The sequence below is a fragment of the Pusillimonas noertemannii genome, from assembly GCF_003096595.1.
In the GTDB taxonomy this organism is placed as follows: Bacteria; Pseudomonadota; Gammaproteobacteria; order Burkholderiales; family Burkholderiaceae_B; genus Pusillimonas; species Pusillimonas noertemannii.
Window position 1 is genome coordinate 1 of record NZ_QEKO01000008.1, and the last position, 115,343, is coordinate 115,343.

Here is a 115,343-nt window from a genome sequence, read left to right on the forward strand (position 1 = left end):
TGTCGTAGGCCAGGGCGCTGTCGATCGGGTGGTTCAGCACATAGTCCACGATGTCGACCAGTACCTGGTCGGGCTCGGGACGGACGTTGGAAATGGGGGCGGACATGCGGCTTCCTGTGATGGTTCCTGATTGCGGAAGACGCCGGCCAAGGCCGGCGTCTGTCGGTGTGGTGCCGATGCGGGCAGGCCCGCCGTCAGCGGCGCTTGCTGATCGGCACGAACTTGCGGTCTTCGGGGCCCACGTAGTTGGCGGTGGGCCGGATGATCTTGTTGTCGATGCGCTGCTCGATGATGTGGGCCGCCCAGCCGGCGGTGCGTGCAATGACGAACAGCGGCGTGAACATGGCCGTGGGCACGCCCATCATGTGATACGACACGGCCGAGAACCAGTCCAGGTTGGGGAACATCTTCTTGGCGTCCCACATGACAGTCTCGAGCCGCTCGGCGATGTTGTACATCTTCATGCTGCCGGCGCTGCGCGACAGCTTGCGGGAGACTTCCTTGATGACCTGGTTGCGGGGGTCGGACACGGTGTAGACGGGATGACCGAAGCCGATGATGACCTCTTTGTTTTCAAGCCGCTGGCGTATGTCGGCCTCGGCCTCATCGGGCGAGGCGTAGCGTTTTTGTATCTCGAACGCGACTTCGTTGGCGCCGCCGTGCTTGGGCCCGCGCAGCGCCCCGATGCCGCCGGCGATGGCCGAATACATGTCCGAGCCGGTGCCGGCAATGACCCGGCAGGTGAAGGTCGAGGCGTTGAATTCGTGCTCGGCGTACAGGATGAGCGAGGTATGCATGGCCCTGACCCATTCGCTGCTTGGCGCCGTTCCATGCAGCAGATGCAGGAAGTTGCCGCCTATGCTGTCGTCATCGGTATGCACATCGATGATGCGCCCATTGTGGCTGTAGTGGTACCAGTACAGCAGTGCGGGGCCCAGGCAGGCCATGAGGCGGTCGGCGATGTCGCGGGCATCGGGCAGATTGTGGTCGTCCTTTTCGGGCAGCGTGCAGCCCAGGACGGAGGCTGCGGTGCGCATCACGTCCATGGGGTGGCTGGCCGCGGGCAGGCACTGCAGCGCCAGCTGCAGGGCTTCGGGCAGCCCCCGCAGGCGGCGCAGCTTTTCTTTGTAGGCCTTGAGCTCTGCCCGGGTGGGCAGGCTGCTGTGGACCAGCAGGTGGGCGATTTCCTCGAATTCGCTGGTGTCGGCGATATCAAGAATGTCGTAGCCGCGGTAGTGCAGGTCGTTGCCGCTTCGCCCCACGGTGCACAGGGCCGTGTTGCCGGCCACGACGCCCGACAGGGCGACGGACTTCTTGGGCTTGGGGGCGGGGGCGGCGGTTTTCTTTGTCGCGGTTGCCATGGCTTGTCTCCGTAGGGTCAGCGGGTATCGCCGAAGTTCTGATGAAAAAACGCCCCACGAGCTGTTGGGCCGCGGGGCGTATTGGAAGGCCTTCGTATCGACAGGCCCTGTTGCCGGCTGCGGATCAGCCCAGCAGGTCTTTGACGCCGTCGCGTTCTTCCAGAAGCTCGTTCAGCGTGTGGTCCATGCGCTCGCGCGAGAAGGCGTCGATTTCAAGGCCCTCGACACGCGTGTATTCGCCATTGGCGGTGGTAACGGGCACGCCGTAGATGATGCCTTCGGGAATGCCGTAGGAGCCGTCGGACGGCACGCCCATGGTAACCCACTTGCCGTTGCTGCCCAGCACCCAGTCGCGGACGTGGTCGATGGCGGCGTTGGCGGCCGATGCGGCCGACGACAGGCCGCGCGCGTCGATGATGGCCGCGCCGCGCTTGCCCACCGTGGGGATGAAGGTGTCGCGGTTCCAGGCGTCGTCATTGATGAGCTGGGCCAGGCCCTGGCCTTCGACCGTGGCGAAGCGGATATCGGGATACATGGTGGGCGAGTGGTTGCCCCACACGATGAGTTTCTCGATGTCGGCCACGCGCTTGCCCGACTTGGAGGCCAGCTGGGTGAGGGCGCGGTTGTGGTCCAGGCGCAGCATGGCGGTGAAGTTCTTGGCGGGCAGGTCGGGGGCCGACTTCATGGCGATGTAGGCGTTGGTGTTGGCGGGGTTGCCGACCACCAGCACCTTGACGTCGCGGCTGGCGACGTCGTTCAGGGCCTTGCCCTGGGCGGTGAAGATCTGGGCGTTGACCTGCAGAAGGTCCTTGCGCTCCATGCCGGGGCCGCGCGGGCGGGCGCCCACCAGAAGGGCGACGTCGGCATCTTTGAAGGCCTCGCGCGGATCACTGTGGGCGGTCATGCCGGCCAGCAGCGGGAATGCGCAGTCGTCCAGTTCCATCATTACGCCCTTGAGGGCCTTCTGGGCCTTCTCGTCGGGGATTTCGAGCAGTTGCAGAATGACGGGCTGGTCTTTGCCCAGCATTTCGCCCGAGGCGATACGGAACAGCAGGGCGTAACCAATTTGGCCGGCGGCGCCGGTGACGGCGACGCGCATGGCGGGTTTGGACATGGAGATCTCCGGTGTGATGATAAACAAATGTCCAGCATCGATTGACGCAAAAGGGCGGTCGCACCGGCCGTTTGGCGTCAATCGACTCTGGATGGCATTCGCTAGTTTAAAACGATAGAAGATTAGAGGAAATCAAAAACAGCGTCAATCTTATATCTTATATAAGACAGAAGAGTGTTAGACAGAAAATGTGAACCGTGCGAAAATAGCGGGCGTTTCACGAAATTCCCATCGCTCTCGAAAACGTCTTTTCATGTCCGACAAACCCTCGACAGATTCCGCGCCCGACACCGAGCGCGCTGCAGCCAGCGCGGCCTACAGCCCGTTGTACCAGCAGATCAAGGGTTTGCTGCTGCAAAGCCTCGACCGGGGCGAGTGGAAACCGGGCGAGGCCATTCCCAGCGAGCTCGAACTTGCGTCGCGCTTCCAGGTCAGCCAGGGCACGGTGCGCAAGGCCATCGACGAGCTCGCCGCCGAAAACCTGCTGCTGCGCCGGCAGGGCAAGGGCACCTTCGTGGCAACCCACCACGAAGCCAAGGTGCGTTTCCGCTTCCTGCGCCTTACCCCCGACGACGGCAAGCAGCCGGTGTCGGGCAGCCAGATACTCGATTGCCGCCGCGTCAAGGCGCCTGTCGACATTGCCCGCCTGCTCGACTTGCGGGCCGCCGACATCGTCGTCAACCTCCGGCGCCTGCTGTCCTTTGACCAGGTGCCCACCATACTTGACGACATCTGGCTGCCGGGCTCGGTTTTCCGCGGGCTTACCGCCGATTCCCTGTCGCGCTACAGGGGGCCGCTGTATGCTCTGTTCGAGTCCGAATACGGCGTCAGCATGGTGCGCGCCGAAGAAAAAATCCGCGCCATGGCGGCGGCGGGCGAACCGGCCCAGTTGCTGGGCGTCGAGCCCGGCACGCCGTTGCTGCAGGTTGAACGGGTTTCCTATACCTATGGCGACCGGCCCATGGAGGTCCGCCGCGGCCTTTATGTCACCGAACGCTTTCATTACCGAAACAGCTTGAACTAGAAGGAGTGTGTTCCTTATTTGATCGTCTTCGTCCAAATAGGCGAAAATACTCCGTATCGCTTTGCAATAATTACTTGTTACAACCTTGAGGCCGTCATGTCCGATTCAGCTTCCAAACCGCGCCCGCAGTTTCGCAATCTAAGCGCCGCGCAGCTACTTAGTTACCACCTCCCGCTTGCCGGCAAGTCCTCAATTTTGCATCGCGTCAGCGGCGCCCTGCTGTTCCTGAGCCTGCCGCTGATCCTTGTACCTCTCTTCGCAGCCAGCATCACTTCGCCCGAAAGCTATGCCGCCATGCGCGAATGGGTGGGGCACCCCGTCTGTAAGCTCATCCTGCTGGTGTTGATCTGGGGTTACCTGCACCACTTCTGTGCCGGCATTCGCTATCTCGTGTTCGACCTGCATATCGGCACAGAGAAGGCATCGATGCAAAAATCCGCCGGGATCGTCTTCGGAGTCAGCCTGGCCCTGACCGTGGTATTTGGTCTCAAACTGTTCGGAGCATGGTAATGACGACTCAGCAACGTCTTGGCACGAAACGCCTCGTGGTAGGGGCGCATTACGGCACTCTCGATTTCATCGTTCAGCGCTGCACGGCCATCATCATGGCCATCTACACACTGATCATCTTCTTCGGCTTCCTCTTTTCCTCGGAAATGAACTTCGAAGCCTGGCAGCATCTTTTCACCTTCCATCTGGGCGTGCTGCCCGTGGGCCAGTTGTTGGCGACGCTGGCCTTTTTCTCTGTCGCCTGGCATGCCTGGATCGGCGTGCGCGATATCTGGATGGACTACGTCACCTCGGCCGGCCTGCGCCTTTTCCTGCAGGTCCTGACTGTGCTGTGGCTGGTGGGTTCTATCGTTTATTTCGCTAAAGTTCTCTGGAGTCTATAAGCCGTGGCTGCTGTCAAACATTCCCTACCTCGCCGCCAATTCGATGTGGTGGTCGTAGGTGCCGGCGGGGCCGGCATGCGTTGCTCGCTGCAACTGGCGCAAGCGGGCCTGTCGGTCGCCGTATTGTCCAAGGTCTTTCCCACCCGCTCGCACACCGTTGCGGCGCAGGGCGGCGTCAGCGCCTCGCTGGGCAACATGAGCGAAGACAGCTGGTACTGGCACATGTACGATACCGTCAAGGGTTCCGACTGGCTCGGCGACCAGGACGCCATCGAATTCATGTGCCGTGAAGCGCCCAACGCCGTGTACGAGCTCGAGCATTTCGGCATGCCGTTCGACCGCAACCCCGACGGCACCATCTACCAGCGTCCCTTCGGCGGCCACACGGCCAATTTCGGCGAAAAGCCCGTTCAGCGCGCCTGTGCGGCGGCCGACCGTACCGGCCATGCCATGCTGCACACGCTGTATCAGCGCAACGTCGCGGCACGCACGCAGTTCTTCGTCGAATGGATGGCGCTCGACCTCCTGCGCAACGAGGCCGGCGACGTGCTGGGCGTCACCGCGCTCGAGCTCGAAACGGGCGATATCTACGTCCTTGAAGCCAAGCAAACCGTGCTGGCCACCGGCGGGGCGGGCCGCATCTGGGCCGCGTCCACCAATGCCTTCATCAACACCGGCGACGGCCTGGGCATGGCGGCACGTGCCGGCCTGCCGCTCGAAGACATGGAGTTCTGGCAGTTCCACCCCACCGGGGTGGCCGGGGCGGGCGTGCTCATCACCGAAGGCGTGCGCGGCGAAGGCGGCATTCTGCTCAATAAAGACGGCGAGCGCTTCATGGAGCGCTATGCGCCCACGCTCAAGGACCTGGCCCCGCGCGACTTCGTTTCGCGCTCCATGGACCAGGAAATCAAGGAAGGCCGCGGCTGTGGCCCCAATGGCGACCACATTCTGCTCAAGCTCGACCACATCGGCGCAGAAACCATCATGAAGCGCCTGCCTTCCATCCGCGAGATCGCCATCAAGTTCGGCAACGTCGATCCCATCAAGGATCCGATCCCCGTCATTCCCACCATCCATTACCAGATGGGCGGCCTGCCCACCAACATCTACGGCCAGGTCATGGATTGGCGCAACGGCGAGAACAAGCCGGTGCAGGGCCTTTACGCAGTGGGCGAATGCGCGGCCACCTCGGTGCACGGCGCCAACCGCCTGGGCACCAACTCGCTGCTCGACCTCATCGTGTTCGGCCGCGCCGCGGGCAACCACATTGTCGAATCGCACCCCGAGCGCCAGCACGCTCACCAGGCCATCCCCGAATCGGCCATCGACTACTCGCTCGACCGGGTCGACCAGCTTGAAAAGCGCAGCTCGGGCGAAAATGTCTACGAAGTGCACAACGCCATGCGCAACAGCATGCAGAACCACTGCGGTGTGTTCCGCACGCTCAAGCTGCTCAACGAAGGCGTTACCGACATGGAGCAAATCGCCGACCGCTGCGACAACGTCTACTTCAAGGACAAGTCCAGGGTCTGGAACACGGCCCGCATGGAGGCCCTCGAGCTGGCCAACATGAAGGAAGTGGCGCTGGCCACCACCAAGTCGGCCGCCAACCGCACCGAAAGCCGCGGCGCCCACGCCCTCGACGACCACCCCGAGCGCGACGACGAAAACTGGCTGCGCCACACCCTGTGGTTCTCCGAAGACCGCCGCCTCGAATACAAGCCTGTGCAAATGAAGCCGCTAACCGTCGAGAGCTTCCCGCCCAAGGCACGGACCTTCTAAGCAGGATACAGAAATGAGCGAAAAACGTATCGTCAAATTTGAGATCTACCGCTACGACCCCGACAAGGACGAGCGTCCCTACATGCAGAAGCTCGAGGTCGAGCTGCAGCCCAACGACAAGATGCTGCTCGACGCGCTGGTGCGCATCAAGCACGATGTCGACGACAGCCTGGCGCTGCGCCGTTCGTGCCGCGAGGGCGTGTGCGGTTCCGACGCCATGAACATCAACGGCAAGAACGGCCTGGCCTGCACCACGAACCTGCGCGAGCTAAGCGAACCCATCGTGCTGCGTCCCTTGCCCGGTCTGCCCGTGGTGCGCGACCTTATCGTCGACATGACGCACTTCTTCAATCAGTACCATTCGATCAAGCCCTTCCTGATCAACGACCAGCCGCCGCCCGAAAAAGAGCGTCTGCAAACCCCCGAGGCGCGCGAAGAAATCGACGGCCTGTACGAGTGCATCCTGTGCGCCTGCTGCTCCACGGCCTGCCCGTCGTTCTGGTGGAACCCCGACAAGTACGTGGGCCCGGCAGGCCTGCTGCAAGCCTACCGCTTCATCGTCGACACGCGCGACGAGGCCACGGCCGAGCGGCTCGACAACCTCGAAGATCCCTACCGTCTGTTCCGTTGCCACACCATCATGAACTGTACAGACGTCTGTCCCAAGGGGCTCAACCCGGCGAAAGCCATTGGCAAGATCAAGGAGCTCCTGGTCCGTCGCACTATCTAAGGCGATAGCCCAATGAAAAAACAGTCGGAAATCGACCGCCCGCGCTTGCGTTGGCGAGCCCGGCGCGGTTTGCTGGAAAACGACCTGATCATCACGAAGTTTCTCGATCAGTTCGAAGACGAGCTTACCGATGCCGATGTGCACGCCCTCACTCAGCTGTTCGAGATGGGGGACAATGAATTGCTTGACGTATTGCTGGCCCGTACCCAGCTCGAAGGAGAATACGATACTCCCGAGCTGCGTCGCCTGGTCGCGCAAATGCGAGAGCTGTAATATTTAGAGGATTGATAAAGATGCAACTATCAGATAAAAAAGCCACCCTGTCGCTATCCGACGGCAGCGCGTCCGTCGAATTCCCTGTATATCAGGGCACGATCGGGCCTGATGTCATCGATATTCGCAAGCTCTACGGCCAAACGGGCATGTTCACCTACGATCCGGGCTTCCTGGCCACGGCGTCATGCGAGTCGTCGATTACCTATATCGACGGCGACAAGGGCCAGTTGCTGTATCGCGGATATCCCATCGACCAGCTCGCGCAAAACTGCGACTTCATGGATGTCAGCTATCTGATCCTGAACGGCGAGCTGCCCAATGCCGAGCAAAAGCGCGAGTTCGATTCCCTGGTCACGAACCACACCATGGTTCACGAGCAGATGCACATGTTCCTGCGCGGCTTCCGCCGCGACGCGCATCCGATGGCAGTGCTTACGGGCCTGGTCGGCGCGATGTCGGCCTTCTACCACGACTCCACCGACATCACCAACGCCCGTCACCGAGAAATCTCGGCCATCCGCCTGATCGCCAAGCTGCCTACCCTGGTGGCCATGGCATACAAGTACTCGATGGGCCAGCCGTACATCTATCCGCAGAACGACCTGTCGTACACGGGCAATTTCCTGCGCATGATGTTCGCCACGCCTTGCGAAGACTACAAGGTCAATGACGTGGTCGAGCGCGCGCTCGACCGCATCTTCATCCTGCACGCCGACCACGAGCAGAATGCATCGACTTCCACGGTTCGCCTTTGCGGCTCGTCGGGCACCAATCCGTTCGCCGCCATTGCCGCGGGTGTCGCATGCCTGTGGGGCCCCGCTCATGGCGGCGCCAACGAAGCCTGCCTGCAGATGCTCGAAGAGCTGCAGGCCAACGGCGGCGTGGCCAAGGTTGGCGAGTTCATGGAGAAGGTCAAGGACAAGAATTCGGGCGTTCGCCTGATGGGCTTTGGCCATCGTGTGTACAAGAACTACGATCCGCGCGCCAAGCTCATGCAGGAAACCTGCAAAGAAGTGCTGGGCGCCTTGGGCCTGGAAAACGATCCGCTGTTCAAGCTGGCGATGGAACTCGAGCGCATCGCCCTCGAAGACCCGTACTTTGTCGATCGCAAGCTGTACCCCAATGTCGACTTCTACTCGGGCATCGTGCAGCGCGCCATCGGTATTCCCACTTCGATGTTCACGGCCATCTTTGCGCTGGCCCGCACGGTGGGCTGGATCGCCCAATGGAACGAGATGCTGTCCGATCCCGACTACAAGATCGGCCGTCCGCGTCAGCTGTACACGGGTCATGCTCCGCGCGACATCGCCAAGTAATACCGGCTGCGGCTCCGTTCGAAAGCTGTGCAAAAACGCCCTTCGGGGCGTTTTTTGCGTTTGAGCCCGCTGGGTGCCTGCCGTACATCCACAGGCCATGCGCCGCATCCTTCGTGCTCGTAACGCTTGCCTGAAGAGGCCTTAGCCAGTTGTAAACGCTAGTGATACACTGCCCTGTCCCGAAGTCTCTGAAAGACAAAAAAAAGCAGGGCAAAGAAAGAGGAGTGATTGCGCATGCTCACGGTAATCGCGCGGTGTGCATCGGTTTTGGCAGGTTTGCTGGCGGGCGTGGCAATGGCGGCGCAGGCCGCGCCAGAAGCCATTTTCGTCAATGCCAAGGTGTTTACCGCGGATGAGGCCAGGCCTTCGGCCGAGGCGTTTGCAGTGCAGGGCGGCCGCATACTGGCCGTTGGCGAACAGGACGAAGTCCTGGCGTACAAGGGGCCGCGGACGCAGGTGGTGGATCTGCAGGGCAAGCGTGTATTGCCGGGCCTGATCGATGCGCACACCCACGCGGTGATTGGCGGCTTGGCCGCCTTGTCGCCCAATCTGCAAGACGAAGAGCTGGACATTGCGGCCGTCAGGCGGCGCGTGCAGATCTGGCACGATGAGGCGCGCGGCGAAGCGGGCGCGCCCCTGGTGGTCTTCGGCGTGAACCCGGGCACCTGGAAGGATCCACAGGCTTTGGCCGAAGTCTTCGACGCGGGTGGCTGGGCGTCCCAGCCTTTGCTGCTGATGGGCTCGGACTTGCACACCGCCTGGGCCAACCGCGCCATGCGCGCCAAAGCGGGCATCGATGCGGCGTATGCGCGCAGCCTGACGGCCGCGCAGCGACACACGGTGGGCGTGGGAGCCGACGGCGAGCCGGACGGCATCCTGGTCGATGCCGGAGTCGACCTAGTGACCATGCAACTGCCCAAGCCGGACGAGAACCTGTTGCTGGAGGCCGGAAAGTTTGCCGTGCGCGCCAACAACCGCTATGGCATCACGGCCTGGATGGACCCGGCCGCCAACGCCGGTCCCGGCGAGGCGCTGTTTTCACGCGCCCCCGGCAGCACGGGGACGGGTATATTGCCGGCCTATCGCGCCTTGGCCGAGGCCGGTGCCCTGACTGCGCATGTGGCGGCCTTGCTGGTGGCCAGCCCGATCAGCGACGCCGCCGACCTCGAGCGGCTGAACACCGTTCGCGAGCAATTTCAAGGCACGCCGAACCTGACCCTGCCGGGCATCAAGATATTCGCCGACGGCGTGCTGGAGTACCCGGCGCAAAGCGCAGCCCTGCTGGGCCAATACGGTAACTCGGGCAAGCGGGGCGAAATGCTGCTAACCCGCGAGGGCTTGCAGGCCCTGGTCGATGCGGCCGATGCGCGCGGCTGGCTCGTGCATATCCATGCTCTGGGCGATCGCGCCGTACGCGAGTCCCTGGATGCCTTCGAGGCGGCGCGCAAGCATCGCGACAGCGGCGTGCGTCACTCCATCACGCATCTGCAGCTGGTGGACGCCGGGGACTATCCGCGCTTTGCACATCTGGGCGTCATCGCCGTCATGCAATTGCATTGGGCGGAAATCGACAATTACCTGCTTGATCTGGTCAAGCCCTATCTGAGCGAGACGGCGTTCATGGGACAGTATCCGGCGCGTTCGCTGCAAAAGCAGGGCGCGGTGATCGCCGGCGCCAGCGACTGGCCCATCTCGACGGCCAACCCCTGGGAGGCCATGCATCATGCAATGACGCGCCAGGGGCCGGAGGGTGGCTTGAACCCCGCCGAGCGCCTGGACAAAACCAGCATGCTGCTGGCGTATACCCGCCACGCCGCACAGGCCATAGGCCTGGCGGACAAGATAGGCACGCTGGCGCCGGGCAAGCAGGCGGACTTCATTGTCGTCGACCGCGACGTGCTCGAGGTCGACGCCGAGTCGCTGAAGCAGACGCAGGTGCTGGAGACCTACTTCGCCGGGGCCAGGGTGTACGCGGCGCAGTAGGCGTTGCCTACACAAAAAAACCGGCAAAGCTCGAAAGCTTTGCCGGTTCGATGGGTTGCGTCAGGCGCAAGCGGGAGCGAATAGCTTACAACTGCACCTGCCCGGCTTCTTGCTGTGCATCGACCACCGCCAGTGCCGTCATGTTGACGATGCGGCGCACGGTGGCGCTGGTGGTGAGGATGTGCACGGGGCGCGCCGCGCCCAGCAGGACCGGGCCCATCGCCACACCGTTGCTGCCTGTCATCTTGAGCATGTTGTAGGTGATGTTGCCGGTGTCGAGATTGGGAGTGATGAGCAGGTTGGCCGGGCCCTTCAGGGTGGACTCGGGGAAGGCCTTGAGGCGGATCTTCTCGGACAGGGCGGCGTCGGCGTGCATTTCGCCGTCGACCTCGAGCTGGGGCGCGCGTTCGGCGATGATCTGACGGGCGCGGGCCATTTTGCGCGAGGATTCGGTGACGCGGCTGCCGAAGTTGGAGTGCGAGAGCAGGGCGATCTTGGGTATGACCCCGAAGCGCAAGACTTCGGCGGCGGCCTGGATGGTCATGTCGGCGATCTGCTCGGCCGTGGGGTTTTCATTGACGTGGGTATCGCAGATGAACAGCGTCTGGTCGGGCAGCATGAGGACGTTCATGGCTGCATAGGTCTGGGCGTCTTCGCGCAGGCCTATGACTTCGTCGACGTAGCGCAGCTGGTTGTCGTAGCGGCTGGCCGCGCCGCACAGCAGGGCGTCGGCGTCTCCGCGCTGCAGCAGCATGACGCCGATCAGCGAGTTGTGCTTGCGCACCATGGCCTTGGCGATGTCGGGCGTGACGCCGTTGCGGCCTTGCAGCTTGTAGTAGCCGCTCCATGTTTCGTTGAAGCGCTCGTCGTCTTCGGGGTTGACGATCTCGATGTTTTCGCCGGGGTTGAGACGCAGGCCGAACTTCTCGATGCGCATCTCGATGACGGCGGGGCGGCCGATCAGGATGGGATGCGCGATTTTCTCGTCGATGACGACCTGGGCGGCGCGCAGGACGCGCTCGTCTTCGCCGTCGGCATAAATGACGCGCTTGGGCGCGTTCTTGGCCTGCATGAACAGCGGCCGCATGAGCTGGCCGGTGTGGTAGACCAGGCTCATGAGCTTCTGGCGGTAGGCTTCGATGTCGGCGATGGGGCGGGTGGCCACGCCCGAATCCATGGCGGCTTGCGCCACGGCGGGGGCGATCTTGACGATCAGGCGCGGGTCGAAGGGCTTGGGGATGATGTACTCGGGCCCGAATGTAAGGTCTTGGCCCGCATAGGCGTTGGCGACCTCGTCGTTCTGCTCGGCCTCGGCCAGTTCGGCGATGGCGCGAACGCAGGCGAGCTTCATTTCTTCGTTGATGACCGTGGCGCCGACGTCCATGGCGCCCCGGAAGATGAAGGGAAAGCACAGGACGTTGTTGACCTGGTTAGGATAGTCGGAACGCCCGGTGGCCATGACGCAGTCGGGGCGAGCAGCCTTGGCGGCCTCGGGACGGATCTCGGGTTCGGGGTTGGCCAGGGCCAGGATGAGGGGGCGGTCGGCCATGCTCTTGACCATGTCGGCGGTCAGCACGCCGGGCGCCGAGCAGCCCAGGAAGACGTCGGCGTCGCGGCATACGTCGGCCAGCGTGCGGGCGTCGGTCTTTTGTGCATAGGCGGCCTTGGTGGGCTCCATATTGCTTTCGCGGCCTTCGTAGATGACGCCGCGCGAATCGACCACGAAGATGTTCGAGCGGGGCACGCCCAGGCTGACCAGGAGGTTGAGGCAGGCAATGGCGGCCGCGCCGGCCCCCGAGCATACGAGCTTGACCGAGCCGATGTCCTTTTCGACGACCTTGAGGCCGTTGAGGATGGCGGCGGCCGAAATAATGGCGGTGCCGTGCTGGTCGTCGTGGAAAACGGGGATCTTCATGCGCTCGCGCAGCTTCTTCTCAATATAGAAGCACTCGGGAGCCTTGATGTCTTCGAGGTTGACGCCGCCCAGGGTGGGCTCGAGTGCGGCAATGATGTCGACCAGCTTGTCGGGGTCGGTTTCATTGAGTTCGATGTCGAAGACGTCGATGCCGGCGAACTTCTTGAACAGGCAGCCCTTGCCCTCCATGACCGGCTTGGCGGCCAGCGGGCCGATGTTGCCCAGCCCGAGCACCGCGGTGCCGTTGGTGATGACGCCCACCAGGTTCGAACGCGAGGTATACATGGCGGCGGCCTCTTCGCCTCCGGCGTGGATGGCCATGCTGGCAACCGCCACGCCCGGAGAGTAGGCCAGCGACAGGTCGTCCTGGTTGGCCAGCGTCTTGGTGGGCGTTACCGAGATCTTGCCCGGGGTGGGGTAGGCGTGGTAGTCGAGCGCCAGTTTCGAGAGGTCCGCGTTGGCATCCATCTTGGGTGTAACTCCTGAAAGCGAAAAGCAAAAAATAATGTGTCCGGCCGGTCTGGAGCCCGGCCCCTTGAAACCGGTCTTGGCTGGCGAGATCTGCCGTGATGACTGAATTGTACAGAGCGTAAGTGTAATGCGTCGGTCATGAAGCCCCGGAACGGCCGGAAGTGTCAGTTATCGTCCACGCTTTTTGCGTCGAGGCCCGTTCCTTGGGGGATTGCGCGTTACATATAAGGGGTTTGTAGGTATACTACCCGTACTACGGCTAATCAAGGCGTCGTACACGTTGCCTTCTGCCCCCCGCTATCCGCTAACCGGTCTGGCCGTGTCGCGGAAGGTTGTCCTGCATCATAACGAGTGAGACACTCGGATAGGTGAAGCGCTTATATGTCATCGGAAACAGAACTTTTATCCAACTCTTATCTTTTCGGTAGTAACGCCCCATACGTAGAGGAACTCTACGAATCCTACCTGGACAACCCAGGTTCGGTTTCCGAGCAATGGCGCACTTACTTCGATCAGCTACAGCATCAGCCTGCCACTGACGGCCAGGAAATCACCCGCGACCAGGCCCACGCGCCCATCATCGAGTCGTTCGCGCAGCGCGCCAAGGCCAATGCCTTCTTTGCCCGCGCGCAAGAACCCGATCTGGCGGTTGCCGGCAAGCAGGTTTCCGTCCAGACGCTTATCGCCGCCTATCGCACCCTGGGTGTGCGCGTAGCCGATCTCGATCCGCTGAAGCGCCAAGAGCGCCCCACCATCCCCGAGCTCGACCCCGCGTTCTATGGCCTTACCGAGGCCGATCTCGACCAGGTCTACGCGGCGACCAATACGTATTTCACCAAGGCCGACACCATGACCATGCGCGACATGCTCAAGGCCCTGCGTGACACCTATTGCCGCAGCGTCGGCGCCGAGTTCATGCACATCTCCGATCCGGCCGCCAAGCGCTGGATCCAAGAGCGCCTCGAGTCCAGCGTGGGCGTGCCCGCGTTCTCGGCCGAGCGCAAAACGCGCATCTTGCAGCAGCTTACCGAGGCCGAAGGCCTCGAACGCTATCTGCACACCAAATACGTCGGTCAAAAGCGCTTCTCACTTGAAGGCGGCGAAAGCTTCATCGCCTCCATGGACGAAGTCGTCAACCATGCCGGCGAGAACGGCGTGCAGGAAATCGTCGTGGGCATGGCCCACCGCGGCCGCCTCAACATGCTGGTCAACATCATGGGCAAGATGCCCAGCGACCTGTTCGCCGAGTTCGAAGGCAAGCACAGCCAGGCCCTTACCGACGGCGATGTCAAGTACCACAACGGCTTTTCCAGCGATCTTTCCACGCGCGGGGGCCCCGTCCACCTGTCGCTGGCCTTCAACCCCTCCCACCTCGAAATCGTCAATCCGGTGGTCGAGGGCAGCGTGCGCGCGCGCCAAGAGCGCCGCGGCGACAAAGACCGCAGCCAAGTGCTGCCGGTGCTGGTGCACGGCGACGCCGCCTTCGCGGGCCAGGGCGTGGTCATGGAAACCCTCAACCTGGCGCAGACCCGCGGCTACGGCACGGGCGGTACGCTGCACATCGTCATCAACAACCAGATCGGCTTCACCACGTCCGACCCCCGCGACACGCGTTCCACGCTGTATTGCACCGACGTCGTCAAGATGATCGAGGCGCCGGTGTTCCACGTCAACGGCGACGACGCCGAAGCCGTGGTCTACGTCACGCAGCTGGCCCTTGATTATCGCCGCGAGTTCAAGCACGACGTCGTGGTCGACATCGTCTGCTTCCGCAAGCTGGGCCACAACGAGCAAGACACTCCTTCGCTCACCCAGCCGCTGATGTACAAGCGCATCGGCCAGCACCCCGGCACCCGCAAGCTGTACGCCGACAAGCTCGTCGCCCAAGGCGTCATGAGCGAAGGCGAACCCGACGATCTCGTCAAGGGCTACCGCCAGCTCATGGAAGACGGCAAGCGTACCGTCGAGCAAGTGCTTACCGACTACAAGAACAAGTACTCGACCGACTGGACACCCTTCCTCAGCGCCAAATGGACCGACCAGGCCGACACCGGTGTCCCCGTTGCCGAACTTACCCGCATTGGCGAAAAGATCACCTCGGTGCCCGAGGGCTTCACCGTCCATCCCCTGGTCAACAAGCTGCTCAACGACCGGCTCAAGATGGCCCGTGGCGAAGCCAGGCTCGACTGGGGCATGGGCGAGCACCTGGCCTTTGCCACATTGGTGGCATCGGGCTATGCCGTGCGCATCACCGGCCAGGATTCGGGCCGGGGCACGTTCACCCACCGCCATGCGGTGCTGCACGATCAAAAGCGCGACCGCTGGAACGACGGCGCCTATATCCCGCTGCAGAACGTCTCCGACAAGCAGGCGCCTTTCCTGGTCATTGATTCGGTGCTCTCCGAAGAAGCGGTTCTGGCTTTCGAATATGGTTACGCCACGGCCGAACCCAATACGCTCACCATCTGGGAAGCCCAGTTCGGCGACTTCGTCAACGGCGCCCAGGTCGTGATCGACCAGTTCATTTCATCGGGCGAATCCAAGTGGGGCCGCCAGTGCGGCCTGACGCTCATGCTGCCCCACGGCTACGAAGGCCAGGGCCCCGAGCACTCGTCGGCCCGCATCGAGCGCTTCCTGCAGCTGTGCGCCGACAACAACATGCAGGTGGTGCAGCCCACCAACGGCGCGCAGATCTTCCACGTGCTGCGTCGCCAGATGATCCGTCCGTTCCGCAAGCCGCTGGTCATCTTCACGCCCAAGTCGCTGCTGCGCAACAAAGACGCCACGTCGCCGCTCAGCGACCTCGAGGGCCAGTTCCAGCTCGTCATTGGCGAACAAGACGAAACCATCGATCCCGCAGCCGTCAAGCGCGTGCTCGTGTGCTCGGGCAAGGTGTATTACGATCTGGTTCATGCGCGCGCCGACGCCGGCCGTTCCGACATCGCCATCCTGCGCGTCGAGCAGTTGTATCCGTTTGCCCACAAGGCCTTCCAGGCCGAGCTGCAAAAATATGCCAACGCCAAGGAAATCGTCTGGGTACAAGACGAACCGCAGAATCAGGGCCCCTGGTTTTATATTCAGCACCATTTGTACGAGAATATGATGGAAGGCCAGCGCCTGGGCTACGCAGGGCGCAGTGCGTCGGCCTCGCCGGCGGTGGGCTATCTGGCCAAGCACCAGGAACAGCAGCGCAATCTGCTTGAACAGGCCATGGCTGCCAAATTCAAGGGCTTCATGCTGACCAAGTAACGAACATCAAACATCACGGAAAAACACCATGGCAATCACAGAAGTTCTCGTACCGCAGCTTTCCGAATCCATCTCCGAAGCCACGCTGCTCAACTGGAAGAAGCAGCCTGGCGAAGCCGTCGAGGTCGATGAAATTCTCATCGAGGTCGAAACCGACAAGGTCGTGCTCGAAGTGCCCGCGCCCGCCGCCGGCGTCCTCAGCGAAATCGTCAAGGCCGACGGCAGCACCGTCACGTCGGGCGAGGTGCTGGCCCGCATCGACACCGAAGCCAAGGCCAGCGCGGCTCCCGCTGCCGCGGCGCCCGCTCCTGAAGCGGCGCCTGCGCCCCAGGCCGCCGCGCCCGCGGCCGCTTCGGCGCCGGCTTCGGCCATCGCTTCGCCCGCCGCCGGCAAGATCCTGGCCGAGAAAGGCATCGATCCCTCCGGCGTCGAAGGCTCCGGCCGCGGCGGCCGCATCACCAAGGGCGACGCCCTGTCGGCTGAATCCGCTCCCAAGAAGGCCGCGGCAGCGCCCGCCGCCGCGCCCACGCTGTCGCTCGACGGCCGTCCCGAGCAGCGCGTTCCCATGAGCCGCCTGCGCGCCCGGGTGGCCGAGCGCCTGCTGCAGTCGCAGTCTGAAAACGCCATTCTTACCACCTTCAACGAAGTCAACATGCAGGGCATCCTCGACCTGCGGGCCCGCTACAAAGACAAGTTCGAGAAAGAGCACGGCGTCAAGCTGGGCTTCACTTCCTTCTTCGTCAAGGCCGCAGTCGCCGCCCTCAAGAAGTATCCCGTCGTCAACGCGTCGGTCGATGGCAAAGACATCATCTACCACGGCTACTTCGACATCGGCATCGCCGTGGGCAGCCCGCGCGGCCTGGTGGTGCCCATCCTGCGCAACGCCGACCAGCTTTCCATCGCCGAAATCGAGAAGCAGATCGCCGACTTCGGCGCCCGCGCCCGCGACGGCAAGCTTACCCTCGAAGAGCTGACCGGCGGCACGTTCTCCATCTCGAACGGCGGCGTCTTCGGCTCCATGCTGTCCACGCCCATCATCAACCCGCCCCAGTCGGCCATCCTGGGCATTCATGCCACCAAGGATCGCGCCGTGGTCGAAAACGGCCAGATCGTCATCCGTCCGATGAACTACCTGGCCCTGTCCTACGACCACCGCATCATCGACGGCCGCGAAGCCGTGCTGTCACTGGTCGCCATGAAGGAAGCCCTGGAAGATCCCCAGCGCCTGCTGCTGGACGTCTGATTCCAGGCTTGCATACATGACCCTCCGCGAGCCCCGTCCAACGCGCCGACACCCGCGTCGGCCGGGGCGCCTTCTTTGGGCGGCCATCGCGTTTCGCCGGCCGCGCGGCACGGGTCTTCTTCCATCATCGAGGCGCACGGGCCGTGCGCATCCTCTTTCATCGAGTACACAAAATGGCTAAACAATTCGACGTAGTGGTAATCGGAGCCGGTCCCGGAGGCTATATCGCCGCCATTCGGGCCGCGCAGCTGGGCATGTCGGTGGCGTGCATCGACGCATGGTCCACGGCCGACGGCAAGCCGGCCCCGGGCGGCACCTGCACCAACGTGGGCTGCATTCCGTCCAAGGCGCTGCTGCAATCGTCCGAGCACTACGAGCAGGCGGCCACGCATTTCTCCGAGCACGGCATCGAAGTCAAGGGCCTGGGCCTGAAGCTCGACACGCTCATCGGCCGCAAGGATTCGGTCGTCAAGCAGAACAACGAAGGCATTCTTTACCTGTTCAAGAAGAACAAGGTCACCTTCTTCCACGGCACCGGCTCGTTCGTGGCGCAAGTCGACGGCGGCTGGTCGATCAAGGTGTCGGGCACCTCCGACGAAGACCTGGTCGCCAAGCATGTCGTCGTCGCCACCGGCTCGTCGCCGCGCGCGCTTCCGGGCCTGCCGTTCGACGAGAAAAAAATTCTTTCCAACGACGGCGCGCTGCGCATTCCCGCAGTTCCCAAGAAACTGGGCGTCATTGGGGCGGGCGTCATCGGCCTTGAACTGGGCAGCGTCTGGCGCCGCCTGGGCGCCGAAGTCACCATCCTTGAAGCCATGCCTGATTTCCTGGCCGTGGCCGACCAGCAGGTCTCCAAAGAGGCGCTCAAGGCGTTCAACAAGCAGGGCCTCAAGATACAGACCGGTGTCAAGATCGGCGAGGTCAAGGCCACGGCCAAGACGGTTACCGTGCCCTATACCGATGCGTCCGGCGCCGAGCAGTCCCTGGCCGTCGACCATCTCATCGTCTCCATCGGCCGCGTGCCGCACACCGAAGGCCTGGGTGTCGAGACCGTTGGCCTGAAGCTCGACGAGCGTGGTTTCGTCGTGGTCGACGACGACTGCCGCACCAACCTTACCAATGTCTGGGCCGTGGGCGATGTGGTGCGCGGGCCCATGCTTGCGCACAAGGCCGAAGAAGAGGGCGTTGCCGTGGCCGAGCATATCGCCGGCCAGCACGGCCATGTCAATTACGCGGTCATTCCCAGCGTCATCTACACCTCGCCCGAGATCGCCTGGGTGGGCCGCAGCGAGCAACAGCTCAAGACTGCCGGGGTCGAGTACAAGGCGGGCAGCTTCCCGTTCCTGGCCAATGGCCGTGCACGCGCCCTGGGCGACACCACCGGCTTCGTCAAGGTGCTGGCCGATGCCAAGACGGACGAAGTGCTGGGCGTGCACATCGTCGGCCCCATGGCCTCCGAGCTGATCTCCGAAGCGGTTACCATCATGGAGTTCCGCGGCGCCGCCGAAGACATCGCGCGCATCTGCCACGCCCACCCGACCTTGTCCGAAGCCATGAAGGAAGCCGCGCTGGCCGTCGACAAGCGCACGCTCAACTTCTGATAGACGGCTTGGCTTGCCGGGCGCCGAGCCTTGGGGCGGCCCGGCGGTAAAAAGAAAAGGGGGCGTCTTGCCCCCTTTTCATCTTATGGATCCAGTGGTGCATGAACGTTCGTGACTATTATCATCAGGCGCTCGAAGAGCGGGGCTACCAGCCTGATGAGGCGCAGCTGGCGGCGATAGACCGCCTGCAGGCGTTCTATGACGAGTGGGTGCTGTACAAGCAGGCGCGCTCGTCTCCCCTGCGCAAGCTGTTCAAGCGGCCGGACATACCCCGCGGGGTTTACATGTGGGGCGGCGTAGGCAGGGGCAAGAGCTTCCTCATGGACGCCTTCTACCAGACGGTGCCGCTCAAGCGCAAGGCGCGCCTGCATTTTCACGAATTCATGCGGGGCGTGCATCGCGAGTTGGGCGAGGTCAAGGGCCGGGCCGATCCGCTGGACGAAGTCGCGCGGCGCATTGCCAAGCGCTATCGGCTGATATGTTTCGACGAGTTCCACGTTTCCGACGTGGCCGATGCCATGATCCTGTATCGGCTGCTGCTCAAGCTGTTCGAGAACGGCACCTCGTTTGTCATGACGTCCAACTACGAACCCTCGGGGCTGTATCCCGACGGCCTGCACCGCGACCGCATCCTGCCGGCGATCAAGCTGATCTACGACCGGCTGGACGTCATGAACGTCGACACGGGCGTTGATTACCGGCGCCGCACGCTCGAGCAGGTGCCCATGTACCTGACTCCCATACGCGCCGACACCAACCAGCAGCTACGCGCCATCTTCGATCGCCTGGCCGACACGGCGGCGCTCAAGCCGGTGCTTACCGTCGAGAACCGCGAGCTGCACGCCATTGCGCTGAGCGGTACTGTAGTGTGGTTCGACTTCGCCACTTTATGCGAGGGGCCCCGCTCGCAAAACGACTACCTCGACCTGGCCAGCCGTTTCCAGGCCATCATTTTGTCGGACGTGCCCCGCATGGAGCCGCGCCATGCCTCGGCGGCGCGGCGCTTTACCTGGCTCATCGACGTGTTTTACGACCACAAGGTCAAACTGGTGATGTCGGCCGAGTGCCCGGCCGACGAGCTATATACTGATGGCCCGATGTCCAACGAATTCCATCGCACGGTATCGCGCATCGTCGAAATGCAATCGCGCGAATACCTCGAGTCCGAACGCCGCGCCGCGGCCGACCTGTAAACCCTGAAAGCCACACCCATGACTACCCGCGTATTGACCGGCATCACCACTTCTGGAACCCCGCACCTGGGCAATTATGCCGGCGCCATCCGTCCTTCGATCGAAGCCAGCCTCCGCCCCGATGTCGACGCCTTTTACTTCATGGCCGACTATCATGCGCTGATCAAGTGCGATGATCCGCAACGCGTGGCGCGCTCGCGGCTCGAAATCGCGGCCACCTGGCTTGCGGCGGGCCTTGACCCCGAGAAGGTCACCTTCTACCGCCAGTCGGACATCCCCGAAATACCCGAGTTGTGCTGGATGCTCAGCTGCGTCACCGCCAAGGGCCTGATGAACCGCGCCCACGCCTACAAGGCTTCGGTGGACCAGAACACCGACAAGGGCGTGGACGCCGACGACGGCGTCACCATGGGGCTGTTTTCCTACCCCGTGCTCATGGCGGCCGACATCCTGATGTTCAATGCCCATAAGGTTCCCGTGGGCCGCGACCAGATCCAGCATCTGGAAATGGCGCGCGACATTGCCCAGCGCTTCAACCACCTGTATGGAGGCGGCCAGGATTTCTTCGTGCTGCCCGAAGTGCAGATCGACGACGAAGTGGCCACGCTTCCGGGCCTGGACGGACGCAAGATGTCCAAGAGCTACGACAATACGATTCCGCTCTTTGAAGGCGGCGCCAAGGCCACGCGGGCGGCCGTCATGCGCATCGTTACCGACTCTCGCCAGCCCGGCGAGCCCAAAGATGCTGAAGGCTCGCATCTTTACACCATCTATCGCGCCTTCGCCCGGCCCGAGCAAAGCGCGCAGTTCCGGCGCGCGCTTGAAGAGGGGCTGGGCTGGGGCGAAGCCAAGGAACAGTTGTTCGCCCTTATCGAGGACGAGCTCGGCCCCATGCGCGAGCGCTACGATGCGCTTATGGCCAGCCCGGAGCGTATTGAAGAAATACTCCAGGCCGGAGCGCTGAAGGCTCGCGCGCTGGCCACGCCGCTGATGGAGCGCCTGCGCGAGGCGGTGGGCCTGCGCAGCCCGCTGGCCGCCGCGGCGCCGAAAAGCGCCGCCGCCAAGCCGGCCGCCAAAAAAGCGCGCTTCGTCAGCTTCCGCGGCGAAGACGGAGGCTTCCGTTTCCGGCTTCAGGCCGCGGGGGGCAACGAGGTGTTTCTTTCCGAGTCCTTCGACAACCCGCAGTCGGCGGGCATGATGATCAAGCGCCTGCAGCAGGGTCTGCCTGAAGACGCCCTGCAGGCTCGCGGCGGGTCGATCGAACTGATCATGGACGGGGTGCTGGTATGCCGCTTGCCCGAGTCTGAACTGCCCGCGCTGCGCGCGGCTTTGTCCGAACTCTGATCGCTCTCGCTACGCCAGCCCCGGGCTTGCGGCGGCAGCCACGGTACCGGCGCTGCGGCATTGACGCCGCCGCGGCGCTTCAGTCAGAGCAGGGTTGGGCGTAGATGTCCAGTTCCTGGCACAGCGCCATTATTTGCGCCACGCTGTCGCGCAATACCAGCACGGCCTGGAAGTCGTGCGTGTAGCTTTGCCCGAATTCGATCAGGCGGTATTTGGGATGATGGGCGAGCAGTTGCGCATCGAGCCATGAAAAATAATCGGCGACGGTCTCGAACTGGTTGTCGTCGTAGGGGTAGTCCGGCAGCGTGGGCGTCTCGAATGCGGCGATGATCTGCTCGTGCAGCTCGTCCACCGTGTCGGAAACGGCGAAATAGTCTTCGAGCTCGGTGAAAATCACAAAGGCCGTGACGCCGGCCGGGTCGTATCGGGCTACCTGCGCGGCATCGTCGCCATAGTTTTCGGCCAGGACGCGATCAGGTTCGCGCCGGGCCTGCACGCACAGCGCAACAATGCCCTCGATCTCGTGCTCGTCCAGGTCGTGGCAACTGAGCAGCTCGACCAGGGTGGCGAGCTTGTGCTGGACTTCATCCTGTTCCATGAACCCCCCCTTTGTGATGCTTTTGCTAATGGCCTTGGCGTTGCGCGGGAACGGAGTCAGCGCTTGAGCTTGGCGAACGCCGCCGCCATGGCGCCCATCGATTGGCCAGCCTCGGCGCGGCCCGCCCGGGGCTGGCCTGCACCGCGGGGACGATCGCTGCCGGCGTTGCCGCCACGCCGTGCTGCGGGCGCGGCATCGTCGTCCAGGCGCATGGTGAGGCCGACGCGCTTGCGGGCGATGTCGACCTCTTGCACCTTGACCTTGACTGTCTGGCCGACTCGCACCACGTCGCGCGGATCCTTGACAAAGCGATCGGCCAGCGCCGAGATATGCACCAGGCCGTCCTGATGCACGCCGATGTCGACAAAGGCGCCGAAGTTGGCCACGTTGGTGACCACGCCTTCGAGAATCATGCCTTCGTGCAGATCGTTGAGTGTATTGACGCCTTCCTTGAACTGAGCCGTCTGGAATTCCGGGCGCGGGTCGCGGCCGGGCTTTTCAAGCTCGGCGAAGATGTCGCGCACCGTGGGCAGGCCGAAGCGCTCGTCGGTGAACTCTGAGGGCGACACCCCTTTCAGGGCGGCCTGCTTGCCCATGACCTGGCTGACGTCGGCGCTTATTTTCTTCAGGATGCGTTCGACCACGGGATAAGCCTCGGGGTGAACGGCGGAAGCGTCCAGCGGGTTGTCGCCATTGGCGACGCGCAGGAAGCCCGCAGCCTGTTCGAAGGCCTTGTCGCCAAAGCGCGTAACCTTCATCAGCATCTTGCGGTTGGCGAAAGCGCCGTTTTCGTCGCGCCAGGCGACGATATTGCGTGCAAGCAGGGAGTTCAGCCCCGAGACCCGGCTGAGCAAGGCGGCCGAGGCGGTGTTGACATCGACGCCCACGGCATTGACGCAGTCTTCGATGACGGCGTCGAGCGAGCGCGCCAGCTCGCGCTGGTTGACGTCGTGCTGGTACTGGCCCACGCCGATGGCCTTGGGCTCGATCTTGACGAGTTCGGCCAAGGGATCTTGCAAGCGGCGGGCGATGGAGACCGCGCCGCGCAGGCTGACGTCCAGGTCGGGGAATTCTTGCGCAGCCAGTTCAGAGGCCGAATACACCGATGCGCCGGCTTCGGAGACCACGACGCGGGTAAGCTCGAGCTGGGGAAAGGCCTGCAGCATGTCGCCCACCAGCTTCTCGGTTTCGCGCGAGGCGGTGCCGTTGCCGATGGCAACGAGTTCGACGCGATGCCGCGTGGCCAGCGCCGCCAGGGTCTTGATGGAGCCTTCGCGGTCGCGCCTGGGCTCAAAGGGGTAGACGGTGGCCGTATCGAGCACCTTGCCGGTGTGGTCGATGACGGCAACCTTGACGCCGGTGCGTATGCCCGGGTCCAGACCCATGACCGCCTTGGGGCCGGCGGGGGCCGCCAGCAGCAGGTCTTTCAGGTTGGCGGCGAACACGCGTATGGCCTCGGCCTCGGCGTTTTCGCGCAGGCGGCCGATGAGCTCGGTCTCGAAGGCGGTAAGCAGCTTCACGCGCCATGTCCAGCGGCACACTTCGGCCAGCCAGCGCCTGCGGGGCGGGGCGTCGGCCGAGAAATCGACATCGAGGCCCAGACGCTGTGCGATGCGGGCAACGCAGGGGTGGGGCGTTTGCGCTTCAAGCTCGGCTTCCAGGCCCAGGCGCAGTTCGAGCATGCCTTGCTGCCGCCCGCGCAGCAGGGCGAGCACCCGATGAGAAGGCAGGGTGCGCAGCGTTTCGCTGAAATCGAACCAGTCGCGAAAATTGGCGCCTTCGGCCTCTTTGCCATCGGCGACCTTGGAGTACAGCCTGCCGGTGTTCCACAGGTGTTCGCGCAGATCGGCCAGCAGATCGGCGTCTTCGGCATAGCGCTCGGCAAGAATGTCGCGCGCGCCGTCCAGCGCCGCCTTGGCGTCATTGATGGACGCTTCGGGGTTGAGGTACTGGGCCGCCAGTGCGGCGGGATCGCAATCAGGGTCGGCTACAATGGCATCTGCCAGGGGCTCCAGCCCCGCTTCCCGGGCAATCTGCGCGCGCGTCCGGCGTTTGGGCTTATAGGGCGCATAAAGGTCTTCCAGGCGCTGCTTGGTGTCGGCGGCGCGTATCTCGCGGGCCAGCCCTTCGCTCAGCTTGCCCTGCTGTTCGATGGATTCCAGCACCGCCGCGCGCCGTTCTTCGAGTTCTCGTACGTAGATAAGGCGCACTTCAAGGTTGCGCAGCACCGTGTCGTCGAGGCCGCCCGTGGCTTCCTTGCGGTAGCGGGCAATGAAGGGCACCGTGGCGCCCCCGTCCAGCAGCTCGACGGCCGCGGCCACCTGGGGCGGCTTGGCGCCCAGTTCGTGGGCGAGCAGTGCGATGATGTGTTCGGGTTTGCCCTGGGCGGATGCGTCGGGCAAGAGTGCTGCGGAAGTACGAGTCATGGCCAATCTGAAAAACAGGTTCAAGCGGGGCATTTTGCCACAAGGTACGTCACGACCGGGAGACTGCCGGGTATTATCCGCTGTGAGCCAAGCAAATATTGTAAAGAAGCGTTCCCGATGCTGTCGCAAGAGCTGACCGAAATTTTCTCCGAGCAGGGCCCCATCGCCTTGAAGGTCGAGGGCTACAGGCCACGCCAGGCCCAATTGGAACTGGCCCAGGCCATAGGCCAGGCCCTGCACGACCATGCAACCCTTATCGCCGAAGCCGGTACGGGCACGGGCAAGACATGGGCCTACCTGGTGCCCGCATTTCTAAGCAATGCGAAGGTGCTGGTGTCAACCGGCACGCGCACCCTGCAAGACCAGCTTTTTCGTCGCGATCTGCCCAGACTGCGCGAGGCATTGGCGCTGCCCATCAACGTGGCCCTGCTGAAGGGGCGCGGCAACTACGTCTGCCACTATCACCTGCAGCGCCTGTCGGGCGACGATCGCGCCCTGAAGTCGCGCGCCGAGGTGGGCCAATTGCGCCAGATACAGGTATTTGCGCAAAAATCGCGCACGGGCGACAGGGCGGAGCTGGCTGAGATCCCTGAAGAAGCCGATATCTGGAGCCGGGTTACATCGACGCGCGAAAACTGCCTGGGCCAGGAATGCCCGCATGTGCGCGACTGCTTCGTGCTCAAGGCGCGGCGCCAGGCCCAGGAGGCCGACCTGGTGGTGGTCAATCATGCGCTCTTCATGGCCGACCTGGCCTTGCGCGAAGAAGGCATCACCGACCTGTTGCCCTCGGTCGACATGGTGGTTTTCGACGAGGCGCATCAGCTTCCCGACATCGCCACCCGCTTCCTGGGCGTCAGCGTATCGTCGCATCAATTGCTCGATCTGGCGCGCACCATCGAGGCCACGGGCCTGGCGCACGCCCGCGAGGCGACCAACTGGAGCGAGGCCGGCAAGGCTGTGGAGCAGGGCGCGCGGGCATTGCGCCTGGCCGCGGCGCCGCTGGACCGCGTGCCGGGCCGCAAGGCCACCTTCGACGCGCTGCCCAATGCGGAAGAGTTCGACGCAGAGCTGGGCAAGCTGCTGCAGGCCATGGACACCGCCTGCGGCCTGCTGCAGGCGGTATCGGACAAACACCCCGACCTGGCTGCCGCGGCCAACACCTGCCTGGAGTTGCGCGCCCGCCTGTTCCAATGGAGCCAGCCCGATCGCCAGGGCCACAATGCCCTGCAGGCCGATCCCTCTGCCGACGAGCCGGCCGTGCGTTGGGTAGAAGCCGGCACCCATTATCTAAGGCTGCATAGCGCGCCCCTGTCGGTGGCGCGCATTTTTTCCCGCTATCGGCGGCCCGACCAGACATGGATCATGACTTCCGCCACCTTGTCCGTGCATGGCGATTTCGGGCATTTCCAGCGCCAGCTGGGCTTGTGGGACGCGCAGACCCTGCGATGGGAGTCCCCCTTTGATTACTCCACGCAGGGCCTGCTGCTGGTGCCCCAGGGCCTGCCGCTGCCCAGCCATCCCAATTTCAACCAGAAGTTCGTCGACGTACTCGCCCCCCTGATCGAGGCGACGCCGGGCGGCACGCTGGTTTTATGCACCACGTTGCGTGCGGTGGACCGCATTGCCGAGCTGCTGGAAGAGCGCTTCGAAGAGCGGGGAATAGAGCGGCTTTTGCTCAAGCAGGGCGACAGTTCACGCCGTGCCTTGCTCGAGCGCTTCCGGACCGGCGGCGATGCCGTGCTGGTGGGCAGTGCCAGCTTCTGGGAAGGCATCGACGTTCCGGGCGACGCGCTGACGCTGGTGGCCATCGACAAGCTGCCGTTCGCACCGCCCGACGACCCAGTGCTGGAGGCGCGCCTGAACCAGTGCCGCAACAATGGCGGCAACCCTTTCATGGAGTACCAGGTGCCCGAAGCCGCCATCGCCCTCAAGCAGGGGGCGGGCCGGCTGATACGCTCGGAAACCGACTGGGGGGTATTGATGGTGGGCGACACACGCATCGTGGACAAGCCCTACGGGCGCCTGCTGTGGCGCGGCCTGCCGCCTTTCGCGCGCACCCGCGACCCGGCGCAGGCACTGGCGTTCTATGCGGCGCGCAAGCCGGCACCCACAATACCGCTGCTTTAGAACCAGTTCATTGGGTTCCAGCCGTTGACGGGTTCGTCAAGGCCTTGTTCGTAGTACTTGCTGTCGGGGTAGTTCTGGTCGAGCACGCGCTTGGCGTCGTCGCGCAGGTCGGTCAGATTAAGCTTGTCGTACGACAAGTACATGATATACAGCGCCTTTTCGGCCACGGGCACGCCCTGGAAGTCGGTGACCACGGTTTGCGCGCGGTTGGCCGCCGCCACGTAGGCCTTGCGTTCGTAGTAATACTGGGCGACATGCACCTCGTTCTGGGCCAGGGTGGTAACCAGCCAGGCAACACGCTTGCGGGCGTCTTCAGCGTAGCGGCTGTCGGGGTAGCGGTTGATCAGCTCGTTGAAGGCCTCGTACGATTCGCGCAGGCCCTTGGGATCGCGCTCGCTGGGATCTTGGCGGGTGATGCGGGAAAACACCGCGCTGGGGGGCGTGAAGGTGATGAGGCCCTTCAGGTACAGCATGTAGTCGGTGCCCGCATGATTGGGATACTGCTGCTGGAAGCGATCGATGGCGGCAAGCGCCTGTTCGGGTTCGTCGTCTTTCCAGTTGACGTAGGCCAGGTCCATCAGGGCCTGCTGGGCGTATCCGCCAAACGGATAGCGTGCCTCGACTGCTTCGAGCCGCGTGCGGGCCTCGTTCCAGTTTCCGTCGCTGATTTCGGTGCGTGCATCTTGGTAAAGGCGTTCGGCGCTCCATCCCGCGGTGGGGTCGACTTCGGACTTGAACGAGCCGCAGCCGGATACCGCCAGGACGACAGCCAGCGCACCCAGGGCGCGCGACCAGTGTTTCAGGCCGGAAAAGCGGGAAAATAGGGAGTCGGAGCGAATCACGAAATAGTCCTTGGTGTTAGCATGCAGTCAGATTATATGATTTGTCGCCATGCCTGACACAAATAGCGATCCAGACAGTTTAACTTCGCCGGAACCCCTGTGTTTCCGCCAGCCTTCCAAGGCTGTCCCAGAGCGCCTGGACAAGGTGCTGGCCAGGCTCATCCCCGAGCATTCCCGCAGCCGCCTGCAGGGCTGGATCGAAAGCGGCCACGTGCTGGTCAATGACGCCCAGGCGCGTGCCAAGCAACTGGTCGGCCCGGGTGATGAAATCACCGTGTGGCGCCAACAGCCGCCAGAGGCACTGGCCTTTGCGCCCGAACCCGTCGAATTCGGGATAGTAGACGAAAGTGCCGACTGGATCGTGGTTTTCAAGCCGGCCGGCCTGGTCACCCATCCGGGCGCGGGCAACTGGAGCGGCACGCTGCTCAATGGCCTGCTCCATCGTTTTCCCGAGCTCGCCCAAGTGGCGCGGGCGGGCATCGTGCATCGGCTCGACAAAGACACTTCTGGCCTGCTGGTGGTAGCGCGGCACGAGCGGGCCCAGACCCATCTTGTCCGGCAGTTGCAGGCCCGCAGCGTCAGCCGCGAGTACATTGCCCTGGTGCATGGCGTGCTGCGCGCCGCCGGCACCGTCGATCAAGCCATCGGACGTGATGCGCGGGTGCCGGTGCGCATGTCCACCGACCGGCCCATTGCGCCCAAGCAGGCGATTACCCATTACGAGCCGAAGCGGGTGGGGCGCCTGCCCGCGGGTGCGCCGGTTACTGAAGTGGTCTGTCGCCTTGAAACCGGCCGTACCCACCAGATCCGTGTTCACATGGCCAGCCTGCGGCATCCGCTCGTCGCCGACGTGCTGTACGGCGGCAAGACGTCGCCGGGCATGCAGCGGCAGATGCTGCATGCCCGCGCGCTAAGCTTCGATGATCCGGGGTCTGGCCGCCGCCTTTCCTTTGCCGCCGAACTGCCTGCCGACTTTGCCGCCGCCCTCGAGGAAATCGAATGGGAATCGTGAACTGGCAAGGCATGCCTGTAGCCACGGGAGACGAATGGCCGGGGCTGGGCTATTTCACCACCTTGCGCTTGAGCAAACCGGAAGGCGCCGAAGGCCGGCCGGCGGCGGGCCACGCTGCCGGCGCCAGCGCGGCGCCCTACGACACCTTCAATCTGGGCGAGCACGTGGGCGACGAGGCGCGGGCGGTGGCGGTCAATCGCGAGCGGCTGGCATCGATGCTGCCCGATGCCCCTCTGTGGCTCAAGCAGGTGCATGGTGTCGACGTATTCGACGCCGATGCGGGTCCGAGCGGGGTGGCGCCGCCGGAAGCCGATGCGGCGATTACATCAGTTCGGGAGCGTGTGCTGTGCATCATGACGGCCGACTGCCTGCCGGTCGTGCTTTGCGATCTGCGCGGGTCGGTGCTGGGGGTCGCGCACGCGGGCTGGCGCGGACTGGCGGGGGGCGTGCTCGAGAACACACTGGCGGCCGTGCAAGCAAGGGCACCGGCCGATTCGCGCTGGCGAGCCTGGGTGGGCCCCGCCATCGGCCAGCAGGCGTTCGAAGTGGGCGAAGACGTGCGCTCGGCTTTCGTCGGGCCCGATGCCGCGGCCGCGCGGTTTTTTGCGCCGGGCCGCCCCGGCAAGTGGCAGGCCGACCTTGCGGGGCTGGCCGAGCACCGCCTCAAGCGTGCCGGCGTTCACCAAGTGCAGGCCAGCGGCCTTTGCACCCATGCGCGCGCCGACTTGTTTTATTCGTATCGCCGCGATGGCCCGACCGGCCGCATGGCGACGGTCGCCTGGCTGGCGGACAAATAGCCTACCTGCTTCGTCTTTCAGTTGTACGCCCGGGCAGCACGTCAAACCCTAGCGACTTACCCTGATTGACAGTGCCTTTATTGCAGGACAACATTCAGCCAAAGAGTTTTGTGTAGGATCTGCAATGCAAGCCCCGTCTTCACCTGAATGGCCTGTCCCGGTCAGCGTCTCGCCCGACAAGCTGGCCAGCATTCAGGCAGAGTTCTCCAAAGGCTGGGCCGACATGCTCTTCCAGGCTCAGCAGGGCACGCTGGCGCCACCGCCCGACCGGCGATTCAAGGGCAACGCCTGGGCATCCAACCCTTCCAGCCTCGTCATGGCCCATGCCTACCTGCTGTCGGGCAAGGCCATACAGCAAATGGTCGATGCGGTACCGTTGCCCGAGCGCGCACGCGACCGGCTGCGCTTCAGCTGCATGCAGTGGGTCGAAGCCATGTCGCCATCCAACTTTCTGGCCACCAACCCCGAAGCGCAGCAGCGCATGCTCGACAGCGGGGGCGAATCGCTGTGCGCCGGCCTGAACTGCCTGTGGGCCGACATACAGAAAGGGCGCATCACGCAAACCGACGAATCCCGTTTCGTGGTGGGCCGCGACCTGGCCCTCACCCCGGGGCAGGTGGTCCATGAAAACCGGCTCATGCAGCTTATCCAATATGCGCCGCTTACCGACACGGTGCACCAGCGTCCCCTGCTGGTCGTACCGCCCTGCATCAACAAGTTCTACATACTCGATCTCCAGCCCCGCAATTCTTTCGTCCGGCACGCCGTCGAGCAGGGCTTCACGGTATTCATGGTGTCGTGGCGCAACCCCCAGGTAGGCGACGACGGCGACGTCGATACCGCCACGTGGTCCGACTATCTTCAGCAGGGCGTCCTCGAGGCGGTGCAAGCGGTGCGCGACATCAGCCGCCAAAAGCAGATCAACGCACTGGGTTTCTGCGTCGGCGGCACGCTGCTGGCGTCGGCGCTGGCGCTGGCCAAGGCGCGCGGCCAAGATCCCGTCGCCTCGCTCACGCTGCTTACCACGCTGCTCGATTTCACCGACACCGGGGTGCTCGATGTCTTCGTCGACGAATTCCACGCCCAGACACGCGAGCGCCAGCTCGGCAGCGGCGGCCTGATGTCCGCCCGCGAGCTGGCCACCACGTTTTCCTTCCTCAGGCCCAACGAGCTCGTCTGGAACTACGTCGTCGACAACTACCTCAAGGGCGAAGCCCCCCAGGCTTTCGATCTTCTGTTCTGGAACGCCGACGGAACCAATCTGCCGGGGCCTTTCTTCACCTGGTATTTTCGCAACGCCTATCTCGAAAACCGCCTCAAGTCTCCAGGCCACGTCAAGATCGACGACCAGGCCATCGACCTGGGCTCCCTGTCGATGCCCGCCTACATATACGGATCGCGCGAAGACCATATCGTGCCGTGGCGTTCGGCCTATGCCAGCACGGCCTTGCTGCGCGGCCCCATGCGCTTCGTGCTCGGCGCCTCCGGCCACATTGCCGGCGTCATCAATCCACCCTCGCAGGGCCGGCGCAGCTATTGGGCGGCATCGGGCACGGTTCCCCATCCCGACATGCCGGGCGATCCCGACCTTTGGCAGTCCCACGCAACCGAGCATCCGGGCAGCTGGTGGCCCGACTGGACACACTGGCTCGCCGGGCACTCGGGGCCGCGCAAGAAGGCGCCGGGCAAGCTTGGCAACGCCCGCCACACGCCCATCGAGCCGGCGCCGGGGCGTTACGTAACGGTGCGATCGCAATAGCGGCCATCGTGCCACAGCGTGGGCCCACAAGAATTGTTCGCGTCAAGGAGAAGCAAAATGAGCGGTAAACTGGCTTACGTCACAGGCGGCATGGGGGGCATCGGCACATCCATATGCCAACGCCTGGCCAAAGAAGGCTATACGGTCGTGGCAGGATGCGGCCCAAGCCGCGATTATCAACAGTGGCTCGGCGAACAGGTCGCTTTGGGATACAAGTTTCACGCCTCGGTGGGCAATGTGTCCGACTGGGATTCCACCGTGGCGGCCTTCGAAAAAGTCCGGGCCGAGCACGGGCCCGTATCGGTACTGGTCAATAACGCGGGCATCACGCGCGACGGCCTTTTTCGCAAAATGAGCCAGGACGACTGGCGCGCCGTCATCGACACCAATCTCAACAGCCTGTTCAACGTCACCAAGCAGGTCATCGAGGGTATGATAGAAAACCAGTGGGGGCGCATCATCAACATCAGTTCGGTCAATGGCCAGAAGGGGCAATTCGGCCAGACCAACTACTCCACCGCCAAGGCGGGCATCCATGGCTTTACCATGGCGCTGGCCCAAGAGGTCGCAAGCAAGGGCGTTACGGTCAATACGATTTCGCCGGGCTACATCGGCACCGACATGGTGCGGGCCATCCGCCCCGACGTGCTCGAAAAAATCGTCAGCACCATTCCGGTCAAGCGGCTGGGCACGCCCGACGAGATCGGGTCGATGGTGGCCTGGCTGGCATCCGACGAGTCGGGTTTTGCCACCGGTGCAGACTTTTCCCTTAACGGCGGCCTGCACATGGGCTAAAGGCAACAGCAGACGCAGTGCCCGCAGGCAAAACCGCGCTCTGGCAGCGCGGCGCTTTCTTCAACCGTACTTCATTCGCATCCGCCCAGACAACCATGACGCAATCCCAGACGGCCAGCTCGCCGAGACTGATCAAAAAATATCCGAACCGCCGGCTCTACGATACAAAGACCAGCGCCTACATCACACTGGCTGATGTCAAGCAACTGGTGCTCGAGAACGAAGAGTTCCAGGTCGTCGACGCCAAAACGTCCGAAGATCTGACACGCAGCATTCTGCTGCAGATCATTCTCGAAGAAGAAAGCGGCGGGGTGCCCATTTTCTCGTCGATGGCGCTGCAGCAGATCATCCGCTTCTATGGCCATTCGATGCAGGGTGTGATGGGGTCTTTTCTTGACAAGAACATCCAGGCCTTCATGGAGATTCAAGAGCGCATGGCCGAGCAGTCCAAGGGCTTGTACGGAAGCCAGTTCGGGCCCGAGGCCTGGACCCAGTTCATGAACGTGCAGACGCCCATACTGCAGAACATGATGAACAACTACATCGACCAAAGCAAGAACCTGTTCGTTCAGATGCAGGACCAGATGCAGGACCAGACCCGGTCCATGTTCAGCGTGTTTCCCTTCCCGCCCGCCGCTTCCCCCGATACCGATAAAAAGAAGTAGCGGGCAGGGACCTGCCTGCCGCCTTTGCAACGGGCAATGCGGCGCCAGGCCTTAGGGTCCGGCAAAAGACCTAGCCGTTCTGCGGATCAATGGCTTTTTTATAGGGACTGTGTTCGTGCAGGGCGTCGGCATAGTCGTCCATCATGGCGGTTTCCTGCTCAAGGAACTCGGAGATGGCATTGGCATAGCGGGCGTCGCGTATCCAGTGGGCCGAGTGGGTGCGTGTCGGCAGCATGCCGCGCGACAATTTGTGCTCGCCCTGCGCGCCGCCCTCGAATCGCAGCAAACCTCTTGATATGCAGTATTCGATGGCCTGCATGTAGCAGGTTTCAAAGTGCAGTCCGGACACGAACTGCGTCGTGCCCCAGTAGCGCCCATACAAAGTGTCTTCGCTGCGGATGTTCAGGGCGCAGGCAACGGGCTCATTGCCGCGGCACGCCATGACAAGCAACAGGTTCTCGGGCATGCGTTCAAGCAGAAGCTCGAAGAAGCGCTGGCTAAGATACGGTGGATTGCCGTGTTCGAAGTAGGTGCGCGCATAGCATTCATAGAAGAACGCCAATGCCTCGCCGTCGATTTCGCGCCCTTCGAGCCAGCGAAAGTGCAGGCCGGCCTGCATCGATTTTTTTCTGTCCTGCTTGAGCTTCTTGCGGTGCTTCTGGTTGAGCCTGGAAAGGAATTCATCCAGGTCGCGATAGCCCTCGTTATGCCAATGGAACTGGATGTTCTCGCGAACCATGAAGCCGGCCTCTTCAAGTGCGGAAAGGTCGGCCGGCGTGGGGAACAGCACATGCAGGGACGAAAGCTCATTTTGCCGGGCCAGCGCAATGGCCTGGCGGGCGAGCAGCACGCGGTCGTGGTGGTCGCGGGCCAGCAGCCGGGGCCCCGGGACGGGAGTGAATGGAATGGCCGACAGCAGCTTGGGATAGTACTGCAGCCCATGCTGGGCGAATGCCCTGGCCCAGGCCATGTCGAACACATATTCGCCGCGCGAATGAAACTTGAGATACAGCGGCATTGCCGCGGCAAGCTCCTGGTTGCGATACAGGGCCAGGAAATGCGGCGACCAGCCGGTTTCGCGCGCGGCGCATCCGGTTTCTTGCAGCGCCAGAAGGAATTCGTGTCGTGCCAGCGGATGGCCTTCGGTCAGACTGTTCCAGTGTTCGGCGTTAATATCGCTGATATGTTCAACCAGAGCAAAGTGTTCGGACAAGGCGGCGACCAAAGCAAAAATGTGAATCGAAGAATACGCAGCCGCCCTTCCTGGGCAGCCCATCCAAGTGTAGTGATTTTCGAGCGGGGGTGCGAGCAATGAGCAATAGAATTCCAGTCACCGTAGTCACCGGCTTCCTGGGCAGCGGCAAGACGACACTGCTCAACCGGGTATTGTCGCCCGAGCGGGCCGACCCCGAAGCCGTACGCCGGATTGCGCTGCTGGTGAACGAAGTGGGCACCATAGGCATAGACCACGAACGTGTCAGGCACATCAGCGACAACGTCATCCTGCTCGAGTCGGGCTGTGTATGCTGTAGCGTGCGCGGCGACCTGGTCGAGGCCCTGCGCGAGCTGTTTCTGTCCGCCCTGCACAAGGAAATTCCGGCCTTTTCCCGCATTCTCATCGAAACCACCGGTCTGGCCGATCCTGCCGCGGTGATGCACACGCTCAAGTACGAGGGCTTTCTGCGCGACCGCTATGTCTATGCGGGCTGCATTACCGTGGCCGATTGCGTGCATGGTCAGGCCCACTTGCAGGACCACGCCCAGGCCTTGCAGCAAGTTGTGCAGGCCGATGCGGTGGTGCTCAGCAAAAGCGACCTGGTCCAGCCGGAGGCCAGGGACGCGTTGGCCGCAGCCATACTCGAGGTCAACGCGCAGGCACGCTTGTTCGATCAGCAGTCGCTGCCCGGGCTGGATGAATTGCTGGCGGCCGCAACGGTGGGCGAAGCCATCGGCCGCGACGCGGCAGGGCTGTTCTTGGAAAGAAGTCCTGGCGGCGGAAACCCCGCAGCTCGCAAATTTCTTCACGGCGCGGTCCAGGTCTTTACCCTGCCTGTCATGAACGACGTCTCCCATGCGGCTTTCAGCCGGGCCATGGGGCGCATACATGAGCTGCCGGGTATCGACCTGCTGCGGCTCAAGGGCCTGCTGCGTTTCCAGGGCGAAGGGCATTTCAGCGCGGTGCACGGCGTCCATCGCCAGCTCTATCCGGTCGAGCAGTTGCCAGATCTCCCGCAAGGCAGGGCAGAGGCGCTGCGGCCGGTCCTGGTCTTCATCGTGAACGGAAGCGGTGCGCCGGTTTTTTTGGCGCAGTTGCGTGACATTCTGGACGGCGAAGGTATCGAAACCGGCGCGCCGTTGTAAAAATAACGGTTTTCGCAGAGTAAAGATTGCAATATGAAGCGCGCAATGGTGTAATAAGACTTAGAAATCGCTAATATTTACGTCGTCGTGATTGAAGCCTTTCATGCCGTTCGCCAAGGGCGAACCTGCGAAGCTCTCCGACATTACCCGTTTCGATGCCGCCGTTTCTTGCGGATTGCGCCTCAGGCGGGTTTAAGCAAACCCAAAAAATAATTGACACCCGGCTTCGGATTCCAGTCCGGCCTAGCCAGGGTGGTTTTGATACCTTACGCTCATAGTGCCCAGCAAACCCGTAAATGGGTCCATGTGCCGACATTCTCGTCCGCCATGCCGGCAGCAAGTGCGTCATCAAAAAAGCTCTACGCTGAAAGCTATTTGGCCAATATGTTCTCGATAGGATGTGGTTCCTGTACACGCGCCGTCCCGCTGTCGCCGGCCGGCGTGGCGGTATCGCACGCGCTGCAGTGGGCCCTTCAAGGCAAGGCGGGGGCTTTTGCCGGGCGGCCCGCGTCGCAGGTGTCCGCGCAGGTGCTCGTATTGCGCATGTTTTGGTCGCGGGTGTCTTTGTCGCAGCCGTCTTTATTTCGTGTGTTTTTCTTGCAGCGTACCAAAACAAAAATGGGCCAAGTGCTTGTGCGCTTGACCCATCTTGAATTCTGGTTGCGGGGGCAGGATTTGAACCTACGACCTTCGGGTTATGAGCCCGACGAGCTGCCAGACTGCTCCACCCCGCGTCTGAGAAAAAGAATATTAACCCAATTATTCCTGCAATGCAAATTAGGCGGCCCGGGCTGCCATGCAACTTGATGACAGAATCAGAGATAATACGAGTACTCGAGGCGGCCCTGCTGTGCGCCGACGAACCCATGACGGTCGAGCAATTGGGCATGCTTTTCGGCGAATCCGCACCGGGTGGAAGCCCCATGCGCCAACACCTCGAAGCGCTTCAACAGGCCTGGGCCGACAAAGGTCTCGAGCTGGTTTGCCTTTCCAGCGGCTGGAGGTTTCAAAGCAGGCCCGAAATGCAGCGCTATCTCGAGCGCCTCAGCCCCGAGAAGCCGCCGCGCTATTCACGGGCTGTGCTCGAGACCCTTGCCATCATCGCCTGGCGTCAACCCGTTACCCGGGGCGACATCGAAGACATCCGCGGGGTCACGGTCTCGTCCCAGATCGTCAAGACCCTCGAAGAACGAGGCTGGATCGAGGTCCTTGGCCATCGCGACGCACCTGGCCGCCCCGCTTTGCTGGGCACCACCAGCCAGTTTCTCGACGACCTGGGCCTTAAGGCCCTGGACGAACTGCCCGAGCTCGAAACCCACGAGGGCGTCGCGGCCCTGGCGGGGTTGAATTTCGAAGAAGTGTCGCAGGCAATGGCTGAAACCTCTGGCGATGCAGAAGGCGCCGTTGCTGATGCAGCGAGCCCCGAAGGCGAAGCCGCTTCCGCGGCCAATGATACGGAAGCCGAGGCAGGGGCCGAGCCTGAGAGCGAAGCCGAAGCTTCGCCCGCGGCAATGGTTTCCGGGGCCGAGATTTCCGAGGCGGATCCAGCCTTCGCTGAAACGCCTGGCTCAAGTGCGGCCGGCAGGGCCGGCGAAATCGCCACGGGCGCTGAGGCCCTGGATGAAATCGCGGCCTCCGAGGCCCGGGTTGCGGGCGAGCCTGACGAAGACATGGCCGCAGAACAAGAATATGACGAAAAAGATTGATACGGAGCTTTTCTGACAATATGAATCAAGCAGAACATTCCGCCGCGACCGAGAACGAGTCGCAGGCAACCCCTGGTTCCGACGCCGCTGGCGCCGCCGAAGGCAAGCCTGGCGCGGGCCGGGGCAGGGGACGCAAGTTGCGTACTCCATTTCGCCGCCGCCGCGGCGACGCCGCCGCTGAGGCAGCCGCCCAGGGCGCCGAGGCGCCTGCGCCCGAGCCCGCCAGCCCCGCGCCGCGAGTCCAGCGCTCGCGGGGGGCGTCCAAGGCTGTGGCCGAAAAAGAAACCGAGCAGGCGCTGGCCTATCTCGACAAGGCGGCCAAGATGGAGCAGCGGCTGGGCAAGTATCTCAGCAGCGATGCTGTAACGCCCAAGCTGCACAAGGTGCTGGCCGACGCCGGCATCGGTTCGCGCCGCGAAATGGAAGAGCTCATCGTGGCGGGCCGGGTCTCGGTCAATGGCGAGCCCGCCCACATCGGGCAGCGGGTGGGGGCGCAGGACCAGGTCCGGGTCAATGGGCGGCTGATCACCCGTCCCAATGCCTCCAAGCCGCCGCGCATCATCCTGTACCACAAGCCGGCGGGCGAGATCGTCAGCCATGACGACCCGGCGGGACGCGCCACGGTGTTCGCGCGCCTGCCCAAGATCAAGGTGGGCAAGTGGCTGTCCGTCGGACGGCTCGACCTCAACACCGAAGGCCTGCTCATTCTTACGACCTCGGGCGACCTGGCGAACCGTCTCATGCATCCCCGCTACGGCGCCGAGCGCGAGTATGCGGTCAGGGTGCTGGGCGAACTGACGCCCGAGCAACAGGCCCGCCTGGTCGAAGGTGTAGAGCTTGATGACGGGCTGGCCAAGTTCGGCGTGCTCGAATACCTGGGGGGCGAGGGCAGCAACAAGTGGTATCGCGCCACCCTGCACGAGGGCCGCAACCGCGAAGTGCGGCGCATGTTCGAATCGGCCGGCGTAACCGTCAGCCGCCTCATCCGGACCCGTTTCGGCGAAGTCGTGCTGCCGCGCAATCTGCGCCGCGGACGCTGGGAAGAGCTCGACTCCACCCTGGTTACCGCCCTGATGGTCCAGTTGGGCCTTATCAATCCTGACGGCGAAGGTGGCGAGGGCCGACGGGGGCGCGGCAAGGCACGCCAGCCTGTGTCCAACGAGAACGCGCTGCCACCCGGCTTCGGCACCATGGAGCGCAACGGCCTGAATGGCGCCCGCATAAGCCGGCGCGGAAAGTTGGCGGGCGGGCGGCAGACCAAGGGCGCTCCCAACCAGTCCTTTCCTTCCGACCCCTACGGCACAGGCCTGATGTTCAGTGGCGGGCTGCCCAATGGGCACCCCGAGGCCGGCGCCAAGAAGCCCAAGGGGCGCCGCAAGGCGGCCCCGGCAGCCAAGGCGGCGCCAGGCGGCCAGGGGCAGGCGCCCGAAAAGCGGCGTACAGCCCCACGCAAGGGCAAGGCGGCTGCGGGCAAGGCCGCTCGGCCAGGCGAAGCCAAGGCCGGGGGCCGCGGCAAGGGCCAGGCTCGCGGCGACGACTGGCAGCCGCGCAGCGCATCGGCCCACGAGTCGCGGCTGGGCGTTATTGGCGGCCGCGGCCGCTAGATCGCCCGCTTTTAAGGTAAGTTCGCGAGAAACCACAAGCTTTTGCCCCTTTTCTGTTAGAATATAGGGCTTTACAGCTATATGTGTTTGCGGTGGTGGTTTGCTGCGATGGTTTGCCAATGAGGGCTTAGTGGCGCAGGCCGCTAGTGGTGCGACCCTCATGGTGCACCCTAGAGGCTCAGGCCTTTTGACGCGGTCTGAAAGACAACACTGAATATAGCGGCACATTTCTAGTGCACCCGGCGCCTTGCCCTTGTATCGGCAAGGCTCGTGGGGTGCAACAATAGTGGGCTGGATGACAGCCCTTTTTTTTTGAATTTATGGCAGATCTATTCGTACTGACGCAACAGGCCTTGGCAGGCATGGATGTCGAGCTCGTCGATGTCGAACGCGCACCCCTTGGGCTGCTGCGCGTCACCATAGACCGGGCCGACGGAGTACGCATAGAAGACTGCGAGCAGGTGTCGAAACAGCTCTCGCGCGTGTTTGAGGTCGAAAACATCGACTACAAGCGCCTTGAGGTCGGTTCGCCCGGGGTCGATCGTCCCCTCAAAAGCGTGGCCGACTTCCTTCGTTTTGCCGGCCAGCGCGTCGAAATCCGGCTGCGCCGGCCCGTCGACAACCGCAAGGTCTATTCAGGCATGCTGCATGCCCCCGAAGGCGCCGACGAACAGGCCTCCGCTCTCGAGTTCGGGCTCGAACTCGAGCCCGAGGGCAAGTCCGGCGAGGTCAAGGTATTGAACTTCACCTTCGACGATGTCGATCGTGCCAAATTGGATCCTGTTCTTGATTTCAAGGGTAAAAAGCGATGAGTCGCGAAATTCTTCTATTGGTTGACGCCCTGGCGCGTGAAAAAAATGTGGCGCGCGAAGTGGTGTTCGGCGCACTGGAAAACGCGCTGGCTTCCGCCATGAAAAAACGCTTCAAGGAAGAAGCCGATGTCCGCGTATCCATAGATCGCGAAACCGGTGCCCACGAGGGCTTCCGGCGCTGGCTGGTCGTGCCCGACGATGCGGGCCTGCAAGAGCCCGATCAGCAAGAGCTTTATTCCGACGCCCAAGAGATCGTGCCCGGCATCCAGGTGGGCGAGTACATCGAAGAGCCGCTCGAGCCCGAAGAATTCGGCCGGATCGGCGCCCAGGCGGCCAAGCAGGCCATCCTGCAGCGCATTCGCGACGCCGAGCGCGAGCAGGTGCTCAACGACTTCCTCGAGCGTGGCGAGACCATCGTCTCGGGCTCGGTCAAGCGCATGGACAAGGGCGATGTCATCATCGAAACGGGCAAGATCGAGGCCCGCCTGCCGCGCAGCGAGATGATTCCCAAAGAAAACATCCGCGTGGGCGACCGCATTCGCGCCTGGGTGTACAAGGTCGATCACACGGCCCGCGGCCAGCAGGTCATTCTGTCGCGCACCGCGCCCGAGTTCATTCGCCAGCTGTTCGAAAACGAAGTGCCCGAGATCGAGCAGGGCCTGCTCGAGATCAAGGCGGCCGCGCGCGACCCCGGCGTGCGGGCCAAGATCGCCGTCGTGGCCTACGACAAGCGCATCGACCCCATCGGCACCTGCGTGGGCATGCGGGGTTCGCGCGTTACCGCCGTGCGCAACGAGCTGGGCGGCGAGCAGGTCGACATCGTCCTGTGGTCCGACGACCCGGCCGAGTTCGTCATCGGCGCGCTGGCGCCTGCCCACGTCGACTCCATCGTGGTCGACGAAGACAAGCACGCCATGGATGTCGTGGTCGATTCCGAGAACCTGCCCAAGGCCATCGGCGCCCGCGGACAGAACGTGCGCCTGGCGTCCGAGCTGACCGGCTGGCAGATCAACATCATGACGCCCGAAGAAAGCCAGAATCGCCAGGAGGAAGAGCGCTCCGAGCTTCGCCAGGCCTTCATCACCCGGCTGGACGTCGACGAAGAGGTTGCCGACATCCTCATCGACGAAGGCTTTACCGGCCTCGAAGAAATCGCCTACGTGCCCATCCAAGAGCTGCTCGAAATCGACGCCTTCGACGAAGACACGGTCAACGAGCTGCGTGCCCGGGCACGCAATGCGCTGCTTACCGAAGCCATTGCCCAGGAAGAGCAGGTGCAAAAGGTCGACCCGGCGGTGCTCGAGCTCGAAGGCATGACGCCCGATCTCGCCGTAAAGCTGGGCGAGCACAACATCTATACCCTGGACGACCTGGCCGAGCTTGCCACCGACGAGCTTTCGGAAATCACCCAGTTGGACGAAGAAGCGGCCAGCGCCCTCATCATGAAGGCGCGGGCGCATTGGTTCGGCGACGAAGCATGAGTGTGATCATGCAAGACTAAGCCGCCAATTCATTGAAAACGCAGTTGTAAGTAAGAGAGAGTCGAATGTCGAGTAACACCGTCGCCCAGTTCGCAGTCGAGCTGAAAATGCCTGCCAACGTGCTGCTTGAGCAGTTGCGTGCCGCTGGCGTTGAACTCCAGTCGGTTGACGATGGGGTCACCGACGCAGACAAGGCGAAGCTGCTCGAGTCCCTCCGGCGCGCCCATGGGGCCTCCGAAGGACAGAAGATCACGCTCACCCGCCGTCAGACCTCCGAGATCCGCCAGGCCGACAGTTCGGGCCGTTCGCGCACCATCCAGGTCGAGGTGCGCAAGAAGCGCGTGTTCGTCAAGCGCGATCCGGCCGAACTTCTGGCCGAAGCCGCCAAGGCAGAGGCTGCCAAGGCCGAACTCGAACAAGCCGAGCTGCCCGCCGAGATCGAAGCGCCGGCCGAGCAGGCCAGCCCGTCGGCCGAAGCGCCTGCCGCGGCGATCGAAAGCGCCGCCCAGGCCAGCGAGGCCCCGGCCGCGAAGCAGGCCGCCGAGCCCGTGCCCGAAGCGCCCGAAGCCGCGCAGGCCCCCGACGTACAGGCCGAGCCTCAGGCTGTCGAGCCCGAAGCCGCCAAGGCCGAGCCGGTTCAGGCCGCAGAGCCCGAACAGACGCCTGCCGAGCCGGCAGAAGCCGCCGCGCCCGAGGCGTCCGAGCCCGAGCATGCAGAGCCCGAAGCCGAGGTCGGCGAAGCCGCCCCCGAGGCCGTGGCCGACGAGCCGGCCGAAACCGCCGAAGCCCAGCCGGAGCCTGCCCAGGCAGCATCACAGGAAGACGACCGCTCTGCGCGCGACGAAGACCGCGAGCGCGCACGCCGTGCCGCCGAGGCCGAGGCAGCAGCCTTGCGCCAGATGCTCAGCCGTCCGCGCAAGGTGCTCAAGGCGCCCGAGCCCGAGCAGCCCGGCCTGTCGGGCACTTTGCACAAGCCCGCCGGCAAAGGGGCGGCCAAGAAAGACGCCAAGGCCGGTGAAGTCAAGAAAACCGTCAAGGGTTCCGAGGTCTCCACGGCCTGGAGCGACGACAGCGGCCGCAAGAAGCCCTCTGCGCGCGCCGATGCGGCGCCGTCCAGCCCCAGCCGCGACGGCTGGCGGGCTGGAGGCAAGTCCGGCAAGGGTTCCCGCGGCGGACGCAACAAGCAGGCCCAGGTCGAGCGCAAAGAGCCTCAGGTCGCCGAGTTCATCGCCCGCGAAGTGCACGTGCCCGAGACCATCACGGTGGCCGATCTCGCCCACAAGATGTCGGTCAAGGCGGCCGAGGTCATCAAGCATCTCATGAAGCTGGGCCAGATGGTTACTATCAACCAGGTGCTTGACCAGGAAACGGCCATGATCGTGGTCGAAGAACTCGGCCACACCGCCATTGCAGCCAAGCTCGACGACCCCGAGGCCTTCCTCGACGTCGCCGAAAGCGAGCTGGGCGAAGTCGAGGCCCTGCCGCGCGCGCCGGTCGTAACCGTCATGGGCCACGTCGACCACGGCAAGACCTCGCTGCTCGACTATATCCGCCGCGCCAAGGTTGCGTCCGGCGAAGCGGGCGGCATTACGCAGCACATCGGCGCCTATAGCGTCAAGACCGACCGCGGCGTCGTCACCTTCCTCGACACCCCGGGCCACGAAGCGTTTACCGCCATGCGGGCGCGGGGCGCCAAGGCGACCGACATCGTCATTCTGGTGGTGGCCGCCGACGACGGCGTCATGCCGCAAACCAAAGAGGCCATCCACCACGCCAAGGCCGCGGGTGTGCCGCTGGTCGTGGCCATCAACAAGATAGACAAGCCCGAAGCCAATTCCGAGCGGGTCAAGCAAGAGCTCGTGGCCGAAGAGGTCGTGCCCGAGGAATACGGCGGCGACGTGCCTTTTGTGCCGGTATCGGCCAAAACAGGCCAGGGCATCGACGATCTGCTCGAGAACGTATTGCTGCAGGCCGAAATGCTCGAGCTCACCGCCCCGATCGATGCGCCCGCCAAGGGCATCGTCATCGAGGCAAGGCTCGACAAGGGCCGCGGCCCCGTGGCCACCATTCTGGTGCAAAGCGGCACGCTGTCGCGCGGCGACGCCGTGCTGGCCGGCGCCAGCTTCGGCCGTGTGCGCGCCATGCTCAACGAGAACGGCAAGCCGGTCAACAGCGCCGGCCCCGCCACCCCGGTCGAAATCCAGGGCCTTACCGAAGTCCCCGCGGCGGGCGACGAGGTCATTGCCATGGCCGATGAACGCAAGGCGCGCGAAATCGCGCTGTTCCGCCAGGGCAAGTTCCGCGACGTCAAGCTGGCGCGCCAGCAGGCGGCCAAGCTCGAGTCCATGTTCGACAACATCGGCGAGGGCACGCAAACGCTGGCGCTCATAGTCAAGACCGACGTGCAGGGTTCGCAAGAGGCTCTGGTGCAGTCGCTGCTCAAGCTGTCCACCGACGAAGTCCGCGTCCAGGTGGTGCACGCGGCGGTGGGCGGCATTTCCGAAAGCGACGTCAACCTGGCCATCGCCTCGCATGCCGTCATCATCGGCTTCAACGTACGCGCCGAGCAAAGCGCCAAGAAGCTTGCCGAAAGCAATGGCATCGACCTGCGCTACTACAACATCATCTATGACGCCATCGACGATGTGCGCAACGCGATGTCCGGCATGCTGGCGCCCGAGAAGCGTGAAGAAGTCATCGGCATGGTCGAGATCCGCGAGGTGTTCAGCGTGTCGCGCATCGGCAATATCGCCGGCTGCATGGTCACCGACGGCGTCGTTCGCCGCGACTCGCAGGTTCGCCTGCTGCGCAATCACGTCGTGCACTGGACAGGCCACATCGATTCCCTGCGCCGCTTCAAGGACGACGTCAAAGAGGTCAAGTCGGGCTTCGACTGCGGTATCACCCTCAAGGGCAACAACGATATCGAAGTCGGCGACCAGCTTGAAATCTTCGAAATCAAAGAGTTTGCGCGGGCGCTGTAAAAATGGGTCGACACAAGTCCAAACCGAATCCGGGCCGCAATACGCGGCTGGCCGACCAGATCCAGAAGGATCTGGCCGGCCTCATCCAGCGCGAAATAGACATCTCGCGTGCCGGTTTGGTCACCCTTACCGGCGTGGATCTGTCGGCCGACTACGCCCATGCCAAGGTTCACTTCACGGTCATGGGCGCCGAGCCCGAGGCCGCCCAGGCGGCGCTGAACGAAAAGGCCGGATGGCTGCATTCGCTGCTGTTCAAGATGCTGCACATCCATACCGTGCCCACATTGCACTTCGTCCATGATGCGCAGCTGGTGCGGGGCATCGAGCTCTCGCGCCTTATCGACGAGGCGAACCGGCCGCAAAGCTATTCCGCTTCCGAGCCGGCCGAACCCGAGGACCCCGACGAGCGCTCCTGATGGAGCCGTCGTTGCTGTTCAAAGAGAGACGAGACGATGGCTTCCCGACGCGGGCAGATGCTCGATGGTGTCTTGTTGCTGGACAAACCCGAAGGCTTGTCGAGTAATCACGCCCTGCAAAGGGCCAAGCGGGCGCTCGATGCCCGCAAGGCCGGGCACACCGGTACGCTCGACCCCTTTGCGACCGGCCTGCTGGTTTGCTGTCTGGGCCGGGCCACCAAGATTTCGTCGGCCATGCTCGAGGCCGACAAGGTCTATGAAGCCACCGTGCGCCTGGGCGAGGAAACCGATTCGGGCGATCTGACAGGCCATATTGTGTTTCAAGAGCCGTCCGACGCCGAGCCTGTCGCACAATCGCGGTTCGAGGCGGTGCTGGAGCAGTTCCGCGGGCCCATCGAGCAGATCCCGCCCATGCATTCGGCGCTCAAGCGCGACGGCAAGCCGCTGTACGAGTATGCGCGGCAGGGCATCGAGCTCGAGCGCCCGCCCCGGCAGGTGACGATATATCGCCTGGAGCTCCTAAGTTTCGACGGCCGTGATGCACGTGTTTTGGTGCATTGCAGCAAAGGTACTTACATCCGTACCCTGGCACAGGACATCGGCCGCGCGCTGGGTTGCGGCGCCCATCTTGCCGCCTTGCGGCGCACCCAGGTCGGGCCGTTCCGGCTCGACGACGGGGTGGGCCTGGAGACGCTGCAGCAAATGTCCGAACCCCAATCCGTGCTGATCGCGCCCCAGGACCTGCCCCCTGGCTTGTGGCCGGAAAATCTCAAATCAAAGGATCAACTATGAAACGCGCTTTGCGCAATGTAGCCATCATCGCCCACGTCGATCATGGCAAGACTACCCTGGTGGACCAGTTGCTTCGCCAATCGGGCACCTTCCGCGAGAACGAGCAGGTGTCCGAACGGGTGATGGACTCGGGGGACATCGAGAAAGAGCGCGGCATCACCATCTTGTCCAAGAACTGTGCGGTCGAGTACGAAGGTACTCACATCAACATCATCGATACCCCGGGCCACGCCGACTTCGGCGGCGAGGTCGAGCGCGTGCTGTCGATGGTGGACGGGGTGTTGCTGCTGGTGGACGCGGTAGAGGGCCCCATGCCCCAGACCCGCTTCGTAACCCGCAAGGCGCTGGCGCTGGGGCTCAAGCCCATCGTGGTGGTCAACAAGATCGACCGCCAGGGCGCGCGCCCCGACTACGTGATCAACGCCACCTTCGACCTGTTCGACAAGCTGGGCGCTACCGAAGAGCAGCTTGATTTCCCCATTATCTATGCTTCGGGGCTGTCGGGCTTTGCCGGCCTGACCGACGATGTGCGCAGCGGCGACATGCGACCGCTGTTCGACGCCGTACTCAAGTATGTTCCCCAGCGTGAAGACGACGCCGAGGCGCCCCTGCAGCTGCAGATCATCTCGCTGGACTACAACAGCTACGTCGGCAAGATCGGCATCGGCCGGGTCAATCGCGGGCGGGTGCGCGCCGGCCAGGACGTTACTGTCCAGTTTGGCCCCGAAGGCGCGCCATTCAAGGGCCGCATCAACCAGGTACAGCAGTTCAAGGGCCTTGACCGTCAACTGGTCGACGAGGCCGAGGCGGGCGACATCGTGCTGATCAACGGCATCGAAGACATTGGCATCGGCTGCACGCTCATGGACCCTGCGGCTCCCGAACCCCTGCCCATGCTGCGCATCGACGAGCCCACGCTGACCATGAACTTCATGGTGAACTCTTCGCCGCTGGCAGGGCGCGAGGGCAAGTTCGTGACCAGCCGCCAGCTGCGCGACCGCCTCGAGCGCGAGCTGAAATCCAATGTGGCGCTGCGCGTCAACCCCACGGCCGACGACATGGTCTTCGAGGTGCGGGGCCGCGGCGAGCTGCACCTGACCATCCTCATCGAAAACATGCGCCGCGAGGGCTATGAGCTGGCGGTTTCGCGTCCCCAGGTACTGCTCAAGGAAATCGACGGCGTACGCCACGAGCCCTACGAGCTGCTTACCGTCGACGTCGAAGAAGGGCACCAGGGCTCGGTCATGGAAGAACTGGGCCGGCGCAAGGGCGATCTGCTGGACATGCAGTCGGACGGGCGCGGACGCACCCGCCTCGAATACCGCATTCCGGCGCGCGGGCTGATTGGCTTCCAGGGCGAGTTCCTGACGCTTACCCGCGGCACGGGCCTGATGAGCCACATTTTCGACGATTACGCCCCCATGCGCGAAGGCGGCGTGGGCGAGCGCCGCAATGGGGTGCTGATCAGCCAGGACGACGGGGCCGCGGTGGCCTATGCGCTGTGGAAGCTGCAGGACCGCGGGCGCATGTTCGTGAGCCCGGGCGAGGCGCTGTACGAGGGCATGATCATTGGCATCCACAGCCGCGACAACGACCTGGTCGTGAACCCGATCAAAGAGAAGAAGCTCACCAATATCCGCACTACCAGCAAGGACGAGCACATCGATCTGGTTCCACCCATCCGCTTGACGCTGGAATATGCGGTGGAGTTCATCTCGGATGACGAACTGGTCGAAGTGACGCCCAAATCGATACGCCTGCGCAAGCGCCACCTGCAGGAGCACGAGCGACGCCGCGCCATGCGCGAAGGCGCTTGAGTCGCTGAAAGCGCTGCGATTCCGCAGAAAAAATGGCACGGCTTGCGAGTCGTGCCATTTTTTTATCGTAGGGCTGCGCTTTCCGGATAGCAAAGGGCGCTTGCGGGATAGCCGCCGCGCTTCAGCTGTCCATAATGGTCTGTAAACAATCCTTAATCAAAAAACAGCCCGTTCCACCGTAACGGGAAAGGAGACAGACCATGGACGGAATCAAGGACAAGGTGGCCATCGTCACCGGCGGCGCGACCATCATCGGCGCGGCCGTTGCCGCGGCACTGCATGCGGGCGGCGCGCGGGTGGTCATTGCCGATATCGATAAAGAGGGCGGTGAGCGCGTGGCGGCCGGCCTGGGCGAGGGCGCACGCTTCATCGCCACCGACATCACCGACGACGCGCAGATCGAGGCCTGCGTGTCAGGCACCGTTGCAGCGCACGGCGGCGTGGATATTCTCGTAAACCTGGCCTGCAGCTATGTCGACGACGGCCTGGAATCGACCCGCCAGGACTGGAACCAGAGCCTGGCCGTGAACGTGGTGGGCGCTGTGATGATGAGCAAGGCATGTCGGCCCCACATGATCGCCCGGGGCGGCGGCGCCATCGTGAACTTCAGCAGCATCAGCGCCAAGGTCGCCCAGACGGGCCGTTGGCTGTATCCCGTGGGCAAGGCCGCGGTCGCGCAACTGACGCGCAGCATGGCCATGGACCTGGCCGGCGACGGCATACGGGTGAACTCGGTGTCGCCGGGCTGGACCTGGTCGCGGGTCATGGACGAGCTGTCGCAGGGCAATCGCGCCAAGACCGACAAGGTGGCCGCGCCCTTCCACATGCTGGGCAGGGTGGGCGACCCCGAAGAGGTGGCCCAGGGCGTGGTCTTCCTGTGTTCGGCCCAGGCGTCCTTCATTACCGGCGCCGACCTGCCCATCGACGGCGGCTACAGCGCCATGGGGCCCGAGCAGGGAGTTCCCGCCATTCCGCTGCTTGCGCAGTAGGCGTCGTCCTTGCCCTGCATGGGCCACGGCATCCCCGGCCAAGGCCGGTGGACACATAAAAGAAATCAGGAGACAGACATGAAGATCGCGATCATAGGCGCAGGTTTCGGGGGCCTGGCTTCGGCCAAGGTATTGTCGCAGTTCGGCCACGAGGTGACCCTGTTCGAGAAGGCGCCCGACGTAGGCGGCGTGTGGAGCGCCACGCGGCGCTATCCGGGCCTGCGCACCCAGAACAACAAGGGCACGTACTGCTATACCGATTTTCCCATGCCGGCGTCCTACCCCGAATGGCCTTCGGGCGCCCAGGTGCAGCAGTACCTTGAAGACTACGCACGTCATTTCGACCTTAACGGCTCCATACGCCTGAACACCGAGGTAATGTCCGCTGAACCCACCGCCCGCGACGGGTGGCGCCTGACCCTGCGCAATGCGCAGACGGGTGAAACAAGCGATCACGAGACCGACACTTTGGTGGTGGCCAACGGCATCTTCTCCGAACCTTTCATTCCTCCGTATGAGGGCCGCGAGGCTTTCGAGGCTGCCGGCGGACGCCTGTGCGCGACGTCCGACTTCCGCGACCTGGAGCAGGCGCGCGGCAAGCATGTGTTGGTGGTGGGCTACGGCAAGTCGTCCTGCGACGTGGCGGCGGCCGTGGGCGAGGTGGCCATGTCCACCAAGGTGATCGCCCGCGAGCTTTTGTGGAAAATGCCGCGCAAGATCATGAATGTGCTCAACTACAAGTACCTGATGCTGACCCGCATGGGCGAGGGCCTGTTTCCGTACATCGAGCAGCGGGGCTTCGAGCGCTTCCTGCACGGGCCCGGCAAGGGCGTGCGAGACAGCATGATCAAGTCGCTGCAGTCGGTCGCAACGCGCCAGTTGAAGCTCGAGAAGCTGGGCCTCGTGCCCGAAGGCACCTTCGACCGCATCGCCCGCAGCACGGTCAGCCTGGCTACCGACAGCCTGTATCGCCAGGTCGAAGAGGGGCGCAGCGAAGTGGTGCGCGACTGCGAGATCGTCCGCCTGGGCCAGGACCGGGGGCAGCCGATAGCCGAACTGAGCGACGGCCGCAAGGTGCCCGCCGAAATCGTGATCTGCGGCACCGGGTTCAAGCAGGTGGTGCCCTTCTTTTCAGAGGCGCTGCAGCAGAGGCTGACCGATGACGAAGGCAACTTCATGCTGTACCGCCAGATCCAGCCCCTGGAGATTCCCAACCTGTTCTTCTGCGGCTATAACTCGTCGTTCTACAGCCCCCTGAGCGCCGAGGTGGCCGCCTTGTGGATCGCGGCCTATACGATGGGGGAAATAAGCCTTCCGCCGCTCGAAGAAAGGCGTACCCATGTGCGCAAGCGCCTGCGCTGGATGCAGGAGCGCACCGAGGGCAAGCATGCGCGCGGCACCAACATCATTCCGTTCTCGATGCACAACATCGACGAAATGCTGAATGAAATGGGCCTTAACGTATCGGCATTCACGCGCTTCAAGCAGTGGCTGCTGCCCACCAATGCCAACGATTATCGGTCAGTGACGCGGGTGCTGTTGAAGCGCCAGCGGATGCGGGGCCGGACGGCTGAACAGCACGCTCCCGACCTGCGTGGGCGATCGGCTGTTTGAGGCCTTGTGACGGTGGCGGCAAAGGCGGGCTCAGCAAGAGCGGGGCGCCGCCGTCTGGGTTGGGGTTTCGCCGAATTGCCTGCGATAGGCCTGGGTGAAGTGTCCCAGATGGGTGAAGCCGGCCTCGAGCGCCACGCGCGTGATGCTGACGGGTTCGGCATGGGCACGGGCTCGCAGCAGCCGCTCGTGGACCTTCTGCAGGCGCACCAGGCGCAAGAAGCTCATGGGCGACATGCCTTTGTGCTGCTGGAAGCCCTTGTGCAGGCTGCGGGCGCTGATGGCGGCGTGGCCGGCCAGGGCCTCGATGGTGATGGGCTGGGCATAGTGAGCCAGGATGTAGTCTTCGGCGCGCTGCACGTAATGGCTGGGAGGCGCCTGTACGGGCTGGGCCAGGGCTTCGGTGTAGTTGTGCGGGTGCTGGGCCAGCAGCGTGGCCACCAGCAGCTGCTCGACTTGCTGCCCTATAAGGGCGTGGCCCGCCGCCTCGTCGGCAAAGGCCGACGAGGCGAGAAACTGCACCAGGGACTGCCAGGCCGCGCCTTGCGGGCTGCGAAGGTTCATGCCCAGCTGGAATTCGATGGGACGGGGCAGGGCGTGCCCCAATTGGGCGCCGCAGGCCGCCTCGAGCGCCGCGCGTTCGAGGCGGATGATGAGCTGGTCGCACTGGCCTTGCCAGCGCATGTGCAGCGGCAGCGAAGGGGTAAGCACCGAGGCGGTGTGCGGCCCCGAAGTGATCTGTTGGTCGCCGCAGCGGATCTGGGCGCTGCCCCGCATGGGCATCTGCACCAGCAGGAAGTCGCCGAGGCAGTCGGGCTCTATGCTGACGTCGGCCCCGTAGCAAAGCCGGTTGATCGAGGCCTTGCCCAACGGAAGATGGTCCATGAAGGCATCGAGCTTCTGGCGCCTGCCAAGCACGTCGAGATCGTGGGGCTTGAAGACCCTGCTGACGGTGCTGCGGGTTTCGTCGAGGTCGTGCGAATGAAAGAGGCGAAGCGCAAGGGCATCGCGGGGTGCGATGGGGGGTGGGGACGGCAAGTTCATGGAAGCAGACCTCCAGGGAACGGTCGCACCATACGGACCAAGGGCGCGTAAACGCGCAGATGACTGCACGGATTATTTAAGTTTAAACTAAGTATCGATAAAAACCATACATAAAAACCCCGGGGGCGCCGATTGCAAAGCACCCTTATCCTTATCCTACAAAATCTATGACGGAGACCGCAATGAGCACAAACACCTCTAATTTCATCGACCTCATGGCCAAGGGCGATTTCAAGGTCATCGACCTGACCCATACGCTTTCGCCCGATTTCCCGCCTTTGCAGCTGCCACCCCAATTCGGTCAGGTCAGTGCCTTCAAGATGGAAACCATCTCGCAGTACAACGATGCGGGTCCCGCCTGGTACTGGAACAACTTCACCTGTGGCGAGCACACCGGCACCCACTTCGATGCGCCCGTGCACTGGATTTCCGGCAAAGACCTGCCCCATAACTCAGTCGACACCATCGACCCGGGCAATTTCATCGCGCCCGCCGTGGTGGTCGACGCCACCGAGCAGGTCAGCCAGAACGAAGACTGGGTATTGACGCCCGATTTCCTCAAGGCCTGGGAGGCCGAGCACGGCCGCATCCCCGAGGGCAACTGGGTGCTGTTTCGTACCGGCTGGTCCAAGCGGCTGAGCGACCCCGCCTCTTACGTGAACGTGCGCGAAGACGGCGCCCATACGCCCGGACCCAGCCAGGAAGCGGTCGAATGGCTGATCAAAGAGCGCAACGTCCACGGTTTCGGCGTCGAGACCATCAATACCGATGCGGGACAGGCCTTCGGCTGGCCCGTGCCCTATCCCTGCCATACGCTCATGCACGGCGCGGGCAAGTATGGGCTGCAATGCCTGAACAATCTCGACCAGCTTCCGGCCACCGGGGCGGTCATCATTGCCGCGCCGCTGAAGATCCAGGCGGGCTCGGGCAGCCCCCTGCGCGTCCTGGCCCTGGTTCCCTAAGCCGCGGTACGGCGCCGATAAAAACAAAGGAGATCGCATGAACAAGACCGAAGCCCAGATCATCGTAGTCGGCAGCGGCATGAACTCGCTGGTCTGCGCTGCGCTGCTCGCCAAACGGGGCAAGTCGGTGCTGGTGCTTGAACGCAACGACAGGGCAGGGGGGTGCATACGCACCGAAGAGCTCTTTCCCGGCTTCCAGCACGAGGTCTTGTCCTCTTGGTACCCCTTGTTCATGGGCGGCGCCGCCTATCCCGAACTCAAGGACGACCTGGCGAGCCTGGGGGTCGAGTTCGTATCCAATGGTTACACCACCGGCGTGGCCCTGCCCGACGGCCGCACGCTTGCCCTGCGCCAGGACATCGACGATGCCGTGCGCCGCATCGAGGCCGTGGCCCCGGGCGACGGCCAGGCCTTTGGCGCCATGGCGGGCCAGCTGTTCGGCAAGGATGCCGCGCTTACCTTCGGCCTGCTGGGCAACTCTCCGTACGACTGGAAAACGGGCCGCCTGCTGTTCTCGGAATGGCGCAAGCGCGGCAACGACGGCTTGCTGGGTTTTGCCGCCGAATCGCTCGAAAGCTTCCGGCGCTGGGGGCAGCGCACCCTTTCGTCCGATCTTAGTCGCGCCATGATCAGCCCCTGGGTGCTGCACACCGGCCTGGGCCCCGACGACGCCACTTCGGCACTGATCGGCAAGCTTACCTTTGCGGCCGTGGTGGCGGGCGGCATGCCCGTGGTCAAGGGCGGCAGTCAGAAGCTGGTGCAAGCCATGCAGGCGCTGATCGAGCGCCATGGCGGGCAGGTGCTTACCGGCGTCGATGTCACCGAGGTGATCATATCGGGCGATCGCGCCACGGGCGTCAAGGCCGGCGGCACCACCTATACCGCCTCGCAGGCCGTTGTGTGCAACGTTACCCCGCCCCAGCTGTATGGCCGCCTGCTGCCCCAGGCGCCCGAGGCGGTGCGCGGCCGTGCCCAGGCCTACGCCTTCGGGCGGGGCTGCATGCAGATCCATTTCGCCCTGAACGGCCCCGCACCCTGGCGCGATCCCGAAATGCTCAAGGTGCCCCTGGTCCACCTGGCCGACAGCATGGAATCCGTCTGCATGTCGGTCACCGAGGCCAATAACGGCCTGCTGCCGCGCACGCCCACCGTGGCCGTGGGACAGCCCGTTGCGGTCGATCCCTCGCGGGCGCCCGAGGGCAAATGGATACTATGGCTGCAACTGCAAGAAATGCCTTCGCACCTGAAGGGCGATGCGGCGGGCCAGATCGAAGTGCCGCCAGACGGCCAGTGGAACGACGCCGTGCGCGAGGCCATGGCCGACCGCGTGCAGGCCCGCCTCGAAACCGTGCTGCCCGGGCTTTCAAGCCTCGTCATCGGGCGCCGCGCATACTCTCCGGGCGATCTTCAGGCCATGAACTGCAATCTGGTCGGGGGCGACCCTTATTCGGGCATATGCTCGCCCGACCAGTTCTTCTGGCTGCGGCCGTTTGCCGGCGCCAACGGGGCCAAGGCGCATAAAACACCCTACAAGAACGTATTCCATATCGGCGCCTCGACCCACCCCGGTCCCGGCCTGGGCGGTGGTTCGGGCTATCTGGTTGCCCAGGCGCTGACGCGCAAATAGTTTTTTATTCGGTGGGAAGCACAGCGCCGCGGCCCAGGTGCTCGGCGTAATCAGAGCAGAAGGCCTCGATATGCTGCATGACCTCGTCGACATCGTCGCTGATGGTGACCAGCTCGAGGTCGTTGGGGCCGATAAGCTTGTGGGTAAGCAGTTGCTGCCTCATCCAGTCGAACAGCCCGTTCCAGAACTCGACGCCCATCAGCACGATGGGTGCGGGCGGAACCTTGCGCGTCTGCACCAGCGTCATGACCTCGAAGAGTTCGTCGAGCGTCCCGAAGCCGCCCGGCATGGCAATATAGGCCGCGCTGTGCATGAAGAAGGTGGCCTTGCGCGAATAGAAGTATTCGAACTGCAGGCTATGGGTCTGGTAGCGGTTGTTGGTGGTCTCGCGGGGCAGGCTGATGTTCAGGCCTATACTGGTGCCTCCGGCGGTGAAGGCGCCCTTGTTGGCGGCCTCCATGATGCCCGGGCCGCCCCCGGCAATAACCGGCAGGCCCGCCTGGGCCAGGCGCTGGCCCAGTTGTTCGGACAATGCGTAGTAGGGCGAATCGGGCTTGATGCGGGCGCTGCCAAAAATGCTGACACCCCAGCCCACCTGCTGCAGCGTGTCGGCGGCGGCCTGCATCTCTGACATAATCTCGGGAATCTGCTTTGCCGCCGATGCGCGCACTATTTTATTTACTGTCATGAAAAAAACCTTGTTGCTTGTTGATGGGTCCAGCTATCTCTACCGCGCCTATCACGCCTTGCCCGACCTGCGTAACGCAAAGGGAGAGCCAACCGGTGCCCTTTATGGTGTCGTTTCCATGTTACGTAGACTGCTTCAGGATTACAAGGCGGACTACGCGGCATGTGTGTTCGACGCCAAAGGCGGCACATTTCGTGACGATATTTATCCTTTGTACAAGGGTCATCGCCCCGACATGCCCGACGACCTTCGGGCCCAGATCGAGCCCATACACAAGATCGTGGCGGCCCTGGGCTGGCCGGTGCTGGCGGTGTCGGGCGTAGAGGCCGACGACATCATCGGCACGCTGGCGCGGCGCGCCGCCGCGCTGGACGTGCGCACGGTGATCTCGACCGGCGATAAAGACCTGGCCCAGTTGGTGAACGAAGACGTGCAGCTTGTGAACACCATGAGCGGAGAAACGTTGGACGTAGAGGGCGTGATACGCAAGTTCGGCGTTCGGCCCGACCAGATCATCGACTACCTCATGTTAACAGGCGACACGGTCGACAATATCCCCGGGGTCGAGAAGGTGGGCCCCAAGACAGCCGCCAAGTGGCTCAATGCCTACGGCACGCTGGACAACCTCGTGGCGCACGCGGACGAAATCAAGGGCGTGGCGGGCAACAACCTGCGCAAGGCGATTCCCGATTTCGGCATGACCCGGCAACTGGTCACCATCAAGCTCGATTGCGAAATTCCCTTCTTCGATGACGAAGGGCTTGCAGACCTGGTTCCCAAAGAGCCCGACCGGCAGTCCCTCATGGCCCTGTACGACGAGTACGGCTTTCGCACCTGGTTGCGCGAGCTCAGCGGAGACGAGCAGCGCATCCCCGAGCAGGACGCGCGCATCGCCCCCGAGCTGCCCCAGGCGCCGGCCGAGGTAGAGTACGAAACCGTGCAAGACCTCGATACGCTGCAAGCCTGGCTCGAGCGCCTGCGCAGTGCGGACCTGGTCGCCCTCGACACCGAGACCACTTCCCTGGATCCCATGCAGGCGCGCATCGTCGGCCTTTCGCTTGCCGTCGAGCCGGGCAAGGCCTGCTATGTGCCCCTGTCACATCGCGGGCCCGACGCCCCCAGCCAGCTTTCCATGGACGAAGTCTGGAACTGCCTGCGGCCCTGGCTCGAAGACCCCAAGGCCGCCAAGCTGCTGCACAACGCCAAGTACGACACGCATATCTTCAGCAACGAGGGCATCACGCTGGCCGGCATCACCGAAGACACCATGCTGCAGTCCTACGTGCTCGAGTCGCATCGGCGGGTCAACATGCAAGAGCTTGCCCAGCGCTGGCTGGGCCTTACCGGAGTCACCTACGAAGAGCTCTGCGGCAAGGGTGCAAAGCAGATCTGCTTCGACGAGGTCGAGCTGGCCAAGGCGTCCATCTACGCCTGCGAAGACGCCGACTACACGCTGCGCCTGCACCAGGTCTTGCGGCCCATGGTGGCGGCCGAGCCCGGCTTCGAGCACATCTACCAGCTTGAAATGCAGGTTTCGGGCGTACTGACCACCATCGAGCGTAACGGCGTCAAGATAGACGTGCCGGCCCTCAAGGCCCAAAGCCACGAACTGGGCCAGCAAATGCTGCGGCTCGAGCAGAAGGCGCACGAGCTTGCGGGCCAGCCCTTCAACCTGAATTCGCCCAAGCAACTGGGCGAAATCCTGTTCCAGCGCATGCAGCTGCCCGTCGTGCGCAAGACGGCCGGCGGCGCACCTTCCACCGACGAAGATGTGCTGACCAAGCTGGCGCGCGATTATCCGCTGCCCCAGGCGCTGCTGGAATACCGCGGCCTGTCAAAGCTCAAGTCCACCTATACCGACAAGCTTCCGCGCATGGTCGATCCCGATACGGGGCGTGTGCATACCCGTTACGCGCAGGCGGCCGTCATCACCGGGCGGCTTGCCTCGTCCGACCCCAATTTGCAGAACATTCCGGTGCGCACCGCAGAGGGCCGCCGGGTGCGCAGCGCCTTCGTGCCCGAGCGCGGCAAGCTGGCCTCGGCCGACTATTCGCAGGTCGAGCTGCGTGTCATGGCCCACATGTCGGCAGACGAAAACCTGCAAAGCGCTTTTGCCCGCGGCGAAGACATTCACATGGCCACGGCGGCCGAAGTCTTCGGCGTGCCCCTTGCCGAGGTTTCCGCCGAGCAGCGCCGCGCCGCCAAGGCGATCAACTTCGGCCTGATATACGGCATGGGCGAATTCGGCCTGGCGTCCAACCTGGGCATTACGCGCGATGCCGCGCGCTCATACATCGACCGCTATTTTGCGCGCTATCCGGGCGTGGCTTCGTACATGGAGCAGACCAAGCTCAAGGCGCGCGAACAGGGCTATGTCGAAACCGTGTTCGGGCGCCGCCTGTGGCTGCCCGACATACGCGGTGCCAAGGGCCCGCGGCTTGCGGGCGCCGAGCGGGCGGCCATCAACGCCCCCGTGCAGGGCACCGCCGCCGACCTGATTAAAATGGCCATGGTGGCCGTGCAGCGCTGGATCGACGCCGAGCAGCTTGGCACAACCATCATCATGCAGGTGCACGACGAGCTGGTGCTCGAGGTGCCCGATACCGAAGTCGAGCTCGTCACCGCCCGACTGCCCGGCCTGATGTGCGACGTGGCCGAGCTTGCGGTGCCGCTGGTGGCCGAAGTGGGCGTGGGCGACAACTGGGAACAGGCCCACTAGGACCTGTTAACACTAAAAGGACAGCCGCACTGGCCGGCAAAGGCCAGGCGGGCTAGGCCAAACGTATTTTCAAAGGAGGTTGCCGATGTCTTTTTCACCCATTACGGGCCAAGCCGAGACCACCATCCACACGCCGGCCGAAGGCCTGGACGAGGGCTCTTTCAAGCTGCCGACGTTCGATGGCACCATCGATGCCTATTATGCGCGGCCGAAGAACCAGGCCAATGCGCCGGTCGTGCTGGTCATCCAAGAGATCTTCGGCCTGCACGAACACATACGCGACGTATGCCGGCGTTTTGCGAACGAGGGCTACTTTGCCGTGTCGGCCGAACTCTATCAGCGCCAGGGCGATCCCAACGCATACAGCGCCATACCCGATCTGGTCGCCAACATCGTTTCCAAGGTGTCCGACGAGCAGGTGCTGGCCGACCTCGACGCCTGCGCCAAATGGGCGGGCGAGCGGGGCGGCGATGCCTCGCGCCTGGGCGTCACGGGTTTTTGCTGGGGCGGACGCCTTACCTGGATGTACATGGAGCACAACCCTGCCGCCAAGGCCGGCGTGGCCTGGTACGGCAAACTGGCCACCGGGCACGGTCCGCTGCAAAAGCGCAATCCGGTCGATGTCGCCCAAACGCTCAAGGGCCCCGTGCTGGGCTTGTATGGGGGGCAAGACGCCAGCATTCCGCTGGACGACGTGCGCCGCATGGAGGCCGAGCTGGCCAAGGGCAACGAGGCCGCCCGGGCTTCCCGTATCGTCGTGTACCCTGATTCGGGGCACGCCTTCTATGCCGACTACCGCCCCAGCTACCGCGAGGCCGACGCCAAGGTCGGTTGGGCCAAGGCGCTGGAGTGGTTCAAGACCCACCTCTGATCCGGTCCGCAGGCGGTCTGTGCCCCTGGTCTCTCCGGGGAGCCAGCCGAAAGTCAAAAAAGCTGCCTTCGGGCAGCTTTTTTGACGCCGGGCCGCACCGAGGCTCGGCACCCTCGACCAAATGCTGTCCCCGGGGGGGCAGCAAGCAGGCGTCAGGCTGCGCGGCGTAGGGGCTTTCTTGACGCCGGCAGGCGAGAGTACAGGGGCCGGTTTGAGGCCTCCTCGTGTGTCAGGCCGAGGGCGAGGCTTGCTGCAGTGCCTGGATGCGAACTTCGATGGGCGGATGAGTGGCGAACAGGGCGCCGATGGATCGGCCGCCCGAGATGCCCGCGGCCTCGAAGTTCTTGGGCAGTTCGCCGGCCTGTACGCCGCCCAGGCGGGCCAGGGCGCGTATCATGGGCTCGCGCGCGCCCAGCAGCTTGGCCGAGCCCGCATCGGCGCGAAATTCGCGCTGGCGCGAGAACCAGGCCACGATGATGGAGGCCAGGATGCCGAACACTATCTCACAGACGATGACGGTGACGAAGTAGCCGATGCCCACGCCGTCGCGGTCGTTCTTGAGCACCGCGCGGTCGACAAAGTACCCCACGACCCGCGCCAGGAAGATCACGAATGTATTGACCACGCCTTGTATGAGCGTAAGCGTGATCATGTCGCCGTTGGCAACGTGAGCCACTTCGTGGCCCAGCACGGCGGCCACTTCTTCTTCGGTCATGCTTTGCAGCAGCCCGGTGGATACGGCCACCAGGGCATTGTTCTTGAATGCGCCGGTGGCGAAGGCATTGGGCGCCCCTTCGTAGATGGCGACTTCGGGGTGGCCGATGCCGGCGCGGTCAGCCAACTGGTGGACGGTGTCGACCAGCCAGCGCTCGCGCGAATTGGCGGGCGCCTGGGGATCGATGACGCGCGCGCCGGTGCTGCGCTTGGCCATCCATTTGCTCATCAGCAGCGAAATGATCGAGCCCGTGAAGCCGACCAGAGCCGAGAAGATCAGCAGCTGGCCGAGATCCATGCCGTTTTCGGTAAGAAAGCGCCCGACCCCGAAGATGCTCATGGTGACGCTCAACACGACCAGGACGGCGAGGTTGGTCATCAGAAATAGGAATATGCGTTTCATGGGCTGTATCCTGTGCGAACTGTAGTTTTGGAGTTGTCTGGGATTATATGGAGACAGCGCGTGCGACTTAAAGTGCCCGCCGAGAAGAAAACTTAAATAAACGCAGCCGAGCCAAACGCCCCGCGGGCCGGCTTCTCCTGGGATACCTGGCCGCCGTCTTGCCCGCCGCGGCCGGCACGGCTGCCAATATGCCGGCGCGTCGCAAAAATACACGGGAGGCAAGTATAGTAGCGTCTTTGGTCGAATCGGGCGTGAGGACCTAGATGCAGTCGTTGTGGATGTTGCTGGCCTGTGCCATGTTTGCCGTGATGGGCGCCTGCATCAAGGTGGCGGCTGATTTTGGCGCGTCGCTGTCCCAGATCGTCCTTTTCCGGGGTGTCCCGTCGGTATTGCTGCTGCTCGTCTGGGCCGGCTTTACGGGGCGCAAGCTGCGTCCGCCCAGCTGGAAGCTGCATCTGTGGCGCAACCTGTCGGGCGTCACGGCCATGTGGCTGGGCTTCTACGCCCTGTCCAACCTGCCGCTGCCCACAGCGGTCAGCCTCAACTACACCTCACCGCTGTTCATAGCAGGCTGGATGCTGGTGTCGGTGGCCGCGCAGCGCGACTGGCTGCGCAGCCTGGCCGTGGTGCTGGGCTTCCTGGGCGTGGTCGGTGTGCTGCGCCCCAGCATAGGCGAAGAGCACTTCCTGGCCGGCCTGCTTGGACTTTGCTCGGGCGCCTTCGGGGCGGTCGCCATGCTGCAGGTGCGCCAGCTGGGGCGCGTGGGCGAACCCGAGTGGCGCACGGTGCTGATCTTTTCCAGCTGCGTCTGCCTGACCAGCACCGCCGGCTTGCTGGCTCAAGGCTGGAACACCCCGGGCCTGCCCGCCTGGCTGGGCTTGGTGGGCCTGGGCACTTCGGGCCTGGTGGGGCAGCTCGCCATGACGCGCGCCTTCGGCTATGGTTCCACTTTGTTGACCGCCGCCCTGCAGTACGTCACCATTATTTTTGCCGCCTTGCTGGGCATTATCTTCTGGGGAGACTGGCCCGACACGATCGCTTGGGCGGGCATGGCATTGATCATTGCATCGGGCCTGTTGTCCACCTGGCGCACCTATACTGAAAGCCGCAAGCGGCACGCCGCCGCGCAGCCCGGTCGCAAGCCGGCCTGAACCCGTCTTGCGGCGGCATTCCATTCAATCCAAAGCAGGAGCAAGCATTGTCCGAGATTCTCATCAGCCCCCTCGAGCTTCAACAGGCCATGATGCAAGAGCCGTGGCTCGTCTTCGACGTCCGCCACGATCTGGCCGACCATGAGGCGGGGCGCAAGGCCTACGACGAAGGACACATACCCGGCGCGATCTATCTCGACCACGAGCGCCAGCTATCAGCCCCGCGCACCGGAAACAACGGGCGCCACCCTTTGCCGGCACTGCGCGACTTCCAGTCCCTGATGCGCGGCCTGGGCCTGCGCCCGGAAATCAAGGTGGCCGTCTATGACGCCAGCGGCAGCATGTTCGCCGCCCACCTGTGGTGGATGCTGCGCTGGATGGGACACGAGCAGGTTGCCGTGCTCGATGGCGGCTGGCAGGCCTGGCTTGCAGCGGGCGGGCTGGTCGAGGCCGGGCAGGTGGCGAGCAGGCGGCCTGGCGGCGCGTCGGGCGATGAGGCTGCCCCCCGCCTGGGCGGCGCTGGCGCGCACGAAGCCCCTGTGCAAGGCATGCCGACCGTTGACGCCCAGGCCGTGCTGGCCAACCTCGAAAACCCCGCCTTGACGGTGGTGGACGCCCGCGCGCCCGAACGCTTTCGCGGCGAGGTCGAACCCATGGACCCCGTGGCGGGCCATATTCCCGGCGCCTTGAATCGTCCCAATTCGCTCAATATGCAGGAAGGCGGGCGCTTCAAGCCGGCCGAGCAGCTGCGCGAAGAGTTCCAGGCTTTGCTCGGCAGCCGGCAGCCCGGGCAGATCGTGCATCAGTGCGGTTCGGGCATTACCGCCAGCCACAACCTGTTCGCCATGGAACTGGCCGGCCTGCACGGCTCGGCGCTGTACCCCGGTTCGTGGAGCGAATGGTGCAGCGATGCCAAACGGCCTGTCGAGACGGGGGGCTAGCCGGCCTTATCAGGCTTAGGCCCAGGTGCTCCGGCCAAGCGGCTTTGTCCGGGGTGACCAGCCTGCTATGCGGCTCCACCCGCCATCATGCGGCGGTACCAGGCATGGAAGTGCAGCATGCCGTCCTCCATGGGCGACTGGTAGGGGCCGGATTCATTGACGCCGCGTTGCATCAGGGCCTTGCGGCCCGCGTCCATGCGCTCGGCGATTTCATCGTCTTCGACGGCGGTTTCCATATAGGCCGCACGCTGGGCCTCGACGAATTCGCGCTCGAAGGCCGCGATTTCTTCGGGGTAGTAGAACTCGACCACGTTCACGGTTTCTTGCGGGCTGACCGGATGCAGTGTGGACAGCACGAGCACGTGGGGATAGAGCTCAATCATGTGGGTGGGAAAGTAGGTAACCCACACTGCGCCGAAATCGGGCGTTTCGCCGCCCCGGAAATCAAGCAGCCTGTCATGCCATTGGCGGTAGACGTCGCTGCCCGGCTGGGCCAGGGCATTGTGCACGCCCACGCGCTGCAGGCTGTAGTATTCAGAGAATTCCCAGCTGAGGTCGTCGCAGGTAACGAAGCGCCCCAGGCCCGGGTGGAAGGGGCCCACGTGATAGTCTTCAAGGTAGACCTCGATGAAGGTCTTCCAGTTGTAGTTGCAGCGGTGGATCTCCACGTGGTCGAGCACGTAGTCTGAAAAATCGAACTCGGGGCGTTCGAACAGGGCCGCCATGTCGGCTGCCGGGTTGCGGGGGCCCTCGAACAGCAGGCCATGGCAGTTTTCAAGCGTGAAGCGCTGCAGGTTCATGCAGGGCGTTTCGGGAAACTGCGGGGCGCCCAGCAGCTCGCCCTGCACGCTGTAGGTCCAGCGGTGCACGGGGCACACAATGTTGCCGCCCGTCTGGCGCAGATTGCCGCTTGCGGGCGCGCCGTTCTGGTTGAAGCCCAGCATAAGCGCCTGCCTGTGGCGGCAGACATTGGACATGAGTTCGACCCCCTGGGGGCCGCGCACCAGAACCCGGCCGCCTTTTTCTTGTGGCAGCGTGCGCCAGTCGCCTGGCTCGGGGACGTGCTTTTCGTGCCCCACGTAAAGGGATGATTGCTTGAAGATCAGCGCCTGTTCGCGGGCGAATATGGCCTCGTCGAAGTAGCTGCTGACAGACAACTGCGTTTGCGCCAGCGCAAACTGCGCCTCCCGACCAATGTCGGTCATGGATTCCTCCCCCGCTGTGCTGAAAATCGGACGCTTCTTGCTTGGGTCCGGGAAGAACCGCAGAGTTCCCGGCCTGCTGGCGACCCGGCTTGTACCGGGGCCTGGCCTGCAGGGGCTTGCCCTTATGCTGCGTGGCCTGTGGCCTGCCTGTGCGGTCTGCCCTGCCTGTGTGGCCTGCGGCCCGCCTTGTCAGTATGGCCTGCAGATAAGCCTAAGATCCGATGCGAAGAAAAAAACGGCCAATCGCCGAAATATAAAGAGTTAGAAGTGAACATTCAATTGTACCGTAGATTTTCCTTTATAAAACAAGGCCTGGCACGAAAAATAACAAGCCGGCTCGCCGCATCTCGTACAATTCGGCTATTGCCAACCCAATTTCGCGGCGCAAGCCGAATATTTCTTTTTTGGAATTTCTCATGGTCGATCACAGCCGGACACCGGGCGAGGCGGGTGCCGTTGCCGGCGGCAACGCCGCATCGGGCGCTTTGCCGCAAGACTTCGAGACGGCGCTTGCCCAGCTCGAGGCCCTGGTGTCGCAAATGGAGAACGGCTCCCTGCCGCTGGATCAGTCGCTGGCGGCCTACCAGAAAGGGGTAGAGTTGGCCCGCATCTGCCAGAAGCTGCTCGACACAGCAGAGCAACAGGTCAAGGTGCTGCAGGGCAACCTGCTGCGTCCGCTCGACGAGGCCGGCGGCCCGCCCGACGAAGGCTGATCATGGGAAGAGCCGATTTCCCGATCTGGTTTTCCGAGCGGGTACAGCATATGGAGACCGTCCTCGACGGCTTCCTGCCCGAATCATCGATCGTGCCCATGCGCCTGCACGAAGCCATGCGCTATTCCGTCATGGGGGGCGGCAAGCGAGTCAGGGCCGCGCTGGTGTACGCCGCCGGCGAAGCCTGCGTGCCCGCCGGGCAGTCGGTTACCTCGGCCCAGGGCATTGCGCTTGACCACGCTGCGGCGGCGGTCGAGCTGATCCATGCCTATTCGCTGGTGCACGACGACCTGCCCTGCATGGACGACGACGACTTACGGCGCGGCCGCCCCACGGTGCATGTGCGATTTGACGAAGCCACTGCCATGCTGGCCGGCGATGCGCTGCAGCCTCTGGCTTTCGAGCTGCTGGCGCAGATGCCTGTTGCCCCGGCCCTGGTGGTGCAGGCGGTGGAAGCCCTGGCGCGATGCGCGGGCAGCCTGGGCATGGCCGGCGGCCAGGCCATCGATTGCGCCAGCGTGGGCCTCGACCTTAGCCAGGAGCAGCTGCAGATCATGCACGGCATGAAGACCGGCGCCATGCTCGAGGCCAGCGTCCTGCTGGGCGGCATCGTGGCGGGCGCCAGCTCTACCGCGCGCCAGGGGCTCGAAGCCTACGCCGATGCCATCGGGCTCGCCTTCCAGGTGGTGGATGACGTGCTCGACGTAGTGTCCGATACCTCCACCCTGGGCAAGACCGCGGGCAAGGATGCGGCGGGCAACAAGCCCACCTATGTGTCGCTGCTTGGCCTCGAGGGCTCGCGAGAACTGCTGCAGGCGCTGCGCCAGGAGGCGCATGCGGCTGTCCTGCCGCTGGGCCCGCCCGGCACGCGTCTTGCTGAACTTGCCGACTACATCGTCGGGCGCAATCGGTAGAGCCAGTGCGACTGTCCTTTTAGCGTCAACAGGCCCTGGGCCTGTTAAACCCGATACACGTTCCTTACGTATGACTACTGTCTCTCTCGAACACATTGAGTCTCCTGCCGACCTGAGGTCGCTGGACCGGCACGAACTCGAAGAACTGGCGAACCAGCTGCGCGAATTCGTCCTGAATTCGGTCTCGAAGACCGGCGGGCACCTGTCGTCCAACCTGGGCACGGTCGAGCTCACGATAGCGCTGCACTATGTGTTCAATACCCCCGAAGACCCCATTGTGTGGGACGTGGGTCATCAGTCCTACCCTCACAAGATCCTTACCGGACGCCGCGAGGCCATGGGGCAGCTGCGCCAGCTGGGCGGCATATCGGGGTTTCCCAAGCGCAGCGAATCGCCCTACGACGCCTTCGGCACGGCGCATTCTTCCACTTCGATCTCGGCCGCGCTGGGCATGGCGGTGGCCGCCCGCAATAAGGGCCTGGACCGCCAGCACGTCGCCGTCATCGGCGACGGCGCCATGACGGCGGGCATGGCTTTCGAGGCGCTGAACAATGCGGGCGTCACCCCCGGCGTCAACATGCTGGTGGTGCTGAACGACAACGACATGTCGATCTCTCCGCCGGTGGGGGCGCTTAATCATTACTTTGCCCGGCTGCTGTCGGGGCGTTTCTATGCCGCCGCCAAGAACATGGGCCGCGCGGTGCTGCAGCACGTGCCGCCGGTGCTCGAGCTGGCGCGCCGCTTCGAAGGACATGCCAAGGGTTTCGTGGCCTCGCCCGCAACCCTGTTCGAAGAGCTGGGCTTCAACTACGTGGGGCCCATCGACGGACACGACCTCGATGCGCTCATTCCCACGCTCGAGAACCTGCGTTCGCTGGGCGGCCTGCAGTTCCTGCATGTGGTTACCCGCAAGGGCCAGGGCTACAAGCTGGCCGAGGCCGATCCCGTCCTGTATCACGGGCCGGGCAAGTTCGATCCGTCGGTGGGCATACAGAAGCCGTCCACACCGCCGCGCCAGACCTTTACGCAGGTGTTCGGGCGCTGGCTGTGCGACATGGCCGATCACGACAGCCGCTTGGTGGGCATTACCCCGGCCATGCGCGAGGGCAGCGGCATGGTCGAGTTCCATAAGCGTTTTCCGCAGCGCTATTTCGACGTCGGCATTGCCGAGCAGCACGCCGTCACCTTCGCGGCGGGCCTGGCCTGCGACGGCATGAAGCCTGTGGTGGCCATCTATTCCACGTTCCTGCAGCGCGCCTACGACCAGCTCATCCACGACGTGGCCCTGCAAAATCTCGACGTCACCTTTGCGCTCGACCGCGCCGGCCTGGTTGGCGCCGACGGCGCGACGCACGCGGGCAACTACGATATTGCCTTCCTGCGCTGCGTGCCCAATATGGTGGTGGCTACGCCCTCTGACGAAAATGAGGCGCGCCTGCTGCTTACCACCTGTTATCAGCATGAAGGGCCGGCGGCCGTGCGCTATCCGCGTGGCGCGGGCAGGGGTGCCCCGGTCGAGGCGGGCTTCGAGACCGTGCCCCTGGGCAAGGGGCGCATCCTGCGCCAGGGAAGACGCATCGCCATCGTGGGCTTCGGCACCCTTGTTCCGGCAGCCCTCGAAGCAGCCGAGAACCTGGACGCCACCGTGGCCGACATGCGCTTCGTCAAGCCGCTGGACACTGAACTGCTCGACGAGCTGGCGCGCAGCCACGACGCCATCGTGACGGTCGAGGAAGCAGCCCTGATGGGCGGCGCCGGCAGCGCCGTGCTCGAGCATTTCAGCGAGCGCGGCGTGGCGGTTCCGGTGCTGCAGCTGGGGCTTCCCGACCGCTTCATCGACCATGGAGAGCAGGGCGCACTGCTTCGGTCGGTGGGCCTGGATGCGCAGGGAATCGAGCGCAGCATCGCCGCACGTTTTCCGGCGCCGGCGACTCAGAAAGAGGGTAAAGTCGCAAGCTCATTAGGGGAATAAGGGTATTAGCGACTAAACTGGTCCATAATAAACAGTTGTCCATTCATCAATGGCCGAGCCTTTCCGGCCGGCCCACCCAGGTCCAGATATGAATTCAGTTACCGATTCGGTCGTGGCGATGCCTGATGTGCAGAGCAGTGTCGATACCCGTCGTTTGCCCATCCAGCGCGTCGGTGTGCGTGGCGTGCGGCATCCGATGCTGGTGGCCTGCTCGAACGGCGAAGCCCTGCCCACCGTCGCCAACTGGGAGCTTACCGTCGCATTGCCGGCCGAAGAAAAAGGCACCCACATGTCGCGTTTCGTGGCGCAGCTCGAACAGTACCGCCGCCTTCCCATGACGCCGGCGCTGTTTTGCGAAATGACCGAAAAAATGCTGCCGCTGCTCAATGCGAAGCAGGGCGACATCACTGCCGTCTTCCCGTATTTCATCGACAAGGTTGCGCCGGTGTCGGGCGTTTCCAGCCTTATGGATTACGAAGTCAAGTGGCTGGCGCGCGCCGCCGAAGGTGAGGCGACCGTGTTCGAGCTGACCGTGGTGGTGCCCGTCACCAGCCTGTGCCCGTGCTCCAAGGCCATCTCCGAATACGGCGCGCACAACCAGCGCTCGCACGTCACGGTCAACGCGGTACTAAGCGATCCCGCCATCGATATGCCGGCCTTCATCCAGAGTATCGAACAGCAGGCCTCGTGCGAGCTGTGGGGCCTGCTCAAGCGCGGCGACGAAAAATACGTCACCGAACGCGCCTACGAAAACCCCAAGTTCGTCGAAGACCTGGTGCGCGACGTGGCCATGGCGGTCAAGGGCTTCGAAGCCGTACAGGGCTTCCGCATCGAAGCCGAGAACTTCGAGTCCATACACAATCATTCGGCCTACGCAGTCGTCGAAGGCTGAGCCTGCTTCAACGCGCCGGCCATGCCCTGGGCACGGCCAGGCATGGCCGGCGGCAAAAAGCCAATGGCGCCGGGCGCTTGCGCGCTAAATTATGCTAAACTAGCTGGTTTCTTGCTCGACTGAGCCATGCGTTTAAGGAAATATCCGGAGATAAATCGGGGTTTTTGCCCGGTTTTCCGGTTGTTTCAACGGGGCTTGTGCCAGCGGGCTGACCTTTTGGCGTTGTGCCAAAAGACATCCACAAGGAGTATTACATGCGTCACTACGAAGTAGTGTTTATTGTGCATCCCGATCAAAGCGAGCAAGTGCCCGCCATGATCGAGCGCTACCAGGCGGTCGTCACCAATGAGGGCGGCCAGGTGCATCGCCTCGAAGACTGGGGCCGCCGCCAACTGGCTTACCCCATCCAGAAGCTCGTCAAGGCTCATTACGTCTGCATGAACATCGAGTGCGGCCAGTCCACACTCGACGAACTCGAGCATTCCTTCCGCTACAACGACGCCGTGCTGCGCCACCTGGTCATCAAGACCAAGAAGGCCGACACCTCGCCGTCGATCATGATGAAGTCCGTCGAGCGCGAAGAGGCCCGCAAGGCCACGACCGAATCCACGGGCGACAAGGAATAAGCAGTCGTTCGGAATACCGGCGTGAACCAGCTTGCACTGACGGCGACCGTTCTTGAACTCAAGCCGTTGCGATACACCCCGGCCGGAGTGCCGGCCATCGAAATGCAGCTGGAACATGAGTCCGACGTCATGCAGGCGGGCCTTCAGCGGCGCATCAGCATGACGGTCCCGGCGGTGGCATTGGGCGATATCGCCTTGCTGCTGGCCGACACCCCGCTTGGCGCGCAACTGGCCATCGAGGGCTTCCTGGCCCCCACCCGCAAGGGGTCCGGCAAGCTGGTGGTTCATATACAGAAGGCGAACCGGGCATATGCGGGCAGCGGCAGCGCTGTGGTCTAGCGGCCGTTCCGAACACACAAACTGAATCGCGTAGGCCGGCTTCGGTTCGACGCATCGTAAATACACAGCCCGGGCGTGGCCCGTGCAACAGACAAGAGGCACATTATGGCTTTCTTCAAAAAAGGCAAAGAAAAGCGCAAGTTCAACCAGCAAAACCCGCTGTTCAAGCGCCGCAAGTTCTGCCGCTTCACGGCGGCCGGTGTCGAGCAGATCGACTACAAAGACCTCGATACCCTGCGTGACTTCATCCAGGAAAACGGCAAGATCATCCCTGCGCGCCTGACGGGCACCAAGGCCCACTACCAGCGCCAGCTCGACACCGCCATCAAGCGTGCGCGCTTCCTGGCCCTGTTGCCTTACACCGACAACCACAATTAATCCGAGGCTATCGTCATGCAAGTCATTCTGCTCGAAAAAGTCGCCAATCTGGGTAACCTCGGTGAAGTCGTCCGTGTTCGTGACGGCTACGCCCGCAACTACCTGATCCCGCAAAAAATCGCCCGTCGCGCCACCGATGCGGCCCTCAAAGAGTTCGAGGCCCGCCGCGCCGAGATCGAAAAGGCCCAGGCCGAGAAGCTGGCCGCCGCCGAAGCCACGGGCGCCAAGCTTAACGGCCTGACCCTGAAGCTGACGCAGAAGGCCGGTGTCGACGGCCGCCTGTTCGGTTCGGTCACCACCATGGATATCGCCGCCGCACTCGTGGCCGAAGGTTTCGAAGGCGTCCAGAAGTCGCAGGTTCGCCTGCCCGACGGCGCCATCAAGGCCGTGGGCGAGTTCCCCGCCCAGGTCGCGCTGCACGCCGACGTCGTCTCCGACATCACGGTGCAGGTGCAGGGCGAAATGGCCTGATCGGCTTTCGCCTTGCCATGGTACATTGGCCGTTTCACGGCCATGTGCCACGCCACGCAGACACGAGCCGGCGCGAGCCGGCTTTTTCGTTCATGCCGGGGCCCTTCAAGGGGTCCGGTCCCCCAAGGCAAGTATGCTGGATGCTAAGAAACTATCGGGCGACCCGCAGCTCGACTACCTGAGGGTGCCGCCGCACTCGGTCGAGGCCGAGCAGTCGGTGCTGGGCGGGCTGTTGCTCGACAACGCCGCCTGGGACCGCATCACCGACGTGCTGGGCGAAGAGGATTTCTATCGCTTCGACCACAAGATCATTTGGCAACACATCACGCGCCTCATCGGCCTGGCCCGTCCGGCCGACGTGGTCACCGTATATGAATCCTTGTCCAGCGCGGGCAAGGGCGAAGAGGTGGGCGGGCTGGCCTATCTGAACGCGCTGGCCCACAACACCCCCTCGGCCGCCAATATCCGCCGCTACGCCGAGATCGTGCGCGAGCGCTCGATGCTGCGCAAGCTGGTCTCGGTCGCTGATGAAATATCCGCCGCGGCCTTCAACCCCCAAGGCAAAGAGGCGCGCCAGCTTCTTGACGAAGCCGAGTCGCGCGTATTCCAGATAGCCCAGGAAGGTTCACGCGGGGCCACCGGCTTCCAAGAGATCCAGCCCCTGCTTTCCCAGGTGGTCGAACGCATCGACGAACTCTATCACCGCGAAGGCGATTCAGACATCACCGGTGTACCCACCGGCTTCAGCGACCTCGACCGCATGACATCCGGCCTGCAGCCGGGCGACCTCATCATCGTGGCCGGCCGTCCCTCGATGGGCAAGACCTCGTTCTCGATGAACATCGGCGAGCATGTGGCCATCGAACAAGGGCTGCCTGTTGCGGTCTTCTCGATGGAAATGGGCGCGGTGCAGCTGGCCATGCGTATGGTGGGCTCGGTGGGCCTGCTCGACCAGCACCGCATGCGCACGGGCAAGCTGACCAATGACGACTGGCCGCGCCTGACCCACGCTGTGCAAAAGGTGCAAGAGGCCCAGATCTACATTGATGAAACCCCGGCGCTAAGTTCGATGGAAGTGCGCGCCCGCGCCCGCCGCCTTGCCCGCCAGTGCGGCCAGCTGGGCCTGATCATCATCGACTACATGCAGCTTATGTCGGCCAACTCCGCGGGCGAGAACCGCGCCACCGAAATTTCGGAAATCAGCCGTTCGCTGAAGGGCCTGGCCAAGGAACTCAACTGCCCGCTCATTGCCTTGTCGCAGTTGAACCGCAGCCTCGAGCAACGCCCCAACAAGCGTCCCGTCATGAGCGACCTGCGCGAGTCGGGCGCCATCGAGCAGGACGCCGACCTTATCCTGTTCATCTATCGCGACGAGGTCTACAACCCTGATTCACCCGACAAGGGCTCGGCCGAGATCATCATCGGCAAGCAGCGTAACGGCCCTATCGGAATGGTGCGGCTGACGTTCCAGGGTTCCAGCACGCGCTTCCTCAATTTCACGCCGGGCATGACGATTTAGGGTGTTCTCTATCGGCTCAGCGCGGCCGCGAACTCCGCGCTGGTGGTCGTCCAGCCGATGAAGTTCTCGACGTTGTGTTCAACCGTCCGCTGTACTTCATCCGGCCCGGCGGGCATGGTTGCGTCACGCACCAGGATGGCGAAGTATTCTTTGGAGACCGCTTCGCGCAGGGTCCATTCAACCCCCACGTTGCTGGCGATGCCCACGACGCAAACGGTGTCGATGCCCCGGGCTCTCAGATGGTTGTCCAAAAGGGTGCCGGCGAAGCAGCTGGGGCGGGATTTATGGATCACCACTTCTCCGGGCCTGGGCGCCAGTTCGTCGACGATGGCGAAATCCCAGCTGCCTTCGACCAGAATGGGTTCGGCAAGCCCGGGGTGCTGCCGAAAATGGCGCATGGCGGGCGACTTGAACCACCATGGCGAGTTTTCGGGAATGTCGCTCAAGTCGCGCGCAAAGCCGTTTTGAAAGTGAAAAATGGGGATGCCAGCGCTACGCGCCGTGTCAAAGACCCGGCTCACCGCTTCGATGACTTTGCTTGCACCGCCGATGTCGAACCCGATGCGTTCAAGGTAGCCGCCTGGCGAGCAGAAGGCGTTCTGCATGTCGTTCACGATGATGGCGCAGCGTTGCGGGTTCAGGGTGAAGGGCTCGGGGCGGGCCTGCAAGACCCGGGTATCAGAAGTGCGTGGCATGATGTCTCTCTAATGTCTTGTAGGGGGCTGCTGCATCCATGCCGTGGCGGAACTTGAAAAGTGCCCAGGCGCCATGGCAAACCTTTGCCGAAATGTTCGCAAAGCGATGGCCGGCCATGGGCGGATGCGAAGCATGGTTCCGGCCGGGTGCCTATCCAGGCTGCGCGGCAAGAGGGGCTGTCATGGCCAGGGCCATGTCGAAGGCGGCCCGCAGGGAGGCCGGATCGGCAATACCGCGGCCAGCGATGTCGAAGGCGGTGCCATGATCGACGCTGGTGCGCACGAAGGGCAGGCCCACGGTTACGTTCACGCCTTCCTCGACGCCGAGGTACTTGACGGGTATGAGGCCCTGGTCGTGATACTGGGCTACCACAATGTCGAATTCACCACGCCGGGCGCGCATGAAGATGGTGTCGCCCGGCCAGGGCCCGCTGGCATCCAGGCCCTGGGCGCGGGCCTGGCGGATAGCAGGTTCGATGATGTCGATTTCTTCACGGCCGAAGCGGCCGCTTTCACCGGCGTGGGGGTTCAGGCCGGCGACCGCGATGCGGGGCCGGGCTATGCCCGCCCCCAGGCAGGCCTGATGGGCCAGCTGAATGGTATCCAGTTCGTTCTGTACGGTAATGTGCTTGAACACATCGGCCAGTGCCATGTGTATTGTGACGAGTATGACGCGCAGATCGCGATTGGCCAGCATCATGGCGTAATGCGGCGTGCCGGTGCGCTCGGCCAGAATCTCGGTATGGCCCGGATAATCGACGCCGCCCGCACGCATGGCTTCCTTGTTGAGCGGGGCGGTCACGATGGCGCGCAGGCGGCCCGCCAGCGCATCGTCTATGGCGTGGCACAGGTATTCGTAGGCGCCGCGGCCGGCGGCTGCATTAACCTGGCCGGCAGGCAGATCGGCGGGCAGGGCTTGCCACCGGTTGACCACGGCCAGCAGGCCCGAAGAGGGGCCGCTTGGCAAAGCCTCGATCGTATCGGCCGCGACAATGGGTATATGGCCCAGGCCCAGCGCCTGCGCCGTTGCGCGCAGGACGCCCTCGTCTCCGTAGACGACGGCGGGGGCGTCAAGCCCCGCGTCGAACAGCTTGAGGATGATTTCCGGGCCTATTCCCGCCGCATCGCCCATGGTGATGCCCAGGGGCCGGGCCGCGTTTGCCGCCTTGGCGCTCATGGGCAGGCCCTGGGCGGCACGTTCGGGCGGCACGGAGCCGCTCGATGCCTACAAGGTTTCACTGGCATAGTCGGCAAGACGCGAGCGCTCGCCCCGCTGCAAGGTGATGTGGCCCGCATGCGGCCAACCCTTGAAGCGGTCTACCACATAGGTAAGGCCCGAGCTGCCCTCGGTGAGGTAGGGCGTGTCGATCTGGGCGATGTTGCCCAGGCAGACGATCTTGGTGCCGGGCCCGGCCCGCGTGACCAGGGTCTTCATTTGCTTGGGCGTGAGGTTTTGAGCTTCGTCGATAATGAGGAACTTGTTCAGGAAGGTGCGGCCGCGCATGAAACTGAGCGACTTGACCTTGATGCGAGAGCGGATGATCTCCATGGTGGTGTTCTTGCTCCATTCCTGGCCGCCGCCCGAGCTCATTTCGTTGCCCGCGCCCAGGTGCAGCACCTCGAGGTTGTCTTCGAGGGCGCCCATCCAGGGCAGCATCTTTTCTTCTTCGGTGCCGGGCAGGAAGCCGATGTCGTCTCCGACCGGCACGGTGGCGCGGGTGATGATGATCTCGTTGTAGCGCTTGGTTTCAAGCGTTTGCGTCAGGCCGGCGGCCAGGGCCAGCAGGGTCTTGCCGGTGCCGGCCTGGCCCAGCAGCGAGACGAAGTCGCAATCGGGGTTCATCAGCAGGTTGAGGGCGAAGTTCTGCTCGCGGTTGCGCGCGGTGATGCCCCAGACATTGTTCTTGCCGTGGCTGTAGTCGCGCAAGGTGGCCAGCACGGCGCTTTTCCCGCTGACTTCCTTTACCTGGGCGTACAGTGGCAGTTCGCCTTCGAAGTAGACGAATTCGTTGACGATGAATTCGGCGCACAAGGGACCCTTGACGCGGTAATAGGTGGTTCCGCCCTGCTGCCACGACTCTACGTCCTTGCCGTGCTTGGTCCAGAAATTCTCGGGCAGGGGCATGACGCCGTCGTACAGCAGATCGGAGTCGTCGAGGACGTGGTCGTTGTAGTAGTCTTCGGCATCCAGGCCCAGCGACAGTGCCTTGAGCCGCATGTTGATGTCTTTGGACACCAGGATGACCTGCCGCTTGGCATACACGGCCTGCAGGGCGTGCACGACATGCAGGATGACATTGTCGGCCTTGCCCATGGGCAGTTCGATGGGCAGTTCGGACGCCAGGGCGCTGGTCTGGAAATACAGGGAGCCCAGGGCCTCTTGGTTGCCCAGGGCGTCAAGGGCCATGCCTTTGGCCAGGTCGCCGTTTGCCCCGACCAGCCCATCGAGGAAGCGGCTGACCTGGCGGGCGTTGCGCGATACTTCAGACATGCCCTTTTTCTGGTGATCGAGCTCTTCGAGCACGATCATGGGCAGGAAGATATCGTGCTCTTCGAACTTGAACAGCGAGTTCGAGTCATGCAGCAGCACATTGGTGTCCAGCACGAAAAGCTTGCGCCGCGACGAGGGCAGGCGTGTCTTCTTGGCCCCCTTGGGCTTGACGACCGCCAGGTTCGGCTGCTTGGCCGGCGTGGCGGGAGGTGTTGCCCTGGATTCGGCCGGCTGGCGCGCCGCTGGGGTTTCGACTGGGGCCGGGGCGATGACGGGGTCGGCTTCGACGGCATCTTCGGCGATGGACAGCACGGTTCCCATACGGGTAGGCAACTTGGGCAGCGGCATGAGGCGTAGGCTCCTTGTGGTGGTCGTTGCGTCGGGGGCGCAGGGCGCCGTCAGCCGGCGGCTTCGTGCAGCGCCTGAAGCACCGCCTCGACGTGTCCGGGTACGCGCAGGCCGCGCCATTCGCGGACCAGCACGCCTTTGGGATCGATGAGGAACGTACTGCGTTCGATTCCCCGTACCTGTTTACCGTACATGTTTTTCAGCTTCATGACGCCGAACAGTTCGCAGAGCGTTTCGTCGGTGTCGGCAATGAGGGCGAAGGGCAGGCCCTGCTTCTCGATGAAGTTGCCGTGCGTCTTGAGCGAATCGCGCGAGACGCCGATGATGCGGGCCCCGGCCTTCTGGAATTGGGCGTGATGGTCGCGAAAGCCCTGCGCCTCGGTGGTGCAGCCGGGCGTGTGGTCTTTGGGGTAGAAATACAGCACGGCCCATTGGCCGGCCAGCGAGGCCTTGGTGATCTCGCCTTCTGTGCTGGCTGCGGTGAAATCGGGCAGTGGGGCGCCGACGGTGACTTGGCTCATTGAGTGGGCTCCAGCGGCAGAAGGGCGGCGATGACGCGCCGGCCTTCGGCCATCAAGATGTTGTAGGTGCGAGCAGCCGCCTGGGTGCTCATGGATTCGACGCCTATGCCCATGGACAGCAGTTCGCTCACGGTCTCGGCCGGAAGCAGGCGCTGCTGCGAGCCGGTGCCGACGAGCAGGACTTCGGGGGCATTGGCGGGACGGGAGGGCGGAGTGCCGTCGAGAAAGGCCATGGGATCGGGCCGCGATTCGGTCAGGCCCGCGGCCTGCCGCAGCGACGCCCTGCTGATGGCGCCGGGGCCGCTGGCCGACCAGCGATGGACTTCGCCTTCGGGGCCGAAGCAGACAGCATGGCGGTAGGTGACGGCGTTGATCTCGATATAGTCTTCGCCGTAGGCGGTAACGGTGTTCAGCGCGGGGTTGGACTCGGACTGTAATTGCACTCGGTTGCTCCCATCTTCATTCCGATCATAGCGCAAATATGGGTCGGAAGAAGGCGGGTTCGCCAGGGAGCATCGCCTGCGGCCGGATAGGGTTTTCTCCCGGGCTGGGGATATGCCGGCCGGGGCTTTTTACGGCGCCATCGCGATCGTTTAAACTATCAGGTTATCTTTTCCCATTTGGCTTTTTCAGGCCTTTTTCAGCTTTGCACGGACCCCCAAGGACTCCATCATGACGAATTTTCCTCGAATAGAGCGGCTGCCTCCCTATGTCTTCAATATTACGGGCGAGCTCAAGATGGAGGCGCGTCGTCGAGGAGAAGACATCATCGACATGTCGATGGGGAACCCTGACGGCCCCACGCCCAAGCACATCGTCGACAAGCTGATCGAAGTGGCCAGCCGCCCCGACACCCATGGGTATTCGGTGTCCAAGGGCATACCCAGGCTGCGGCGGGCCATATCAGGCTGGTACGAGCGCCGCTACGGCGTGCAGATCGACCCCGATTCCGAAGCCATCGTCACCATCGGCTCGAAAGAGGGCCTGGCCCACCTCATGCTGGCCACGCTCGACCGCGGCGACACCGTGCTGGTGCCCAACCCCAGCTACCCCATACATATCTACGGCGCGGTCATTGCGGGCGCCAACATTCGCTCGGTGCCCATGGTGCCAGGGGTCGACTTCTTCGAGGAAATCGAACGGGCGGTGCGCGAGAGCATACCCAAGCCCAAGATGATGATCCTGGGCTTTCCCAGCAATCCCACGGCCCAGTGCGTCGACCTGAGCTTTTTCGAGCGCGTGGTGGCGCTGGCCAAAGAGCACAACATCCTGGTGGTGCACGACCTGGCCTACGCCGACATCTGTTTCGACGGCTATGTGGCGCCCTCCATCATGCAGGTCGAAGGCGCGCGCGACGTCGCGGTCGAGTTCTTCACCATGAGCAAAAGCTACAACATGGCGGGCTGGCGCATCGGTTTCATGGTGGGCAACCGCGAGCTCGTCAATGCGCTGGCGCGCATCAAGAGCTATCACGACTACGGCACTTTCACGCCCATACAGGTGGCGGCCATTGCCGCGCTCGAAGGCCCGCAAGACGAGGTGCTGCGCGTGGCCGAGCTGTATCGCAGCCGCCGCGACGTGCTGGCCAAGGGCCTGCACGAGGCCGGCTGGATGGTCGACGTGCCCAAGGCCTCGATGTACATCTGGGCCAAGACCCCCGAGTTCTATCACGAACTGGGTTCGCTCGAGTTCGCCAAGAAGCTGCTGGCGCAGGCAAAGGTGGCGGTTTCCCCCGGTGTGGGCTTTGGCGAGTACGGCGATGACTACGTTCGGTTCGCCCTGATCGAAAACGAGCAGCGCATCCGCCAGGCGGTGCGCGGCATCAAGGAAATGTTCCGAAAGGACGGATTGAGTAAATGAAAGCAGTAAAAGTAGGTCTGTTGGGCCTGGGCGTCGTCGGTGGCGGCACCTGGAAGGTACTCACGAACAACGCCGATGAAATCCAGCGGCGCGCCGGACGGCGCATCGAGGTGGTGGGCGTGGCCGTGCGCGACGTTCAAAAGGCCCAGGGCCTGGTGGGCGACTCGGCCTACGTCACGCAAGACGGCATGCGGGTCGTGCGCGACCCCGACATCGACGTGGTGGTCGAGGTGATAGGCGGCGAAACCCTGGCGCGCGAATGGATCATGGAAGCCATTGCCCAGGGCAAGCACGTGGTCACCGCCAACAAGGCCCTGCTGGCCCGCCATGGCAACGAAATCTTTGCGGCGGCCGAGGCCAAGGGCGTTACGGTTGCGTTCGAAGCCGCGGTGGCCGGCGGCATACCGGCCATCAAGGCCATACGCGAAGGCCTGGCCGCCAACCAGATACAGTGGGTCGCGGGCATCATCAACGGCACCAGCAATTTCATTCTTTCTGAAATGCGCTCGCGTGGCCAGTCCTTCCACGAGGCCCTGGCCGAGGCCCAGTTGCTGGGCTATGCCGAAGCCGATCCCACCTTCGACGTCGAGGGCGTTGACGCTGCCCACAAGCTTACCTTGCTGGCCTCGATCGCATTCGGCATCCCGGTGCAGTTCAACAAGACCCACACCGAAGGCATATCCCATCTGGCCCGCGAAGACATCGCCCACGCCGAGCGCCTGGGCTACCGCATCAAGCTGCTGGCCATCACCCGCCGCAGCGAGCGGGGCATCGAATTGCGCGTGCATCCCACCCTTATCCCGACCGAGCGCCTGCTGGCCAACGTCGAAGGCGCCATGAACGCGGTGCTGGTCAGCGGCGATGCCGTGGGGCCCACGCTTTATTACGGCCAAGGCGCGGGCGAACTGCCCACCGCCTCGGCGGTCGTGGCCGACCTGGTCGACGTTGCGCGCGCCTTCGACGTGGATCCGGCGCATCGCGTTCCGCATCTGGGCTTCCAGCCCGAGTCGATGGTCGACATTCCCATACTGTCGATGGACGACGTGGTGTCGTCCTACTACCTGCGCCTGCGTGTCGAAGACCGCCCCGGCGTGCTGGCCGACTTGGCCCGCATCCTGGCCGATGCCGATATTTCCATCGGCTCGATGTTCCAGGAACCCCATGGCGACAACGATGCCGACATCATCTTCCTGTCGCACGAGGCCCGCGAAGGCAACGTCGAAGACGCACTGCGGAAAATCCAGTACCTGCCCTTCGTCAAGTCCAAGGTCACCCGCCTGCGCATGGAGCACCTGCTATGAAATACCGCTCGACCCGCGGCGGCATGAGCCCGCTGCTGTTTTCAGATATTTTGCTCGAGGGCCTGGCGCCCGACGGCGGCCTGGCTCTGCCCGAGACCCTGCCTCAGGTGTCGGCCGAGCAGCTCGAGGCCTGGCGCAAGCTTGACTACGCCTCGCTGGCCACCGAAGTGCTGGGCCTGTTCATCGACGACATCCCGCGCGAAGACCTGAACCGCCTCACCCAGGCGGCTTACGCCCCGGGCGTGTTCGACTCGCCCGACGTGGTGCCGCTCAAGCCGCTGTACGGCAAGACCAGCCTGCTGGGCTTGTCGCAGGGCCCCACCCTGGCCTTCAAGGACATGGCCATGCAGTTTCTGGGTCAGGTGTTCGAATATGTGCTGACCAAGCGCGGCACCACCCTGAACATCGTGGGCGCGACTTCCGGCGACACCGGCTCGGCCGCCGAATACGCCTTGCGCGGCAAGAAGGGCGTGGCGGTGTTCATGCTGTCGCCGCATGGCCGCATGAGCGACTTCCAGCGGGCCCAGATGTATTCGCTGCAAGATCCCAACATCCACAACCTGGCGGTCAAGGGCGTGTTCGACGAGTGCCAGGACATCGTCAAGGCGCTGGCCGGCGACCTGGAATTCAAGTCGGCCTACCGGCTGGGCGCGGTCAACTCCATCAACTGGGCGCGCATCGCCGCCCAGATCGTGTACTACTTCTGGGGCTGGCTGCGCGCCACCAGCGGGCCGGGGCAGAAGGTCTCCTTCGCCGTGCCCACCGGCAACTTCGGCAACATCCTGTCGGGCCATCTGGCGCGCGAAATGGGCCTGCCCGTCGCCAAGCTGGTGCTGGCCACCAACGAGAACAATGTGCTTGAAGAATTCTTCCGCACCGGCGTCTACCGTCCGCGTTCCGCCGCCCAGACGCATGCCACCTCCAGCCCCTCCATGGACATCTCGCGGGCGTCCAACTTCGAGCGCTTCGTGTTCGACCTGGTCGGGCGCGATGCGGGCAAGGTGGCCCAGCTGTGGAAGCAGCTTGAGCAGCAGGGCGAATTCGACCTCAGCGAACTCAAGCCGCAGCTCGAGTCTCGCTATGGATTTATTGCCGGCGTCAGCACCCACCAAGACCGCCTGAAGACCATCCGTTCGGTCTACGACGAAACGGGCGTCCTGATCGACCCGCATACCGCCGACGCCGTCAAGGTTGCGGCCGAGCACGCCGATCCGGACACCCCCATGCTGGTGCTGGAAACCGCGCTGCCGGTCAAGTTCGCGGACACCATCCGCGAAGCCACCGGACAGATCGCCCCAGTGCCTGCGCATCTGCAAGACCTGCCCAGCCTGCCCCAGCGCGTGCAGGTCATGGCCTGCGATGCGAGCCTGGTCAAAGACTATATCCGGCAGCACGCCGAAATATAAGCAAGGAGGCCCACCGTGTCGATACTGAGCAACGTTCTTGCGGTAGGTATCGGCGCGGCGCTGGGCGCCATCGCCCGCTGGCTGCTGGGCCTATGGCTCAATCATGCCGCCTCCACGCTGCCCTGGGGCACCCTGGCCGCCAACCTGGTCGGCGCCTATCTCATCGGCCTGGCCCTGGGCTGCTTCCTGCTTTTTCCCGAGACGCCGGGCTGGATGAAGCTTCTGGTGACCACCGGCTTCCTGGGCGGGCTGACCACCTTCTCTACTTTCTCGGCGGAAACCGTGGGCCTGATCGAGCGCGGCCAGCTGCTGCTGGCGCTCGGCTATTCGGGAGTGAGCTTGTTCGGGGCGCTGGTACTTACGGGGATGGGGTTGTTGACGGTGAATGCACTGCGGTGATTTCTTGATGGAGCTTCTTATGGATGGAAGCCCATCAACATCAAGGGCGCCCGTCTTTTACCAGCTCAATGGCGACATCCATCACTCCAGGAGCCAGTGCATGATGAAGAACTTTCGCTCAGCACTGTAGCTAGTCCTAGCTGTGGTCGCGTGCACGTCGATTGTCGCCTGCGCGGGTATCCAACGGCGTTTGATAAGTTCATGCAGGAGTTGAAGGCCGGGACTGGCGACAGCGAAGCTACAGAGAGTTAGCGCCGCTCAAAAACATTGGTACGCTGTTGCTCGACCAATGCGGATGACTAACCGCGGATATCAGTCGTTGAGTGTCCCAGGTCTTGATCGGCAGTCGGCCGCTAAGAAGTTCATCGGACACAGCGGGAAAACACTACAAAATAGGCTGTATGATGAAAAAACCGTACGTTCCCCATCTCTATGGCGAGTCAGCTAAAGCGAAGCTCATGTCAAGACAGGGCTGGTTAACAGTCGGTGTGGCGTCTTCAATTAGTTGGCCTCAGGAAGATGTCTGGAGGCTGTATGTACGACGACAACGAGTATGTGCTACGAGGCAAAGTGGCTGGTGAGGAAAGACAGCTTCAGGATAACAAGGTGTTTGTGCGCCTGCACGCGCCGTACTGGAGTGAACAAGACTTGGGCATGCCTAATGCATCAATGTCATCCGGGCGATATAACCCGACCGGCTTTCTCCGGCGGATTTCGCCCGCTGATCGAGCAAGGCGAGAATCCTGCGGGGCAGGGTGATGTTGACACGTTCGATCGTGTCGTCGATCAGGGCAGGGTCGACTTCCGCAATGGCCCAGATCCAGCCGTCATATTCGCCGGTTTTTTGCAGCTCGGTGATGCTGGATGGCTTGGGGATGGATTCGCCATTGGCAATGGCTTCTTCGATCCAGGCGGCGATGGCTTCCTTGGCGTTTTCAATGGCTTCGTCTACGCCGTCATCCGCTGCGGAGAAGCAGCCGGGTAGATCGGGTACGACAACGCCCCAGGCGGTAGTATCGGTACCCGGCTCAATAGCAATAGGGTATTTCATGGTTACTCCTTACTTGATTCCAGCTTGACGCAGCAGCTTGTTGAGAAGTCCGATGCCAAGATCCTTCTTGGGATGAGGGACGCTGATATGTCCCGGCCGCGTAGGGTGGCAAAAGACATGGTGAGAGCCTTTGACGTTGCGCAGTTGCCAGCCGGCTTGTTCAAGCTGTCGAATGAGTTCCTTGCTGTTCATGAGTGTGTATAGTACACATAATAACAGTATAGGGGAGCATGGGGCCATTTTTGTCCAGGGCCAAAGCGAATGCGTGTTGGACAACGGTTTAGTTGAAGTCTTGCCGGCTGTTGTTATTGACGCCGCCCAGCGCCCGCGCTGCCTCCAGGCCGCTGCGTACTGCGCCTTCGAGCACGGCCGGGTAGCCGGTGTCCGTCCAGTCGCCCGCTACATATACACGCGGCCAGGGCGTGGCGTTGGAAGGCCGATTCAGGCCCGGCACGGCGGCGAAGGTGGCGCGTTTTTCGGTGATCAGTTCGTAGCGGCACACTGAAGGCATGGAAGGCATGCCGGCGGTCTGCTCGGCGATCTGCGCCAGTACGCCCTGTGCAACCTGTTCTTCACTGTGGTCGCGCAGGCCCGCCGCATTGCTGATCACGATGTTCAGCCGGCTGGTGGGCGGCGGCTCGGACAGGAACACATTGCAGTGAAACAGCCACTGGCCAAAGCGGCCGTCTGCGGGGGAGTCAGCCAGCATCAGCATGGGATCGGGCATGTCCCACCGGGCCGAGAGCTCCAGGGTCAGGGTGGCGATGGGCATGGGCTCGAAGGCGTCGAGCATGGCCAGATATTTCTGCGAGTCTTCGGTAGCAGGCAGCCGGCTTAGCAGGCGGCGGGCGGGCTGGGCGTTGGTGGCTACTACCACCGCATCGAAAGGCTGGCCATCCACCAGCACGCCATGATGTCCAACGGCGCCCGGGCGGTGGAGCTCAGGCGAGCTTGCTGCGCGGGCATCCGGTGCGTCTGAAGTCCGGGTGTCAGGGGTTTCTACAGCGGGTGGGGCTGCGATGGGCTCCAGGCCATAGTCCAGGCGGCGAACCACGTGTCCGCGCTCAACGCGGATATCGCCGGGAAGCCGTTCAGGCCACAAGGACGAAAGGTCAACGCGCGAGATCAACACCTGGCAGGCGCGGGGCCCGGCGCCCAGGCTGTCGCGCAGCACATTGGCGAAGAGCTGGGCGCAGGCCCGGTCTATGGGGGTGTTCATGCTGGCCAGGCAAAGCGGCTCCCAGAAGCTGCGTATCAGGCGCGCAGACTGCTGGCCGCGCGTCAGCCATTGGGCGACGGTCAGGCCTCCGGGACGGGCTCCGTCGGGCGCTTGCCATTGGACGGTGGCGGGGCTCCCGCCGGTATTCCCGTGGCGATGCCTGCTTTGGCCTGGGGTCATGACCGAACCTGGGTCGACCTTCCAACCCCGCCGCGCCAGGCCGGACATCAGCATGGCCAGCCGCAGGCGCTCGGGCCAGTTGATTCCTTTTGCGCGCAGCAGGGCGGCGGGCAGGGCCAGTGCATCAGGCAGGTTCGGCACCCGCAGTTCAAAGTGCCCATCGGCCGATTGCAGGGCCAGCGGCATGCTGTACAGCAATTCATCTGGGTCCAAGCCCAGCCTGCGCATCAGCGCGAGGGTTTCGGTATAGGCGCCCAGCATGATGTGCTGGCCGTTGTCCAGCGTGGCGTTCAAGCGAGGCGAGTGCAGACCGCGTGCGCGGCCGCCCAGCCTGTGGCCGGCTTCGAATACCGTTACGCCATGCCCCATGCGGTGCAGCTCCAGGGCGGCGCTCAGGCCGGCCCAGCCCGCGCCGATGACGGCGATGTTCATCGGGCCAGGCGCTTGACCAGGCCGCGGCCGCCGCCCACCCAGGTCTTCCAGGCCAGCCAGAACTTTCGTATGGGTGTAAGGGCGATGCGCTGCTCTAGCACGTGCCAGCCGTCGCGCTCGATCTCATCGAGCAGGGCGTGGTAGATGGCCGCCATGGCCAGGCCCGGACGCTGGTTGCGGCGATCGGCCTCGGGCAGGGCCTGCATGGCTTCGCGATAATACTGCCGCGCGCGCTGCGCCTGGAATTGCATGAGCTTTTCAAAGCGCTCGGAGTGCTGGCTGTTGAGTATCTCGGAGGCCTTGACGTCGAAGCGCTGAAGTTCGTCGATGGGCAGGTAGATGCGCCCGCGGCGGGCGTCGTCGCCGACGTCGCGGATGATGTTGGTCAACTGGAAGGCCAGGCCCAGCTTGTCGGCGTAATCCAGCGTCTTGTCGTCGGTATAGCCGAATACGCCCACCGACAGCTCGCCCACCACGCCGGCCGCATGCCAGCAATAGGTGCGCAGGCCGGGCCAGTCGAGATAGCGCGATTGGTCAAGGTCCATTTCCATGCCCGCGATCACGGCATGCATGCGGTCTGCGGTGATGCGCCGTTCGGCCAGATGGGGGGCCAGCGCCCGAGTAACGGGGTGGTCGGGCTTGCCTGCGAACATGCGGTCGACCTCGGCGTGCCACCAGGCCAGCTTGGTGCGCGCGATCGAAGGGTCGCTGCATTCGTCCACCACGTCGTCCACTTCGCGGCAAAAAGCGTACAGGGCCGTGATGGCCTTGCGCTGCTCGGGCGGCAGGAACAGGAACGAGTAATAGAAGCTGGAGCCGCTTTGCGCGGCCTTGTTCTGGCAGTATTCGTCGGGGCTCATTGCGTGGTCGAAGCCGGGTAAGGGTAGGGGTACGCGACGTCGCGCAGCGTACGCCATGAAAGCAGCAGCCAATCGCGCTTGCGCAGCGTGGGCCTGTTTTGGAACACGTCGTAGTGTAATGGTTCCAGGCGCTCCAGGATACGCAGGCCGCCCAGTACGACCATGCGAAGTTCGAGGCCGATGCGGCCCGGCAGCCGCCGTGCCAGCGGCATGCCCTGCTGGAGCAGGCCGCTGGCCTGCGCGCACTGCTCGCGCATCAGCGATTGCCAGGCGGCGTCGCAGCGGCCCGCCGCGATCTGCGATTCGTCCACGCCATGGCGCGCAAGTTTGTCCTGCGGCAGATATACGCGCGCCTTGCGCCAGTCTATGGCGACGTCCTGCCAGAAATTGACCAGCTGCAATCCGGTACAGACGGCGTCCGAACGGCGCAGGTTCTCGGGGGTGCAGGCGTCGTAAAGATGCAGCATCAGGCGTCCCACGGGGTTGGCCGAGCGCGAGCAATAATCGAGCAGGGCGCCGTCGTCGGCATAGCGGTGGGTGGTGACGTCTTGCTCGAAGGCCGAGAGCAGGTCAAGGAAGGGCTGCAGCGGAAGCCGCCAGGCATGCACCGTGTGGGCCAGGGGGCCGAAGACCTCGTGCAGTGGGTCGTGGGCCGGCATGCCGGGCTGCCCCTCATGCATGGCCAGCAGGGCCCGGCGGTAGGCGCCCAGCTTCTCGAGACGGGCCGCCGGCGCGTCGTCGCCCTCGTCGGCGATGTCGTCGGCGCTGCGCGCAAAATGATAGATATGCGAGACCGGCGCGCGCAGGCGGCGGGGCAGCAGCAGCGAGGCGACCGGGAAGTTCTCATAGTGCTCCCGCTGTTTCACATCGGGTGTCGACATGGATTAGACTTTCGCTATTAGGGGAGTTTTATGCCACGTCCAATATCGGCTTCGATCTCGTTGCCGTCGTTAAAGCACAATCTGGCGGTTGTCGCCACGCAATTGAACAGTTTCAGCCAGCAGGACAGCCGGGTTGCCCCCCATATCTGGGCTGTTGTAAAAGCCAATGCGTATGGCCATGGCATCCATAATGCGGTACGCGCGTTCGAACAGGCGCAGGGCCTGGCCATGCTCGACCTGGACGAGGCCGTGAAGTGCCGCGAGGCCGGATGGAGCAAGCCCATACTGATGCTCGAAGGCTTTTTCGAACCCGCCGATATCGCGGTGTTCCGGGATTATAGTTTATGGACCACGCTGCATTGCCAGGAGCAGCTCGACATGCTTGGGGCGGCGCAACCCGGCCAGCCGCTGCATGCGCTGGTAAAGCTCAATACCGGCATGAACCGCCTGGGGTTTTCCGCGCAAAACTATGCCGCGGCCTATCGGCAAGCGCTGGAAGCGCAGCGGCGCGGCGTGCTCGGCACTGTGGGCAAGATGACCCACTTTGCACGCTCGGACGACAGCGTTGACGTCACCCAAGAGCAATTCCTTCTCTTTCAAGAGGCCACCCGCCATCTTCCAGGCCCGGTCAGCCTGTGCAACTCGGCGGCCACGCTTACGCCGCGCTACTGGATGTGGCCGTCTCCCGATACCGAACAATGGGTGCGCCCCGGCATCTGCCTTTACGGTTCGTCGCCGTTCCCCAACCAGCCGGCGCACGACCTGGGCCTGCGGCCCGCGATGACACTGCGCTCGCAGATCATAGGGGTGCAAGAGGTGGCGGCCGGGCAGGGTGTTGGCTATGGGCATGCTTTTATTGCGCCAAAACCCATGCGCGTGGGCGTGGTGGCCTGCGGCTATGCCGACGGCTATCCCCGGCATGCGCCCAACGGCACGCCCGTGACGGTAGACGGGCACGCCACCCAATTGGTGGGCAGGGTTTCGATGGACATGCTCATCGTCGACCTGACCTCTGTGCTGCAGGCCGGCATCGGGTCGCCCGTGGTGCTCTGGGGCCACGGGGGGCCCTCGGTGGACCAGGTCGCTCATGCGGCCGGAACCATCGGGTACGAGTTATTATGCGCCCTGGCGCCTCGCGTGCCGGTTTCCGTCACTGTCTGAGTCTACGAAAGGAATACATCGTGAAGAATCAATGCGTGCTGGTCACCGGCGCCACCAAGGGCATAGGATGGGCCATCAGCCGGCGCCTGGCCGACCTGGGCTGCCATGTGGTGGGCCTGGCCCGCCATACCCAGGACATCGATTTTCCCGGCTATCTGTATTCGTGCGATTTGTCCAATGCCGGCGAAACAGAAGACATGCTGCGCGTGATCCGCGAAAAATATCCGGTCGACGCCATTGTGAACAATGTGGGCATCGTCAAGCCCGAGCCCCTGGGCGAGATCGACCTGGGCTCGCTGTACCAGGTGTACGACCTCAACCTGCGGGTCGCCGTGCAGGTTACCCAGGCTTTTGTCGCCTCGATGAAGGCGCGCCACGAGGGGCGCATCGTGAACATCTGCAGCCGCGTGGTGCATGGTTCGCCCAATCGCACCAGCTATGCGGCCGCCAAGAACGCGCTCGTTGCCTGCACCCGTACCTGGGCGGTCGAACTCGCACCTTACGGCATCACGGTCAACGCCGTGTCGCCGGGGCCGGTCGAAACGGAATTGTTCCGGGCCAACAGCCCCGTGGGCAGCGAGGCTGAGAAGGCCGCCCTGGATTCGATTCCCATGGGCAGGCTGGGCCAGCCTGCCGAGGTGGCGGCAGCCGTCACCTTCTTCCTGTCGCCCGAAGCCGGCTTCATCACGGGGCAGGTGCTGGGCGTGGACGGGGGCGGCAGCCTGGCCGGCCGGCGCTAGCCAACACTAGGGCCCGTTAACACTAAAGGACTTTGCATGGCCAAGGCCAAGACCACCTTTGTCTGCAGCGAATGCGGCGGCACCTGCCCCAAGTGGGAAGGCAAGTGCCCGCATTGCGGCGAATGGAACACCCTGACCGAAACAGTGGCCGCTCCGGCCCAGCAGCACCGCTTCGCACCCCTGGCCGGCGCAAGCCCGGTGCGCAATCTGGCCGAAATCGAGGCCCGCGAGCTTCCGCGCCAGCCCAGCGGCATTCCCGAGTTCGACCGCGTGCTGGGCGGGGGGCTGGTCACGGGCGCCGTCATCCTCATTGGCGGTGATCCGGGCATAGGCAAGTCCACCTTGCTGCTGCAGGCCCTGGTGTCGCTGTCGCGGGTCACGCCGGTGCTGTACGTTACAGGCGAAGAGTCGGCCGAGCAGGTGGCGCTCAGGGCGCGCCGGCTCGAACTGGCCACCGATGAGGTCAAGCTGCTGGCCGAGATCCGGCTCGAGGCCATCGTGGCCGCGCTGACCGAAGAACGCCCGCGGGTGGCCGTCATTGATTCCATCCAGACGCTTTATTCCTCTGAACTCAGCGCCGCGCCCGGCTCGGTGTCGCAGGTGCGCGAATGCGCTGCCCAGCTTACCCGCCTGGCCAAGCAGACAGGCACGGCCATCGTGCTCATCGGCCACGTCACCAAGGACGGTGCCCTGGCCGGGCCGCGCGTGCTCGAGCACATTGTGGACACCGTCCTGTATTTCGAGGGCGATACGCATTCGTCCTTTCGCCTGGTCCGGGCCATCAAGAACCGTTTCGGGGCCGTCAATGAGCTGGGCGTATTCGCCATGACCGACCGTGGGCTGCGGGGCGTCAGCAATCCGTCCGCGCTGTTTCTTTCCCAGCACGACCGCAATGTGTCGGGCTCGTGCGTGATGGCCACGCAAGAGGGCACCCGACCATTGCTGGTCGAGATCCAGGCACTGGTCGACGGCGCGCACGTGCCCAATCCGCGGCGGCTTTCGGTAGGGCTGGAAAGCACGCGCCTGGCCATGCTGCTGGCCGTGCTGCATCGGCACGCGGGCGTGGCCACGTTCGACCAGGATGTGTTCGTCAACGCCGTGGGCGGGGTCAAGATCACCGAGCCTGCGGCCGACCTGCCGGTTCTGCTGGCCATCATGTCTTCGCTGCGCGACAAGCCGCTGCCCGAGGGCCTGATCGCATTCGGAGAAGTCGGCCTGGCGGGCGAGATCCGGCCGGCTCCGCGCGGCCAGGAGCGACTTAGGGAAGCGGCCAAGCTGGGTTTCCGGCTTGCGCTGGTGCCCAAGGCCAACGCGCCCCGGCAGGCCATTGAAGGCCTCGAGATCTGGCCGGTCGACCGCATCGATGCGGCCATCGACCGCTTGCGAGGATAGGGCGGGGCCATGACTTTATGGAGCCGCTACCTCGCCCCCGGCCTGCGGGCCCTGAAGCGCGACTGGCGTTCGGGCGAGCTGGGCTTGCTGGCGCTGGCCTTGCTGATCGCCGTCACGGCGGTCGGCAGCGTGGGCTTTCTTTCTGACCGCGTGTCGGCCGCCCTCGATCGCAGCTCAGCCCAGATGCTGGGCGGCGACCTGGTGCTTCGGGCCGACGAGCCCATTGCGCACGAAGTGCTGGACCAGGCCATCGCCCTGGGGCTCGAAGCCTCCACCCACCGCACGATGTCCTCCATGGCCAATTCACCGGGCGGCATGAGGCTGGTCTCGCTCAAGGCGGTCGATACGTCGTACCCGCTGCGAGGCGAGCTGCTGCTGCGCGACGATGCCATGCCGCAAGGCAGGCCCGCGGCCTCGGGCCCGACGCCGGGAACCGTCTGGATCGACCCTCAATTGACCAGCCTGCTGCATGTCGATGTGGGCGACACGATCGAACTAGGCGAGGCTTCATTCCGCATCGCGGGCGTCATTGCCTACGAGCCCGACCGGGGCGTGCAGTTCATCAACGTGGCGCCGCGTGTCATGATGAGGCTGGACGAACTGGCCTCCACAGGCCTGCTTGGCCCGGCCAGCCGCGTGCGCGATGTGACCAGCTTCGCCGGCCCGCAGCAGGCCGTGGCCGCCTATCGGCAATGGCTCGAACCGCGCCTGGAGCGCGGCCAAAGGCTTTCAGAGCCCGGTGAGGCGCGCCCCGAAATACAGCGCTCGCTTGACCGGGCCTATCAGTTCCTGACCCTGGTGGCCTTGCTGACGGTGGTCATCTCGGCGGTGGCGGTGGCCCTGGCCGCCCGCCGCTTCAGCCGCCGCCATCGCGACGGTGTGGCGGTGATGCGCTGCATGGGAGCGGGCAGGCGGCAGCTTGCCGCCATGTTCGGCATAGAGTTCCTGTTGCTGGCCCTGTGCGCCGCCGCGCTGGGCGTGACGCTGGCTTTCCTGGTGCAGGCGGGCCTGGCCCATCTGGTGGCGGCCCTGCTCGACGTCGACCTGCCCGGGCCTTCGTGGCGGCCCGCCTGGCATGGCGCCGCGGCCGCCTTGCTGCTGCTGGCGGGCTTTGCGCTGCCGCCCCTGTCGGCCCTGTATCGCGTGCCTCCGATGCATGTGTTGCGGCAGGCCGGGGGGCGATGGGCGCCCAGAACCGCCGTGTCCTATGCCGCCGGCTTTCTGGCTTTTTTTCTGCTGGCCTGGTGGATATCGGGCGATGTGCGCATGAGCCTGTTGGTGTCGGGCGGTTTCCTGGTAGGCCTGGCGGTGTTCTTTTGCGTCGCTTACGGGGTCATCCGCCTGCTGGGCGCCCTTGCGGGTGGCTTGCGCAACGCCTCGTCGCTGCGCTTCGCCCTGCGGGGCATGGTGCGGCGCCCTGGCCTGGCCACGGCCCAGGTGTGCGCCTTGTCCGTCGGCCTGATGGTCATGCTGTTGCTTACCCTCGCCCGCACCGACCTGCTCGACGGTTGGCGGGGCACTTTGCCGGCTGATGCGCCCAACACTTTCCTGATCAACATCCAGCCGGACCAGCGCCAGGCGGTGGGCGCCCGGCTTGAAGAGGCGGGCATACACGCGGCGCGGCCGGCCCCCATGGTCCGGGGCAGGCTGCTGGCGATCAACGACGAGCCCGTCGATGCGCGCAGCTACGAAGACGAGCGTGCCCAGCGCATGGTCGAACGCGAGTTCAATCTTTCGCATCTGGCCGCCTTGCCCGACAGCAACACCCTGGTGGCGGGGCGCTGGCTCGATCCCCGGGGCAGCGAGGTTTCGCTCGAGACCGGCCTTGCCGAAACCCTGGCCATAGGGCTGGGCGACACGTTGTCGTTCGATATCGCGGGCCAGCAGGTAACGGTAAAGGTCACCAGCCTGAGGGAAGTGAAGTGGGACTCCTTCGATGTCAATTTCTTTGCGCTGATGTCCCCGGCGGTTCTGGAAGAGGCGCCGGCCACCTACATCACCTCTTTCTATATGCCGCCCGCGCGGCTTGGCCTGGGCCAGCGGCTGGTCGACGAGTTCCCCAACCTGACCGTGGTCGACGTGGGCGCCATCCTGGCCCAGGTCCGGCGCATTGTCGAGCAGGCGATATTGGCCGTGCAGCTGCTGTTCCTGTTTACGGTGCTGGCCGGCGTGCAGGTGCTGGCGGCGGCCTTTGCGGCCACGCGCGACGAGCGCATCCACGAAGTGGCCGTGCTGCGCGTGCTGGGGGCGGGGGCGACGCGGCTGCGGCGCACGCAACTGATCGAACTGCTCGTGCTGGGCGGCCTGTCGGGCGCGCTGGCCGCCCTGGGCTCCATACTGCTGGCCCGCTTGCTGGCCGAGCGGGTGTTCGAGTTTTCGCTTGGATGGCCATGGTGGCCCTGGGCGGTGGGCGTGGCCGGCGGGGCGTTGATTTCCTGCCTAGGGGGCGGGCTTGCGCTGCGCGGCGTGCTGCGCACACCCCCCCTGCGCATGCTGCGGGAGGCCGCATGATCTCCACTCCGCTCGGTACCGGTTTATTGCGCTTCAAGTCGGGCGCCCTGTGTTTCGATCCGGCGCGCATTGGCCGGCCGGGTCCGGCCTTGTTCGATCCCAGCAATCCGGCACTGCAGGCGGCTTCCGTGGCGGTAGGCGGCAGGCAGTCGGCGTGGTTCGTCTCGGGCGAGGTTCCCGCCGCGGTACTGCGTCATTACCGGCGAGGTGGCCTGGCGGCCCGCGTCAGCCGCGACCGCTATCTGTGGACGGGTGAATCCTCCACCCGCTCGTTTGCCGAGTTTCGCATTTTGCAACTGCTGCACGGGCAAGGCCTGCGGGTGCCGGCGCCGCTTGCCGGCGCCTACTGGAGGGCGGGGCCGTTCTACCGCGCCGCCATCCTGATAGAACGCATACCCCAAGTCCGGACCCTGGCCGAGGCGCTGGAGGCGCCCCAGGCGGTGGCACAAGCCATCTTCGCCATGCACGAGGCGGAGGTTTGGCATGCCGACCTGAATGCCTATAACATCTTGCTCGACAAGGCCGGCCTGGCCTGGCTCATCGACTTCGACCGCGCCCGCCACGGGCCGGTGGGCCTGCAGGCCAGGCGGTCCAATCTGTTGCGGCTGCGCCGCTCGCTGAACAAAGTGGCCGGCCAGCGGGGGCTGGATTGCTGGGTACAGATCCACCGCGCCTACGAGGCACTTTCCGCCTAGGGCCTTTCAGCGCCAACCCCAAAAAGCTTTATCATCACGTCTTTTCGGTGGATTGTTTCCGGAGGCTCTTGCCGTGAGTTTGAACAGGGTCGCGTCATGGCTGTTGGCGATGCTCGCATTGGCGTCCTGCGCCGCCTGGGGGCAGGGCGGGGTGGTCAACGTCTATAACTGGGCCGAGTACACCGCGCCGGACACGCTGTCGGGTTTCCAGAAGGAAACAGGCATCCGGGTTCGCTACGACGTCTACGACAGCAACGACACCCTGCAGGCCAAGCTGCTTACGGGAAAGTCGGGCTATGACGTGGTCGTGCCGTCCACCCACTATGCCGCGCGGCAACTCGAGGCGGGCCTGTTCCAGAAGCTGGACAAAAGCCGGATACCCAATTGGCGGCATCTCGATCCCGAGATCATGAAGCTGGTTGCCGCGGTCGACCCGGGCAACCAGTATCTTGTGCCCTGGGGCTATGGCACCAACGGCCTGGGCTACAACGTGACGCGCGTGCGCGAGATCCTGGGACCGGACGCGCCCCTGGGAAGCTGGGACATGCTCTTCGATCCCGAGTACGCCAGCAAGCTCAAGGGCTGCGGCATTGCGATACTGGACGAGGCTGCGCAGGTGTTTCCCGCGGCGCTGCACTACCTGGGCAAAGATCCCAACAGCACCAACCCTGACGACTATGAGGCCGCGCTCAAGCTGCTCAGGCAGATCAGGCCCTATGTGCGCCAGTTCAGTTCGTCGGGCTATATCGATGAGCTGGCATCGGGCGACCTGTGCATGGTCTACGGTTTTTCGGGCGACGTGCTGATTGCGCGGGAACGCGCCAGGCAGGCGGGTAAGCCCTACGAGATCGACTACTACCTGCCCGCGGGCGGTGCTCCGGCCTGGTTCGACACCATGGCCATTCCGAAGGGGGCCGCCCACGTCGACGAGGCCCATGCTTTCATCAACTACATCGAGACGCCGCAAGTGCATGCTGCGATCACCAATAATATGTTCTATCCCAATGCCAACAAGGCCGCCCGCCAATATGTCGACCCCGAGGTGGCCAACAATGTCATGATCTATCCGCCCGACGAGGTCGCGGCCCAGCTTTTTGTCATCAAGGCCCTGCCTCTTCACGTATTGCGCGTGCAGAACAGGCTGTGGGCCAAACTTCGATCGGGGCGCTGAGCCATGGACAATCGTAGTGTCACTCCCGCCTGGCCGGCCGACGAGGACGAGTTCGTCCGCGTCGACGACGTGGTCAAGATCTACGGCGACGTCGTGGCCGTGCAGTCGGTCAATCTTTCGGTCAGGCGCCGGGAAATCTTCGCGCTGCTCGGAAGCTCGGGCTGCGGAAAATCCACCCTGCTGCGCATGCTGGCCGGCTTCGAAGAGCCCACGTCGGGCCGCATCTACCTCGACGGCGAGGACATTACCGCGCTGGCGCCTTATCGCCGGCCGGTCAACATGATGTTCCAGTCCTATGCGCTGTTCCCGCACATGACGGTCGAAGCCAATGTCTCGTTCGGCCTGAAGCAAGAGGGCGTGCCCCGCAACGAAATACACGAAAGGGTCTTCGAGGCGCTCGACCTGGTGCAGATGGCCGGCTATTCGCGCCGCAAGCCGCATCAGTTGTCGGGGGGCCAGCAGCAGCGCGTGGCCCTGGCCCGCAGCCTGGTCAAGCGGCCCAAGCTGCTGCTGCTCGACGAGCCCATGTCGGCGCTGGACAAGCAGATCCGGCAAAAGACGCAGATCGAGCTGGTGCGCATCCTGGACCAGGTCGGCGTCACCTGCATCATGGTCACCCACGACCAGGACGAGGCCATGACCATGGCCAGCAGGCTGGCGGTCATGACCGAAGGGCAGATCGTCCAGTGCGGCACGCCCCAAGAGGTCTACGAGTTTCCCAATTCGCGTTTCGTGGCGGGATTTATCGGCAGCACCAATCTGTTCACCGGCACCATCACCGTCGACGAACCCGATCACGTGCTGATCGAAAGCGACGAGCTTCTGCGGCCGATGCATGTCAATCACGGCGTCAGCGAACCGCTGGGCATGCAGGTATATGTATCGGTGCGGCCCGAGCAGATCAGGGTGGCGCGCGAGCAGCCGCAGGCCGAGTACAACTGGTCGCGCGGCATCGTCAGCCACATGGCCTGGATGGGCAGCCATGCCCGCTACCAGTTGCGGCTGGATTCGGGCCTGGTGGTCGAGGCCGCCGTTCCGCGCCAGATCATGGCGCAAACCGATGCACCGGGCATGGACGAAGAGGTGTTCATCCATTGGTCCAGCGAAAGCGCCGTGGTGCTTGCGTCATGAGGCGCCTGTTCACCCATGACCGCCAGTCGGTATTGCGCAAGCTGGCCATCGTCCCGCCTTTCGCATGGCTGGCGCTGTTCCTGCTGGTGCCTTTCTTGCTGGTGCTGAAGATCAGCTTTGCCGACCTTCGCTTCGGCATACCGCCGTACACGCCGCTTGCGACGCTGGAAAACGAGACCCTGAGCCTGAGCGTGCACCTCAGCAGCTACTTGCTGCTGTTCCGCGACAGCCTGTACGTGGCCACCTACATCAGCTCGGTCAAGATGGCGCTGGTTACCACGGTATGCTGCGCGCTGCTGGGCTATCCCATGGCCTACTACATTGCCCGCGCCAACCCCAGAGCGCGCAATATGATGCTGCTGGCCGTGATCCTGCCGTTCTGGACCTCGCTGCTGCTGCGCGTGTATGCCTGGGTGGGCATCTTGCGCAACGACGGCCTGCTCAACAACGCGCTGATGGCGCTGGGGTTGATCGATTCGCCGCTGGAAATCTATCGCACCGACCTGGCGGTTTACATCGGGCTGATCTATGCCTATCTGCCGTTCTTCATCCTGCCCCTGTACGCCAACCTGGTGAAATTCGACATGCGCCTGCTTGAAGCAGCCTACGACCTGGGCGCCAGGCCTTTCCAGGCGTTCTGGCGGGTTACCCTGCCCATGTCGCTGCCGGGCGTCATCGCCGGCTCGCTGCTGGTCTTCATCCCCACCGTGGGCGAGTACGTGATTCCCGAAATGCTGGGCGGCGCCGATACCCTGATGATGGGCCGGCTGATGTGGACGGAGTTTTTCAACAACACCGACTGGCCGATGGCCGCCGCGGTAACCTGCGTCATGGTGCTGATACTGATCGTGCCGCTGGCGCTGCTGCAGTACAACCAGGCGCGGCAATTCGATTCGGAGAGGCGCCATGGCAAAACCTGACCGTCTCCTGCGGGCTTTCGTCCTTACCCTGGGCTATGGCTTTCTGTACGTGCCGATAGCCTGCCTGATGCTGTTCTCTTTCAACGATTCGGCCATGATGACCTCATGGACGGGCTTCTCGCTGCGCTGGTACCACGAGCTGTTCAGCGATCAGGCCCTGCTGTCGGCGGCGGGCCTGTCGTTGAAGATCGCGGCGCTTACGGCGACGGCCGCCGTGGCCCTGGGCACCTGGGCGGCCTATGTGCTCGTGCGCATGGGGGCGTTTCGCGGCTCGGGCCTGTATGTCGGCATGCTGTGCGCGCCCCTGGCCATGCCCGAAGTGGTGCTGGGCATTTCACTGCTGCTGATGTTCGTCGAACTGGGGTCGCTCTTCGGCTGGCCGGCGGGAAACGGCTTGTTCACCATCTGGGTGGGGCACGTTACCTTGTGCATCGCCTATGTGGCCGTGGTGATCCAGGCGCGCATCCGCGACCTTGACCGTTCGCTCGAAGAGGCCGCCCTCGACCTGGGCGCATCGTCACTGAAGGTGTTCTTCGTCATCACGCTGCCGCTGATCGCGCCCGCCCTCATGGCGTCATGGCTGCTGGCCTTTACACTGTCGCTTGACGACGTGGTGATCGCTTCTTTCCTTTCGGGGCCGGGCTACACCACCTTGCCGCTCGAAGTATTTTCCCGGGTGCGCCTGGGACTCAAACCTGAAATCAATGCCCTGGCTACCTTGTTCATCCTTATCGTGGGGATATCCGTCATTGTGGCGAGCAAGGTGCAATGGCGCAAAGAGGAATCATGAAAGCCCTACGACTTTACGGATTGAAGCGCTGCAGTACCTGCGTCAAGGCCATGGCCTGGCTCGACGAGCAGGGTCAGCCCTATGAGTTCATCGATTACCGCGACGAGCCGGTGCCGGCCCCGGTGCTTGCCGACTGGAAGGACAAGCTGGGCGGCTGGGAGAAACTGGTGAATCGCGCTTCAATGACCTGGCGCAATCTGCCCGAGCAGCGCAAGGCGCCCAAGGACGATGCCGAGTGGCTGGCGCTGATCGCCGAGTTTCCCACGCTGGTGCGCCGGCCCGTTCGCGTCGATGCCGACGGCCGGGTCAATGCGGGCTTTTCGGCCAAGAAATACGAAGAACTCAAGGGGTAGGCCATGCTTGACCAGAACGCCCTCAAACGCAATGCGGCGCAGGCCGCTGTCGATTATGTACTGCCGCTGCTGGGTCCCGATTCGATCCTGGGGGTGGGCACGGGTTCCACCGTCGATCTCTTCATCGACGCCCTGGCGCCCCACAAGCAACGCTTTCGCGGCGCGGCGTCCAGTTCGGAGCGCAGCTCGGCCCGCATGGCCCAGGCCGGCATACAGGTCTTCGATCTTAACGACATCGAGACCATGCCCGCCTACGTCGACGGCGCCGACGAGATCGACTCCGGCCTGAACATGATCAAGGGCGGCGGCGGGGCGCTTACACGCGAAAAAATCGTGGCCTCGGTGGCGCAGCAGTTCGTGTGCATCGTCGATGAGTCCAAGCTGGTCGCGAAACTGGGCGCCTTCCCGCTTCCGGTCGAGGTCATACCCATGGCAATGGCGGCCGTCGCCCGGCGCCTGGCCCGATTGGGGGGGGAGCCTGAAGAAAGAAAGGGTTTCGTCACGGACAACGGCTGCCGCATACTGGATGTGTCGGGTCTTGATATTGCCGATCCGGCCGCGCTCGAGGCGCGCATCAACGACATTCCCGGCGTGGTCACCTGCGGCTTGTTCGCCATTGCAGGCGCCGATGTGGCGCTCGTTTCGGGCCAGCAGGGGGTGCGGCAGCTAAGAGCTGGCCAGGTTTCACAATAGCGTCATAATCCCAGGCTAAGCTTTTTCCTTTGAATGGATTATCATGTTTGTAGCAGTAGGCGGGAAACCCGGCTGCAGACCCTGATTTCAAAGTTTCCGCGACGAAGGCCGATATGACCGAGCACACCAACAGGCAGTTTTCCACCGATCTCGAAACCACCAAATCCCTGTTCCTGCAAATGGGCGGGTTGGTCGAGACCATGGTCTACGACGGCGTCGAAACGCTTATTTCCGGCGACCTTAGCCTGGTTGACCGCGTGCGCGAGCGCGAAAAGGAAGTCAACCGCCTCGAAGTCGAAATCGACGAACGCATAGGCCTGCTCATTGCACGCAACCAGCCCACCGCCGTAGACCTTCGCCTGCTGCTGTCCATTTCCAAGATGCTTACCGACATGGAGCGCTGCGGCGACGAGGCCGAAAAAATCGCCAAGGTGGCCCGGCGGCTGCATGAATCCGAAGGCCGCTTCATTCCGGCCGTCGAACTGCGCCACATGCGCGAGTACGTGGTGTCCATGCTGCGCCAGTCGCTCGACGCCTTCGCGCGCGAAGACGCCATCCATGCCGCGCAGGTGGTGCGCAGCGACAAAGAGGTCGACAAAGAGTGGAAGGCCTCGCTGCGCCACCTCATCACCTACATGATCGAAGACCCGCGCACCATCACCCGCTCCATCGACCTGATCTTCATCGCCCGCTCGCTCGAACGCATTGGCGACCATGCCAAGAACATGGCCGAACGGGTCATCTACATGGTAAAGGGCGACGACGTGCGCCACACGGGCGTGAAGGCCACCGAGCGCACGGCGCGCGGCGCAACCTACGAAGAAGACAACGACGCCTGATACGCATCAAGGGCGGGGCCGCCAGGCGCGGAAGCGCTTTCAGAAGAAACCCGGAAGCCGGGCAGTCTTGAGCGACTGCCCGGTTTTTTTCGTGGCGTGCCCTGCCTGATCAGGCCGAAGGCGGCACGTAGCCCTGGGCTTCGACGTTGGCGTCGTCGAACAGAAAGCTTTCCATCTGCTGCGCCAGGTATTTGCGGGCGCGGACGTCGGCCAGGTTGAGCCTGTTTTCGTTGACCAGGCGGGTTTGGGTTTCGACCCATTGGGCCCAGGCCTGCTTCGAGATGTTTTGCCAGATGCGGATGCCCAGTTCGCCGGGATACGGCGGCGCCTCGAGGCCTTCGGCTTCTTGCTTGAGTTTTACACAGTGGACCATGCGTGCCATGACATTCCTACCTAAAAAGTACGTTTGATCAATGGCCCATTGTACAAGCTGCGCGGCGCGAAACAGCTCGCCGCGGGCTTGCCTGCCGACGGCTGCCCGGCCAGGCCGGGTGGAGGAGGCGTCAGGGGCTTGGCCGCGATCGCCGGCCTGGGTTTTGCTGCCAGTGCCGGCATGGACGCCGCACCGCGTGACGCGCGCTTTTCAGTGTGGCGGCTTACAGCCGCTTGATGAAAATAAGGCTGTTGCGCGAGCGGTTGTAATGCGTCTGGCGCTCTTTGGGCAGGTCGGAGACCCCCCCCCGGGCAAAGCCGCGCTTCATGAACCAGTGCGAGGTGCGGGTGGTCAGCACGAACAGCCGGCGGGCGCCCATGGCGCGGGCCTTGCTTTCCGCGTGGCGCAGCAGCATTTCGCCTTCTCCCGAGCCCTGCCATTCAGGGTGGACAATGAGACAGGCCATTTCGACCATGCCTTCGTCGAGATAGGGCTTGAGGGCCACCGAGCCGTAGATGACGCCGTCGTGCTCGAGCACGGTGAAGAGCTCGACCTCGCGCTCGATGACCGCCCGGCCGCGGGGCACCAGGGTGCCGTCGGCCTCGAGGGGCTCGATCAGTTGTACGATGGCGCCGACGTCGTCCACCGTGGCGGGGCGAAGGTCGTCGAGGTTGTCTTCGACCACCATGGTGCCGACCCCATCGTGGGTGAAGATCTCGAGCAGCACGCTGCCGTCGAGCGTATAGGGCAGCAGGTGCGCCCGCGCCACGCCGCGCTTGACCGCCCGTGAAGCATAGGTAAGGAAAGAGGCCGTGTCTTCGTCGAGCGTGCCGCTGGCAAGCAGGGCGTCGGCGTCCTCGCGGGCCAGCTCGGTGTCGACCGAGCCGTCTTCATGGCGAACGATGCGGTCTTGCGTAAGAAAGATGAGTTTTTCGGCGCGCAGCGCCACGGCGACGCTTGTGGCCAGGTCTTCCATGGCCAGATTGAAGGCTTCGCCCGTGGGCGAGAAGCCCAGCGGCGACAGCAGCACGATGGCGCCCTGGCTCATGACTGACCTGATGGCGTCGATGTCGAGCTTGCGCACCGCGCCGGTGTGCTGGTAATCAAGGCCATCAATGATGCCCACCGGGCGCGCAGTGACGAAGTTGCCCGAGATGACGCGTATCTGGGCGTGCGACATGGGCGTATTGGGCAGGCCCTGGCTGAAGCCGGCCTCGATGTCGAGGCGGATTTCGCCGGCGGCCTCTTTGGCGCATTCAAGCGCCTCGGGCGAGGTGGGTTCGGTGCCGCGGCCGAATTGCGTGGAGTAGCCCTTTAATTTAAGCTGCTCGTTGACCTGAGGGCGCGAGCCGTGCACCAGCACCAGCTTGACCCCCAGCGCCGACAGCAGCGAAAGGTCTTGCACCAGCGCATTGAGGGCGCCGTCGAAAACCAGCTCGCCGCCAAAGGCGATGACAAAGGTCTTGCCGCGAAAATCATGGACGTATGGCGCCACTTCGCGGAACCAGCGCACGAACTGCGCCGGGGCGAACTCGGGCGCATCATGGGCCGAGAGGGTTTCGGGGTCGGTAAGGGCCAGGTCGTCTTGCACGCGGGTTCCCATTTGTTGCACTAATACAAAATTATAATGACGGGTACCCGTTTTATTTGAGTTTTCATGCAAGAGCCCGTCGATTTGTCGGTAAACCAACACAGAAGCGAAGGCCGGCGCTCCCGTTCCCAAACTGGGGCCGTTCGTCCGCTGCCGCCCATCCGCTACCCGGAAGACCTGCCCGTCAGTGCACGGCGCGACGATATCGCCGCGGCGATCGCCGCCCATCAGGTGGTGATCGTAAGCGGCGAGACCGGTTCGGGCAAGACCACGCAACTGCCCAAGATCTGCCTGGAACTGGGCCGGGGGCGGGGCGGCCTGATCGGCCATACGCAGCCCAGGCGGCTGGCCGCCACGTCGGTGGCCCGGCGCATCGCCGAAGAGCTGGGCTCCGAGTTGGGCGACTGGGTGGGCTACCAGATACGCTTCAGCGACCGCAGCGGAGCCGACACGGCCATCAAGCTGATGACCGACGGCATTCTGCTGGCCGAGTCCCAGCGCGACCCCCTGCTGCGCCGATACGACACCATCATCATCGACGAGGCGCACGAGCGCAGCCTCAACATCGATTTCCTGCTGGGCTTCCTGAAGCAATTGCTGCCCCGGCGGCCCGACCTGAAGCTCATCATTACGTCGGCCACCATCGACGCAGGCCGATTCTCCAGCCATTTTGCGGTCGAGGGGCGGCCGGCGCCCGTCATCGAAGTGTCGGGGCGGCTCTATCCGGTCGAGGTGCTGTACCGGCCCGTGCTGCGCGAAGACGAATCGACCGATGCCGCGGCCAGGCGCGGGGGGCCGCGGCAGGGCCCTGCATCGTCGCAGGATGAAGAGCGCGACCTGGTCGACGCGGTGGTGGACGCCGTGGACGAATGCGCCCGGCACGGCGCCGGCGACGTGCTGGTGTTCCTGCCCGGCGAGCGCGAAATACGCGAAACGGCCGAGGCGCTGCGCAAGCACCATCCGCCCGGCACCGAGGTGCTGGCGCTTTTTGCGCGGCTTTCGCAGGCCGAGCAAGAGCGCATTTTCCGCCCACAGGGCAATGCGCGCCGCGTTGTGCTTGCCACCAACGTGGCTGAAACCTCACTTACGGTGCCGGGCATCCGCTACGTTGTCGACAGCGGCCTGGCGCGGGTCAAGCGCTACTCATGGCGCAACAAGGTCGAGCAATTACGCATCGAGCCCATCAGCCAGGCCTCGGCCAACCAGCGGGCGGGCCGCTGCGGGCGCATCGGGCCGGGCGTGTGCATCCGGCTGTACGACGAGGCCGACTACAAGGCGCGGCCGCCCTTCACCGATCCGGAAATCCTGCGCTCGTCCCTGGCTTCGGTCATATTGCGGATGAAGGCGCTGAAGCTGGACGACATCGAGACCTTTCCCTTCGTCGAGGCGCCCACGGGCAGAGCCATTGCCGACGGCTACCAGCAACTGCAGGAGCTAGGCGCGCTCGATGGCGCGAACAGGCTCACGCCCACCGGCCGCTCGCTGTCCAAGCTGCCGGTCGACCCGCGCCTGGCGCGCATGATCCTCGAGGCCCAGGCGCAGCAATGCTTGGCCGAGATCCTCATTATTGCCGCAGCCCTGTCGGTGCAGGATCCGCGCGACAGGCCCATGCACGAGCGCGAGGCGGCCGAAACGGCGCACGCCAAGTTCCGCGACGAAAAGTCCGAATTCCTGGGCTACCTGAAACTATGGAACTGGTATCACGAGCAGGTGGCCCACAAAGGGTCGCAGCGCAAGTTGGTGGCCTTGCTGCGCCAGAACTTTCTTTCGCCGATACGGTTGCGTGAATGGCGCGACGTGCACAGCCAGCTCGCCGCCCTGGTCGGCGAGCAGCGCTGGCGCGTCAACACCACGCCTGCCACCTACGAGCAAACCCACATGGCCCTGCTGTCGGGCCTGCTTGGCAATATCGGCCTGAAGAACGAAGAGGGCGGCGGCTACCTGGGCGCGCGCGAAATCCGGTTTCAGATCCATCCGGGTTCGAGCCTGGTCAAGAAAGCCGGGCGCTGGATCGTGGCCGCCGAGCTGGTCGAGACGACCCGGCTGTATGCGCGCTGCGTGGCGCGAATCGAACCGCCGTGGCTGGAAAGGGCGGGCGCGCATTTGCTGCGCCGGGCCTGGTCCGATCCACGCTGGGACCGCAAGAGCGGGCAGGTGGTGGCCAATGAGCGCGCAACCTTGTATGGCCTGCCGGTATACACCGGGCGGCGCATCCATTTCGGCAAGATCGACCCGGCCCAGGCGCGCGAGATATTCATCCGCGATGCGCTGGTGCAGGGCGACATCGATACGCGCCTGCCTTTCGTCAACCAGAACCGGCAGCTCATTGCCAAGATCGAGAAGCTCGAGCACCAGGCGCGCAGGCCCGACATCCTGGTCGACGACGCCCTGATCTTCGCTTTCTATGACAAGCAGATTCCGCAGGACATTTACCAGACCGCCACGCTCGAGAAATGGGCGGGCGGGCTCGACAAGGCGGCCCTGGACGCGCTGCGCCTGAAGCGCGACGACCTCATGCGCCACGAGGCGGCTGGGGTCACCACGGATGTCTTCCCCAAGAAGGTCTCATGGCAGGGCGTCGACATGGCGCTCGACTACCATTTCGAGCCGGGCTCCGCGCGCGACGGGGTGACCCTGACGGTGCCGCTGTTCGCGCTGAACAAGATAGACCCCATGCGTTGCGAATGGCTTGTGCCGGGCATGCTGAAGGAAAAAGTGCATCTGCTGCTCAAGTCGCTGCCGCAGAAGATGCGGCGCCATTGCGTGCCGCTGCCCGACTACGCCTCGGGCTTCTACGAACGCTGGTTCGATCGCGCCGACGACCCGCCCATGGGGCTGCTGGACGCCTTGCGCGGCGACATGTGGGAGCAGGTCAAAGTGCGTCCCGCTCACAGCGACTTCAAGCTCGAGACGCTGCCGGCCCATCTCTTCATGAACTTCAAGGTGGTGGACGAGCATGGCCGCATGCTTTCCGGCGGCCGCAATCTCGATCAGCTGAAGGCCGAGCACGGCAGCCAGGCTCAGGCCTCCTTCCAGAAGGTGGCGGCGCGAGACGAGAACGTGGGTCAGGTGCTGGCCCACGAGAACCTGGTCGACTGGTCTTTTGGCGAGCTGCCCGAACTGATGGAAATCCGGCGCAAGGGGCAGTCCTTTATCGGATACCCCGCATTGATCGATCGCAAGACGCATTGCGACCTCGATGTGTTCGACGACCCGGGCGAAGCCCGACGGCGGCATCGGGCGGGACTGCTGCGGCTTTTCAGGCTGGCCCTGCGCGAGCAGGTCAAGTTTCTTGAGAAGAACCTGGATGGCCTGACCCGCATGAGCATGCTGTACATGAGCCTGGGCACCCAGGAAGAGCTGCGGGACCAGATCATCGACACCGCGCTGGAACGCGCCTGCCTGGGCGAGCCCTGGCCCAACGACCGTGCCGCCTTCGAGGCGCGCGTGGCCGAAGGGCGTACGCGCCTGGGGCTGCTGGCGCAAGAGGTGGCGCGCCTGGCGGCGGCCATTCTCGCCGAATGGTCTGCCCTGCAGAAAAAGCTGCCCCAGGCCAAGCCGCATGCGGCCGCCCATGCCGACCTGGCCGCGCAGATATCGGCGCTGATGGGCAAGTGCTTTGTGCGCGATACACCTTATCAGCAGTTGTCGCATTTTCCGCGTTACCTGAAGGCGGCGCAGGCGCGCATCGACAAGCTCAGGGCCGACCCCGCGCGCGACCAGCGCCAGATGGCGGAAATGGCACCGTTGATCACCCAATACCAGCGCGCGCGCGCCGCGCTGAAGGGGGCGCCCGACGCCGGCCTGGACGAATTCCGCTGGCTGCTCGAGGAGTTGCGCGTGGCCTTGTTTGCACAGGAACTGCGCACCCCCATGCCGGTTTCGGTAAAGCGCTTGCAGAAGGCCTGGGCAGCGACCCAGCGCTAAGAAAGTATCGAACAGCCCGCATGACTTGTTCGGGGCTTCCCCTTAAGTACAATCCTTATCATGAAATCCGCCATGCCCGCTTCTTTCGTCCACCTGCGCATCCACTCCGAGTTTTCGGTGGTGGATGGCATCGTCCGCATTCCCGAACTCGTCAAGAAGGTGGCCGGCTTCGGGCAGCCCGCCGTGGCGCTGACCGACCTGTGCAATCTCTTCGGCCTGATCAAGTTCTACAAGGCGGCGCGCAATGCCGGGGTCAAGCCCATTGCGGGCTGCGACCTATGGCTGCAGAACGACGAAGAGCGCGACAAGCCGCATCGGGTACTGGTACTGGTGCGCAACCATGCCGGTTACCTGAACCTGTGCGAACTGCTTACCCGCGCCTGGCTCGAGAACCAGTATGGCGGCCGGGCCGAGATCCGGCGCGAGTGGCTGGCGGGCCTGGAAGGCCTGATCGTGCTGTCGGGCGCCCGCGCGGGCGACGTGGGACAGGCGCTCGAGGCGGGCAATGTCGAACTGGCGCGCCGGCTGGGCCGGCAGTGGGCCGACGCGTTTCCGGGGGCGTACTACATCGAGCTTCAGCGCGTCGCCAGCGGCGACGAAGAGTACGTGCAGGCCGCCATGCGCCTGGCCGCCGAACTGGGGCTGCCCGTGGTGGCAACGCATCCGGTGCAGTTCCTTGAGGCCGACGATTTTCGTGCGCATGAAGCGCGTGTGTGCATCGCCGAGGGCGAGCAACTGGCCAATGCAAAGCGCGTGCGCCGCTTCACGAACGACCAGTACCTGCTTGATTCCGACGAAATGCTGCGGCGCTTCGAAGACGTGCCCTCGGCCGTGGCCAATACCGTGGAGATCGCCAAGCGCTGCACGCTTGAACTGCAGCTGGGCCAGCCCAAGCTGCCCGACTTTCCAACGCCCGACGGCGTTACGCTGGACGACTACCTGGTGCAGCTTTCGCGCGAAGGGCTCGACGTGCGGATGCGGCAGCTGTTTCCCGACGAGGCCGAGCGCAACGAGCGCTATCCGCAGTACCGCGAGCGGCTCGAGTGGGAATGCAAGACCATCGTCGACATGGGCTTTCCGGGCTACTTTCTTATCGTGGCCGACTTCATCAACTGGGGCAAGCAGAACGGCGTGCCGGTGGGGCCGGGCCGGGGCTCGGGGGCCGGCTCGCTGGTGGCCTACTCGTTGGGCATCACCGACCTCGATCCCATCCGCTACGACTTGCTGTTCGAGCGCTTCCTGAACCCCGAGCGGGTTTCCATGCCCGACTTCGATATCGACTTCTGCCAGGATAACCGTGAGCGGGTCATCGACTACGTCAAGCACAAGTACGGCAAGGCGGCCGTCAGCCAGATCGCCACCTTCGGCACCCTGGGCGCCAAGGCGGTGGTGCGCGACGTGGGGCGGGTGCTGGAAATGCCCTATATGTTGTGCGACGGCCTGTCCAAGCTCATTCCCTTCAACCCGGCCGACCCCTGGAGCCTCGAGCGCACCTTGTCGGACGAACCGGCCTTCAAAGAGCGCTACGACCAAGATGAAGAAGTCCGGGCCCTGGTCGACCTGGCCAAGCCGCTTGAAGGCCTGACACGCAACATCGGCATGCACGCCGGAGGGGTGCTTATCGCCCCGGGCAAGCTCACCGACTTCTGCCCGCTGTACTGCCAGCCGGGCACCGACACCAACGCCGTGTCGCAGTTCGACAAAGACGACGTCGAGGCGGCGGGCCTGGTCAAGTTCGACTTTCTGGGCCTGCGCAACCTGACCATTCTCGATTGGGCCGTGCGCTATGTGCGCCAGTTCAACGAAGACAAGCGCGATTTCGACATCATGGCGCTGCCGCTCGACGACCCGGGCACTTATCAGCTGCTCAGCGAAGGCAACACCACGGCGGTCTTCCAGCTTGAATCGCGCGGCATGAAAGAGCTGCTGCGCAACCTGCGCCCCAGCACCTTCGAAGACGTGATCGCCATGCTGGCCCTGTACCGTCCGGGGCCGCTCGAGTCGGGCATGGTGGTCGATTTCGTCAACCGCAAGCACGGCCGAGCCGAAGTCGACTACTTCCATTCAGACCTCGAACCCGTCCTGCGCAGCACCTACGGCGTCATCGTGTACCAAGAGCAGGTGATGCTCATTTCGCAGATCATCGGCGGCTACACCCTGGGCGGCGCCGACATGCTGCGCCGGGCCATGGGCAAGAAAAAGCCCGAAGAAATGGCCAAGCACCGGGCCATTTTCGAGAAGGGCGCGGTCGAAAAGGGCTACGACGCCGACCTGGCCGTGAAGCTGTTCGATCTGATGGAGAAATTCGCGGGCTACGGCTTCAATAAAAGCCACTCGGCGGCCTATGCGCTTATCGCCTACCAGACGGCCTGGCTCAAGGTGTACCACCCGGCCGAGTTCCTTGCCGCCACCCTGTCGTCCGACATGGACGACACCGACAAGGTGCAGATTTTCTGGAAAGACGCCCTGGCCAATGGGGTCGAGGTGCTGCCGCCCGACGTCAATCACTCGAATTATCGCTTCGAGCCCGTGTTCGACCGGCACATGCAAGAGGGCCGTCCGCCCCGCACCATGCGCTACGGCCTAGGTGCAGTGAAGGGCACGGGCCAGTCGGCGGTCGAAGAGATCATCCGGGCCCGCCAGGAAGGCGGCCCCTACGCCAGCCTGTTCGACTTCTGCCGCCGCATCGACCGCCATGCGGTCAATCGACGCACCATCGAGGCCCTTATTCGCGCCGGCGCCTTCGACGGCATAGACGAGAACCGCGCCGCGCTGCTGGCCACGCTGGGCAATGCGATCGAAGCGGCCGAGCAGGCCGAGCGCAGCGCCAACCAGGTTTCCCTGTTCGACGACGACAGCAACGACATCGTCGAGGGCGAACTGGCCAAGGTGGCCCCCTGGGACCTGCAAACCAAGCTGACCGAAGAAAAGGCGGCGCTGGGCTTTTTCTTCAGCGCCCATTTGTTCGACGCCTGGCGCGACGAGGTGCGGCGCTTTGCGCCCAAGCCCCTGTCCCGCCTCGAGCCGGCGCGTGGCCTGCAGTGGTTCGCCGGTGTCCTGGCCTCGGTGCGTCCGCGCATGACCCGGCGCGGCAAGATGCTGTATGCGGTGCTTGACGACGGTTCGGCCCAGGTCGAGGTAGCGGTGTTCAACGAGCTTTACGAACAGCACCGCAATCGCCTCAAGGAAGACCGCCTGGTCATCATCCATGGCAAGGTCAGCAACGACGACTATTCCGGCGGGCTGCGCGTGTCGGCCGACGAAATCTATGACCTGCAGCTTGCGCGCGAGGCGCGTGCCCGTGCCCTGCGCATCACGCTCAATGGCAACGCCGACGTGCAGCGCCTGAGGCAGGTGCTCGATCCGTTCCGCGCCGCGTCCCACGACAATGCCGCCGGCGTGCGGGTAGAAGTCTGCCTCGAGCGCGACGATTATCAGTGTGTGCTGCGCCTGGGCGACGATTGGAGGGTGCGCATGGCCGACGACATGTTCGAACAGCTGCACGGCTGGGTGTCCACAGACAGCGTGGAGATCGCCTATCAATGAAGCCGCTGCGCATCGTCCACTCTGAAGCCGCCACCAGCTTCGGCGGCCAGGAGCAATACATCTACCAGATGATGACGGCCATGCGCGAGCGCGGCCACCACCTCGAGGCCATCTGCCAGCCCCATGCCGTCCTGGCCCAGCGCCTGCGCGACGACGGCTTTACCGTGCATACTCTGCTGATGGACGGGCCGGCCAACTTCATGAAGGGGGTGGTGCGCCTGCGCAAGGTGTTGCGCGAGGGCCGCTTCGACGTGCTCAATACGCACAGCCGGCGCGACACCATACTGGCCGGCACGGCGGCTCGCCTGGCCGGCACCCCGCTTATCGTCCGCACCCGCCATCTTGCCAAGCGGGTGGGGTCATTGCTGTCGTACACCATTATCCCTCACAGGGTCACCACCGCGAGCAACTTCGTACGCAACCATCTCATCGAGCGGGGCGTGCTGCCTTCCCACGTGGCCACGGTCTATCCGGTAGTCAATCTGCAGCCCTGGGACAAGCCCTCCACGCTCCGGGACGAACTCAAACTGGCGCAGAACGACATTATGGTGGGATGCGTGGCGGTCATGCGGGCCAAGAAAGGCCATCGCGCGCTGGTCGACGCCATGGAGCCCCTGATCCGCAGCCGGCCCAACCTGCACCTGGTGTTCGTGGGCGGTGGCTCGCCCGTGTTCGAAGAGACCCAGGCCTACATCGCCGAGAAGGGCCTGGGCAGGCGTGTTCATTTGCTGGGGCGGCGCAATGACGTGCCCAATCTGCTGGCGGGCTTCGACCTCTTTGCCCTGGCCACCGAGCAAGAGGCGTCGGGCACCGTGTTCGTCGAGGCCGCGGCGGCCGGGCTGGCAGTGGTGGGCACCGACGTCGACGGTGTCCCCGAAATGATGGAAAATGGCGTGACGGGCCTGCTGGTTCCCCTTCATGATCAACAGGCCCTTACCGAGGCATTGCGCACCCTTGTCGACGATCCCGGGCTGCGGCGCCGCATGGGCGCGGCCGGAAAGCGCCGGGTGCTCGAAGAGGGGCGCTTCACGCCCCAGGCCATGGTACAAAGTGTCGAGTCCTGCTACGAGCGCTGGTTGAGCGAACGAAAATGAAAAAAGCCCATTCGGTTCCCGTCCTGATGTATCACCACGTCTCGCCATCCGAGGGTGCCATCACGGCCTCGCCCAAGAATTTCGAAGACCAGCTTGCCTGGCTTTCCAGCCACGGCTACGGTTCGCTCACCACCGACGAGTTCGCGGCCCACCTCGCCGGCGAGCCCGTGCCCGACAAGTCCGTACTCATCACCTTCGACGACGGCTATCTCGACAACTGGGTCCATGCCTTTCCGCTGCTCAAGAAATACGGCTACAAGGCGGTGATCTTCCTGGTTACGGATTGGGTCGGCCAGGGTCCTGCGCGGCCCATCGTGGGCCAGGGGCCGCCCTTGCCCGATACCCCCAGCCACGACGAATGCGAGCGGCGCATCGCCCAGGGCGATTCCGACAGCGTCATGCTGCGCTGGAGCGAGATCCAGGCCATGCAGGAAAGCGGCCTCGTCGAATTCCACAGCCATACCCATACGCATACCCGCTGGGACAAAAGCGAGCGCGCCCACGAAAAAAACGCGCTCATGGCGCAAGAGCTCCAGCAGTCGCGCCAGGCGCTGCTCGAGAATCTGGGCTCGGTCTCCGAGCACTTCTGTTGGCCGCAGGGCTATTTTGACGCCGATTATGTGCGCGTGGCCCAGCAGGCAGGGTTCAAATACCTGTACACCACGCACGCCTTCGGCCAGAACCTGGCGGGCACAAATCCCGCCCACATCCATCGGTTCGCCGTGCGCAACACCACGGGCGACTCCGTAGGGCGGCGCATACAGGTTGCCGCACATCCGGTCATTGCGCCGGTCTTCAACCGGTTCAAGTTGTGGAAGCGGGCGCGCAGGCAAAGGGCATGACGCTTTCGGTCATCATCATCACCAAGAACGAAGAAGCGCACATAGGCGCATGCATCGACTCGGTGGCCTTCGCGGATGAGATCATTGTGCTTGATTCGGGAAGCAGCGACCGAACCTGCGAGATCGCCCGCGAGAAGGGTGCCCGAGTAGCACAAACCGCCGACTGGCCCGGTTTCGGCCCGCAAAAGAATCGTGCGCTCGACCTGGCCACCCAAGAGTGGGTGCTGTCGGTGGATGCCGACGAGCGGGTTACGCCCGAGCTGGCGCAGGCCATAGCCCAAGCCATGGCGCAGCCGGCGGCGCAGGCCTACCAGATGGCCCGCCTGTCCAATTTCTGCGGCAGGTGGATACGCCACAGCGGCTGGTGGCCCGATCATGTACTGAGGTTGTTCAAGCGGGGCACCGCGCGCTTCACCGATGCGGCCGTGCATGAGCGCGTGCAGGCCCAGGGGCCGGTTGCCACGCTAGACGCCCATTTCCTGCATTACCCCTATGCCGACATGGACGCCCTGGTCGCCAAGATCAACCGCTATTCCAGCGATGCCGCCCGCATGATGCATGCCAAGGGGCGGCGCAGCTCGGTGCCCGGCGCGGTGGGCCACGCAATGTGGACGTTCATACGCATCTACCTGATACGAAAGGGTTTTCTCGACGGCCGCGAAGGTTTCATCCTGGCTGTCACCGCATCGGCCGGCAGCTTCTTCCGCTATGCCAAGCTGTACTTCCTGGGCCGTGAGAAATGAAGGATGCCAGCGTGATTCCCATCCTCATGTATCACCAGATCGGCCAGCCGTCGCCCCGGGGCACACCCTACAGGGGCCTTACCGTGCATCCGGCCAGCTTCCGGCGCCAGATGGCGTGGATGCGCCGGCTGGGCTACCGGGGCCTGTCGATGCGCGACCTTATGCCCTATCTGCAGGGGCAGAAGCAGGGCAGGGTATTCGGCATTACCTTCGATGACGGCTATGTCAATGTGCTGGCCAATGCCTTGCCGGTGTTGCGCGAACTCGGCTTCACGTCCACCAATTATTTCGTCGCCCATCGTTTCGGCGGCACCAATGAATGGGACCATGCCAACGGCGTGCCTTCCGCGCCGCTGATGTCGCGCGAACAGGCACGCCAATGGGTGGCCGGGGGCCAAGAGGCAGGTTCGCACACCCTCGATCATCCGAACCTGCCCGACCTTGCTCCCGAAGCCGCCTTCGAGCAGATCCACAGCTCGCGCCAAGAGCTGCAGCAGGCCCTTGATGCCGAAGTGACGGCCTTTTGCTACCCCTATGGCCACGAGACGCCCGCCTTGCGCGACATGGTCAGGCGGGCGGGCTATACAAGCGCCACCACCACCAGCGGCGGGCTGGCGGGCCCGGCCGATGATCTCTTCGGCTTGCCCCGTGTAACGGTGGCGCGTTCCACCCATATCGTGCGCTTTTTGCAGAAATGCCTGACCCGCCTCGAGGACAAGAAGCGACATGCCTGATCGCCGCCTTCGAATAGCCTTTGTCGTCGATCGCTTCGGCAGCCGTTTCGGCGGCGCCGAGGCCTATGGCGTAGAGCTGATGCGCGAGCTTTCGTCGCGGCACGAGATAACTGTTCTGGCCCGCGACTACGACGACGCCTGCGACCTGCGCCTGCCCTATGTTCCATTGCGCAGCTGGAAGCACTGGCCAAGCTGGGTGCGCGTGCTGCTGTTCGCCCTGCGCGCCCGGCGGCGTACGCGCAGCGGCTTTGATATTGTGCATTCGCACATGAACGGCTGGTGCGGCGACGTCGAGGTCATACACGTTACGCCGGTGCGCTACAACTGGCGCGTGCGCCCCTTGCCCTGGCTTAAGCGTGCATTGTCGCGCATCAGCTTCCGTGTCCAGACCTATCTGCATCTTGAACAGCGCCGCGTTGCGCCTCGCAGCGGCCATCGTACAGTTGCGGTGTCGGGCCTGATCGCCGAGCAGTTGCGCCAGGCCTACCCCGTTTTGTCCGTGCTACCCATCATCCCGCCCGGCGTGGCGCCCGCCGTCCAAGGGCCGCAAGGCGAAAGGGTGGCCACCCGTCAGGCCCTGGGCTACGCCGACGACGATCTGGTCTGCCTGCTTGTGGCGCGCAATCCCTTGCGCAAGGGCCTGCCCACCATGCTGGCGGCGCTTGACCAACTGCCGCAGAGCGTCAAACTGCTGATCGTGGGCGGCAACGCGGCCGCGCGCGAGCATGTTGCGCAGCGCAACGCCGACGACCTCATGTCCAGGGTGCGTATCCTGGGCGAGACGCCCCATGTCGCGCAATACTATCAAGCGGCCGATGTCTACGTACATCCCACCTTGAACGATAGCTTCGGCATGGCTCCTCTCGAGGCCATGTCATTCGGCCTGCCGGTGGTGCTCAGTCCCGCGCCCTGGTGCGGCTTTGCGCAATATGTGAAGGAAGGCAGCGAGGCCCTGGTCCTGAACCATCCCGAAGACGCCGGGCAATTGGCCGCCTTCATTCAGCGCCTGTATAGCGAGCCCGCGTTGCGTCAAAGGCTGGCCGGGGGCGGGGCGCAAGTGGTGGCTCGCCACAGCTGGCCCCGCGTAGCGGGCCAATTCGAAGCCTTGTATCAAGAAGTGCTGGCCGAACGGCCAGCCGCTTGATCCGGCCGCGGGCATGGCCGCAGGCGGCCGCCTCAAGAGGCCAGCAGTGCTTGGTACGCGTGTTCGGTCGCCGACACGAACTTGTCCAGGCCGAATTGCCCGACGCTTTTTTCTCTTGCGGCCCGCCCCATGGCGGCAATGTCATGGGTACCGTCTGCGATGGCTTTCAACAGCTCTGACAGCGAGGCCGGATCCTGGGGGGGAACCACCCAGCCGTCCCGCCCCGGGTCGATGTTTTCGGGCAGGCCGGCATAGCGGGTGACTATCACTGGTTTGCCGCTGGCCATCATTTCGCGGCAGGCAAATGATATGGTCTCGACCCGGTATGAAAGCACGAAGCCCACGTCGATGGCGTTCAGAAAAGGCCGTACGTCGGGCAATTGGCCCACATAGCTCAGATGGCCGGCCAGCCCCAAGGCGTCGACTTCCGCCATCTGGGCGTTGCCAAGCGCCCCGCCCGCCAGCGCGACATGAAAGCGATCGGCCATGGGGCGCGGCAGCTTCGCCAGCGCGCGCACGATATCTATCCACCCTTTGTAGTCGTCGGTGCCCGCGTTGCTGCCCAGAACGATTTTTCCGTGGGCTTTGTGGCCGAAGTATTCGAGGCGCAGTGCTGCCTTTTGCTCTTCGTCCGCGGGCCGGTAGAAATCGACGTCCACGCCGTTGAGTATGGTGCTGATGCCGTTGCGCCGGTATGGGCTGTCGCCGATCCGCCGGGCTACATGCTCGCACACGGCAATGACATGGTCGGTGCCCAGCCGCGAGCGCAGTGCCGCTCCTACAGGTTTGACGGGAATGTCATTGTGCTTGGTGAAAACGATCTTGGGCGGCCGCTTCATGAGCAGGCAGGCCAGCGCCACCAGCCGATGGTCCGACGAGCCGTTGACGTGCACGATGTCGTATTGCTGTTCGCGCAGCAGGCGGCTCATTGACGCCAGCGCCGCAAGCATGGGCCCGAAGCGCGTAGGGTAGTCTTGCGCATGGGCCTGGACGCCGGGCATGTCCTGCGCAGCAGCGAACAGCGAGCTGGACGCGGGTACCGCAACGGCTATCTGATGCCGAGCGCGCAAGGCCTGCGCCAGGCTCGCAATATACGTGTTGTGGCCGCCCAGCCCCGGCCCGGCGTGAAAGTTCGTATACAGGATTTTCATTCAGACCCAGCCCCGCAGCCAGTACACCAGCAGGCCGACGTACTCTTTGATGATGGAGCGGGAGGCGAAGAAAGTACGCTCGTCGGGCAGCCAGAAAGAAAAATCGGGGTCGTCGGGCACCACGATTTGCGGCGCCGAGGGTGCGGCGATGGGAGTCAGGCCCTGCCGGCTGAATACCGCCATGGCTCGAGGCATGTGCAGGGCCGACGTAACCAGCAGCACGCGCGATATATCGCGCTCTTTCAGGATGCGGGCAGAATACAGCGCGTTTTCATAGGTGTTGAAGCTGTTTTTCTCGAGCAGCAGCGCATCGGACGGAATGCCTTCCTTGCGCAGGGTGTTGGCCATGAACTCGGCTTCGCTCTGCGACCCCTCGAGCGCGGCTCCCGACAGCAAGATCAAGGGCGCGCGCTCGGCCTTGAACAGCATGGCCGCCGACTCGGTGCGGGTAAGGGCCGTTTCGCGGTCGTAGGGTTGAAACCAGTTCAGGCGTCCGCCGGCTGTATTGCCGCCCAGCACCACGATGGCCTGGGCCGCGGGCAGGTCGGCCGCCGCCGTGTAGGGGTAGAGTTGCTCGAGCCTGCCTCCGGCCCACAGCGAAGAGGCCGGCAGCGACCAGAACAGGCCCCACGCCACGCTGAGCCCGATCAATGCGGCCGCAATGCGCCGCCGCCCCAGCATCAACAGGACGACTGCGACGACGAGCAGCGTCACGCACAGGTTCAGGGGGATGATCAGGTTGGCGAGAAAGCTGGAAAAAGACATGCTCTACAGGACGGATTCTGTGGTGAGCCGGGCCGTATGGTCCAGCACTTCGGGAAGCCCGGGCCAGTGGTTGAAGGAACCCAGGCAGGTGGCATTGGGCGACCACGGCCCCGTGCGCTGCTTGTCGGTGACGCCGAAAAGCGTAAGCTGGCGCGCATTGGCGGCGGCGGCCAGGTGCGAGACGCCCGAGTCATTGCAGATGACCAGGGCCGACAGCCGGGTCAGTGTAGCAAAAGCGCCCAGGCCCAGCGGCGGCAGGCACAGCGCGGTGGGGACGGCCCGCAGCGCCGCCTCGCGCTCGGAGGCGGGCGGGCACATGGCCACGACGAGCCCCTGCTCTTGCAACTGGCGCGCAAGCGCATCAAAATGCGGCCAGACCTTGACACGCCCTTTATGCAGCCCCGTGGCGGTGGGCGCGATCAGGATGAACCCGCCCGGGGTCAGGCCCGCGGCCCGCACGGCTTCGAGCGCCTGCTCTTCGTGCCGGCCGGTGGTTTCCAGCCCCAGCGTAGTGGGCAGGGTGGCCGGAACTACAGGCAGCTTCCAGCGTTCGAGCGCCTGGCTTGCAAGATAAAACCATGATTGTGCGGCGTGCAGGGCCGGGCCCGGCTTGGAAACAGGCCAGCGCAGCAGCAGGCTGCGTCCGTCGTCGCGGTACCCCGCGCCGGGAATGCCCGCGAACTTGAACACCAGGGCGCTGGAAAGCGAGTCGGGCAGGATCAGGCCGCGCGGATGCGTATGCCTGGCCTTTTTGCGGAAGCTGGCGACGTGGGCGCGGTCTTCGCGCCAGCGCCCGCTCATTTCAATGAAACCGGCCAGTTGGAAGGCCGACAGAAGGTCTTTGGCCCAGGGGCGCGCGCACACCACGACCGGCAGCTTGGTGTTAAGCAGGGCGTGAAGGCAGGGCAGGCTCATGCATACATCGCCTATCCAATTGGGCAGGCGCACGTAGAGGGCGGAATAATTGAGCATGGAGCGGGCCGTCAAAGAGGATTGGCGTCTATTATCAACCGTTTTTCAAGAACGTTAAAATGATACGTTCTTTAGCTTACCCATACACAGAAAGCGAGTCGGTCCTTGAGCTCAACCCCTTCCGTTCAGCCCGCGCATGCGGCGCCCGTGCGTTTCGAAATGTGGCGACGCATCTATTCCCGCCTGGGTCCCTACTGGAAGGCTGCGCTGGTGGCCACCTTGCTGGTAAGCGTCAGCGCCGCGACGCAGCCCGCCCTGGCGGTCATCATGAAGCCCCTGCTCGACGACGGCTTTACCGGAGACAAGCCTTATTACATATGGGCGATACCGCTGGCCGTGATCGGCCTGATGCTGTTGCGCGGCCTGTGCACCTTTGCCAGCAACTACGTGCTGGCCTGGGTCGCCAACAACATGCTGCTGGGCATACGCCGCGAAATGTTCGAGCGCCTGCTGGGCCTGCCCGATTCCGAGTTCAAGCGCGGCGACACGGGGCGTTTGCTGAACCGTTTCACCATCGACGCCAGCAATGTCACCAACCTGGCCACCGAAGTCATTACCGTCATAGTCCGGGAAACCATGATCGTGGTGGCGCTGCTGGCGGTGCTGCTGTATATGTCGTGGCAATTGACGCTGATCGTGCTGGTCGTGCTGCCGTTGTCGGTGTATGTGTCGCGCATCTTCATCAAGCGCCTGCGCCGCATCAACCGCGACACCATCAACATGAACGCCGAGCTTACGCGGGTCGTGGGCGAGGCCATCGACGGGCAGCGCGTCATCAAGCTGTTCGACGGCTACGAGCGCGAATCCAGCCGCTTCCAGTACGTCAACGGCCGCCTGCGGCGCTTCGCGATGCGGGCCGTTTCGGCCGATGCGGCCATGTCGCCCATTACCCAGTTCTTCGTGGGCCTGTCGGTGTCCGCGGTAATCGCAGTGGCCCTGTACCAGGCCAATACCGAGGGCCTGACAGTGGGCAGCTTCGCGGCCTTCATGGCGGCTTTGGGCCAGATCTTCGACCCGCTCAAGCGCCTGACCAACATCGCGGGCGCCATGCAGCGCATGCTGGTGTCGGCCGAAAGCGTCTTTACGCTAATCGACTACGACCCCGAAGAAGACCGCGGCACCCATCATTTCACCGGCCAGGCCCAGGGCAGGGTAGAGTTTCGCAACATCGTCCACCGCTTTGCCGATGCGCAGGCAGACACGATTTCCAACGTGTCCTTTGTGGCCGAGCCGGGCCAGACCGTGGCGCTGGTGGGGCGCTCGGGCAGCGGCAAGACAACGCTGGTCAACATGCTGCCGCGCTTTGTCACGCCCACCAGCGGCCAGGTCCTGGTCGACGGCATGCCTGTCGACCAATGCACGCTGCGCAGCCTGCGCGCGCAGCTGTCGCTGGTCAGCCAGGATGTCGTGCTGTTCGACGGCACCGTGGCCGAGAACGTGGGCTACGGTTCCTTGCACGAAGCCAGCCGTGAAGAAATCCGCCAGGCCCTCCAGGCCGCGAACCTGGCCGATTTCGTCGACAGCCTGCCCGAGGGCATGGACACACAGGTGGGCGAAAACGCCAATACCCTGTCGGGCGGGCAACGCCAGCGCCTGGCCATTGCACGGGCCCTTATCAAGAATGCCCCCATCCTTATCCTGGACGAGGCCACCTCGGCCCTGGACAGCGAGTCCGAGCACCAGGTGCAGTCGTCGCTCGAGCGCCTCATGGCCGGGCGCACCACGCTGGTCATCGCCCACCGCCTGTCCACGGTGCAGAAGGCCGACAAGATCCTCGTCCTGGACGCGGGGCGCATCGTCGAGCAGGGCCGGCATGAAGAGCTGCTCTCTCAGGGCGGCCTGTATGCTTCGCTGTACCGGATGCAGTTCCGGGACGTGAACTGATGCCGCGCCGCCGATACAATCACCCTTCCAACCGCAATCAAGACATTCAGCACACAGCAAGGAAAACCGCGCCATGAAGAAAGCCTACCTGTCGATCGCTACCGCCTTGCTGCTGGCCGGATGCGCGGCTCCGAACCAGGGCGTGGGCCTTTACCAGCTTGAAACGGCGCCTTATTTGCGCGCAGAGCGCAAGCTGCCCATGGATTTCGTACAGATCCAGCGCGCCGTGTTCAAGCAGCAGGCCCGTTGCGGCCTGGATCTTCAGTTCAAAGTCGACCAGCAGCACCCCAGCTACGCGCGTGTCACCATGCCGCTGGCCGAGGGTGCCGGCCCCGAAGACTGGGACAAATTGCTGGTGCTGGGCCTGACGCTGCTGCAGCAATCAGAGTCCAAGGTGCTGGGGGTTACCCTGCGCGAGGGCGGCGACGCCATAACGCGGGCACGGCTGTACAGCTACTACACGCCCGGCAAGGACCAGGTCAAAGCCCTGTTCGATGCGATTCTGCATCCCGAGCTTTGCCCCGGCGAAACCCCGCCCGAAAAACCGGACGACAAGGTGGATTCCGGCGATCATTGATAACTGTCTGATTGTCGGGGGGCAAGTTTGCCCCACTCCTCATGCCATGCGGCCACCCGCGCTCCCAACGGTCTGCCGGCCTTCGGCTCAGATCAGCACAATATCGTATTGCTCCTGCGAATAAGAGCCTTCCAGCTCGAGCGATATGGGCTTGCCGACGAAGTCTCCCAGCATGGCCAGGTGGGCGCTTTCTTCTTCAAGAAACAGGTCGATCACATCCTGGGAGGCCAGGATGCGGAATTCCTTGGGATTGAACTGGCGTGATTCGCGCAGAATCTCGCGCAGAATCTCGTAGCACACGGTGCGGGCGGTCTTGACGACGCCGCGCGAATTGCAGGTGGGGCAGACCTCGCACAGCTGGTGGGCCAGCGAATCGCGGGTGCGCTTGCGGGTCATTTCCACCAGGCCCAACTGGCTGAATCCGCTCACGGTCATGCGCGTGCGGTCTTTGCGCAGCGCCTTGTTCAATTCTCCCAACACGGCCTCGCGGTGTTCGGCGTCGTCCATGTCGATGAAATCAAGAATGATGATGCCGCCCAGATTGCGAAGCCGAAGCTGGCGGGCCAGGGCCACGGCCGCCTCCAGGTTGGTCTTGAAGATGGTGTCGTCGAAATTGCGTCCGCCGACGTAGCCTCCGGTATTTACGTCCACGGTGGTCAGGGCTTCGGTCTGGTCGATGATCAGGTAGCCCCCCGACTTCAGCTCCACCCGCCGCGACAGGG

Annotated in this window: 97 protein-coding genes and 1 tRNA gene (1 of these 98 running past the window's edge); 70 read left to right on the forward strand and 28 right to left on the reverse strand. The window is 63.8% G+C overall.

The genetic code is table 11. The features are described from left to right. Positions 1 to 194: 194 nt before the first annotated feature. Together prpC and C7440_RS17585 are read right to left on the reverse strand one after the other, a co-directional pair. Positions 195 to 1,361, reverse strand: coding sequence for a bifunctional 2-methylcitrate synthase/citrate synthase (prpC, locus tag C7440_RS17580; RefSeq protein WP_116519393.1), 1,167 nt, complete (start codon positions 1,359 to 1,361; stop codon positions 195 to 197). Between the two features lie 124 nt (positions 1,362 to 1,485). Further along, complete coding sequence (locus C7440_RS17585) at positions 1,486 to 2,475, reverse strand: malate dehydrogenase (protein ID WP_017524218.1); 990 nt, start codon at positions 2,473 to 2,475, stop codon at positions 1,486 to 1,488. Positions 2,476 to 2,728: 253 nt separating this feature from the next. Between C7440_RS17585 and C7440_RS17590 the strand changes: the two genes are divergently transcribed. The 8 genes from C7440_RS17590 (at position 2,729) to C7440_RS17625 (ending at position 10,479) form a co-directional block, all read left to right on the forward strand. Further along, positions 2,729 to 3,499, forward strand: a complete 771-nt coding sequence (locus C7440_RS17590) for a GntR family transcriptional regulator (protein WP_017524219.1) — start codon at positions 2,729 to 2,731, stop codon at positions 3,497 to 3,499. 96 nt (positions 3,500 to 3,595) lie between these two features. Continuing rightward, the gene (gene sdhC / locus C7440_RS17595) at positions 3,596 to 4,009 is read left to right on the forward strand and encodes a succinate dehydrogenase, cytochrome b556 subunit (protein WP_026067889.1); all 414 of its coding nucleotides are present in this window, start codon (positions 3,596 to 3,598) and stop codon (positions 4,007 to 4,009) included. Further along, positions 4,009 to 4,392, forward strand: a complete 384-nt coding sequence (gene sdhD / locus C7440_RS17600) for a succinate dehydrogenase, hydrophobic membrane anchor protein (RefSeq protein WP_116519394.1) — start codon at positions 4,009 to 4,011, stop codon at positions 4,390 to 4,392. Before sdhC ends, sdhD begins: the two co-directional genes overlap by 1 nt. Before the next feature lie 3 nt (positions 4,393 to 4,395). After that, a complete protein-coding gene (sdhA, locus tag C7440_RS17605; RefSeq protein ID WP_026067890.1) occupies positions 4,396 to 6,174 on the forward strand; it encodes a succinate dehydrogenase flavoprotein subunit in 1,779 nt (592 codons plus the stop codon). 13 nt (positions 6,175 to 6,187) lie between these two features. Continuing rightward, on the forward strand, positions 6,188 to 6,904 hold the full coding sequence (locus C7440_RS17610) for a succinate dehydrogenase iron-sulfur subunit (RefSeq protein ID WP_017524223.1): 717 nt from the start codon (positions 6,188 to 6,190) through the stop codon (positions 6,902 to 6,904). 12 nt (positions 6,905 to 6,916) lie between these two features. Then, positions 6,917 to 7,177 carry an FAD assembly factor SdhE gene (locus C7440_RS17615; protein ID WP_116519395.1) on the forward strand — a complete coding sequence of 87 codons (261 nt, stop codon included), beginning with the start codon at positions 6,917 to 6,919 and terminating at the stop codon, positions 7,175 to 7,177. 20 nt (positions 7,178 to 7,197) lie between these two features. Then, entirely contained in the window at positions 7,198 to 8,496 is a 1,299-nt protein-coding gene (gltA, locus tag C7440_RS17620) for a citrate synthase (protein ID WP_116519396.1), read from the forward strand. A gap of 234 nt (positions 8,497 to 8,730) precedes the next feature. Next, a complete protein-coding gene (locus C7440_RS17625; RefSeq protein WP_051019259.1) occupies positions 8,731 to 10,479 on the forward strand; it encodes an amidohydrolase in 1,749 nt (582 codons plus the stop codon). Positions 10,480 to 10,564: 85 nt separating this feature from the next. On the opposite strand, the gene C7440_RS17630 is transcribed toward C7440_RS17625, so the two are convergent. Continuing rightward, positions 10,565 to 12,862, reverse strand: coding sequence for an NADP-dependent malic enzyme (locus tag C7440_RS17630; RefSeq protein ID WP_017524227.1), 2,298 nt, complete (start codon positions 12,860 to 12,862; stop codon positions 10,565 to 10,567). Positions 12,863 to 13,246: 384 nt separating this feature from the next. Between C7440_RS17630 and C7440_RS17635 the strand changes: the two genes are divergently transcribed. The 5 genes from C7440_RS17635 to C7440_RS17655 all read left to right on the forward strand — a co-directional run bounded on the left by C7440_RS17635 (position 13,247) and on the right by C7440_RS17655 (position 21,495). Further along, a complete protein-coding gene (locus tag C7440_RS17635; RefSeq protein WP_116519397.1) occupies positions 13,247 to 16,114 on the forward strand; it encodes a 2-oxoglutarate dehydrogenase E1 component in 2,868 nt (955 codons plus the stop codon). A 28-nt stretch (positions 16,115 to 16,142) separates the two neighbouring features. Further along, positions 16,143 to 17,357 carry a 2-oxoglutarate dehydrogenase complex dihydrolipoyllysine-residue succinyltransferase gene (odhB, locus tag C7440_RS17640; RefSeq protein ID WP_017524229.1) on the forward strand — a complete coding sequence of 405 codons (1,215 nt, stop codon included), beginning with the start codon at positions 16,143 to 16,145 and terminating at the stop codon, positions 17,355 to 17,357. A 173-nt stretch (positions 17,358 to 17,530) separates the two neighbouring features. Further along, entirely contained in the window at positions 17,531 to 18,958 is a 1,428-nt protein-coding gene (lpdA, locus tag C7440_RS17645) for a dihydrolipoyl dehydrogenase (RefSeq protein ID WP_116519398.1), read from the forward strand. A gap of 101 nt (positions 18,959 to 19,059) precedes the next feature. Beyond that, positions 19,060 to 20,151 (forward strand): cell division protein ZapE, encoded by a 1,092-nt coding sequence (gene zapE / locus C7440_RS17650; RefSeq protein ID WP_116519399.1) that lies wholly within the window; start codon positions 19,060 to 19,062, stop codon positions 20,149 to 20,151. An 18-nt stretch (positions 20,152 to 20,169) separates the two neighbouring features. Continuing rightward, positions 20,170 to 21,495 carry a tryptophan--tRNA ligase gene (locus C7440_RS17655; protein ID WP_116519400.1) on the forward strand — a complete coding sequence of 442 codons (1,326 nt, stop codon included), beginning with the start codon at positions 20,170 to 20,172 and terminating at the stop codon, positions 21,493 to 21,495. A gap of 79 nt (positions 21,496 to 21,574) precedes the next feature. Here the strand turns inward: C7440_RS17655 and C7440_RS17660 are convergent, their stop codons facing one another. Further along, positions 21,575 to 22,093 carry a hypothetical protein gene (locus C7440_RS17660; protein WP_116519401.1) on the reverse strand — a complete coding sequence of 173 codons (519 nt, stop codon included), beginning with the start codon at positions 22,091 to 22,093 and terminating at the stop codon, positions 21,575 to 21,577. Positions 22,094 to 22,149: 56 nt separating this feature from the next. Continuing rightward, positions 22,150 to 24,519, reverse strand: coding sequence for an RNA-binding transcriptional accessory protein Tex (gene tex, locus C7440_RS17665; protein ID WP_116519436.1), 2,370 nt, complete (start codon positions 24,517 to 24,519; stop codon positions 22,150 to 22,152). A gap of 117 nt (positions 24,520 to 24,636) precedes the next feature. On the opposite strand from tex, the gene yoaA reads away from it, so the two are divergent. Further along, complete coding sequence (gene yoaA, locus C7440_RS17670; RefSeq protein ID WP_017524235.1) at positions 24,637 to 26,646, forward strand: DNA repair helicase YoaA; 2,010 nt, start codon at positions 24,637 to 24,639, stop codon at positions 26,644 to 26,646. Here yoaA and C7440_RS17675 read toward each other — a convergent pair. Continuing rightward, positions 26,643 to 27,449, reverse strand: a complete 807-nt coding sequence (locus C7440_RS17675; protein ID WP_040548915.1) for an outer membrane protein assembly factor BamD — start codon at positions 27,447 to 27,449, stop codon at positions 26,643 to 26,645. The genes yoaA and C7440_RS17675 overlap by 4 nt on opposite strands. A gap of 88 nt (positions 27,450 to 27,537) precedes the next feature. Between C7440_RS17675 and C7440_RS17680 the strand changes: the two genes are divergently transcribed. The 5 genes from C7440_RS17680 to phaR all read left to right on the forward strand — a co-directional run bounded on the left by C7440_RS17680 (position 27,538) and on the right by phaR (position 32,516). Then, entirely contained in the window at positions 27,538 to 28,500 is a 963-nt protein-coding gene (locus C7440_RS17680) for an RluA family pseudouridine synthase (protein WP_026067896.1), read from the forward strand. After that, positions 28,488 to 29,297 carry a peptidoglycan editing factor PgeF gene (pgeF, locus tag C7440_RS17685; protein WP_017524238.1) on the forward strand — a complete coding sequence of 270 codons (810 nt, stop codon included), beginning with the start codon at positions 28,488 to 28,490 and terminating at the stop codon, positions 29,295 to 29,297. The genes C7440_RS17680 and pgeF overlap by 13 nt, the downstream gene beginning before the upstream one ends. A gap of 124 nt (positions 29,298 to 29,421) precedes the next feature. Continuing rightward, positions 29,422 to 31,056 (forward strand): class I poly(R)-hydroxyalkanoic acid synthase, encoded by a 1,635-nt coding sequence (phaC, locus tag C7440_RS17690; protein WP_116519402.1) that lies wholly within the window; start codon positions 29,422 to 29,424, stop codon positions 31,054 to 31,056. A gap of 57 nt (positions 31,057 to 31,113) precedes the next feature. Then, complete coding sequence (phbB, locus tag C7440_RS17695; protein ID WP_017524240.1) at positions 31,114 to 31,851, forward strand: acetoacetyl-CoA reductase; 738 nt, start codon at positions 31,114 to 31,116, stop codon at positions 31,849 to 31,851. 95 nt (positions 31,852 to 31,946) lie between these two features. After that, positions 31,947 to 32,516 (forward strand): polyhydroxyalkanoate synthesis repressor PhaR, encoded by a 570-nt coding sequence (gene phaR / locus C7440_RS17700; protein ID WP_026067897.1) that lies wholly within the window; start codon positions 31,947 to 31,949, stop codon positions 32,514 to 32,516. 70 nt (positions 32,517 to 32,586) lie between these two features. Here the strand turns inward: phaR and C7440_RS17705 are convergent, their stop codons facing one another. After that, positions 32,587 to 33,741: a GNAT family N-acetyltransferase gene (locus tag C7440_RS17705; protein WP_017524242.1), complete on the reverse strand. Its 1,155-nt coding sequence runs from the start codon at positions 33,739 to 33,741 to the stop codon at positions 32,587 to 32,589. 86 nt (positions 33,742 to 33,827) lie between these two features. Here C7440_RS17705 and C7440_RS17710 point away from each other — a divergent pair, with 86 nt between their 5' ends. Continuing rightward, a complete protein-coding gene (locus C7440_RS17710; RefSeq protein WP_017524243.1) occupies positions 33,828 to 34,877 on the forward strand; it encodes a CobW family GTP-binding protein in 1,050 nt (349 codons plus the stop codon). Between the two features lie 657 nt (positions 34,878 to 35,534). Here the strand turns inward: C7440_RS17710 and C7440_RS17715 are convergent. After that, positions 35,535 to 35,611 (reverse strand) — tRNA-Met (locus tag C7440_RS17715). A gap of 132 nt (positions 35,612 to 35,743) precedes the next feature. On the opposite strand from C7440_RS17715, the gene scpB reads away from it, so the two are divergent. From scpB to C7440_RS17765, 10 genes are all read left to right on the forward strand, one after another. Further along, positions 35,744 to 36,583 (forward strand): SMC-Scp complex subunit ScpB, encoded by an 840-nt coding sequence (gene scpB / locus C7440_RS17720; RefSeq protein ID WP_371743494.1) that lies wholly within the window; start codon positions 35,744 to 35,746, stop codon positions 36,581 to 36,583. 20 nt (positions 36,584 to 36,603) lie between these two features. Further along, complete coding sequence (locus C7440_RS17725; RefSeq protein ID WP_116519404.1) at positions 36,604 to 38,187, forward strand: pseudouridine synthase; 1,584 nt, start codon at positions 36,604 to 36,606, stop codon at positions 38,185 to 38,187. Between the two features lie 320 nt (positions 38,188 to 38,507). Then, on the forward strand, positions 38,508 to 38,999 hold the full coding sequence (gene rimP, locus C7440_RS17730; protein ID WP_116519405.1) for a ribosome maturation factor RimP: 492 nt from the start codon (positions 38,508 to 38,510) through the stop codon (positions 38,997 to 38,999). After that, positions 38,996 to 40,480 carry a transcription termination factor NusA gene (gene nusA, locus C7440_RS17735; protein ID WP_017524247.1) on the forward strand — a complete coding sequence of 495 codons (1,485 nt, stop codon included), beginning with the start codon at positions 38,996 to 38,998 and terminating at the stop codon, positions 40,478 to 40,480. Before rimP ends, nusA begins: the two co-directional genes overlap by 4 nt. Positions 40,481 to 40,545: 65 nt before the next feature. After that, the gene (gene infB / locus C7440_RS17740; protein WP_116519406.1) at positions 40,546 to 43,464 is read left to right on the forward strand and encodes a translation initiation factor IF-2; all 2,919 of its coding nucleotides are present in this window, start codon (positions 40,546 to 40,548) and stop codon (positions 43,462 to 43,464) included. Between the two features lie 2 nt (positions 43,465 to 43,466). After that, on the forward strand, positions 43,467 to 43,880 hold the full coding sequence (rbfA, locus tag C7440_RS17745; protein ID WP_017524249.1) for a 30S ribosome-binding factor RbfA: 414 nt from the start codon (positions 43,467 to 43,469) through the stop codon (positions 43,878 to 43,880). Positions 43,881 to 43,916: 36 nt separating this feature from the next. After that, positions 43,917 to 44,672 carry a tRNA pseudouridine(55) synthase TruB gene (gene truB / locus C7440_RS17750; protein WP_116519407.1) on the forward strand — a complete coding sequence of 252 codons (756 nt, stop codon included), beginning with the start codon at positions 43,917 to 43,919 and terminating at the stop codon, positions 44,670 to 44,672. Further along, positions 44,669 to 46,489 carry a translational GTPase TypA gene (gene typA / locus C7440_RS17755; protein WP_017524251.1) on the forward strand — a complete coding sequence of 607 codons (1,821 nt, stop codon included), beginning with the start codon at positions 44,669 to 44,671 and terminating at the stop codon, positions 46,487 to 46,489. The genes truB and typA overlap by 4 nt, the downstream gene beginning before the upstream one ends. A gap of 200 nt (positions 46,490 to 46,689) precedes the next feature. After that, positions 46,690 to 47,478 (forward strand): SDR family oxidoreductase, encoded by a 789-nt coding sequence (locus C7440_RS17760; RefSeq protein WP_116519408.1) that lies wholly within the window; start codon positions 46,690 to 46,692, stop codon positions 47,476 to 47,478. 78 nt (positions 47,479 to 47,556) lie between these two features. Beyond that, the gene (locus C7440_RS17765) at positions 47,557 to 49,092 is read left to right on the forward strand and encodes a flavin-containing monooxygenase (protein ID WP_116519409.1); all 1,536 of its coding nucleotides are present in this window, start codon (positions 47,557 to 47,559) and stop codon (positions 49,090 to 49,092) included. A 30-nt stretch (positions 49,093 to 49,122) separates the two neighbouring features. Here C7440_RS17765 and C7440_RS17770 read toward each other — a convergent pair whose 3' ends face one another. After that, entirely contained in the window at positions 49,123 to 50,133 is a 1,011-nt protein-coding gene (locus tag C7440_RS17770; RefSeq protein ID WP_116519410.1) for an AraC family transcriptional regulator, read from the reverse strand. A 182-nt stretch (positions 50,134 to 50,315) separates the two neighbouring features. Here C7440_RS17770 and C7440_RS17775 point away from each other — a divergent pair, with 182 nt between their 5' ends. Together C7440_RS17775 and C7440_RS17780 are read left to right on the forward strand one after the other, a co-directional pair. Then, positions 50,316 to 51,095 (forward strand): cyclase family protein, encoded by a 780-nt coding sequence (locus C7440_RS17775; protein WP_017524255.1) that lies wholly within the window; start codon positions 50,316 to 50,318, stop codon positions 51,093 to 51,095. A 37-nt stretch (positions 51,096 to 51,132) separates the two neighbouring features. Then, positions 51,133 to 52,722: a phytoene desaturase family protein gene (locus tag C7440_RS17780; protein WP_116519411.1), complete on the forward strand. Its 1,590-nt coding sequence runs from the start codon at positions 51,133 to 51,135 to the stop codon at positions 52,720 to 52,722. Between the two features lie 4 nt (positions 52,723 to 52,726). On the opposite strand, the gene C7440_RS17785 is transcribed toward C7440_RS17780, so the two are convergent. After that, positions 52,727 to 53,410 carry an LOG family protein gene (locus tag C7440_RS17785; RefSeq protein WP_040548911.1) on the reverse strand — a complete coding sequence of 228 codons (684 nt, stop codon included), beginning with the start codon at positions 53,408 to 53,410 and terminating at the stop codon, positions 52,727 to 52,729. Between C7440_RS17785 and polA the strand changes: the two genes are divergently transcribed. Together polA and C7440_RS17795 are read left to right on the forward strand one after the other, a co-directional pair. Beyond that, positions 53,409 to 56,129 (forward strand): DNA polymerase I, encoded by a 2,721-nt coding sequence (polA, locus tag C7440_RS17790; RefSeq protein WP_116519412.1) that lies wholly within the window; start codon positions 53,409 to 53,411, stop codon positions 56,127 to 56,129. The two genes, C7440_RS17785 and polA, sit on opposite strands and share 2 nt — an antisense overlap. Before the next feature lie 85 nt (positions 56,130 to 56,214). After that, positions 56,215 to 57,000, forward strand: coding sequence for a dienelactone hydrolase family protein (locus C7440_RS17795; RefSeq protein WP_116519413.1), 786 nt, complete (start codon positions 56,215 to 56,217; stop codon positions 56,998 to 57,000). Between the two features lie 229 nt (positions 57,001 to 57,229). Here C7440_RS17795 and htpX read toward each other — a convergent pair whose 3' ends face one another. Further along, entirely contained in the window at positions 57,230 to 58,117 is an 888-nt protein-coding gene (htpX, locus tag C7440_RS17800) for a protease HtpX (protein WP_116519414.1), read from the reverse strand. Between the two features lie 263 nt (positions 58,118 to 58,380). Here htpX and C7440_RS17805 point away from each other — a divergent pair, with 263 nt between their 5' ends. Both C7440_RS17805 and C7440_RS17810 read left to right on the forward strand, forming a co-directional pair. Beyond that, entirely contained in the window at positions 58,381 to 59,268 is an 888-nt protein-coding gene (locus C7440_RS17805) for a DMT family transporter (protein WP_051019260.1), read from the forward strand. A 47-nt stretch (positions 59,269 to 59,315) separates the two neighbouring features. Continuing rightward, complete coding sequence (locus C7440_RS17810) at positions 59,316 to 60,209, forward strand: sulfurtransferase (RefSeq protein WP_017524262.1); 894 nt, start codon at positions 59,316 to 59,318, stop codon at positions 60,207 to 60,209. A gap of 65 nt (positions 60,210 to 60,274) precedes the next feature. On the opposite strand, the gene C7440_RS17815 is transcribed toward C7440_RS17810, so the two are convergent. Further along, positions 60,275 to 61,414 (reverse strand): aromatic ring-hydroxylating oxygenase subunit alpha, encoded by a 1,140-nt coding sequence (locus tag C7440_RS17815; protein ID WP_017524263.1) that lies wholly within the window; start codon positions 61,412 to 61,414, stop codon positions 60,275 to 60,277. A 416-nt stretch (positions 61,415 to 61,830) separates the two neighbouring features. Here C7440_RS17815 and C7440_RS17820 point away from each other — a divergent pair, with 416 nt between their 5' ends. From C7440_RS17820 to C7440_RS17860, 9 genes are all read left to right on the forward strand, one after another. Next, complete coding sequence (locus C7440_RS17820) at positions 61,831 to 62,127, forward strand: exodeoxyribonuclease VII small subunit (RefSeq protein WP_116519415.1); 297 nt, start codon at positions 61,831 to 61,833, stop codon at positions 62,125 to 62,127. A gap of 2 nt (positions 62,128 to 62,129) precedes the next feature. Continuing rightward, positions 62,130 to 63,041 (forward strand): polyprenyl synthetase family protein, encoded by a 912-nt coding sequence (locus C7440_RS17825; protein ID WP_116519416.1) that lies wholly within the window; start codon positions 62,130 to 62,132, stop codon positions 63,039 to 63,041. 70 nt (positions 63,042 to 63,111) lie between these two features. Beyond that, entirely contained in the window at positions 63,112 to 65,013 is a 1,902-nt protein-coding gene (gene dxs / locus C7440_RS17830; protein WP_116519417.1) for a 1-deoxy-D-xylulose-5-phosphate synthase, read from the forward strand. 88 nt (positions 65,014 to 65,101) lie between these two features. Further along, entirely contained in the window at positions 65,102 to 65,905 is an 804-nt protein-coding gene (gene folE2 / locus C7440_RS17835; protein WP_017524267.1) for a GTP cyclohydrolase FolE2, read from the forward strand. Positions 65,906 to 66,159: 254 nt separating this feature from the next. After that, a complete protein-coding gene (gene rpsF / locus C7440_RS17840) occupies positions 66,160 to 66,531 on the forward strand; it encodes a 30S ribosomal protein S6 (protein ID WP_017524268.1) in 372 nt (123 codons plus the stop codon). Positions 66,532 to 66,552: 21 nt separating this feature from the next. Beyond that, the gene (priB, locus tag C7440_RS17845) at positions 66,553 to 66,870 is read left to right on the forward strand and encodes a primosomal replication protein N (RefSeq protein ID WP_017524269.1); all 318 of its coding nucleotides are present in this window, start codon (positions 66,553 to 66,555) and stop codon (positions 66,868 to 66,870) included. A gap of 105 nt (positions 66,871 to 66,975) precedes the next feature. Further along, the gene (gene rpsR, locus C7440_RS17850) at positions 66,976 to 67,248 is read left to right on the forward strand and encodes a 30S ribosomal protein S18 (protein WP_017524270.1); all 273 of its coding nucleotides are present in this window, start codon (positions 66,976 to 66,978) and stop codon (positions 67,246 to 67,248) included. Positions 67,249 to 67,263: 15 nt separating this feature from the next. Further along, entirely contained in the window at positions 67,264 to 67,719 is a 456-nt protein-coding gene (gene rplI, locus C7440_RS17855; protein ID WP_017524271.1) for a 50S ribosomal protein L9, read from the forward strand. Between the two features lie 133 nt (positions 67,720 to 67,852). Then, positions 67,853 to 69,238: a replicative DNA helicase gene (locus C7440_RS17860; protein WP_017524272.1), complete on the forward strand. Its 1,386-nt coding sequence runs from the start codon at positions 67,853 to 67,855 to the stop codon at positions 69,236 to 69,238. A gap of 8 nt (positions 69,239 to 69,246) precedes the next feature. On the opposite strand, the gene C7440_RS17865 is transcribed toward C7440_RS17860, so the two are convergent. The 5 genes from C7440_RS17865 to C7440_RS17885 form a co-directional block, all read right to left on the reverse strand. Further along, positions 69,247 to 69,933, reverse strand: a complete 687-nt coding sequence (locus C7440_RS17865; RefSeq protein ID WP_116519418.1) for a cysteine hydrolase family protein — start codon at positions 69,931 to 69,933, stop codon at positions 69,247 to 69,249. Between the two features lie 151 nt (positions 69,934 to 70,084). Further along, entirely contained in the window at positions 70,085 to 71,110 is a 1,026-nt protein-coding gene (gene pdxA, locus C7440_RS17870; RefSeq protein ID WP_116519437.1) for a 4-hydroxythreonine-4-phosphate dehydrogenase PdxA, read from the reverse strand. A 48-nt stretch (positions 71,111 to 71,158) separates the two neighbouring features. Beyond that, positions 71,159 to 72,772 (reverse strand): PhoH family protein, encoded by a 1,614-nt coding sequence (locus C7440_RS17875; protein ID WP_017524275.1) that lies wholly within the window; start codon positions 72,770 to 72,772, stop codon positions 71,159 to 71,161. A 50-nt stretch (positions 72,773 to 72,822) separates the two neighbouring features. Continuing rightward, positions 72,823 to 73,293, reverse strand: a complete 471-nt coding sequence (locus C7440_RS17880; RefSeq protein ID WP_017524276.1) for a peroxiredoxin — start codon at positions 73,291 to 73,293, stop codon at positions 72,823 to 72,825. Further along, a complete protein-coding gene (locus tag C7440_RS17885; RefSeq protein WP_017524277.1) occupies positions 73,290 to 73,736 on the reverse strand; it encodes an Mth938-like domain-containing protein in 447 nt (148 codons plus the stop codon). Before C7440_RS17885 ends, C7440_RS17880 begins: the two co-directional genes overlap by 4 nt. Positions 73,737 to 73,965: 229 nt before the next feature. Between C7440_RS17885 and alaC the strand changes: the two genes are divergently transcribed. The 4 genes from alaC to crcB are packed head-to-tail and all read left to right on the forward strand — an operon-like array spanning position 73,966 to position 78,259. Beyond that, positions 73,966 to 75,153: an alanine transaminase gene (alaC, locus tag C7440_RS17890; protein ID WP_116519419.1), complete on the forward strand. Its 1,188-nt coding sequence runs from the start codon at positions 73,966 to 73,968 to the stop codon at positions 75,151 to 75,153. Then, a complete protein-coding gene (locus C7440_RS17895) occupies positions 75,150 to 76,454 on the forward strand; it encodes a homoserine dehydrogenase (RefSeq protein WP_017524279.1) in 1,305 nt (434 codons plus the stop codon). Before alaC ends, C7440_RS17895 begins: the two co-directional genes overlap by 4 nt. Then, complete coding sequence (thrC, locus tag C7440_RS17900; protein WP_116519420.1) at positions 76,451 to 77,860, forward strand: threonine synthase; 1,410 nt, start codon at positions 76,451 to 76,453, stop codon at positions 77,858 to 77,860. The genes C7440_RS17895 and thrC overlap by 4 nt, the downstream gene beginning before the upstream one ends. A gap of 15 nt (positions 77,861 to 77,875) precedes the next feature. Continuing rightward, positions 77,876 to 78,259, forward strand: coding sequence for a fluoride efflux transporter CrcB (gene crcB, locus C7440_RS17905; RefSeq protein WP_116519421.1), 384 nt, complete (start codon positions 77,876 to 77,878; stop codon positions 78,257 to 78,259). A gap of 658 nt (positions 78,260 to 78,917) precedes the next feature. On the opposite strand, the gene C7440_RS17910 is transcribed toward crcB, so the two are convergent. The 5 genes from C7440_RS17910 to hpnC all read right to left on the reverse strand — a co-directional run bounded on the left by C7440_RS17910 (position 78,918) and on the right by hpnC (position 82,882). Further along, positions 78,918 to 79,310 (reverse strand): type II toxin-antitoxin system HicB family antitoxin, encoded by a 393-nt coding sequence (locus C7440_RS17910; RefSeq protein WP_017524282.1) that lies wholly within the window; start codon positions 79,308 to 79,310, stop codon positions 78,918 to 78,920. A 9-nt stretch (positions 79,311 to 79,319) separates the two neighbouring features. Beyond that, positions 79,320 to 79,502 (reverse strand): type II toxin-antitoxin system HicA family toxin, encoded by a 183-nt coding sequence (locus tag C7440_RS17915; RefSeq protein WP_017524283.1) that lies wholly within the window; start codon positions 79,500 to 79,502, stop codon positions 79,320 to 79,322. Positions 79,503 to 79,590: 88 nt separating this feature from the next. Further along, entirely contained in the window at positions 79,591 to 81,141 is a 1,551-nt protein-coding gene (locus C7440_RS17920; RefSeq protein WP_116519422.1) for a hydroxysqualene dehydroxylase, read from the reverse strand. Beyond that, complete coding sequence (gene hpnD / locus C7440_RS17925; RefSeq protein ID WP_017524285.1) at positions 81,138 to 82,001, reverse strand: presqualene diphosphate synthase HpnD; 864 nt, start codon at positions 81,999 to 82,001, stop codon at positions 81,138 to 81,140. Before hpnD ends, C7440_RS17920 begins: the two co-directional genes overlap by 4 nt. Beyond that, entirely contained in the window at positions 81,998 to 82,882 is an 885-nt protein-coding gene (gene hpnC / locus C7440_RS17930) for a squalene synthase HpnC (RefSeq protein ID WP_116519423.1), read from the reverse strand. The genes hpnD and hpnC overlap by 4 nt, the downstream gene beginning before the upstream one ends. 30 nt (positions 82,883 to 82,912) lie before the next feature. On the opposite strand from hpnC, the gene alr reads away from it, so the two are divergent. The 12 genes from alr (at position 82,913) to phoU (ending at position 95,278) form a co-directional block, all read left to right on the forward strand. Next, positions 82,913 to 84,043 carry an alanine racemase gene (gene alr, locus C7440_RS17935; protein WP_116519424.1) on the forward strand — a complete coding sequence of 377 codons (1,131 nt, stop codon included), beginning with the start codon at positions 82,913 to 82,915 and terminating at the stop codon, positions 84,041 to 84,043. A gap of 20 nt (positions 84,044 to 84,063) precedes the next feature. After that, positions 84,064 to 84,783 (forward strand): SDR family oxidoreductase, encoded by a 720-nt coding sequence (locus C7440_RS17940; protein ID WP_017524288.1) that lies wholly within the window; start codon positions 84,064 to 84,066, stop codon positions 84,781 to 84,783. Between the two features lie 36 nt (positions 84,784 to 84,819). Next, the gene (radA, locus tag C7440_RS17945) at positions 84,820 to 86,175 is read left to right on the forward strand and encodes a DNA repair protein RadA (RefSeq protein WP_017524289.1); all 1,356 of its coding nucleotides are present in this window, start codon (positions 84,820 to 84,822) and stop codon (positions 86,173 to 86,175) included. Positions 86,176 to 86,184: 9 nt separating this feature from the next. Then, positions 86,185 to 88,686 (forward strand): ABC transporter permease, encoded by a 2,502-nt coding sequence (locus C7440_RS17950; protein WP_116519425.1) that lies wholly within the window; start codon positions 86,185 to 86,187, stop codon positions 88,684 to 88,686. Continuing rightward, positions 88,683 to 89,381, forward strand: a complete 699-nt coding sequence (locus C7440_RS17955; RefSeq protein WP_116519426.1) for a 3-deoxy-D-manno-octulosonic acid kinase — start codon at positions 88,683 to 88,685, stop codon at positions 89,379 to 89,381. Before C7440_RS17950 ends, C7440_RS17955 begins: the two co-directional genes overlap by 4 nt. A 109-nt stretch (positions 89,382 to 89,490) precedes the next feature. Next, positions 89,491 to 90,552, forward strand: coding sequence for a polyamine ABC transporter substrate-binding protein (locus C7440_RS17960; protein WP_017524292.1), 1,062 nt, complete (start codon positions 89,491 to 89,493; stop codon positions 90,550 to 90,552). Between the two features lie 3 nt (positions 90,553 to 90,555). Next, positions 90,556 to 91,683, forward strand: a complete 1,128-nt coding sequence (locus C7440_RS17965) for an ABC transporter ATP-binding protein (RefSeq protein WP_017524293.1) — start codon at positions 90,556 to 90,558, stop codon at positions 91,681 to 91,683. Then, the gene (locus C7440_RS17970; RefSeq protein WP_017524294.1) at positions 91,680 to 92,603 is read left to right on the forward strand and encodes an ABC transporter permease subunit; all 924 of its coding nucleotides are present in this window, start codon (positions 91,680 to 91,682) and stop codon (positions 92,601 to 92,603) included. The genes C7440_RS17965 and C7440_RS17970 overlap by 4 nt, the downstream gene beginning before the upstream one ends. After that, complete coding sequence (locus C7440_RS17975) at positions 92,590 to 93,393, forward strand: ABC transporter permease subunit (protein WP_017524295.1); 804 nt, start codon at positions 92,590 to 92,592, stop codon at positions 93,391 to 93,393. Before C7440_RS17970 ends, C7440_RS17975 begins: the two co-directional genes overlap by 14 nt. After that, complete coding sequence (locus C7440_RS17980) at positions 93,390 to 93,746, forward strand: Spx/MgsR family RNA polymerase-binding regulatory protein (protein WP_026067911.1); 357 nt, start codon at positions 93,390 to 93,392, stop codon at positions 93,744 to 93,746. Before C7440_RS17975 ends, C7440_RS17980 begins: the two co-directional genes overlap by 4 nt. A 3-nt stretch (positions 93,747 to 93,749) precedes the next feature. After that, the gene (rpiA, locus tag C7440_RS17985) at positions 93,750 to 94,439 is read left to right on the forward strand and encodes a ribose-5-phosphate isomerase RpiA (RefSeq protein WP_116519427.1); all 690 of its coding nucleotides are present in this window, start codon (positions 93,750 to 93,752) and stop codon (positions 94,437 to 94,439) included. A 113-nt stretch (positions 94,440 to 94,552) separates the two neighbouring features. Next, a complete protein-coding gene (gene phoU, locus C7440_RS17990; protein WP_116519428.1) occupies positions 94,553 to 95,278 on the forward strand; it encodes a phosphate signaling complex protein PhoU in 726 nt (241 codons plus the stop codon). 109 nt (positions 95,279 to 95,387) lie between these two features. On the opposite strand, the gene C7440_RS17995 is transcribed toward phoU, so the two are convergent. Further along, positions 95,388 to 95,660 carry an oxidative damage protection protein gene (locus tag C7440_RS17995; RefSeq protein ID WP_017524299.1) on the reverse strand — a complete coding sequence of 91 codons (273 nt, stop codon included), beginning with the start codon at positions 95,658 to 95,660 and terminating at the stop codon, positions 95,388 to 95,390. Between the two features lie 214 nt (positions 95,661 to 95,874). Continuing rightward, on the reverse strand, positions 95,875 to 97,254 hold the full coding sequence (gene argA / locus C7440_RS18000) for an amino-acid N-acetyltransferase (RefSeq protein WP_017524300.1): 1,380 nt from the start codon (positions 97,252 to 97,254) through the stop codon (positions 95,875 to 95,877). 54 nt (positions 97,255 to 97,308) lie between these two features. On the opposite strand from argA, the gene hrpA reads away from it, so the two are divergent. The 7 genes from hrpA (at position 97,309) to C7440_RS18035 (ending at position 109,272) form a co-directional block, all read left to right on the forward strand. Beyond that, entirely contained in the window at positions 97,309 to 101,169 is a 3,861-nt protein-coding gene (gene hrpA, locus C7440_RS18005; protein ID WP_116519429.1) for an ATP-dependent RNA helicase HrpA, read from the forward strand. A gap of 72 nt (positions 101,170 to 101,241) precedes the next feature. After that, on the forward strand, positions 101,242 to 104,715 hold the full coding sequence (dnaE, locus tag C7440_RS18010) for a DNA polymerase III subunit alpha (RefSeq protein ID WP_243410967.1): 3,474 nt from the start codon (positions 101,242 to 101,244) through the stop codon (positions 104,713 to 104,715). Beyond that, positions 104,712 to 105,809, forward strand: a complete 1,098-nt coding sequence (locus tag C7440_RS18015) for a glycosyltransferase family 4 protein (protein WP_017524303.1) — start codon at positions 104,712 to 104,714, stop codon at positions 105,807 to 105,809. Before dnaE ends, C7440_RS18015 begins: the two co-directional genes overlap by 4 nt. Then, positions 105,806 to 106,651 (forward strand): polysaccharide deacetylase family protein, encoded by an 846-nt coding sequence (locus C7440_RS18020; protein ID WP_017524304.1) that lies wholly within the window; start codon positions 105,806 to 105,808, stop codon positions 106,649 to 106,651. The genes C7440_RS18015 and C7440_RS18020 overlap by 4 nt, the downstream gene beginning before the upstream one ends. After that, positions 106,648 to 107,394 carry a glycosyltransferase family 2 protein gene (locus C7440_RS18025; RefSeq protein ID WP_017524305.1) on the forward strand — a complete coding sequence of 249 codons (747 nt, stop codon included), beginning with the start codon at positions 106,648 to 106,650 and terminating at the stop codon, positions 107,392 to 107,394. Before C7440_RS18020 ends, C7440_RS18025 begins: the two co-directional genes overlap by 4 nt. After that, positions 107,391 to 108,128, forward strand: a complete 738-nt coding sequence (locus tag C7440_RS18030) for a polysaccharide deacetylase family protein (protein ID WP_116519431.1) — start codon at positions 107,391 to 107,393, stop codon at positions 108,126 to 108,128. Before C7440_RS18025 ends, C7440_RS18030 begins: the two co-directional genes overlap by 4 nt. Next, on the forward strand, positions 108,121 to 109,272 hold the full coding sequence (locus tag C7440_RS18035; RefSeq protein ID WP_116519432.1) for a glycosyltransferase family 4 protein: 1,152 nt from the start codon (positions 108,121 to 108,123) through the stop codon (positions 109,270 to 109,272). Before C7440_RS18030 ends, C7440_RS18035 begins: the two co-directional genes overlap by 8 nt. Positions 109,273 to 109,304: 32 nt before the next feature. Here the strand turns inward: C7440_RS18035 and C7440_RS18040 are convergent, their stop codons facing one another. From C7440_RS18040 to C7440_RS18050, 3 genes are read right to left on the reverse strand one after another with little or no spacing between them, the layout of a single operon-like run. Then, entirely contained in the window at positions 109,305 to 110,423 is a 1,119-nt protein-coding gene (locus tag C7440_RS18040) for a glycosyltransferase (protein ID WP_017524308.1), read from the reverse strand. After that, positions 110,424 to 111,188, reverse strand: a complete 765-nt coding sequence (locus C7440_RS18045) for a YdcF family protein (RefSeq protein WP_116519433.1) — start codon at positions 111,186 to 111,188, stop codon at positions 110,424 to 110,426. A 3-nt stretch (positions 111,189 to 111,191) separates the two neighbouring features. After that, positions 111,192 to 112,160, reverse strand: coding sequence for a glycosyltransferase family 9 protein (locus tag C7440_RS18050; protein WP_165832637.1), 969 nt, complete (start codon positions 112,158 to 112,160; stop codon positions 111,192 to 111,194). Positions 112,161 to 112,319: 159 nt separating this feature from the next. Between C7440_RS18050 and msbA the strand changes: the two genes are divergently transcribed. Further along, positions 112,320 to 114,044: a lipid A export permease/ATP-binding protein MsbA gene (gene msbA / locus C7440_RS18055; RefSeq protein WP_116519438.1), complete on the forward strand. Its 1,725-nt coding sequence runs from the start codon at positions 112,320 to 112,322 to the stop codon at positions 114,042 to 114,044. Between the two features lie 73 nt (positions 114,045 to 114,117). Beyond that, positions 114,118 to 114,621, forward strand: coding sequence for a hypothetical protein (locus C7440_RS18060; protein ID WP_116519435.1), 504 nt, complete (start codon positions 114,118 to 114,120; stop codon positions 114,619 to 114,621). Between the two features lie 87 nt (positions 114,622 to 114,708). Here the strand turns inward: C7440_RS18060 and rng are convergent, their stop codons facing one another. Next, positions 114,709 to 115,343: the 3' end of a ribonuclease G gene (gene rng, locus C7440_RS18065; RefSeq protein ID WP_017524313.1), read on the reverse strand. 829 nt of this gene lie beyond the right edge of the window; only the last 635 of its 1,464 coding nucleotides appear in the window; the start codon falls outside the window, past its right edge — the gene reads right to left on this strand; it ends in the stop codon at positions 114,709 to 114,711.

Excerpts from the sequence above, each read along its gene's own strand:
- prpC (WP_116519393.1), bottom strand. The coding sequence starts at position 1,361 with ATGGCAACCGCGACAAAGAAAACCGCCGCCCCCGCCCCCAAGCCCAAG.
- C7440_RS17585 (WP_017524218.1), bottom strand. The coding sequence starts at position 2,475 with ATGTCCAAACCCGCCATGCGCGTCGCCGTCACCGGCGCCGCCGGCCAA.
- C7440_RS17590 (WP_017524219.1), top strand. The coding sequence starts at position 2,729 with ATGTCCGACAAACCCTCGACAGATTCCGCGCCCGACACCGAGCGCGCT.
- sdhC (WP_026067889.1), top strand. The coding sequence starts at position 3,596 with ATGTCCGATTCAGCTTCCAAACCGCGCCCGCAGTTTCGCAATCTAAGC.
- sdhD (WP_116519394.1), top strand. The coding sequence starts at position 4,009 with ATGACGACTCAGCAACGTCTTGGCACGAAACGCCTCGTGGTAGGGGCG.
- C7440_RS17610 (WP_017524223.1), top strand. The coding sequence starts at position 6,188 with ATGAGCGAAAAACGTATCGTCAAATTTGAGATCTACCGCTACGACCCC.
- C7440_RS17615 (WP_116519395.1), top strand. The coding sequence starts at position 6,917 with ATGAAAAAACAGTCGGAAATCGACCGCCCGCGCTTGCGTTGGCGAGCC.
- gltA (WP_116519396.1), top strand. The coding sequence starts at position 7,198 with ATGCAACTATCAGATAAAAAAGCCACCCTGTCGCTATCCGACGGCAGC.
- C7440_RS17625 (WP_051019259.1), top strand. The coding sequence starts at position 8,731 with ATGCTCACGGTAATCGCGCGGTGTGCATCGGTTTTGGCAGGTTTGCTG.
- C7440_RS17630 (WP_017524227.1), bottom strand. The coding sequence starts at position 12,862 with ATGGATGCCAACGCGGACCTCTCGAAACTGGCGCTCGACTACCACGCC.
- C7440_RS17635 (WP_116519397.1), top strand. The coding sequence starts at position 13,247 with ATGTCATCGGAAACAGAACTTTTATCCAACTCTTATCTTTTCGGTAGT.
- odhB (WP_017524229.1), top strand. The coding sequence starts at position 16,143 with ATGGCAATCACAGAAGTTCTCGTACCGCAGCTTTCCGAATCCATCTCC.
- lpdA (WP_116519398.1), top strand. The coding sequence starts at position 17,531 with ATGGCTAAACAATTCGACGTAGTGGTAATCGGAGCCGGTCCCGGAGGC.
- zapE (WP_116519399.1), top strand. The coding sequence starts at position 19,060 with ATGAACGTTCGTGACTATTATCATCAGGCGCTCGAAGAGCGGGGCTAC.
- C7440_RS17655 (WP_116519400.1), top strand. The coding sequence starts at position 20,170 with ATGACTACCCGCGTATTGACCGGCATCACCACTTCTGGAACCCCGCAC.
- C7440_RS17660 (WP_116519401.1), bottom strand. The coding sequence starts at position 22,093 with ATGGAACAGGATGAAGTCCAGCACAAGCTCGCCACCCTGGTCGAGCTG.
- tex (WP_116519436.1), bottom strand. The coding sequence starts at position 24,519 with ATGACTCGTACTTCCGCAGCACTCTTGCCCGACGCATCCGCCCAGGGC.
- yoaA (WP_017524235.1), top strand. The coding sequence starts at position 24,637 with ATGCTGTCGCAAGAGCTGACCGAAATTTTCTCCGAGCAGGGCCCCATC.
- C7440_RS17680 (WP_026067896.1), top strand. The coding sequence starts at position 27,538 with ATGCCTGACACAAATAGCGATCCAGACAGTTTAACTTCGCCGGAACCC.
- pgeF (WP_017524238.1), top strand. The coding sequence starts at position 28,488 with ATGGGAATCGTGAACTGGCAAGGCATGCCTGTAGCCACGGGAGACGAA.
- phaC (WP_116519402.1), top strand. The coding sequence starts at position 29,422 with ATGCAAGCCCCGTCTTCACCTGAATGGCCTGTCCCGGTCAGCGTCTCG.
- phbB (WP_017524240.1), top strand. The coding sequence starts at position 31,114 with ATGAGCGGTAAACTGGCTTACGTCACAGGCGGCATGGGGGGCATCGGC.
- phaR (WP_026067897.1), top strand. The coding sequence starts at position 31,947 with ATGACGCAATCCCAGACGGCCAGCTCGCCGAGACTGATCAAAAAATAT.
- C7440_RS17710 (WP_017524243.1), top strand. The coding sequence starts at position 33,828 with ATGAGCAATAGAATTCCAGTCACCGTAGTCACCGGCTTCCTGGGCAGC.
- scpB (WP_371743494.1), top strand. The coding sequence starts at position 35,744 with ATGACGGTCGAGCAATTGGGCATGCTTTTCGGCGAATCCGCACCGGGT.
- C7440_RS17725 (WP_116519404.1), top strand. The coding sequence starts at position 36,604 with ATGAATCAAGCAGAACATTCCGCCGCGACCGAGAACGAGTCGCAGGCA.
- rimP (WP_116519405.1), top strand. The coding sequence starts at position 38,508 with ATGGCAGATCTATTCGTACTGACGCAACAGGCCTTGGCAGGCATGGAT.
- nusA (WP_017524247.1), top strand. The coding sequence starts at position 38,996 with ATGAGTCGCGAAATTCTTCTATTGGTTGACGCCCTGGCGCGTGAAAAA.
- infB (WP_116519406.1), top strand. The coding sequence starts at position 40,546 with ATGTCGAGTAACACCGTCGCCCAGTTCGCAGTCGAGCTGAAAATGCCT.
- rbfA (WP_017524249.1), top strand. The coding sequence starts at position 43,467 with ATGGGTCGACACAAGTCCAAACCGAATCCGGGCCGCAATACGCGGCTG.
- truB (WP_116519407.1), top strand. The coding sequence starts at position 43,917 with ATGGCTTCCCGACGCGGGCAGATGCTCGATGGTGTCTTGTTGCTGGAC.
- typA (WP_017524251.1), top strand. The coding sequence starts at position 44,669 with ATGAAACGCGCTTTGCGCAATGTAGCCATCATCGCCCACGTCGATCAT.
- C7440_RS17760 (WP_116519408.1), top strand. The coding sequence starts at position 46,690 with ATGGACGGAATCAAGGACAAGGTGGCCATCGTCACCGGCGGCGCGACC.
- C7440_RS17765 (WP_116519409.1), top strand. The coding sequence starts at position 47,557 with ATGAAGATCGCGATCATAGGCGCAGGTTTCGGGGGCCTGGCTTCGGCC.
- C7440_RS17770 (WP_116519410.1), bottom strand. The coding sequence starts at position 50,133 with ATGAACTTGCCGTCCCCACCCCCCATCGCACCCCGCGATGCCCTTGCG.
- C7440_RS17775 (WP_017524255.1), top strand. The coding sequence starts at position 50,316 with ATGAGCACAAACACCTCTAATTTCATCGACCTCATGGCCAAGGGCGAT.
- C7440_RS17780 (WP_116519411.1), top strand. The coding sequence starts at position 51,133 with ATGAACAAGACCGAAGCCCAGATCATCGTAGTCGGCAGCGGCATGAAC.
- polA (WP_116519412.1), top strand. The coding sequence starts at position 53,409 with ATGAAAAAAACCTTGTTGCTTGTTGATGGGTCCAGCTATCTCTACCGC.
- C7440_RS17785 (WP_040548911.1), bottom strand. The coding sequence starts at position 53,410 with ATGACAGTAAATAAAATAGTGCGCGCATCGGCGGCAAAGCAGATTCCC.
- C7440_RS17795 (WP_116519413.1), top strand. The coding sequence starts at position 56,215 with ATGTCTTTTTCACCCATTACGGGCCAAGCCGAGACCACCATCCACACG.
- htpX (WP_116519414.1), bottom strand. The coding sequence starts at position 58,117 with ATGAAACGCATATTCCTATTTCTGATGACCAACCTCGCCGTCCTGGTC.
- C7440_RS17805 (WP_051019260.1), top strand. The coding sequence starts at position 58,381 with ATGCAGTCGTTGTGGATGTTGCTGGCCTGTGCCATGTTTGCCGTGATG.
- C7440_RS17815 (WP_017524263.1), bottom strand. The coding sequence starts at position 61,414 with ATGACCGACATTGGTCGGGAGGCGCAGTTTGCGCTGGCGCAAACGCAG.
- C7440_RS17820 (WP_116519415.1), top strand. The coding sequence starts at position 61,831 with ATGGTCGATCACAGCCGGACACCGGGCGAGGCGGGTGCCGTTGCCGGC.
- C7440_RS17825 (WP_116519416.1), top strand. The coding sequence starts at position 62,130 with ATGGGAAGAGCCGATTTCCCGATCTGGTTTTCCGAGCGGGTACAGCAT.
- dxs (WP_116519417.1), top strand. The coding sequence starts at position 63,112 with ATGACTACTGTCTCTCTCGAACACATTGAGTCTCCTGCCGACCTGAGG.
- folE2 (WP_017524267.1), top strand. The coding sequence starts at position 65,102 with ATGAATTCAGTTACCGATTCGGTCGTGGCGATGCCTGATGTGCAGAGC.
- rpsF (WP_017524268.1), top strand. The coding sequence starts at position 66,160 with ATGCGTCACTACGAAGTAGTGTTTATTGTGCATCCCGATCAAAGCGAG.
- rpsR (WP_017524270.1), top strand. The coding sequence starts at position 66,976 with ATGGCTTTCTTCAAAAAAGGCAAAGAAAAGCGCAAGTTCAACCAGCAA.
- rplI (WP_017524271.1), top strand. The coding sequence starts at position 67,264 with ATGCAAGTCATTCTGCTCGAAAAAGTCGCCAATCTGGGTAACCTCGGT.
- C7440_RS17860 (WP_017524272.1), top strand. The coding sequence starts at position 67,853 with ATGCTGGATGCTAAGAAACTATCGGGCGACCCGCAGCTCGACTACCTG.
- C7440_RS17865 (WP_116519418.1), bottom strand. The coding sequence starts at position 69,933 with ATGCCACGCACTTCTGATACCCGGGTCTTGCAGGCCCGCCCCGAGCCC.
- pdxA (WP_116519437.1), bottom strand. The coding sequence starts at position 71,110 with ATGAGCGCCAAGGCGGCAAACGCGGCCCGGCCCCTGGGCATCACCATG.
- C7440_RS17875 (WP_017524275.1), bottom strand. The coding sequence starts at position 72,772 with ATGCCGCTGCCCAAGTTGCCTACCCGTATGGGAACCGTGCTGTCCATC.
- C7440_RS17880 (WP_017524276.1), bottom strand. The coding sequence starts at position 73,293 with ATGAGCCAAGTCACCGTCGGCGCCCCACTGCCCGATTTCACCGCAGCC.
- alaC (WP_116519419.1), top strand. The coding sequence starts at position 73,966 with ATGACGAATTTTCCTCGAATAGAGCGGCTGCCTCCCTATGTCTTCAAT.
- C7440_RS17895 (WP_017524279.1), top strand. The coding sequence starts at position 75,150 with ATGAAAGCAGTAAAAGTAGGTCTGTTGGGCCTGGGCGTCGTCGGTGGC.
- thrC (WP_116519420.1), top strand. The coding sequence starts at position 76,451 with ATGAAATACCGCTCGACCCGCGGCGGCATGAGCCCGCTGCTGTTTTCA.
- C7440_RS17910 (WP_017524282.1), bottom strand. The coding sequence starts at position 79,310 with ATGAAATACCCTATTGCTATTGAGCCGGGTACCGATACTACCGCCTGG.
- C7440_RS17915 (WP_017524283.1), bottom strand. The coding sequence starts at position 79,502 with ATGAACAGCAAGGAACTCATTCGACAGCTTGAACAAGCCGGCTGGCAA.
- C7440_RS17920 (WP_116519422.1), bottom strand. The coding sequence starts at position 81,141 with ATGAACATCGCCGTCATCGGCGCGGGCTGGGCCGGCCTGAGCGCCGCC.
- hpnD (WP_017524285.1), bottom strand. The coding sequence starts at position 82,001 with ATGAGCCCCGACGAATACTGCCAGAACAAGGCCGCGCAAAGCGGCTCC.
- hpnC (WP_116519423.1), bottom strand. The coding sequence starts at position 82,882 with ATGTCGACACCCGATGTGAAACAGCGGGAGCACTATGAGAACTTCCCG.
- alr (WP_116519424.1), top strand. The coding sequence starts at position 82,913 with ATGCCACGTCCAATATCGGCTTCGATCTCGTTGCCGTCGTTAAAGCAC.
- radA (WP_017524289.1), top strand. The coding sequence starts at position 84,820 with ATGGCCAAGGCCAAGACCACCTTTGTCTGCAGCGAATGCGGCGGCACC.
- C7440_RS17950 (WP_116519425.1), top strand. The coding sequence starts at position 86,185 with ATGACTTTATGGAGCCGCTACCTCGCCCCCGGCCTGCGGGCCCTGAAG.
- C7440_RS17955 (WP_116519426.1), top strand. The coding sequence starts at position 88,683 with ATGATCTCCACTCCGCTCGGTACCGGTTTATTGCGCTTCAAGTCGGGC.
- C7440_RS17960 (WP_017524292.1), top strand. The coding sequence starts at position 89,491 with ATGCTCGCATTGGCGTCCTGCGCCGCCTGGGGGCAGGGCGGGGTGGTC.
- C7440_RS17965 (WP_017524293.1), top strand. The coding sequence starts at position 90,556 with ATGGACAATCGTAGTGTCACTCCCGCCTGGCCGGCCGACGAGGACGAG.
- C7440_RS17970 (WP_017524294.1), top strand. The coding sequence starts at position 91,680 with ATGAGGCGCCTGTTCACCCATGACCGCCAGTCGGTATTGCGCAAGCTG.
- C7440_RS17975 (WP_017524295.1), top strand. The coding sequence starts at position 92,590 with ATGGCAAAACCTGACCGTCTCCTGCGGGCTTTCGTCCTTACCCTGGGC.
- C7440_RS17980 (WP_026067911.1), top strand. The coding sequence starts at position 93,390 with ATGAAAGCCCTACGACTTTACGGATTGAAGCGCTGCAGTACCTGCGTC.
- rpiA (WP_116519427.1), top strand. The coding sequence starts at position 93,750 with ATGCTTGACCAGAACGCCCTCAAACGCAATGCGGCGCAGGCCGCTGTC.
- phoU (WP_116519428.1), top strand. The coding sequence starts at position 94,553 with ATGACCGAGCACACCAACAGGCAGTTTTCCACCGATCTCGAAACCACC.
- C7440_RS17995 (WP_017524299.1), bottom strand. The coding sequence starts at position 95,660 with ATGGCACGCATGGTCCACTGTGTAAAACTCAAGCAAGAAGCCGAAGGC.
- argA (WP_017524300.1), bottom strand. The coding sequence starts at position 97,254 with ATGGGAACCCGCGTGCAAGACGACCTGGCCCTTACCGACCCCGAAACC.
- hrpA (WP_116519429.1), top strand. The coding sequence starts at position 97,309 with ATGCAAGAGCCCGTCGATTTGTCGGTAAACCAACACAGAAGCGAAGGC.
- dnaE (WP_243410967.1), top strand. The coding sequence starts at position 101,242 with ATGCCCGCTTCTTTCGTCCACCTGCGCATCCACTCCGAGTTTTCGGTG.
- C7440_RS18015 (WP_017524303.1), top strand. The coding sequence starts at position 104,712 with ATGAAGCCGCTGCGCATCGTCCACTCTGAAGCCGCCACCAGCTTCGGC.
- C7440_RS18020 (WP_017524304.1), top strand. The coding sequence starts at position 105,806 with ATGAAAAAAGCCCATTCGGTTCCCGTCCTGATGTATCACCACGTCTCG.
- C7440_RS18025 (WP_017524305.1), top strand. The coding sequence starts at position 106,648 with ATGACGCTTTCGGTCATCATCATCACCAAGAACGAAGAAGCGCACATA.
- C7440_RS18030 (WP_116519431.1), top strand. The coding sequence starts at position 107,391 with ATGAAGGATGCCAGCGTGATTCCCATCCTCATGTATCACCAGATCGGC.
- C7440_RS18035 (WP_116519432.1), top strand. The coding sequence starts at position 108,121 with ATGCCTGATCGCCGCCTTCGAATAGCCTTTGTCGTCGATCGCTTCGGC.
- C7440_RS18040 (WP_017524308.1), bottom strand. The coding sequence starts at position 110,423 with ATGAAAATCCTGTATACGAACTTTCACGCCGGGCCGGGGCTGGGCGGC.
- C7440_RS18045 (WP_116519433.1), bottom strand. The coding sequence starts at position 111,188 with ATGTCTTTTTCCAGCTTTCTCGCCAACCTGATCATCCCCCTGAACCTG.
- C7440_RS18050 (WP_165832637.1), bottom strand. The coding sequence starts at position 112,160 with ATGCTCAATTATTCCGCCCTCTACGTGCGCCTGCCCAATTGGATAGGC.
- msbA (WP_116519438.1), top strand. The coding sequence starts at position 112,320 with ATGTGGCGACGCATCTATTCCCGCCTGGGTCCCTACTGGAAGGCTGCG.
- C7440_RS18060 (WP_116519435.1), top strand. The coding sequence starts at position 114,118 with ATGAAGAAAGCCTACCTGTCGATCGCTACCGCCTTGCTGCTGGCCGGA.